Source organism: Kitasatospora sp. NBC_00315 (assembly GCF_041435095.1).
Taxonomy (GTDB): domain Bacteria; phylum Actinomycetota; class Actinomycetes; order Streptomycetales; family Streptomycetaceae; genus Kitasatospora.
Map to the genome: position 1 here is coordinate 7,283,746 of NZ_CP108025.1, position 115,343 is coordinate 7,399,088.

Genomic DNA, 115,343 nt, shown 5'->3' on the forward strand with positions numbered 1-115,343 from the left:
CGGACGGTGACCGGGGGCGGCTCGCCGTCCGTCCAGCGCTCGATCTGGACCAGGGCGTGCTGGCCGACGCAGCCCTGGGAGAGCCGGGAGCTCGGCAGATCGGCGGTCAGGACGTTCGGGTTGCCGTGGGCGCACAGTGGGGGCTCCACGCCGGGCACCGGGTCGAACCAGGCACCCGTCGGCAGTCGCACCACTCCCGGCCGGACCCGCTCGGTCAGCACGGCGCCGGCCAGGCAGGCGCCCCGGTCGTTGAAGATCCTGACCAACTCGCCCGCACCGATGCCCCGTTCGGCGGCATCGGCCGGATGCAGTTCGACGGCCTCCCGGCCGGCGACCTTGGCGGCCAGGCTCACCGCCCCGGTGTCGAGCTGACTGTGCAGCCGGGTGGCGGGCTGGTTGGCGATCAGCAGCAGTGGGTGCCGGTCGGCGCCCGGAGCGCCGAGCCGCTCCTCGGGATCGAGCCAGCTCGGGTGGCCGGGGCAGTCCGGCAGGCCCATCGCCGCGATGGTGGCGGAGGCGAGTTCGATCCGGCCGCTCGGGGTGCTCAGCGGATACCGCGCGGGGTCGGCCCTGAACCGTTCGAACAGGGTGACCTCCTCCTCGCCGTCCGGGAGCCGCCACTCGCCCGCCGCCCAGAAGTCCTCGAACGCGGGCGGCCGGGCGAGGCCCGAGGTGGTCAACTCCGCCGCCCAGTCGGTGTACAGGTGCTCCAGCCACTGGCGCGGAGTGCGGCCCTCGGTGAAGCGCTCGCCGAAGCCGAGCCGCTCGGCGAGCGCCGCCAGCACGGCGTGGTCGTCCCTGGCCTCGCCGCGCGGCGGCACCGCGCGGTGCATCGCGATCAGGTGGGTGTCCCGGCGGCCGCCGCCGAAGTCCTCGCGCTCCAGGGCGGTGGTGACCGGGAGGACGATGTCGGCGTGCCGGGCGGTCGCCGTCCAGTGCGGCTCGTGGACGACGACGGTGTCCGGGCGGGCGAAGGCCCGGCGCAGCCGGCCCAGGTCCTGGTGGTGGTGGAACGGGTTGCCGCCGGCCCAGTGGACCAGCCGGATGTCGGGGTAGGTGTGGTGGCCGCCGTCGTAGTCGAACTCCTCGCCGGGATGCAGCAGCAGGTCCGCGATCCGCGCGCAGGGGATGAAGTCCGCCACCGGGTTGCGTCCCTGGGGCAGATGCGGCAGTCGCAACTGCGGTCCGGTGTCGCCGACGTCGCCCATCGAGCCGTAGCCGTGGCCGAAGCCGCCGCCGGGCAGTCCGATCTGGCCGAGCGCGGCGGCCAGCGCCAGCGCGGCCCAGACCGGCTGCTCGCCGTACCGGGCACGTTGCAGCGACCACGTGACGGTGACCAGCGTCCTGGTGGCGGCCATCCGCCGGGCCAGCCCGCGGATCCGGCTCGCCGGGATCCCGCAGATCGCGGCCGCCCAGTCGGCGTCCTTGACGATGCCGTCCGGCCTGCCGTGCAGGTACTCGGCGAAGGTGTCGAAGCCGGTCGTGCAGGCGTCGAGGAAGGTGCGGTCGTGCAGGCCCTCGGCCACGAGGGTGTGGGTGAGCGCCAGCATCAGCGCGGTGTCGGTGGCGGGGGCGATCGGCAGCCAGTCGGTGGCCGGCCCCTCGGGCAGGTCGTCCCGCAGCGGGCTGACCAGGGCCACCTCCACACCCCGCGCGGCGAGTTCGGCGAGCCGTCCCGGTGTGCCGTGCCGGGTGACGCCGCCCGGTGTGACGTACACGTTCTTGGCGGGAATGCCGCCGAAGGCCACGATCAGCCGGGTGTGCCGGGTGATGGTGGGCCAGGACGAGGCGGCCCGCAGCACCGTCTCGGCGTCGCCCACCAGATGGGGGAGCAGCACCAGCGAGGTGCCCAGGCTGTAGGAGTTGCGGGAGCCGGTGTAGCCGCCGAACTGCCCCAGGAATCGATGCAGTTGACTCTGGGCGTGATGGAACCGGCCGGCGCTGGCCCAGCCGTACGATCCGCCGAACACGGCCTGGTTGCCGTGCTCGCGCCGGACCCGGTCGAGCTCGGCGGCGACCAGGTCCAGCGCGTGCTCCCACTCCACCTCGACGAACGGCTCCGCGCCGCGCGCCGCCGAGGGGCCGGGCCCGTGCTCCAGCCAGCCCCGCCGGACCGCCGGCCGGCGCACCCGGGTCGGGTGGTCGAGCGCGCCGGCCACCCCGCCGAGCAGCGGGGAGGGCGCCGGATCGGCCGGGTGCGGCAGCACCTCCACGCCGCCCCGCTCCCCGGCGCGGACGCCGAAGGCGCCCCAGTGCGAGGTGCTGGGCGAGGTGGTGGCGGAGCCCCGGGAGGAGTCGCCGGGCTGAGGCCGGAGCGGGCGGACGGTGCTCATGCGCTCGCCGCTCCCGCGAGGACGGCTCCGCCGGCGTCCACCTGGTCGCGCACCAGCGTGATCAGCCTGCCGTAGTCCCGGGCGTCCGCGAGCGGGTCGAAGCCGCGGATCAGCAGGGTGCCGACGCCGAGCGCGGTGTAGTCCAGCAGGGATTCGGCGACCTGCTCGTAGGAACCCACCAGCGCGGTGGAGTTGCCGGCTGCCCCGGTGGCCCTGGCGACCGCGGTCCAGAGCCGCTTGTCGTGCAGGTCGCCCTCGGCGGCGGCCGCCAGCAGGCGCTGCGAGCCCTCCTGGGCCGAGTGGTCGAGGTTGAACGCCTTGCGCAGGTCGCCGACCTTCTCCCGGGTGAGCCGCAGGATCTCCGCGGCCCGCTCCCAGGCCCCCGCCTCGGTCTCGGCCGGGATCGGCCGCAGGCTGACGCTGAACGCCGGCCGGCGGCCGTACGGTTCGGCCGCCGCGCGGACCTGCCGGATCCGCTCGGCGATGCCGGCCAGCGGCTCGCCCCAGAACGCGTAGACGTCGGCGTGCCGGCCGCCCACCCGTACCGCGTCCTGCGAGGCGCCGCCGAAGTAGACCGGGATCGGCCGCTCCGGCCGGACCGACGACAGGCCGCCCTTGACGGCGTAGAACTCGCCCTCGTGGTCGAAGGGTTGGTCCGACTGCCAGGTGCGGCGGACCACCTGAAGGAAGTCGTCCGTGCGGCGGTAGCGGGTCTCCTTGTCGCTGAAGTCGCCGTCCCGGGCCTGGTCGGCGTCGTCGCCCCCGGTGATCACGTGCAGGGCGATCCGGCCGGGGTGGAACGCGTCCAGGGTCGCGTACTTGCGGGCCGCCAGGGTCGGTGAGACGAAGCCCGGACGGTGCGCCAGCAGGACGCCGAGTCGGGTGGTGTGGGTGAGCACCTGGTCGGCGACGGTGAAGCCGTCCGGGCTGGCCGAGGAGTGCGCGACGAGCACCCGGTCGAAGCCGGACTCCTCGTGCGCCAGGGCCAGTTCGCGCAGGTAGCCGGGCTGGACGGCGGGGCCGGTGTCCTGGGTGTCGGTCTCGCTGAAGGGCTTGGTGGCGGCGATGCCGATGAACTCGACGGGCATGGCGGTACTCCAGAGGTCGATCGTGGAAGGGGAGGGCGGGGGCCCGCTGCGGCGCCCCGTCGCGCGGGACGGCCCGCGCGGTGCCCTGTGGGCGGGCGGCCCGGCGGTCGGCCGCGCGGGCGGCCTCAGCGTGCTTCGGCGGCGAGCTTCTCGCGCCAGTCGGCGCCGCGGTGGCAGGCCGCCGTGCGGCCGTCGCCGTGGTCCGTGACGGCCGGGCGCTGCCTGCAGTCGTCACCGGCGAACGGGCAGCGATGTGCGAACGGGCAAGCGGCGGAGTCGGGTTCGAGGGTCCACTCGGGACGGGGTCCGCGCGGACGCAACTGCGCCGGGCTGAGCCGGTGCTCCCGGCGGACGCTGGGCGCGGAGGCGGTGAGCAGCGCGGTGTACGGGTGCAGCGGGTCGGCGAGCACCGCCTCGGCGGGGCCCTGCTCGACCAGCCTGCCCCGGTAGAGCACGGCGATCCGGTCGGCGATCCCGGCCAGGGAGCTGAGGTCGTGCGAGATGATCACCACGGCGAGGCCCAGCGTGCGGCGCAGCTCGTCGAGGAGCAGCAGCACGTGGTTGCGGTTGGAGGCGTCCAGCGCACTGACCGGCTCGTCCGCGAGCAGCAGCCGCGGGCGGGTGACCACGGCGCGGGCCAGCGAGACGCGCTGGCGCTGGCCGCCGGACAGCCTGCCCGGCGTGCGGTCGGCGAAATCGGCGGGGAGGCCGACGAGTTCGAGCGCCTCCCGGATCCGGGCGGCCCGCTCGCCGCGCTCCACGCCGGTGCCCACCGTGAGCGGCTCGCCGACCAGCTCGCCGACGGTCAGGTCGGGGTCGAGGGAGCGCAGCGGATCCTGGAACATGTACTGGATCCGGCCGCTGCGCCGCAGCTCCCGAAGCGGGCGCCCGCGCAGGCCGGTCACCTCCTCGCCGTCCACCGTGATCCGGCCGCCGACGACCGGGGCGAGGCCCACGACCGCGCGGGCGAGGGTGGTCTTCCCGGAGCCGGTCTCGCCGATCACCCCGAGGATCTCACCGGCCCGCGCGTCCAGTGAGACGTCGTCCAGGACGCGCTCCGCGGCGCGGCCGGGGCGGCGTCCGTAGGCGACACCGAGTCCGTGGATCCGCAGCAGCGGTTCGCCGGCGGCGGCCGGCGGGAGAGCGGGCGTGGTGGTGCTCATACGGTCACCTCCTGAAGGGCCGGGTGGTCGTCGCGGTCGTGGGCGGCGCCGGTGAGCGCGTGGGTCAGGGCCGGTTCGTCGGCGCGGACGCAGCGCACCCGGCGCCCGTCGGCCCGCACGGTGAGCGGGACGGGGGCCTCGGTGCAGGACGCGGTGGCGAAGGCGCAGCGGTCGGCGAAGCGGCATCCGGCCGGCGCCGCGCCGGCCTCCGGCGGGCGGCCGGGGATCACCGCGAGTTCGCGGCGCCGCCAGTCGCCGATGGAGGCCACCCGCAGCAGGGCCTCGGTGTACGGATGGGCCGGGGCGGCGACCACCTCCGCGGTGGGACCGTCCTCGACGATCTCCCCGGCGTAGAAGACCAGGATCCGGTCGCAGACCTCGGCTACCACGGCCAGGTCGTGGGTCACCAGCAGCAGCGCGAGGCCGCGCTCGGCCCGCAGCCGGGCGAGCAGTTCGAGCACCTCGGCCTGGACGACGGTGTCCAGCGCGGTGGTGGCCTCGTCGGCGACCAGCAGCTCGGGTTCGCCGGCCACCGCGATGGCGATCAGCACCCGCTGCAGCATGCCGCCGGACAGCTCGTGCGGGTACCGGTGGTAGACCTCCTCCGGCCGGTGCAGGCCGACCGACGCGAAGAGTCCGACCGCCCGCTCGCGGGCCGCGGCGCGGTTCAGGCCGTGCCGCAGCCGCAGGGGCTCGGCCAGCTGCCGGCCGACGGTGATCGACGGGTTCAGATAGGACGCCGGGTCCTGGAACACCGCGCCCAGCCGGCTGCCGCGCACCTGCTCCCACTGGCGTTCGGTCAGGGCGGTGAGCTCGGTTCCGGCCAGCTCGATACGGCCCGCGGAGACGGCCACGCCCGGTGCGCCGACACCGAGCACCGAGCGGCAGGTGAGGGTCTTGCCGCTGCCGGACTCGCCGACCAGGCCGACCGCCTCGCCGGCCCGGACCACGAAGGAGACGTCGCGCACGGCCTCGGCGCGGCCGGCGCCGACGGTGACGTGCAGGCCGTCCACGGTCAGGACGGTGTCGCCGGGAGCGGTGGCCCGGTCAGACGGGGAGGGGGACATCGGCCTGCTCCTTCGGTGAGGGCTGCCCGTCGGCGCCCGCTCGGCGGGCGGCGGAGGCGGCGGAGCGCGCGTCGCGCACCCGGGCCGGCTCGGTACCGGCCGCCCCGGCGTCCCGGACGGCGTCGGCGAGCAGGTTGAGCGCGCCGACGGTGAGCATGATCAGGGCGGCCGGCAGCACCGGCGCCCAGGGCTGCTGGGCCAGGAAGCCCAGGTCGCCGGCGAGCATGCCGCCCCAGGTCGGCGCCGGCGGCTGGACGCCGATCCCCAGGAAGGTGAGGGAGGTGACCGTGAGCAGCGCGGTGGCCAGCGCGTGGGCGGTGGTGACGGCGACGGTCGGCAGGATCTTGGACCAGAGATGGGTCCGCAGGATCCACCGGCGCGAGGCGCCCATCAGCTCGGCCGCCTGGACGTACTGGGCCTGGGTGAAGCCCAGTGCGGCGGCCCGGGTCACCCGGAAGAACAGCGGTGCGAGCAGTACCCCGAGCGCGAGCATCGCCTGGTGGAGTCCGTTGCCGAACACCCCCACCGCGGCGATCGCGAAGAGTGTGAACGGCAGGGTCATCAGGGCGTCCACGGCCCGCAACGACAGCCACTCGAAGGCCCGGCCGAGCCAGAGCGAGGCGATGCCGGGGACGATGCCGAGCAGCATCGCCGCGCCCACCGCCTCCAGGGCGCCGGTGACCGAGTCGGCGGTGCCGGCCAGCAGACGGCTGAGCACGTCGCGTCCGAGGTAGTCGGTGCCGAGCCAGTGCTCCCCGCCGGGGGGCCGGAGCAGGTTGACGGTGTCCTGGGCCAGCGGGTCCTGCGGGGCCAGGGCGCTGCCCAGCAGGGCCAGCAGGGCGACGACGGCGAGCCCCGCGAGGGCGATCCGGGCGGTGCGAAGCCGCAGCGTGCGACGCAGCGTCCTCATGACGGACTCCCCTGGCGCGTGGTGGAGCCGGACGCACGACGGGCCGCCGGATTCAGCGCGAGCAGACCGGTGTCGACGGCGAGGTTGGCGATCAGGACGACGGCGACGGTGACCAGCAGGGTGCCCTGGATGACCGGGACGTCGTGCTGCTGGGCGGCCTGCAGCGACAGCTGCGCGATCCCGGGGAGGTTGAAGATCCGCTCGGTGACCACCGCGCCGCCGATCAGCATCGGCACGCTCATCCCGAGCACGGTGACGGCCGGCCCGGCGGCGTTGCGCAGCACGTGGCCGAAGAGCACCCGGCGGGCGGGCAGCCCGCGCATCACCGCGCCGGTCACGTAGTTCTCCCGCAGCGCGCCGACCAGCGAGGTGCGCAGCTGGCGGGCGATGCCGGCGGCCGCGTCCAGGCTCAGGGCGAGCGCCGGCAGGACGGCGAACCGCAGCCACTGGAGCGGATCCTGGCCGAACGGCACGTACCCGCCGGAGGGCAGCAGCCCGGCCTGGACGGAGAGCACGGCGATCAGGCCGATGGCGATCACGAAGGCGGGCAGCGTGCCGAGCACCGAGCAGATCCCGGTGATCGCCAGATCGAGCCGGCCGCCGTTGCTGCGGGCGGCGGCGATGCCCGCGGCGCCGCCGAGCAGGACGGCGAACAGCAGGGCGAGGCCGGCGACGGACAGGTCGACCGGCAGCGCGGTGGTGATGCTGTCCGCCACCGGGAGGGTGGTGAACCAGGAGTGCCCGAGGTCGCCGGTGAGGGCGTGTCCGAGCCAGCTGCCGAACTGCGCGGGCAGCGGGCGGTCGAGGCCGAACTCGTGGTTCATCCGGGCGATGTCGGCGGGGGTCGCGGTCTCGCCGAGGACGGCTGCACCGGGGTCGGCCCCGGACAGGGCCCCCAGGCCGAAGGTGATCAGGGAGGAGATCAGGAAGACGGTCGCGGTGGTCAGCAGGGCCCGGGCCGGGCCACGGGGCGCCCGGGCGGCCCGCCGGGCGAGCAGCCGGCCCCGCCCGACCGAGCGGGCGGGCGCCGGCGCGAGAAGCGCGGTCACGAGGCGGTCACCCCCTCGAAGCGCTGGACCACCGTGAACTCCGGGATGGCCGAGACGGCCTTGCGGCGGGCCAGGATCCGCGGCACGGTGTGCAGGAAGACGTTGGGCATGGTGCGGACGGCCAGCGCGGTGGCGGCCTGGAGGTTCCTCGCGTACTCGGGGGAGTCCAGCGGGGTCCGGGAGACCAGGTCGACGGCCTGCTTGAGCTCGGGGGGCGTGCTGCGGCCCGGATTCATCAGCCCCTGCTCGCCGAAGAGCACCTGGAAGGCCTGCGGGGCGGAGTCCCGGCCCGCGAACTGGTCGGTGAACAGGGCGCGGGAGTGCTGGATGTAGATGATCTGGGTGGCCTGGGCCGCCGGGACGACCTCGATGGTGGTCCGGATCCCGACCTCCTTCAGCTGCGCCTGGAGCTGTTCGGGCAGGCCCTGTGCGGCCGTGGTCGTGATCGTCAGGTCGACGCCGTCCGGGTGCCCCGCCTGGGCCAGCAGCTCCCTGGCCTTGGCCGGGTCGTGCGGGAAGAGGTCGGCGGAGCCGGCGTCGTAGCCGACGTAGCCCTTCGGGAAGGGCTGGTAGCTGACCTCGCCGTAGCCGAACTGCTGGGTCTTGAGCAGGGCTTCACGGTCGACCGCGTGCTTGAGCGCCTGGACCACCAGCGGGTTGTCGAAGGGCGCCTTGGTGGGGTTGATGTCGAGCACCGCGACCACCAGGGACGGGATGACCTGGACCTCCAGCCCGGCCGCCTTGGCCGCGGCCACCTGGCTGCCGGGGATCTGGGCGACGTCGTACTGGCCCGACTGGAGCGCGGCGACCACGGTGGAGGCGTCCGGGAGCGGATAGATCTCGAAGCCGTCCAGCTTGATGCTCGCGGCGTCCCAGTAGCCGGGGTTGCGCTTCAGCACGGCCTTGGCGTTCTGGGTGTACGAGCTGAGGGTGAACGGCCCGGCGCCCACCGGGCGGGAGGCGAGAGCGGCCGCGTCGCCCTCGAAGGCCTTCGGGCTGACGATCATGCCGGTCTTGCCGGCCAGCAGGTTCGGCAGCTGGTAGTCGGCCTGGGTGAGCGTCAGCACCACGGTGGCCGGGTCGGGGGCGGCGATCTCCTTGATGTGCACGAGTTGCGGTGCGACCAGCGACTTGGGATCGGTGCGGCCCCGATCCAGGCTCTTCTTGACCGCCGAGGCGTCGAGCGGGGTGCCGTCGCTGAAGGTCAGCCCCGGGCGGAGCGCGAAGGTGACGGCGGTGCCGTCCGGGCTGTACGTCCAGCCGGTGGCGAGGGCGGGGACGGCGTCGCCCTTCTCGTCCAGCTTGGTGAGGCCCGCGTAGACCAGCGAGAGGTCGTGAACGTCCCAGCCCGCCGAGGAGAAGACCGGATCCCAGGAAGTGGGCAGCGCCCAGCCCCACTTGAGGGTTCCGCCGGCGGCGCCGCCGGCCGTGGTGGGGGTGGCGGAGCCGCACGCGGCGAGGGCGAGGGCCGCGCCGGCGCCGAGGCCGAGGCCGAGGAAGGAGCGTCTGGCGAGCGTCGAACCGGTCGTGAGGGGGGCGTTCATGATGCTGCGTCACCTTTCGGGGCATGCCGGACCGACCCTCGGCGGGGGCGGACGGGCAGTGCTGCGGGCGCCGCGTCGGGGCGGGCCGACGGCGCGGGGGCGGGGCGTGGAGGCGTGGGAGAGGATCGCCCGGGTACCGGGGCGCGGCGGCGGGGCCGTCCACGCCGGGAGCGCGGGCGGGTCCGGGCCGGTGGCCGGGAGTCCGGGGGAGCGGGAATCGGCCCGGCACGAGGGCAACGGGCACGGCCGGTCAGACCTGACGGGGTGCGGCCGGTGCGACGGTCAGGCCGTCGGGGGCCGTGAATCGGCAGGTGTGGTGGCGGCGGGAGGGCGCTGGGTCAGCGACAGAGGTCGCTGCTGGTGCGCCGGAAGTCCACGAAGCGGCACACCACACCGGGGTGCGTCGAGAGCATGCGCTCATCCTGGCGGCGCTGTGGCGCCCTGTCAATGGACACCAAACGGTGTCTCATTCGTCGGACCGTCAGCGCCGCGCGGAGCCGGCACGCGCCCGGCGGGCGAGGGGCCCGGTCAACGGCCCGCGGCCCCCCTGGCGGGTGAGGTCCCGGTCAACGGCGCGCCGGCGGTCGGGCGGGGGCTCCGGTCAACGGCCCGCCGCCGGTCGGGCGGTGAGAGCCGGGTGCCCTGCCGCGTACGCCGGGTGCAGCCAGAGCGGTCCGTTCCCGCTCTCGACCCGGATCCCCCGCGCGGGGGGCCGGCGGTCGGCCGTGAACAGCTCCACATCGGCCCTGGTCAGGCTGAGGTGGAGCTCCAGCGCCTGGTCGGCGTCCGGCAGCGCGCCGTCGGCCCGCAGGCGCAGCCGCGGGGCCACCGCCCGGGCCGCGGCGAGGTACTCCTCCAGCGGGCGCCAGCCCGGCACGACCCGGCGCCCCGCGGGACCGAGGAAGAGCAGGGTCGGCAGGGCGTAGCGGCAGCCGTCGCCGGCCTCCTTGGCCGCGCCCGGATGCGGTCCGGAGCCCCGCAGGCCCCGCACCTCGGACACCGGCGCCCGGGCCTCCGCCCGGTCGGCGGTCAGTCGCGCCATGAGCCGACGATCCGTCATGTCGATTCGCAGGAGGTCGGGTTCGAGGCCGGGCAGACCATGGAGTGCGGTCAGCACCCGCTGCGGGGTGTCGGCCGGCTCGCCCAGGACGAAGGCGCTCTCACGCAGCCGGCGCAGGACCGCGGCCGCCACCGAGGGGCCCTGCCGGACCGCCGCCACCGCCGCGAGCGAGGCCGGCCGGCTACTGGCCGCCACCCAGCCGAGCCGGGCGGCGTGCGGTGCACCGGTGTGCCGGCTGATGTCCGCGACGTAGCCGGCGTACCAGGCGGTCTCGGCGGCCGGATCGGGAGCCGGATCGTCCTCCTCCTCGTCGAACAGCATCCCGTACACCGGGCGCCAGTGGGCCCGGCCGGCCAGCAGGTCACGGAGCCTGCGGAGCTTGGGGTCGGAGCCCCAGGCCCAGGGACAGAGCGGGTCGGTGAACTCCACCACCTCCAGCCCGACCGGTCGCTCCTCGGCACCCCCGTCGGCGCCCGGGGCGGCTGCCGCGTCGGAGCTCACGGTGGCCGTCGGGGAGCCGGGGCCGGGCGGAGCGGTGGTCATACCAGGACGTCCGTCCGTCTCCGGGCGGCCGGCGCCCCGGGGCCGTCTCCGCCCACCAGGGCGGAGATGGTGACCCGGCCGAGGATCTCGGCGGCGCTGTCCTCGACCGCGCGCCACACGTCGGGCAGGCCCTGGGCCGGTGCGGGGTAGTCGAGTTCGGCCAGCGGCTCGCCGCGCAGGGTGATCAAGCCGCCGTCGACCGCGCGCATCACGTCGAGCAGGCTGATCTCCTCGGCCGGCCGGCCGAGCCAGTAGCCGCCCTCGCAGCCGCGTTGACTGCGCACCAGGCCCGCCCGGCGCAGGTCGCCGACCACGGACTTCAGGAAGCGGAACGGGATCTCCTGGGAGGAGGCGATGCTCTCGCAGGTGAGCGGACGGGCCGTGTCGCGGGCGAGTTCGACCAGGGCCCGCGCGGCGTAGTCCGCCTTCGCGGAAATATGCATGTGCACCATTATCGTCCGTCGGCCCGCCGCCACAATGCCTTTCGGCCACGGACGATCGGCGGCCCGGCGCTCCGGGGCAATGGACACCTCTTGACATCCTTTTCGCCGCGGCCCTAGCGTCTGCTCCATGCCCAGCCGTGTCCAGCACCGCGCCGCGTACCGCACCGACCGTCCGTCGCTGCCGTCCGCGCTCTGTCGCGCCCGCTGAACGACACCTGCTGCACGACACCCGCCGCTCGACCGCCGCTGAACGGCGCCCGCCGCACAGCACCCGCTGAACGGCCCCGCTGTTCGACCACCGCCGTGCGGCACCCCCACCCGGACCTCCGGTCGGGTCCGGGGCCCCGTGGCCGTACGGACGCGTGCCTCCGTGCTCCCTGCCGCCACGACTGCGAGACTCCCGAATCCGTGGACCGGGCCGACCGGGCCCGCCCTCCGGACCTCTCACGCGCCCCGCCCTCCGGACCTCTCACGCGCAAGGAACGTCATGACCTCAGCAGAGCACCCGCACACCCACGCCGACGAGCCCGGCGAGCGGCGGCCCACCACCGTGGCCGGCACCGGCTTCCACCCGCACCTGCCGGACCGCCCGCACCAGGAGGCCCCGCTGGCGGCCAGGTTGCACCACATCCGGGCGGGCGAGCTGGACGGTGACACCGCGCAGACCGGCGGCATGCGGCGGTTCGCGGGGATCAGCGGCCAGACGGTGGGCTCCGAGACGCTCTGGATGGGCCAGACCCATGTCGCCCCCGCCACCTCCTCGGGTGACCACCACCACGGCGACTCCGAGACCGCGATCTACGTGGCCTCCGGGCACCCGGTGTTCGTCTTCGCGGACGACTCCTCCGGCGAGGTCGAGGAGGTCCGCCTGGAGGCGGGACCGGGGGACTACATCTTCGTCCCGCCGTTCGTCCCCCACCGCGAGGAGAACCCGGATCCGCACGAGGAGGCCGTGGTGGTGATCGCCCGCAGCACCCAGGAGGCGATCGTGGTCAACCTCCCCAACCTCCTTCCACTCGGCCGGGACTGACGGCGCGGCGGTCAGAGCGAGCGGCGCGGGCCCCGGCCGGACGTCCGCCGGGTCGTCCACGGCCGTCGGCCGACGGTCCGGCGGCGGTTCGGCCGGGCCCTATGCTGCGGGCATGCCGAACCAGACGCACGTCCTCCATCAGGGCAACACCACCGGGTCGGACCCGGCCTTCGTGCGGGCGTCGACCAGTGCGGCGCCGGTGCCCTTCGTGCCCGAGATCCGGCTGAACATGGCGCAGGACGCGATCACCCTCTGGGAGGCCACCGAGGTCGCCCGCGGCGAGATCGGCCTGCCGCCCCCGTTCTGGGCCTTCGCGTGGGCCGGCGGCGTGGCCGTCGCCCGGTACGTGCTCGACCACCCCGACCTGGTGGCGGGCCGGACGGTGCTCGACCTGGCGGCCGGATCGGGCCTGGTCGGGATCGCGGCCGCGCTCGCCGGGGCGGCGTCGGTACGGGCCGCCGAGATCGACGCCTACGCGGTGGCGGCGATCGGGATCAACGCCGCGGTGAACGCGGTCCGGGTCGACGCCGCGCTGGAGGACGTCCTCGACGGTGACGGCGCCGGCGCGGAGGTGGTGCTGGCCGGGGACGTGTTCTACGAGCGGACGATGGCGGCCCGCTTCCTGCCGTTCCTGGAGCGGGCGCGGGCCCGGGGAGCCCTGGTGATCGTCGGTGATCCGGGCCGGGCGTACCTGCCGCGCGAGCGCTTCCTGCCGCTGGCGGCCTACGAGGTCCCCGTGGTGGCCGACCTGGAGGACGCCGCGCTCAAGACCACCACCGTCTGGAAGCTCGCCCCGGCCCCCTGACCGGCCGGTCCGGCGATCGTCGGCGCGCCCCCGGGCCGGCGTGCGAACGGCCCCTGAACGGCGGGAACGTGGTGCGCACCGGCGTCCGGGAGGGTGCGCGCCGGCCGGCGGGAAATGCTTCGCGCACCGCGCGCCCGGCTGGTAGACATCTGGCATGAGTGAGCCGAAGATCCGTACCGCGACCGTCGACGAGGTCCCCGCCCTGCTGGAGTTCTGGGCCCGGGCGGCCGAGGGGACGAGCATCACGGACGACCCGGACGGGCTCGCCCGGCTGATCACCAGGGACGGGGACGCGCTGATCGTCGCCGAGCTCGGCGGCGTCGTGGTCGGCACGGTGATCGCCGGCTGGGACGGCTGGCGCTGTCACCTCTACCGCCTCGCCGTCGACCCCGGGCACCGCCGCCGGGGTATCGGCGCCGCCCTGCTGGCCGCCGCCGAACGACGCTTCGCCGCCCTCGGCGGGCGCCGGGCCGACGCGATGGTGCTCGACCACAACGAGCTCGGGCAGCGCACCTGGACGAGCGGCGGCTACGCGCCCGAGCCGCAGTGGAGCCGCTGGGTCAAGCCGCTGAGCGGCTGACCGGGGCCGTCCGCCGCTCAGGGCCGTCCGCCGCTCAGGGCCGGGACCGGGCCCGGGCCCGGGGGCGGACGGCGCAGTACGGGCCGAACCGCGTGCTCGGCCGAACGGGCAGCGGGGCCCGGCCGGGTCGGCACCGGCCGGGCGGCACGGTCAGGGCAGCGGCACCTGGTGCGCGGCGGTGAAGGCGGCCGCGTCCCAGTGGCCGCCGAGCTGCGGGGCGAGCGCCGCACGGGCGAGGGCCGGGAAGTCGGCGGCGCCGCCCGCTCCCTCGGGCAGCGCGCCGAGCAGCGGCGCCCCGGCCACCGAGGGCAGGTCCGCCAGGTTGCAGCAGGCGGCGAGGTCGGCCTCGGCCGGCCAGGCGCCGATCACCACGCCCAGTGTGCCCAGCCCCCGGGCGCGCAGCGCCTGCGCCGTCAGCGCGGTGACGTTCAGCGTGCCCAGTCCGGCCGCCGCCACCAGCAGGATCTCCGCTCCGAGCCCCCGGGCCGCGGTGGCGAGCACCATGTCCGCGAGGGTGTGGCCCCGCTCGTCGTAGCGCACCAGCAGACCGCCGGCGCCCTCGACCAGCACCAGGTCGTGCGAGGTCGCAAGGTCGGCCACCGCGTCCGCCACCTGCTCGGGGCCGACCGTCGGCAGTCCGCTGCGGCGCGCCGCGGTGTCCGGGGCCAGCGGCTCGGGGTACCGGGCCAGCTCGCGGACGGTCACCGCGTGGGCCCCACCCCTCCCGCGGGCGAGCCGTACGACCTCGTCGGCGTCTCCCGCCTCGCCCGGGGCGACGCCGGTCTGACCGGGCTTGAGCACGGCGACCCGCCGCCCGGCGGCCAGCGCCACGGCGGTGACCGCCGCGGTGGCCACCGTCTTGCCGACGTCCGTCCCGGTGCCGGTCACGAACACCACCCGCGCGGTCATCGCGCCACCGCCCTGTTCTCCCGGTGCGCCGCCGTGCCGCGCACCGCCGCCGTGTCCGCCCGGTCCGCCGAACCGCCGGGCGTCATCCCGCCACCGCCGCCGCCGTGACACCCGCGCAGATCCGCGCGAGGTCCTCGTCCCCGGTCACGTAGGGCGGCATGGTGTAGATCAGATCGCGGAACGGCCGCAGCCAGACGCCCTCGCGCGCCGCCGCCTCGGTCGCCGCCCGGACGTCGACGGGGTGGTCCAGCTGGACGACCCCGATCGCGCCGAGCACCCGGACGTCGGCCACGCCCGGGACCTCGGCCGCGTCCGCCAGGCCCGTCGTCAGGCCGGACTCCAGCCGCTTCACCCCGACCTGCCAGTCCTGGCCGAGCAGCAGCCCGACCGAGGCGTTGGCGACGGCCGCCGCGAGCGGGTTGCCCATGAAGGTCGGCCCGTGCGCCAGCACCGGCACGGCGCCGCGGCTGATCCCGTCCGCGATCCCGGTGGTGCACAGGGTGGCCGCCATCGTCAGATAGCCGCCGGTCAGCGCCTTGCCCAGGCACATCACGTCCGGTGCGACCCCGGCGTGCCCGGCGGCGAACAGCTCGCCGGTGCGGCCGAAGCCGGTGGCGATCTCGTCGAACACCAGCAGCACGCCGTGTTCGTCGCAGAGCTCCCGCAGCAGCCGCAGGTACGCGGGGGAGTGGAAGCGCATGCCGCCCGCGCCCTGCACCACCGGCTCGACGATCACCGCCGCCAGTTCGTCCGCATGGCGTTCGACCAGCTCGGCGAGCGAGGCGGCGTACGCCTCGTCCAGGGGCGCGTCGAACCCGGCGGGCGGCTCGGCCGCGAACAGCTGGCGCGGCAGCACTCCGCCCCAGAGCTGGTGCATCCCGCCGTCCGGGTCGCACACGGACATCGGGTGGAACGTGTCGCCGTGGTAGCCGCCGCGCCAGGTCAGCAGCCGCCGCTTCCGCGGCCGGCCCACCGACTGCCAGTACTGGAGGCACATCTTCATCGCGACCTCGACGGCCACCGATCCCGAGTCGGCCAGGAAGACGTGCCGCAGCGGCTCCGGCGTGATCTCCACCAGCGTCGTCGCGAGCCGCACGGCGGGCTCGTGGGTGAGCCCGCCGAACATCACGTGGCTCATCCGGCCCAGCTGGTCGCGCACCGCCTCGTCCAGCACCGGGTGCCCGTACCCGTGGATCGCCGCCCACCAGGAGGACATCCCGTCGACGAGTTCCCGGTGCCCGCCCGCCGGCTCGGCCAGCCGCAGCCGGACGCCGGAGGCGGACTCCACCACGTACGGGGTCGCGGTGCCGGGCATCGGCCCGTAGGGGTGCCAGACGTGCGCCCGGTCGAGTGCGAGCAGGGACTGCGGGGAGAGCTGGGCCACGGTGGTTCTTTCCTCGGTGGTTCCGGTCGCGGAGCGCCGGGCGTCCTGCGCCCGGCGGTCGCGGAGCGTCAGGCGTTGGGCGCCAGCTCGGTGCCGGCACCCCGGCGCCGCACCCGGACCAGGTCGCTGCGCACCTCGTCGGCCGCCGCCTCGGCCTCCTCGGCCGGGCCGTGACCGCCGCAGGGGCCGCAGCCGCCGCCGGAGCCGCAGGCGTGGGCCGAGCCCTCCGGCGCCGCCGACCCGCACGAGTCGCCCGCCGAGCCGCACGGGCCGGCCGCCGCGGCCGCCGCGGCCGCCGCGTCCGCGCGGTGCCGAGGCAGCGTCACCTGGCCGGCGCCCTCGATCTCGAAGCCCGCGTCCGCGATCATGTCGAGGTCGGCCTGCCCGGCCTGGCCCTCACTGGTGAGGTAGTCGCCGAGGAAGATCGAGTTCGCGATGTGCAGCCCGAGCGGCTGCATCGAACGCAGGTGCACCTCGCGGCCGCCCGCGATCCGCACCTCGACGTCCGGGCAGACGAACCGCACCATGGCCAGGATCCGCAGGCAGCGCTGCGGGGTGAGGTTCCACTCCTTGGCGAGCGGGGTGCCCTCGAAGGGGATCAGGAAGTTGACCGGCACGGAGTCCGAGTCCAGCTCGCGCAGCGCGAACACCACGTCCACCAGGTCCGCGTCGCTCTCGCCCATGCCCGCGATCAGGCCCGAGCAGGCGGACAGACCGGCGCCGTGCGCCTTGTTCACCGTGTCCACGCGGTCCGCGTAGGTGTGGGTGCTGGTGATCTCGCCGTACGTGCTCTCGGAGGTGTTGAGGTTGTGGTTGTACGCGTCGGCGCCGGCCGCCTTCAACCGCTCGGCCTGGTTGTCCGAGAGCAGGCCGAGGCAGGCGCAGACCTCGACGGCCTCGTTGGCGTCCTTGATCGCGGCGATGGTGTCCGCCACCCGGTCGATGTCCCGGTCGGTCGGGCCGCGCCCGCTGGCGACCAGGCAGACCCGCTTGGCGCCGCCCGCGAGCCCGGCGGCGGCGGCCTCGGCGGCCTGCTCCGGCTTCAGCCAGGTGTACTTGAGGATCTCCGCCTTGGAGCCGAGCCGCTGCGAACAGTACGAGCAGTCCTCGGGGCAGAGGCCGCTCTTGAGGTTCACCAGGTAGTTGAGCTTGACCCGGCGGCCGAACCACTGCCGGCGTACCCGCCCGGCGGCCGCGACCACGTCCAGCAGCTCGTCGTCGGTGGTGGCGAGAACGGCGAGGGCCTCCTCCCGGGTGGGGAGTTCCCGGCGCAGGCCCTTGGCGGTGAGGGTGTCGAGCAGATCCATGCGCCTGATCCTGCCCGGTGGCCGCCCGGCCGCGCCAGAGGAAACCCGCCAGAAGATCCAGCCGAGGATGTGCGAGTTGTCACAGTGTCGCCGCTCACAGTAGTGGCGCAGGTCACCCCGCATTCGAACGGTGACCCACCGTTCGGCCGTACGGGCGCACGGCCTAGAATCTGCGCCATGACCACGCAGGGGCAACGTGACCCGCAACCCGCAGGCCGACGACCGGACGGACGATCGGAGCGGGCCCGGCGCGCGACGCGGACCCTGCCCGCCAAGGCACTGGGCTGGTGCGTCGTGGTGGCCGTCGTCGCGGGCGGCGGATGGGTGGTGAGCCGGCCCCACCCCGGCGACTGGATACCCGGGCTCGGCCCCTCCAGTGCCGACGCCACCAAGACCCCGCCGGTGGTCGGCAACCCGCTGCCGCCGACCGACACCGATCCCGAGGCCCTCACCGCCGACCGCTACTTCCCCGCGCAGCGCACCATCGAGATGGGCGGCTACAAGGGCAAGCGCAACGGCGCCCGGCAGGGCCAGGACTGCGCCGAGACGCTGCGCGCGCGCGACGTGGACCCGCTGCACGACACCGGCTGCCAGGGTTACGTCACCGTCAGCTTCTCCGGCATCGACCACCCGGCGCTGCTCAGCAGCGTGACCGTGCTGCGGTTCGCCGACGACGCCTCCGCGGCGAAGGCCGCGCAGGCCCTGCGCGCGCAGGAGAACGCCGCCGCCGCCCTCGCCTTCATCCTTCCGGACACCACGGCCGCCCCGGCGCCGACGGCCGGCGCCCAGCAGCCCCGGGTGGAGGCCGTCGGTCACTACCTGACCGTCACCGCCTCCCGCCTCACCGAGACGCACAGCGCCTCCCCGACCGCCGGTGCGAGCAGCCCGGGCGTCACGGCCGGCGCCTCCACCGCGGGCCAGAGCGCCGAGCAGCAGATCGAGGCCGCCACCCGGGCCGTCTCCTACGCGGCCGGCGCCCAGTTCATCTGGACCTGATCACCCTCCGGCCCGTGGTGTCCTGACGAATGGTCAGGACACCACGGGCCGGAGCGGTCCCGGGCGGCCGCGCCGGCCTCAGCCGTCCAGCCTGTTCACGGCGGTGACCCGCAGGACCGCCCGGCCCTCCTCGTCGGAGCCGTGCAGGTCCACCTCCGCGCTGATGCCCCAGTCGTGGTCGTCGGCCGGGTCGTCGAAGATCTGCCGCACCTGCCAGGCGTCCTCCTCCTGCTCGATCAGCAGCATCTTGGGACCGCGCGCGTCCGGACCGGTGGAGAGGTCGTCGTGCTCCTCCCAGTACGCGTCCATCGCGTCCGCCCAACGGTCGGCGTCCCAGCCGTACTCGCCGTCCAGCTCGCCCAGCGCGTGGTAGTTCTCCAGCGCGGCGAGCTCCACCCGGCGGAACATCTCGTTGCGCACCAGCACCCGGAACGCCCGCTCGTTGGCGGTGACCGGCGCCGGCCGGTCGTCCAGTCGCACCTCGGGCGCCAACGGGTCGGTGGGGTTGGCCAGTTGCTCCCACTCGTCGAGCAGACTGGAGTCGACCTGGCGGACCAGCTCGCCCAGCCAGGCGATCACGTCCTTCAGGTCGTCCGTCTTGATGTCCTCGGGGACGGTCTGCTCCAGCGCCTTGAACGCGCCCGCCAGATAGCGCAGCACGATGCCCTCGGTGCGGGCCAGATCGTAGTGGCCGACGTAGTCGGTGAAGGTCATCGCCCGCTCGTACAGGTCCCGGACGACCGACTTCGGCTGCAACGGGTGGTCGCCGATCCAGGGGTGCGCGCGCCGGTACACCTCGTACGCGTGGCTGAGCAGCTCCTCCAACGGCTTCGGGTACGTGATGTCCTGGAGCCGCTCCATCCGCTCCTCGTACTCGACCCCGTCGCGCTTCATCTCGCCGATGGCCTCACCGCGCGCCTTGTTCTGCTGCGAGGCGAGGATCTGCCGGGGGTCGTCGAGGGTCGCCTCCACCACCGAGACCACGTCCATCGCGTACGAGGGCGAGGTCGGGTCGAGCAGGTCGAAGGCGGCCAGCGCGAAGGTGGAGAGCGGCTGGTTGAGCGCGAAGTTCTCCTGCAGGTCGACGGTCAGCCGCACGATCCGGCCCTCGGCGTCCGGCTCCGGCAGCCGCTCGACCACGCCGCCGTCCAGGAGCGAACGGTAGATCGCGATCGCGTTGCGGATGTGCCGGCGCTGCGCCGAGCGCTCCTCGTGGTTGTCGGTCAGCAGGTGGCGCATCGCCTCGAAGGCGTTGCCGGGCCGGCCGATCACCGAGAGCAGCATCGCGTGGCTGACCTTGAACCGGGAGACCAGCGGCTCCGGGTCGGCGGCGATGAGCTTCTCGAAGCCCTCCTCGGTCCAGCCGACGAAGCCCTCCGGCGCCTTCTTGCGGACCACCTTGCGACGCTTCTTCGGGTCGTCGCCGGCCTTGGAGAGCGCCTTGTCGTTCTCCACCACGTGCTCCGGCGCCTGTGCGACGACCTGCCCGACGGTGTCGAAGCCGGCCCGCCCGGCCCGGCCGGCGATCTGGTGGAACTCCCGCGCCCGCAGGGTCCGAACCCGGATGCCGTCGTACTTGGAGAGGGCGGTGAACAGAACGGTGCGGATCGGCACGTTGACGCCGACGCCGAGCGTGTCCGTCCCGCAGATCACCTTCAACAGGCCCGCCTGGGCGAGGCGTTCGACCAGCCGGCGGTACTTGGGCAGCATGCCCGCGTGGTGCACGCCGATGCCGTGCCGCACGAACCGGGAGAGGTTGCGGCCGAACTTGGTGGTGAAGCGGAAGTTGCCGATGAGGGTGGCGATCGCGTCCTTCTCCGCCTTCGAGCACATGTTGATGCTCATCAGCGACTGCGCCCGCTCCACCGCCTCCTTCTGGGTGAAGTGCACGACGTACACCGGCGCCTGACCGGTCGTCAGCAACTCCTCCAGGGTGTCGTGCATGGTGGTGCGGCGGTACTCGTAGAACAGCGGAACGGGCCGGGTCACCGAGCGGACCACGGTGGTCGGCCGGCCGGTGCGGCGGGCCAGATCCTCCTCGAACCGGCGGACGTCGCCGAGGGTGGCCGACATCAGCAGGAACTGCGCGTGCGGCAGCTCCAGGATCGGGATCTGCCAGGCCCAGCCGCGATCCGGCTCGGCGTAGAAGTGGAACTCGTCCATCACGACCTGGCCGACGTCGGCCTGCGCCCCGTCGCGCAGGGCGATGTTCGCCAGCACCTCGGCGGTGCAGCAGATGATCGGCGCGGTCGGGTTCACGCTCGCGTCGCCGGTCATCATGCCGACCTGCTCGGTGCCGAACATCTTGCACAGGTCGAAGAACTTCTCCGACACCAGCGCCTTGATCGGCGCGGTGTAGAACGTCCGCTTGCCCTCCGCCAGTGCCGCGAAGTGCGCACCGGCCGCCACCAGGCTCTTACCGGAGCCGGTCGGCGTCGCCAGGATGACGTTGTTTCCTGACACCAGCTCGATCAGCGCCTCCTCCTGCGCGGGGTAGAGCGTGATCCCGCGCTCCTCCGCCCAGGCGGCGAACGTCTCGTACAGCGCGTCGGGAGTGGCAGGGCTCGGCATCAGGTCCAGGAGGGTCACCCGGCTATCTTGCCTGCTCGCGCCGTCCCCGGGCAAAGGCCGGGGACGGCGCGAGCCGATCGGCGCCCGGTGGGCCGCCTCCCTCGCCCGCCGCCTCGCGGCCTGCGCCGCTCGCGTCCGGCGACCTCGGCGGCTCCGGCGTCCGCTGCGCTCGTACGGCCACCGCCCCGGTGGCGCTGTGCCCCGGCGCACATTGCCGGTGCCACGCCCCTCGTGCCAGAGTGCGGCCATGGCCCACTCCACCGCGTCCGAGCAGCAGACCCGCACCCCGGCCGCCGTCTTCGACTGGCTCGACGAGGCCGCCGAGCTGCGGGCCCGGGCCGGCCTGACCCGTACGCTGCGCAGCCGGCCCGCCGACGACCCGGTGCTGGACCTGGCGAGCAACGACTACCTCGGGCTGGTCCACCACCCCGCCGTGACCCGCGCCGCCGCCGACGCGGCGCTGCGCTGGGGCGGCGGCGCGACCGGCTCCCGGCTGGTCACCGGCACCACCGCACTGCACACCGAGCTGGAGGATGAGCTCGCCGACTTCTGCGGGGTCGAGGCGGCGCTCGTCTTCTCCTCCGGCTACACCGCGAACCTGGCCGCGCTCACCGCGCTCACCGACCCCGACACCCTGATCGTCTCGGACGCCTACAACCACGCCTCCCTGATCGACGGCTGCCGGCTGTCGCGCAGCGACGTGCACCGCGCCCCGCACAGCGACCCGGCCGCCGTCGCCGTCGCCCTGGCCGAGCGCAGCCACCGCCGGGCCCTGGTCGTCACCGACTCGGTGTTCTCGGTCGACGGCAACGCGGCACCGCTGCCCGAGCTCTCCGCGGCCGCCCGCGCGCACGGCGCCGCCCTGCTGGTGGACGACGCCCACGGGCTCGGCGTGCTCGGCCCCGGCGGCGCGGGCGCGCTGGCCGCCGCCGCTCTCGCCGGGCAGCCGGACACCGTCGCCACCGTCACCCTCTCCAAGTCGCTCGGCTCCCAGGGCGGCGCCGTCCTCGGGCCCCGCCGGGTCATCCGCCACCTGACCGAGACCGCCCGCACCTTCATCTTCGACACCGGTCTGGCCCCCGCCGCGGCGGGCGCCGCGCTCGGCGCGCTGCGCCTGCTGCGGGCCGAACCGCACCGCGCGGAGCGGGCCCGCGAGGTCGCCCGGCTGCTCGCCGGCCGGCTCACCGCCGCCGGCCTCCGGGCCAGCACGCCGGACGCGGCCGTGGTCTCGGTACGCGCGCCCGGCCCGGAGGCCGCCGTCGCCTGGGCGGCGGACTGCCGTACCGCGGGTCTGGCGGTGGGCTGCTTCCGGCCGCCGTCCGTGCCCGACGGCATCTCCCGGCTGCGGCTGACCGCCCGGGGCGACCTCACGGACGCCCAGATCGATGACGCGGTACGGATCATCCGGCGGACGGCCCCGGCCGGCTGACCCGTCCGGCCGACCCGTCCAGTGGTCGGCGCGGACCGGCACGGGCCGGTGCGGACCGGTGCGGGCCGGTGCGGGCCGGGCCGGTCCGCACCGGCATCTGTGGGGCCGCGTCGCCGCAGGACCAACGCGCGCGGGCCGCCGCCGTGCGGGTCAGTGTTTGCGGGCGCGGCTGGGCTGGACCCGGGGCGGCTCGCCGGCCGCCTTGGGGTGGTCCGGAGGGTAGGGCAGCTCGCCGAGGCCCTCGTCCTTCGCCTGCCGCTCGTACAGCTCCAGCAGCGGTTCCAGCGAGAAGGCCTGTCCGTCCATGCCCGCCTGCAGGTCGCCGACCTCGGCGAAGCGCGCGGGCACCGTGCGCAGGTCGAAGTCCTCCGGCGAGGCGTCGTCCAGCTCCTCCCAGCGCAGCGGGGTGGAGGCGGTGGCGCCCGGCCGGGCGCGCAGTGAGTACGCCGAGGCGATGGTCCGGTCGCGGGCCATCTGGTTGTAGTCGACGAAGATCTTCTCGCCCCGCTCCTCCTTCCACCACGCGGTGGTCACCCGCCCGGGCATCCGCTGCTCCAGCAGGCGGCCGAGGGCGATCACGGCGTGCCGGCCGTCGGTGAACGTCCAGCGCGGCTCCAGCGGGACGTAGACGTGCAGTCCGCGGCCGCCGGAGGTCTTGGGCCAGCCCTGCATTCCGTGCTCGGTCAGCAGCTGGCGCAGCTCGTGGGCGGCCCGGGCGGCGTCGTGGAAGTCCGTGCCGGGCTGCGGGTCGAGGTCGATCCGCAGCTCGTCCGGGTGCTCGGTGTCGGCACGGCGGACCGGCCAGGGGTGGAAGGTCAGGCAGCCGAGGTTGGCCGCCCACAGCACGGCGGCGGGCTCGGTGGGGCAGATCTCGTCGGCCGAGCGCCCGCTCGGGAAGTTGATGGTCGCCGTCGGCAGCCAGTCGGGCAGGCCCTTGGGAGCGCGCTTCTGGTAGAAGAACTCGCCCGTTACGCCGTCCGGGAAGCGCTGCAGGGTGGTCGGGCGCTCGCGCAGCCCCCGCAGCACGCCGTCGGCGACCGCCAGATAGTACTGAGCGACGTCCAGCTTGGTGTACCCGCGCTCGGGGAAGTACACCTTGTCCGGGTTCGACAGCCGTACGGCGCGACCGGCCACGTCCAGTTCCACAGCTCCAGCCATACCGACCACGCTAGGCCGCGGGGTCGGCGCGCGCGCCCGGAGCGGGTGCCTCCCCGCGCGCCGGGGCGGCTGCGCGGGCACCATCGGAGGCATGGACCTGCCTGTGATGCCCCCGGTCGCGCCGATGCTCGCGAAGGCCGTGCCCGCGATCCCGCCGGGCATGCAGTACGAGGGCAAGTGGGACGGCTTCCGCGCGATCGTCTTCCGGGACGGCGACGAGGTCGAGATCGGCAGCCGTACCGGAAAGCCGCTGACCCGGTACTTCCCCGAGCTGGTCACGGCCTTCCGCCGGGAGCTGCCGGCCCGCTGCGTGGTGGACGGCGAGATCGTGATCGTCCGGGACGGCCGGCTGCGCTTCGAGGAGCTGCTGGAGCGGATCCACCCGGCGGCCTCCCGGGTCCGGACCCTCGCCGAGCGCACGCCCGCGTCCTTCGTGGGCTTCGACCTGCTGGCGCTCGGCGAGCGCTCCCTGCTGGACGAGCCGCTGGAGATCCGCCGCGCCGCCCTGGTGGAGGCCCTGGCCGGAGCCGGCGACCCGGTCTTCACGGCCCCCGCCACCACCGACCTCGACCTGGCCGGCACCTGGTTCTCGCAGTTCGAGGGCGCGGGGCTGGACGGCGTGGTGGCCAAGCCGCTGGACCAGCCCTACCGGCCCGGCGACCGGACGATGTTCAAGGTCAAGCACGGGCGGACCGCCGACTGCGTGGTGGCCGGCTACCGCGAGCACAAGAGCGGGCCGGTGGTCGGCTCCCTGCTGCTCGGCCTGTACGACACCGACGGGCGGCTGCAGCACGTCGGCGTCTGCGCGGCCTTCCCGATGGCCCGCCGCCGTGAGCTCGCCGAGGAACTGGCCCCACTGCGGACCGACGGGCTCACCGGCCACCCCTGGGCCGCCTGGGCGGACGAGCAGGCACAGGCGGGCGGGCGGCTGCCCGGAGCGCAGAGCCGCTGGACGGGCGGCAAGGACCTCTCCTGGGTGCCGCTGCGCCCGGAGCGGGTCTGCGAGGTCGGCTACGACCACATGGAGGGCACCCGGTTCCGGCACACCGTCCAGTTCCGCTCGTGGCGGCCCGACCGGACGCCGGAGAGCTGCACCTACGAGCAGCTGGAGGAGCCGGTCTCCTACGACCTCGCACGGGTCCTGGGCGCGTAGGAGACGCCACGGCGCCCGCGGCGGCCCGGGCCGGGCCGGCCGCCGCGGCGGACGCAACTGCCGCAGCTGCCGCAACGGGCGTTCGCGGGCGATCGACGGCCGGGGCGTTCATCGCGCAGGGCTCACCGTCATTGTCGCTGTACAGCAATGTGAATGACGTGTCGTCAGTACTTCACAGGGAATCCTTGACGAGGCATTTGGTCTATGCCAATCTCCTGGAAGGTCTGGACCAGCGGTCCTCCGCTCACGGAGGCCGGATCCGCCGGGGCGTGCCACGGGGGGCACGCTCAGGGCGGCGGTGTGCCGGGCCGCAACGGCCGGCGGCCGGCCCCGCGCACGGGCCGGGCACCACCCGCGGGCCGGTCTCTCCACCAGCCCGCGGCCGGCACCGGCCGCCGTCCGGGCGTGCGCTCCCGAACCCCCGACCGTCGAAGTGAGCCCGCCGATGCCCGAGCAGCACCACGACCGCAGCGCCATCCCCGCCGGCCCGGCCCAGCTGGGAGTCTGGCTGACCGAGCGCCTGCTTCCCGTCCACGAGGCCTACCACCTGCCCCTGCGGATCTCCTTCGGCCGGCTCGACGCCGACGCCCTCGACCGCGCCGTGACCGCACTGGTCCGCCGGCACCCGCTGCTGACCACCGTGGCGGCCGAGCGCGACGGCGAGGTCCTGCTGGTGCCGGCCGGCGCGCCCGTCCGCCTGGTCCGGGTGGACGCGGGCGACGACAGCCCGGCCGACTTCGAGAAGCGGGTGGCCGAGGACGGCGCCCGCCCGTTCCTCCCGGAGTCCGGTCCGCCGGTTCGCTTCACCCTGTACCGGCGTCCGGAGGGGCGGGCCGAGCTGCTGGTGGTGGCGCACCACGCGGTGTTCGACGGCGCCTCCAAGGAGGTCCTGGTCAACGACCTGGCCGCCGGCTACGGCGCCGCCCTGCGCGGCGAAACGGCGGCCGGTGAGACCGCGCCCCGCCACCCCGCCACCGCGCCCGCGCCGGACGACGAGGCGGTCCGCGGCGCCGCGCGGTGGTACGGCCCGCGCTGGGCGGCGGCCACCGAGCCCGTCCTGCCGGGCCTCCCGCGCGCCGGCACGGCCGCCGCACCGGGCGACGTCGTGCACCTCCGGCTGGACGGGTCCGCCCGCGCCGAGCTGGCCACGGCCGCCGGGAACAGCGGTGTCACCGTGTTCGAGTTCCTGCTCGCGGCCCTGCACGGGCTGCTGGCCCGCTACGGGGGCGAGGCCGTACCGGTGGCCGTGGCCCTGTCCACCCGGGCCGCCGCGCAGGCCGGGGAGATCGGCCTGTTCGTCAACGAGCTGCCCGTGCACGCACCCGTGCTCGATCCGGACGGTCCCGGGGGCGGGGCCCCGGCCCGCACCGCCTTCCAGCGGTACGCCCGCGCCGTACGGGCGGAGCTCCGCGGCGGATACCCGTACCGCGCCGTGCCGTTCGGTACGGCCGTGGCCGGTCTGAGCCCCCGGGTCGGCCTGACCCCCGTCTCGCTGGGCTACCGCCGACGCGGGCCGGATCCGGTCTTCGAGGGCGCCGAGGCCCGGGTCGACTGGGCCGTCTTCAACGGCACCGCCCGCAACACCCTGCACCTCCAGGTGGTCGACGCACCGGACGGGGTCGATCTCGGCCTGCAGTACGACCCCGAGGTGATCGCGCCCGCCACCGCCCGCAGGATCGCCGGGCACTACACGACCCTGCTGGCGGGCGCCGTCGCCGCGCCGGGTACCGCGCTGGCCGACCTGCCGCTGTTGGACGAGGACGAGTACCGCGCCGTCACGGGCCGCCCGAACACCACCGCACGGGCCTACCCCGCCGACCGCACGGTGCTCGACCTCGTCCGCGAGCGGGCTGCCGCCGACCCCGGGGCCGTCGCCGTCACCGCCGGCGCCGACCGGCTGGGCTACCGCGAGCTGATCACCCGCGCCGAGCGGCTGGCCGCCGTCCTGCGCGCCGCCGGAGCAGGCCCGGGCACGCTGGTCGGCCTGCACCTGGACCGTACCGTGGCCCTGCCGGTGGCCCTGCTCGCCGTCCTCGCCACCGGCGCCGCCTACCTGCCGCTCGACCCCGGCTACCCGCCCGAGCGGCTCGCCCAGGTGTTCGCCGACTCCGGCGCCGCACTGCTGCTGGCCGACCACGAGCCCTCGCCGGAGCTCGCCGCGGTCGCCCCCGTGGTGCTGCGGCCGGCCGACGCCGCGCAGTCCGATCCGGCGCGGCCGGTGACCGACGGCCCCGGACCCGAGGACCGTGCGTACGTGCTCTACACCTCCGGGTCCACCGGGCGGCCGAAGGGTGTGGAGGTCGGGCACCGGGCGCTGGTGAACCTGCTGAGCTCCTTCGCCGAGCGGCTCGGTTCGGGGCCGGGGGACGTGTGGCTGGGGCTGACCTCGCTGTCCTTCGACATCTCGGCGCTGGAGATCTTCCTGCCGCTGATCACCGGTGGTCGCCTGGTGCTGGCCCCGGAGGGCCTGGCCACCGACGGCCCCGGACTGCTCGACCTGATCGAGCGCGAGCAGATCACCCACGCCCAGGCCACCCCCTCCGGCTGGCGGGTGCTGCTGGCCGCCGAACCGGGCGCCCTCGGCGTGGTCGGGCTGGTCGGCGGCGAGGCCCTGCCCCTGCCGCTCGCCCGTGAACTGCGCGGCGTCCTGCACGGGCTGCACAACGGGTACGGCCCCACCGAGACCACCATCTACTCCACCTGCGCCGAGATCCCGCGCGACGCCGAACGGGTGACCATCGGCCGGCCGATCTCCAACACCCGGGCCTACGTGCTCGACGCCGACCTGCGCCCCACCCCGCTCGGCATACCCGGGGAGCTGCTGCTCGGCGGCGACGGCCTGGCACACGGCTATCTGGGCCGGCCCGAGTTGACCGCCGAGCGGTTCGTGCGGGATCCGTTCGGTCCGGCGGGGGGCCGGTTGTACCGGACGGGGGACCTGGCGGCCTGGACGGCCGACGGTGAGCTGGACTTCCTGGGGCGGATCGACAACCAGGTGAAGATCCGCGGCCACCGGATCGAACTCGGCGAGATCGAGGCCCGGTTGCTGGAGCACCCGGCCGTCGCCGAGGCCGCCGTCGCGGCCCACCACGACGATGCCGCAGCGCCGTACCTGGTCGGCTACGTGACCCTGGCCGCGGGCGAGCCGGGCCTCCCGCAGCTGCGCGAGCACCTGCTGCGGACGCTGCCCGCCCCGATGGTGCCGCAGCGCTTCCTGCGGCTGGAGCGGCTGCCGCTGACGCCGAGCGGCAAGCTCGACCGCCGGGCTCTGCCGCCCGCTCCCGCCGAGCCCTCGACCTCGGCCGAGCGGCCCTCGCCCGGGCCGGCGGCGGATCCGGTGGAGGAGGCGGTCCGCGAGATCTGGGCGCAGGTGCTCGACCTCCCCGACGTCGGACCGGACGACGACCTCTTCGACCTGGGCGGACACTCACTGACGATCATTCAGATCGGCGCGCGGATCCGCAGGACGCTGGGCGTCGAGCTCGGCTTCGACATCTTCTTCGACGTCCCGACCGTGGCCGGTATCGCGGCGGCGGTACGCGAGCGCCTCTGACCGACGCGGGAGGGGCGGGCCCCGTGCGGCCCGCGCCTCCCGCCCCGGCGCCGCTCCGCGCGGCCCCCGGCGCACCCGCGCGCCGCCCCTCATGTGCCGTCCCCCGCGGTGTCGTCGCGACCGGCCGCTCCTGGCCGCGGCTCCACGGCGCCCCGACCCGAGCCCCTCGCCGCTGCTCCGCCGCGGCCTTCGGCGCGCTGCGCCCCATCCCCTTCCGTGCCGCTGCCCCGTGGCGGCCCGCCGGTACCCCACCTCGACAGGAATCCGATGAGTGAGACGCAGGACCCCCAGGCAGACTGGTCGGCCGCCAAGCGCAGTCTGCTGGCCCAGCGGTTGCGCGGCTCCGCCGCCCCGGCCCAGGTGGTCGGGCGCCGTCCGGCGGGTACGGTGCCGCCGTTGTCCAGCGGGCAGGAGCGGCTCTGGTTCATGGAGCAGTTCGCGCCCGGGAGTACGGCGTACGCGCTCGCGCCCGCGCGGCGGTTGCGCGGCCCGCTGGACCGCTCCGCACTGGACGCCGCGCTCACCGAGCTCGTCGCCCGGCACGAGGGGCTGCGGATGGCCTTCCCCAGTAGCGAGGACGGCGTCGCCGAGGTCACCGTCGCCGATCCGGCACCCTTCGCCGCCCGCTTGGTCGACGTCTCCGGCGACGCCGGGGGGCACCCGGAGCAGGACCCGGAGCTCCGGGCCGCCGCGGTCATCCAGGACGCCGTTGCCGAGCCGTTCGATCTCGCCGCCGGCCCGCTGCTGCGCGCGGTGCTGGTCCGGCTGGCCACGGAGGACCACGTGCTCGCCCTGGTGATGCACCACATCGCCTGTGACGGCTGGTCGGTGGACATCCTCAACCGGGAGCTGTCGGTGCTCTACGCGCGCCACTGCGGGGGCGAGACGGAGCCGCTCCCCGAGCCGGCGGTGCAGTTCGGCGACTACGCGCGCTGGCAGCGCGCCCGGCTGACGGACGGATCGCTCACCGCCTCACGCGACTACTGGCGCACCGAGCTGGCCGACGTCCCGTCGCTCGACCTGCCCACCGACCGGCCGCGGCCGCCGGTGCTGACCTTCGACGGCGCCGTGCACCGCTTCCGGTGGAGCGGCGAACTGTCGGACCGCGTCGGCGAGTTGTCGCGCGCCTACGGGGCCTCCCGGTACATGGTGCTGATGGCGGCGTTCCAGGTGCTGTTGGCCCGGCACAGCGGTCAGTCGGACTTCGCGGTCGGCTCGCCGGTGGCGGGTCGTCTGCATCGTGAACTCGAAGGCGTGGTCGGGCCGTTCGTGAACATGCTGCCGGTGCGGGCGCGCCTCGATGACGATCCGTCGTTCGGGCGGCTGGTGAGCCGGGTGCGCGAGCGGACCCTGGACGCCTACACGCACCAGGAGGTGCCGTTCGAGCAGATGGTCACCGACCTCGCGGTGGAGCGGGACGTCAGCCGGTCCGCGGTGTTCCAGACCACCTTCGCCTTCCAGAACTACGGCGAACGGGCCGCCCCCGGCGCCCCGGCGGCGGCGCTCGGAAACGAGGGGTTCGGCTACGAGAGCACCACCACGCACTTTGACCTCGCGCTGTACCTGACGGAGCTGGAGGACGGCCTGCTCGGGGTGTTCACCTACCGTACGGATCTGTTCGACGCGGCGACGGTGGAGCGGTTCGCGGAGCGTTTCGAGTTGTTGGTGGTGGCGGCGTTGGCGGATCCGGATGTGCCGGTGTCGCGGTTGCCGTTGTTGGGTGCGGGTGAGTTGGCGTGTGTGGTGGGGGAGTGGGCGGTGGGGCCGGAGTTGCCGGTGGGTGGGCCGGTGACGTTGACGGGGTTGATCGCGCGCAGTGTGGAGCGGTGTCCGGATGAGCCGGCGTTGGTGTTCGAGGATCGGGTGGTGAGTTACCGGGAGTTGGGTGCGGGGGCGGATCGGTTGGCGTTGCGGTTGCGTGCTCTGGGGGTGGGGCGTGATGACCGGGTGGCGGTGTGTCTGGAGCAGTCGCCGGAGTTGGCGGTGGCGTTGGTGGGGGTGTTGAGGGCGGGGGGTTGTTATCTGCCGTTGGATCCGGAGGCGCCGTCGGCGCGGTTGGACGCGTTGGTGGCGGATGCGGGTGCGGTGGTGTTGGTGACGGATTCGTTGTTGGGGGTGCGGTTCCCGGGGTTCGCGGGGGCGCGGGTGTTGGTGGACGTTGATGCGGACGTGGATGCGGACGTCGAGGTGGGCGGTGACGTCGGTGTTGGTTTCGGTGGGTTGGGGGAGGTGTCGGGGCCGGGGGATCTGGCGTATGTGATTTATACGTCGGGTTCGACGGGTGTGCCGAAGGGGGTGGCGGTTCAGCATCGGGAGGTGGTGAATTATCTGGTGGGGGTGGGTGAGCGGTTGGGGGTGGTGCCGGGGTCGAGTTTCGGGTTGTTGCAGTCGTTGTCGTTCGATTTCAGTATCACGATGTTGTATCTGGCGTTGGGTTCGGGTGGGCGGGTGCATCTGTTGCCGCGGCGGATTGCGGGGGTGGAGTTGGCGGAGCGGATAGAGGCGTTGGGTGTTGATTATCTGAAGATGACGCCGTCGCATTTGGCGGCGTTGGGTGCTGATGTGTCGGTGGAGCGGTTGTTGCCGCGTCGGGCGTTGGTGCTGGGTGGTGAGGCGAGTGCGTTCGGGTGGGCGCGGGAGTTGGCGGCGTCGGGTCGGTGTGCGGTGTTCAACCACTACGGGCCGACGGAGGCGACGGTGGGGGTGACGGTGTTCGAGGTGACGGCGCCGGGTCCGTCGTCCGGTGCGCTGTCCGGTCCGTCGTCGGGTGCGGTGTCGGGTGCGGGCTCCGGTTCGTCGTCGGGTGTGGTGTCGGTGGGGAGTACGCCGATCGGGCGGCCGTTGGCGGGGGCGCGGTGTTATGTGCTGGATGGGCATCGTCGTCCGGTGCCGCCGGGTGTGGTGGGGGAGTTGTATGTGGGTGGGGAGCGGTTGGCGCGGGGGTATCTGGGGCGGGGGGATCTGACGGCGGAGCGGTTTGTGGAGGATCCGTTCGGGGGTGTGGGTGCGCGGTTGTATCGGACGGGGGATCTGGCTCGGTGGCGGGGGGATGGTGAGCTGGAGTTCCTGGGTCGGGGTGATCATCAGATCAAGGTGCGTGGGTATCGGGTGGAGCCGGGGGAGATCGAGGCGGCGTTGACGGCGTTGCCGGGGGTGTCCCAGGCGGTGGTGGTGGCGCGGGGTGAGGGTGTCAGGCAGACGTTGGTGGCGTATCTGGAGTGTCCGGGGGGTGGGGTCGGGGCGGCGGGGGAGTTGCGGGCGGCGTTGGTGAGGGTGTTGCCGGATTACATGGTTCCGGCGCGGTATGTGGTGCTGGAGCGGTTCCCGTTGCAGGCGCACGGCAAGGTGGACCGCAAGGCGCTGCCCGCCCCGGAGGAGGGGCCGGTGACCGGTTACCAGCCGCCGGCCACTGCGGAGGAGGAGTTGATCGCCGCGATGTGGGCCGATCTGCTCGACCGTCCGCGGGTCGGTGCGTCGGACGACTTCTTCGAGCTCGGCGGGCATTCGTTGCTGGCCACCCAGGTGGTCGCGCGGATGCGTCGGGCGTATCCCGACCTCCCGACCCCGATCGGGGTGATGGATCTCTTCCAGCACTCCACCGTCCGCGCGCTCGCCGCGTTGGTGGCATCTCCTGACGCCGACCGGGGACCGCGCAAGCTGCTGCACCGCCTCACCCCGCAGCGGGAGGTCACCGCGAGCATCGTCTGTGCGCCCTACGGCGGCGGCAGCGCGCTCATCTACAAGCCGCTCGCCGACGCCCTGCCCGAGGACTGGGCCCTGCACTCGATCGCCGTCCCCGGCCACGAACTCGGCGAGGAGGCGATGGCGACCGAGGAGGTCGCGGAGCGCACCGCGCAGGAGATCCTGGACGACGTGCAGGGCAGGATCGTCCTCTACGGCCACTGCGGCATGGGCGTCATGCTCACCGTCGAGATCGCCCGCCGGCTGGAGGCCGCCGGGCGCGAGGTCGAGGCCGTCCACCTCGGCGGCATCTACCCCTTCGCCCGTCCCGGCGGCCGCAGTTCGGCGATCGCCGAGCGTTTCGCGGCGCTGGCCGAGAAGCTGCGCAGCGACCAGGGCATGGTCAACGGGCTGGCCGCGGCCGGGCTCGACGTGGACGAGGTGGACCCCGACCAGCTGCGGCTGATCGTGCGCAACCGCAGGACCGGCACCAAGGAGGCCGAGCGGTACTTCGGGCGACTGTTCGCCGAGGAGGGCGGGGTGCTGCGCGCGCCGGTGATCTCGGTGGTCGGTGAGCGCGACCCGGCGACGGAGTTTTACCAGGAGCGGTTCCGCGAGTGGCACCGGATCACCGGCACCACCGGTGTGGTCGTCCTCGACGAGGCCGGGCACTTCTACCTCAAGTACCGGGCCGAGGAGTTGGCCCGGATCCTCACCACCGTGCACCGCTCGGTCGCGGACGGCACCGAGGACCGCCACCGGCGCACCGAGGACTCCACCTGGTGGCTGGCGGACATCTCTCGCTCGGCCGAGGAGGCCACGGTCCCGGGCGATGTCCCGGGCGATGTCCCGGGCGATGTCCCGGGCGAGGCCGCCGGCGCCACGCCGCAGCAGGACCCGGCCGTGGTCCGTCCGAGCATGCGGCGCTTCCTGACGGTCGCCACCGGCCAGCAGATCTCGATGATCGGATCCGCGCTCACCGAGTTCGCGCTGCCGGTCTGGATCTACCTGCAGACCGGCTCGCTGGTCCAGTTCGGCCTGCTGGCGGCCTGCGGTCTCGTCCCCGGGATCCTGGCTGCACCGGTGGCAGGCGCGGTGATCGACCGCGGCGACCGCCGTCGCATCATGATCGCCGGTGACCTCGCGGCCGGACTCACCCAGACGGTGATGCTCGTGCTCCACCTCGCGGGCGCCCTGCACGTCTGGCACGCCTACGTCCTGATCGGCGTGCTCTCGGCCGCGCTCACCTTCCAGCGCTTGGCCTGGGGTTCGGCGGTACCGCAACTGGTGCCCAAGCGCTACCTGGGCCGCGCGAACGGCGTCGTCCAGATGGCCTTCGGCTTCGCCCAGTTCCTGGTGCCGCTGTTCGCGGTGGGCCTGCTGGCGGGCATCGGACTCGGCGGCATCCTCGGGCTGGACGTGCTCAGCTACACCGCCGCCACCGCGATCACGCTCGCCGTCCGCTTCCCTGCGGCGATGGCCTGGACCCGCCGCGAGTCGGTGGGCGCCGAGATCCGGGCCGGTTTCCGGCGCGCCCTCGGTAGCAGGCACTTCCGCTCGATGCTGATCTACTTCGCGGTCCTCAACATCTTCCTCTCCCCGCTGTTCCTGCTCACCACCCCGCTGGTGCTCTCCTTCGGCGAACTGCACGACACCGGCTGGATCGCCACCGGCGGCGGGCTCGGCGCGGTGCTCGGCGGCCTGACCCTGCTGGTCTGGGGCGGCCCCCGGCACCACCGGCTGCGCGGAGTCCTGCTGGCCACGCTGGGCCTGGCGGCCGCCTGCTTCGTCACCGGTCTCGCGCCATCCCTGCCGGTGGTGGCGATCGGCGCCTTCGGCATGGCGTTCGGGCTGGCCCTGGTGAACGGCGTCTACGCGACCATCATCCAGACCAAGATCCCGCTGCGCTTCCACGGCCGGGTGATCGCCGTCAACACCATGGTCGCCTGGTCGACCCTGCCGCTCGGCTTCGCGGTGGTGGCGCCGTTCGGCCCCGGCCTGATGCAGCCGCTGATGGACGAGCACGGCGCGCTCGCCTCGACCGTAGGCCGGGTGATCGGCACCGGCGAGGGACGCGGCATCGGCCTGCTCTACCTGCTCTTCGGCCTCGCGATGGCCCTGCTGGTCCTGATCTGCTTCTGCCTGCCGGTCCTCGCCCGTTTCGACCGCGACGTCCCCGACGCCGAGTCCGACGACCTGGTGGGCCTGGAGACCCTGCGGGCGCGCGCGAACGGCCTGCCGCACACCCCCGCCGACACCGACACCGAGGTGCCCCATGACCGGTCCTGACCCGACGAGCGGCCCCGCCGGGGTCCACCCGCTGACGGCAGGGCAGCGTCGGCTCTGGTTCCTGCTCCAACTCAACCCGGACGACGCCGGTTTCAACATGTACCTGGCCCACCGGTGGGCCGGTCCCCTGGACCGGGCGGCGCTCGGCGTCGCACTCACCCGGCTGGCCGCCCGGCACGACATCCTGCGCACCCGGTTCGAACTGCGCGGCGAGGAGCCCGTCCAGGTGGTCGGGCCGCCCGGCCCGGTGGATCTCACCCCGGTCGAACTCCCTTCCACGCCGGACGAGTCGGCAGAGGAGCGCGAGCGGCGGTTCACCGCGGCCGCCGCCCCCCACGTCAACGCCCCGTTCGACCTGGCCGCCGGGCCGCCACTGCGGGCACTGCTGATCGAGGACGAGCCCGAACGGGACAAGGCCGTCGTCATCGTCCTGCACCACATCATCTCGGACGGCTGGTCGGCCCGGACGATGTGGCGCGAGCTGCTCGCCCTCTACCGGGAGGAGATCGGCGAGGCCCCGGCCGACCTTCCGGAACTCGCCCTCCAGTTCGGCGACTTCGCCCGCGCCGAGCTGGCCAGGACGGCTGCCGCCGAGCCCGACGAGGCCTTCCGGTACTGGTCCGAGCAGCTCGCCGGTGTCTCCACGCTGCGCCTGCCGGCCGACCACGCCCGCCCGGCCGACGCGGCCCACCCGGCCGGCTTCGTCGACGTCGAGATCGGCCCGGAGCTCACCGCCGCCCTGGACCGGCTCGCGCGCGAGCAGCGCTGCACCCCGTTCATGGTGCTGCTGGCCGTCTACCAGAGCGTGCTGGCCCGCTGGACCGGTCAGGAGCTCTTCGCGGTCGGCACCCCGCTGGCGGGCCGGGGCGAGGTCTCCCACGAGGCCCTGCTCGGCTACTTCACCCGGACCGGCGTCCTGCGCGCGGACCTCACCGGGGAGCCCGACTTCCGGACGGTGCTGCGTCGGGCCAGATCGGCCACCATGGCGGCCCTCGGGAACCAGGACGTCCCCGAGGAGCGGCTCGCCGCCGCACTCGACCTGCCCGCCCCGCCCGGCCACTCCGCGCTCTACCAGACCCTCTTCGTGCACCAGAGCCAGCACGGCCTGGCCGGTGGCGGGCCGGAGCCGGTGCCCGCAGGTGTCCGGCTCGGCTCGATGGACTCCGGCTTCGCCCGGGCGAAGACCGATCTGCTGCTGGACAGTTGGCGTACCGACGTGGGCCTGACCCTGTCGTTCTGCTACGACCTGGACGTCTTCGAGCGCCGTACCGTGGAAGCCCTGGCCGAGCGGTGCCGCTCGCTGCTGGCCAGGGTGGTGGACGACCCCGGGCTCCCGCTGCACGGCGACTGGCTGCTCACCGACGAGGAGCGGTCCGAGTTGCTCGCCCAGGGCGCCGGACCCGTCGCGAAGCCCGCCCGTCCGCTGCTGGAGCGCTTCGCCGCGCAGGTCGCCGCCACTCCCGGCGCGGACGCCCTGGAGTACGGCGGTGAGGTGCTGTCGTACGCCGAACTCGACCGCCGGTCCTCCCTGGTGGCGCAGCAGATCGGCCCCCGGGCGGGCCGGGCGGTGGCGGTACGGATCGAGCCGTCGTTCGAGATGGTCACCGCCCTGCTGGCGATCTGGAAGGCGGGCGGCTGCTATCTGCCGCTGGACCACGCGCACCCGCCGCAGCGCCAGCGGCTGATGGTCGAGGAGGCCGGCGCGAGCCTGCTGCTCACCACCGGTGACGGCCCCGATCTCGGGGTGCCGGTACGGGCCCTCCCCACCGACTGGCCCACCGGCCCGGCCGTCCCGGAGCGCCCGGCCGGCCCGGAGGGCGGGCCCGCCCCGGAACCTCTGCCGGGCAGCGATCCGGCCGGCGTCGCGTACATCCTCTACACCTCCGGATCGACCGGGGTGCCCAAGGGCGTGGTGGTCGAACACGGTGCGCTCGCCGAGCGGGTCGACTGGATGGCCGGTGACGGCTACGGCCTCGGACCGGCCGACCGGGTGGTCCAGTTCGCGTCCATCGGATTCGACACCCATGCCGAGGAGATCTGGCCCGCACTGGTCTCGGGCGCCTGCTGCGTGCTGCTGCCGGGTGGTGGCCGGATGCTCCCGGACCTGCTGCGCTCGCCGCGCGGCGGATCGGTGACGGTGCTCGACCTGCCGACCGCCTACTGGCACGAACTCGTCTCGCTCGGCGAGCAGGCACCCTGGCCGGCCGCCCTGCGGCTGGTGATCCTCGGCGGTTCCGAGGCCTCGGCGAGCGCCGTCGCGCAGTGGCGCGAGCGGCACGGCGACCGGGTCCGGCTGGTCAACACCTACGGCCCGACCGAGGCCACCGTCATCGTCACCAGCACCGACCTCGGCGCCGCCGACACCCGGCGCCGGCCGCCGCTCGGTACCCCGCTGCCGGGCGTGCGCTGCTACGTGCTGGACCACCGCGGGTCCCTGCTCCCGGCCGGCTCGGAGGGCGAGCTCCACCTCGGTGGCACCGGGCTGGCCCGGGGCTACCTCGGCCGTCCCGAGCTCACCGCGGCGAGCTTCCCGCCCGATCCGTTCGCGGGGCCCGGCCACCGGATGTACCGGACGGGCGACCGCGTCCGGCGCCGTTCGGACGGCCTGCTGGAGTTCCTCGGCAGGGCGGACGAGCAGGTGAAGATCCGCGGGTTCCGGATCGAGCCCGCCGAGATCGAGAACGCGCTGACCGGCCACCCGGCGGTGGCCCGGGCCGCGGTGGTGGTCCGCGACGGCCGCCGACTGGTCGGCTACGTCGTGCCACGGCAGGGCGCGGCCCCGGCGACGGCCGCACTGCGCGAGCACCTGGCCGCGCGGCTCCCGGCGTACATGGTGCCCGACGCGCTGGTGCTGGTGGACGCGCTTCCGTTGACCGCCAACGGCAAGCCCGACCTGGCGGCGCTGCCGGAGCCGGACGGGGACGCCGGGGCCGGGCGCGAGTACCTGGCGCCGCGGACCGACGCCGAGGCCCTGGTGGTCGAGCTGTGGCAGGAGGTGCTGGGCGTCCCCCGGGTCGGCGCGCTCGACGACTTCTTCGAGCTCGGCGGCGACTCGCTGCTGGTGACCAGGGTGGCCGCCCGGATCCGGGCCGGTGTCGGCCTGGACGTCCCGATCCGCGCGGTCTTCGAGAGCGCGACCCCGGCGGCGCTGGCGGCCCGGATCGAGGCGCTGCTGATCGCCGAGATCGACGCCCTCTCCGAGGAGGAGGCGGCGGGCCGGCTGGCCTGACACGGCCGAGCGGCGGGGCCCCGACCGGCTGGTCGGGGCCCCGCCGCTTCCGTGCCCCCGCCGCTCGGTCGTGCCCCCGCCGTTTCCGCGTCCCCGGAGCGGCGGCCGCCGTCCGGCCGCCGCCGCCGCTCCGCGTGGTCGCCCGGGGCCGGTCACCCGGGCCGCGCCTGCGGACGGACGGACGGGCGACGACTCCCGGCCGGTCAGCGCACCGCCGCCGCCAGGGTGGCGGTGAACGCCTCGGCCAGGGCCGCGATCGACTCCGGTGTGAAGGCGTGGGTGTTGTACTGGAGCCAGCAGCGCAGGCTGCCGTCCGGCTGCTCGGAGGCCGTGAGCTCCGGTACGTGCAGGTCACCGCCGGGCTGTGGCCAGGGCACGCTGCTGCCGCGCGGCAGCTCCCAGTCGGTGCAGCGGAGTCCGGGGAGCTGCGCGGGCGCGTTCCACGCCTCGTACCGCAGCCAGGCGGCGAACGGCACCCGCGGGCTGAACTCGGCGAAGGGGTACAGCTGGTGGTCGAGGGCGGCGGTCGCGGCGGTCCGCACGCGGTCCAGCAGCTCCGCGTGGCCGGGGGAGCCGGTGGCGTCCACCCTGAGCAGCAGCGACTGGACGAAGCAGCCGATCGCGCGCTCGGCCTCCGGCTTCGGGCGGCCCGGGACGGGCGTCATCAGGACGAGGTCGCTCTGCCCGCTGTGCTCCGCCAGCAGCGCGCTCCAGGCGGCGGCCACGGCGAGGAACGGGGTCGCGCCCAGGTCGGTCGCGCGCTCGCGCAGGGCTGCGGCCAGGCCGGCCGGGACGGTCAGCTCGTGGGCGCCGGTCAGGACCGTCTCGACCGCCCGCCGGCCGGGGAAGGGATCGACCGCCGCGGGTGCTCCGGCCAGTGTCCGCTCGAAGTGGGCCCGGGAGGCGGGCCAGTGGGCGTTGGACCACTCGACCAGTTCGCGGTAGCCGGGGCCGGGCCGGGGGGCCGGCACCGGGCGCCCGCGGCGCAGTGCGGAGTAGGCCACGCCCAGCTCCTGCAGCAGGACCCCGAGTGACCAGCCGTCACTCACCAGGTGGTGCACCCCCAGCTGCACCACGTGGTCGGCCGGGCCCCGGGTGACCACCAGCAGGCGGGTCATCGGGTCCCGCGCGAGGTCCGTGCGGCGGTCCCGTTCGGCGAGCAGCCGGGCGCTGACCCGCTCGTCGTCCTCGCCGGGCGCCTCGACCAGGGTGATGTCGGCGCGTGCCTCGTCGGACAGCACGGCCCGCAGCACGCCCGGGTGCCCGGCCACCGGCTCGAAGGCGGTCCGCAGGGCGGGGTGACGGCGGACCAGCTCCAGCAGCGCCCGCCCGAGCAGCTCGGGGCGGAGCGCGTCGGTGACGTGGAACCGGACGGCGACCTGGCCCGCGTCCCGGCCCGGCGCCTCGGCCATCCAGCGCAGGAAGTTCTCCTGCTGGGAGGTCAGCGGCAGGTCGTGGGGCCGGTCGCGGAGGGCGGTCAGGAACGGGGAGAGCTCGGCGGCCGCCGCAGGCCCGGCCGCCGGGCCACCGCGCCGCCCGGGATCGTCCAGCCAGGCCGCCTGGGAGCGCAGGGAGGGGCGCTCGAACACCAGGGCGGTTCTGGTCGTGACGCCGAATTCCGCTGTGATCGCGGTGGCCAGCTGGACGGCCCGGAAGGAATCCCCGCCCAGGGCGAAGAACTCGTCCTGCACGGCGCCCACCGGGCGCCCGAGCACCCGGCGCCACAGGGCCGCCAGCGTGCGTTCGGTCGGGGTGCCGGGGGCGGTGCCGGCGCTGTCCGGCGCGTCGTCGAAGCGGGCTCGCAGGTGGTGCTTGAGGACTTTGCCGCTGGGATTGCGCGGCAGCGCGTCGGTGACCAGGATCCGGACCGGCAGCTCGGCCCGGCCGAGCCGGGCGGCCAGGAAGATCCGCAGCTCGTCCAGGTCGAGTCCGCCCGCCACCGGGACGACGGCGGCCACCGGCACGCTGCCCATCACCGGGTGCGGCAGGCCGAGCGCCGCCGCGTCGGCGACCCGGGGGTGCCCGTGCAGCACCTCCTCGATCCGCAGCGTGGAGATCTTGAGGGCACCGGCCTTGATGATGTCGCTCTCACGGTCCACCAGGTACAGGTGGCCGTCCCGGTCGAGCCGCCCGAGGTCTCCCATCCGGACCCAGCCGTCCTGGAACACGATGCCGTCCGGCGCCGTCCCGCCGACGTAGCCGCGCGGCGGCCCGGGCTGGCGCAGCCAGATGTCACCCGTACCGCCGGGGGGCACGGGCCGGCCGTCCGGATCGAGGATCCGCAGGCTCGTCGGGTCGGCCGGGCAGCCCACCGAGCCGGGCCGGTCGGCGTCCACGACGGCGGTGATCTGCGCAGGCGACGCCTCGGCCGAGGTGTAGGTGTTGGTGATGGCGGCCCGGGGCAGGACCTTGGCCAGGGCGGCGGCGACCGGACCCGGCAGGGCGGCGGCGGTGCAGCTGACCAGGAGGACGCCGGAGAGGTCCCGGCGGCCGGCGACGGCGCTGTTGACCAGTTCCACGGCCATCGAGGGCACCAGGAAGACGGTGCCGACGCCGAGCTCCTCCACCGTGCGCCCGAACTCCTCGGCGTCGAAGAGCGGCAGGCAGACGGTGGTGGGGTGGCCGGTGAGGGCGTTCACCAGCACGACCTGGGCGGCGTTGGTGCCGATCGGGAAGGCGTGCAGCGCGTAGCGGGAGTGTGCGTACGGGCGGGGCCTGGGGTTGAGCGCCAGGCCGGCGGTCAGGCTGGCGTGGGCGGCGAGCACGCCCTTGGGCGCGCCGGTGGTGCCGGAGGTGCCGACGATCTGGGCCGGGTCCTCGGGCGCGGGCCGGTGCGGCGGCTCGGCGGGGCAGGGCCCGGTGGCGGCCGTGAGCTCTTCGAGCCGGAGATCGACGGTGCCGGCCGCGGGCGGGCGGGCCGCACCGCGTACGGCCGTCCTGGCGCCGGCGAGCGTCAGCAGCGCGGCGGCGTCGGTCGCGGAGAGGTCCTCGCGGACGGCCAGTGCGACGCCGCCCGCGTACTGGACGGCCATGAAGGCCACCGCGTACCGCTCCCACTCCCGGTTCGCGAACAGCAGCGCGACCCGGTCGCCGGGGCGGACCCCGGCCCGGGCCAGTGCGTGCGCGGCCCGGACCGCGTCCTGCCGCCACTGCCCGTAGGTGACGGAGCCGCCGCCGGTGACCAGCAGGGCGACCCGCTCGGGGTGGACCAGTGCGCGGTGGTCCAGCAGGTCGGGCAGGGTGAGAGGGGCCGGTGCGGGGCTGATGGCTACTCCAGGTGCGGTGACGGGCCGCCGGCGGCGCGGACGCGGCTCGGCCGGCATCGAACTCCGGTCGTTCGGGGCTCATCTGACGCCGTGTGCCGGTGCCGGGATCGCCGTGTGGCGCGTGCCGAGGCGGCTCGGATATGGTCTGGACCACTACGTGCCGGGGGAGAGTAGCGCGCCTGTGTCGCGCTTCTGTCGCACGTTTTTGTCACGCCGTCCACACTTCGTCCGCACACGTGCCGGACGCCGCCGTCCGTGCCCGGCCCCGCCTGCCGGGGGGAGGACCGGCGGGCCGGGCACGGAGAAGGGGGAGCCGCCATGCCCGCCACCACCCCGGCCGCCACGCCCGCCGCCACCGCCGCCCCGGCCCTCACGATCCCCGTCGTCGCCCCGGCCGTGGGCGCCCGGCTGACCGCCCTGCTCGCCGCGCCCGGCCGGTACCGGACCCGATGGCTGCGGCACGTCGCCCGCTCGACCCCCGGGCGGATCAACCAGGCGGCCGTCACCCGGGTGCTCGCCGAATGGCTCTGGCTCAACGGCGAGGCGGCCCAGAGCGACCTGCTGCCGCGCGCGCTGCGCGACCGGGTCTCCCGGGCGCTGGGCGGCCGCTCGCTCTCCGCCGCCACCCTGCGCCTGTTCGTCGCGGCATTCGCGATGACCGCCGCCGACGAGGCCGGGCTCTGGGAGCTCTTCGACGGCGCGGGGACGGGCGACGGTCACCCGGCCCGCGGCTGCCCGCCGAGCTGCCCCGGCCCGGAGGACTGACCCGTCGCCCGTCGCCCGTCGCCCGTCACCCGTGGCCCCGTGGCCCGCTGCGCCGCGGTCCGTCGATCTGCGGCCCGTCGCCCCGTGGCCCTGCCCGGCACCCGGCGGCCCCGCCCCGTCCGGTCGGCCCCCGCACTCCTCCGTCCGGGTGGTGTGCGGCACGGCGTCGGGCCCGCCGGGCGCCGCTCGGGCACGATCGTGAAGCCCAGCTGTGGCGGCCCTTAAGAATTCCTCGATGGACCGCACCCGCCCCCACCAGGCAGATTGCACCTTGTCCGGTGCGGCGCCCAGCGGTAGCAGCCGTCGCCCGCCGGGCCCCGCCGGCCTGCCCACACCAGGCCGCCCCCTCGTGCGTCAGGAGCCGCCGCAGTGAAGGCACTCGTCAAGCAGAAGGCCGAGCCGGGACTCTGGCTGACGGACGTCCCCAAGCCCGCCATCGGCCCCGGCGAGGTGCTGATCAGGGTGCTGCGCACCGGCATCTGCGGCACCGACCTGCACATCCGCAACTGGGACGGCTGGGCGCAGCAGACCATCCGCACGCCGCTGACGCTCGGTCACGAGTTCGTCGGGGAGGTCGCCGAAGTCGGTGCGGCCGTCGCGGACATCGGCGTCGGTGACCTGGTCAGCGGTGAGGGTCACCTGGTCTGCGGCAAGTGCCGCAACTGTCTGGCGGGGCGCCGCCACCTGTGCCGCAACACCGTCGGCCTGGGCGTCGGCCGCGACGGCGCGTTCGCCGAGTACGTGGCACTGCCCGCCGCCAACGTCTGGGTGCACCGGGTGCCGGTCGACCTGGACGTCGCGGCGATCTTCGACCCCTTCGGCAACGCCGTGCACACCGCACTGTCCTTCCCGCTGGTCGGCGAGGACGTGCTGATCACCGGTGCCGGTCCGATCGGCATCATGGCCGCCGCCGTCGCCAAGCACGCCGGTGCCCGCAGCGTGATGATCACGGACGTCAGCCCGTACCGCCTGGATCTGGCCCGCAAGGTCGGCGTGACGCTGGCGCTGAACGTCGCCGAGCACACCATCGAGGAGGGCCAGCAGCAGCTGGGCCTGCGCGAGGGCTTCGACGTGGGCCTGGAGATGTCCGGGCGTCCCGAGGCGATGCAGTCGATGATCGCCAACCTGACGCACGGCGGCAGGATCGCCATGCTGGGCCTGCCCGCCGAGGACTTCCCGGTCGACTGGGCCCGGATCGTCACCTCGATGATCACCATCAAGGGCATCTACGGCCGGGAGATGTTCGAGACCTGGTACGCGATGTCCGTGCTCCTGGAGGGTGGACTCGACCTCAGCCCGGTGATCACCGGCCGCTACCCCGCCGCCGACTTCGAGGCCGCCTTCGACGAGGCCGCGAGCGGCCGCTGCGGCAAGATCATCCTCGACTGGACCGTCTGAGTCTCCGCACCGTCCGAACCCACACCCGGGAGCCAGTAGACATGTTCGACTCCGTGCGCGACGACATCGCGACCACCCTCGACGAGATCCGCGAGGCCGGCCTCTTCAAGCCCGAGCGGGTGATCGGCACCCCGCAGAGCGCCGCCGTCACCGTCACCGCCGGCGGCCGCCCGGGAGAGGTGCTGAACTTCTGCGCGAACAACTACCTGGGCCTCGCCGACCACCCCGAGATCCTCGCCGCCGCCAGGGACGCGCTGGACCGCTGGGGCTACGGCATGGCCTCGGTCCGCTTCATCTGCGGCACCCAGGACGTCCACAAGCAGCTGGAGGAGCGGCTCTCAGCCTTCCTCGGCCAGGAGGACACCATCCTGTACTCCTCCTGCTTCGACGCCAACGGCGGCGTCTTCGAGACCCTGCTGGACGAGCGCGACGCGGTCATCTCCGACGCCCTCAACCACGCGAGCATCATCGACGGCATCCGGCTCAGCAAGGCCCGCCGCCACCGCTACGCCAACCGCGACCTGGCCGACCTGGAGAAGCAGCTCCAGGCCACCCAGGACGCCCGCCGCCGCCTGATCGTCACCGACGGCGTCTTCTCCATGGACGGCTACGTCGCCCCGCTGCGGGAGATCTGCGACCTGGCCGACCGCTACGACGCGATGGTGATGGTCGACGACTCCCACGCGGTCGGCTTCGTGGGCCCCGGCGGGCGCGGCACCCCCGAACTGCACGGTGTCATGGACCGCGTCGACATCATCACCGGTACTCTGGGCAAGGCCCTCGGCGGCGCCTCCGGCGGCTACGTGGCCGCCCGCCGGGAGATCGTCGCCCTGCTGCGCCAGCGCTCGCGCCCGTACCTGTTCTCCAACTCGCTCGCCCCGGTGATCGCCGCCGCCTCGCTGAAGGTGCTGGACCTGGTGGAGGAGTCGAACGAGCTGCGCGAGAAGCTCAGCGCCAACACGGCGCTGTTCCGCTCGTCGATGACCGAGGCCGGATTCGACATCCTGCCGGGTGACCACCCGATCGCCCCGGTCATGATCGGCGACGCGGCGAAGGCCGGCCGGCTCGCCGAACTGCTGCTGGAGCGCGGCGTGTACGTGATCGGGTTCTCGTTCCCGGTCGTGCCGCACGGCGCGGCCCGGATCCGGGTCCAGCTCTCCGCGGCGCACTCCACCGAGGACGTCCAGCGCGTGGTGGCGGCCTTCGTCGACGCCCGCGCCGCCCTGGGGGAGTAGACCGGCCGGCCCCTGGTGCACGACCACCCGGGCCTCCGGGCCCGAGAACCCGCGGCCCGCCCGTCCCGAGTCGGGCGGGCCGCGGGTCCGCACCCCGTGCCGCGTCGGTGGACCGGGCCGGGCCGGGCCGGACCGGGCCCGCTCAGACGGGCTCGGGGGCCGCGTCGGCCCGGGTGTGCGCGAGGGCCGCGGGCCGCGGTTCGCCCGGGTACCGCACGAACGCCTTCGCGTCGGCCAGCTCCGTCGCCGCCGCGGCCTCCAGCACGTCCAGGTAGCCGAACGCGTCCTCGCCGACCGGGAGCCGCAGCGGCGTCCCGCTCGTCGCCACCAACCGGCGCACCAGCGCCGCGAAGTCCTCGGGGCGGTTCAGCTCGTCGTTGCGTTCCATACCGCGCAGTGAGTCCAGCATCGGGCCGACCACCGACCCGTAGGCCGGAACGCCGGCGGCGGCCTGCCGCATGGACGTCCCGTACCGGGTCGCGAAGCCGCCCGGCTCCAGGACCGTCACCCGGACGCCGAACGCCGCCGCCTCGGTCGCGAGCGCCTGGCTCATCCCCTCCAACGCGTACTTGCCGGCGCTGTACGCGGCCAGACCCGGGAACGACGTCCGCCCGGCGAGGGAGGAGACGTTGACGACGTGTCCGCCGCCCTGGGCCCGCATCAGCGGCAGGACCTCGCGGGTGAGCCGCCAGGGAGCGACCACCAGGAGCTCCAGCTGCGCCCGCAGCTCGTCGTCGGAGACCTCCTCGACCGCGCCGAACAGCCCGCTGCCCGCGTTGTTCACCAGGACGTCCAGCCCGCCCAGCCGCTCGACGGCGAGCTCGACCACGGCTCGGCACTGCTCGGCGTCGGTCACGTCGACCAGGGCCTCGGTGATCCGCCCCGGGAACTCCTCGAGGAGCGGCGCCAGCGCTCCCGGGCGCCGGGTGGTGGCCACCACGCGGTCCCCGGACCGCGCCACCTCCTCGGCGAGCGCGTACCCCAGCCCGGACGAGCAGCCCGTCACCAGCCAACGTCTTGTCATCCTCATGCCCTTCGTCGCGGAGTGCGGGCACCCACGATAGAAACGGAACGCTCCGTTCGTCGCGGGAGCGCACGACGGCGCCAGAGGCGGGACAGGCGTGCGGACGGCGCACGACAAGCGCGCGCCGCCGCCCCGGCGGGGAGCACCCCGGTCCGGCTCCGGAACGTGCCGCGGGCCCGGACGTGTCGCCTGCGGGTGCGGGTGCGGGTGCGGGTGCGGGTGCGGGTGCCGGTGCCGCTGCCCCGGCACCGGGCCGGGCCCGGCCCTGGCAGAATTGCCGTGTGATCGACGCCCGACGGCTGCGGACCCTGCGGGCCGTGGCCGACCACCGCACCGTGACGGCGGCAGCCGCCGCCCTCTACCTGACGCCCTCCGCCGTCTCCCAGCAGCTGGCCGCCCTCGAACAGGAGACCGGCCACGACCTGCTCGCCCGGGACGGCCGCGGTGTACGGCTGACGGCCGCCGGGGAGATCCTGCTCCGGCACGCGGACGTGGTGCTCGCCCAGCTGGAGCGCGCCGAGGCCGACCTGGCCGCGTACAGCGCCGGGGTCGCGGGTGAGGTGACCGTGGCGTCCTTCGCCACCGGCATCGCGCTGGTGCTCGCCCCCGCGATCCGGGCGCTGGCGGCGCAGGCACCCGGCGTGCGACTGAAGGTGCTGGACGCCGAGGGGGACGCCAGCCTGCCGATGCTGCTGGACGGCCGGGCCGACCTCGCCGTCGCGGTCGAGTACCGGGGCGCCCCGCAGGCGGACGACCTGCGGCTGACCCGCGTCCCGCTGTACGCCGAGCCGTTCGAGGCCGTGCTGCCCCTGGAACACCCGCTGGCCGCCGGCGGACGCCCGTCCGTGCTCACCGCCGGCCCCGGTCGCACCGCCGACTCCGGTCCGGTCGCCGGCTCCGGACCAGCCGCGTCCCTCGTCGCTCCCGGTGTCATCGACCTCGCGGATCTCGCGGCCGAACCCTGGATCGGCCCCTACCCGGGCAATCCCTGCCACGACGTCGTCCTGCTGGCCTGCGAGCACGCGGGCTTCCAACCCCGGCTGGTGCACTCCTCGGACGACTTCCACGCGGTCCTCGCGCTGGCATCGGCCGGCGCCGGGGTCGCGCTGGTGCCCCGCTCGGCGCTGCGCGGCGCGGACCTCTCCCGGGTCGCCGTACGGCCGGTGGACAGCGCGCTCGCGACCCGCAAGGTCTTCGCCGCCGTCCGGGCCGGAGCCGAGGGGCACCCCTTGCTCCGCCCGGTCCTGGCGGCGCTCGCCGAGGCGGCGGCCCGGACGGCCGACCGGGCCGCCGCGGGGGCGGGCTGAGCGGCGGGCGGCACCGCACGCGTCATCCGCCCGCGGCGTCCTCCGCCTCCCAGCGCAGCAGGTCGCCCGGCTGGCACTTGAGCACCTCGCAGAGCGCGGCGAGCGTCGCGAAGCGCACCGCCTTGGCACGGCCGTTCTTGAGCACCGCCAGGTTGGCGGGTGTGATCCCCACGCGCTCCGCGAGCTCGCCCACGGACATCTTCCGCCTGGCCAGCATCACATCGATGTCGACGGTGATCGGCATCAGATGACCTCGTCCAACTCGGCCTGCATCTGCGTCGCTTCCACGTCGCGCGCGACGGCCTGGGCGAGCAGCATCCGCAGCACGAGGACGATGAGCGCGACCCCCAGGACGGCCATGCCGACCCCGCCCATGATGAGGGTGACACCCGGGTCCTCCCGTTGGCCCGGCGCGTTGACGGCCGTGACCGCGAACCACACGAGGGCAGCGGCCACGATCGCGCCGATCACGGCGTCCACGTACCGGAAGGCGGTGGGGGAGAAGACGGTTCCGCGTCGTACCATCGCCACCAGCCGCCATACGCTGACCAGGGCGACCTGGGCCGTCACCATGCCCAGGATCGTGATCACGCGCAGCGTGGTCAGCGGGAGCGACCCGTCCTCCGGGTCGTTCCCGCCGACCAACGCCCACACCAACCCCGCCTGTACGAACACGGTGCCGGCCAGCAGCACCACGAGCACGGCGCGCAGCGCACGCACTGTCAGCTTTCCCATGACCCAACCTTCCATCGATTTGCGATGGAAATCTATCGAAAATCGATAGATGAGGCAAGGGTGGGAACGCCCCCTCGGCGGCGGCCTCGCGTCGCTGCGGCGGGCCGTGGCTCCCGTCCGTGGCCCGGCGTTCGGGCTCACCGTCCCGCACCGTGCCGGAGTCGACCGCACGCGGGTGCGCATCGGCCGCCACCCGGCCCCGCCGGAGCAGTGGTCCGGACCGGTCGGCTCGGATTCGCCGCCGGTGTCGCCCCGGCCGCTCCCGATCATCGTCGGAACCTGAAGGCGACGTCGTCCCGACGATGCCGGTTTCGGACGGTACGGGTCGGTTCAGGCTTCACGACATCGTTGCGCATGATCGAAGACCGAGAACAACACTGTGCCTGCTCAGCGCAGTTGACCAGTTGCCCGCGCCCCGGTGGTTGACGACGTGGGCGCGCGCGGAGCCGGGGGATTACAACTCCTGAAGTCCGACGGCCGATTCGGTCCGGGCCGTTGACAACGTTGCCTAGCTCATCTTTGCTTACCCGCATACGAGCCCCCACCTGTTCGGTGACAGTCCGTCCAGCTCCGGAGTCGCAACAATGAATCGATGGCGCCTACCCCTCGTCGCCTGTTCGGTGATCCTCGGCCTCGCCGCACCCGGGGCGGCCCAGGCTGCGCCGGCGTCCTTACAGGCCACGCCGGCGGCGGCCGCGGTGTCCGATCCCGCCTCGCTGGTCAATCCGCTCCTCGGCACCTCGCACGAGGGCAACACCTTTCCCGGCGCCGATGCGCCGCTCGGCATGGTGCAGTGGAGCCCCGACACGCCGTCGCGACCGCCCGGGGGGGACTACGCGTATACCGACAAGGTTGTCACCGGCTTCAGTCTGAACCACCTGTCCGGGCCGGGCTGCGGAGCGATGGGGGACATCCCCGTCCTGCCGACCGTCGGCGGCGTCGACGGCGCCGCGACGGTCGGTTTCTCGCACGCCCACGAGTCGGCGAGCGCGGGAGCCTACTCGGTCGCCCTCGACAACGGCGTCACCACCGACCTGACCGCCACCGCCCGCTCCGGGATGGCGCGCTTCACGTTCCCCGCCACCACCCAGGCCAACCTGCTGTTCAAGCTGAACGCGGACAAGGCCGCCAATCTCCACTTCGACAAGGTCAGCGCCACCGAGGTCAGCGGCTCGGTGGACGTCGGCCTGTTCTGCGCGTCCAGCCCGTCGTACACCGCGTACTTCGACATGGTCTTCGACCGGCCGTTCGCGTCCACCGGTACGTTCGACGGCGGGGACTCGCTCACCTTCGACACCACGGGGAACCGCACGGTGCAGGCGAAGGTCGGCCTGTCCTACGTCTCGGTCGCCGGTGCCACCGCCAACCGGGTGGCGGAGAACCCGAACTGGGACTTCAACGCCGTCCGCACCGCCACCCACAACGCCTGGAACGGCGTCCTGGGCCGGGTCGCGATCGCCGGTGGCACCTCGGACCAGCAGAAGGTGTTCTACACCGCGCTCTACCATTCGCTGCTGCACCCGAACCTGGTGAGCGACAGTGACGGCAGGTACCGGGGCTTCGACCGGCAGGTGCACGCCGTCAGCGGCCGGCAGAAGGCGCAGTACGGCACCTACTCCGGCTGGGACATCTACCGCAGTCAGGCCCAGCTGGAGGCGCTGGTCGCTCCGCAGCAGGCGGCCGACAGCGCGCAGTCCCTGGTCAACGACTTCGCGCAGGGCGGCCAGCTGCCCAAGTGGTCGCTGAACTCGGCGGAGACCAACGTCATGAACGGCGATCCCGGTCCGGCCGTCATCGCCGACTACTACGCCTTCGGCGCACGGGACTTCGACACCGCCGCGGCCAAGAACGCGATGGTGCAGGAGGCCGTGCTGGGCAACGGCATCCGACTGGGGCCGGACTACCAGTCCAACTACGGCTACCTGCCGTCCGACGGCACGTACGTGTACGGCTTCCAGGGCTCGGTCGCCACCCAACTTGATTACTCAGCGCAGGACTTCGCCATCTCCGCGTTCGCCGGAGCGCTCGGTGACACCACCACCAGGGATCAGTTCGCCAACCGTGCGCAGGACTGGCGCAACGTGTTCAACCCCGCGTCCGGCTTCATGCAGCCGAGGCTGAAGGACGGCTCCTGGCGTGCCGGCTTCACCGCCACCAGCAGCGACCAGTTCGTCGAGGGCACCTCCTGGCAGTACACCGGCGCGGTGCCGCACAACGTCCGCGGACTCGCGGACGCGATGGGCGGCAACGCCGCACTCGCCGGCTATCTCGACAAGGTCCTGTCCGACTTCCACGGCTCCGGCGGCTCCCACGCCGACCTCGGCAACGAGCCCTCCATCGAACTCCCCTGGGAGTACGACTACATCGGCCGGCCCTGGAAGACCCAGAAGACCGTCCGCGACGTCCAGAACCAACTCTGGCCGAACGACCCCGCCAACTGGAGCGTCGGCAACGACGACCTCGGCACCATGAGTGCCTGGTACGTCTTCTCGGCCATGGGCTTCTACCCCGAGACCCCCGGCACCGCCGACCTCGCCCTGGGGAGCCCGCTGTTCACCAACGTCACCGTCACGCTCGCCGGCGGCGGCAAGCTCACCGTGAACGCTCCGCAGGCCGCCACCGGCACGCCCTACGTCCAGAGCGCCGGCCTCAACGGCGCCACCTGGAACAACGCCTACCTCCCGGCCGACGCCGTGATCAGCGGGGCCACCCTCGACCTCACGCTCGCCGCCACCCCCAACACCGGCTGGGCGAGCGGCGCGGGTTCCGCCCCTCCCTCCTACAACGGCAACGGCGGGGCGAAGCCGCCGGCCGCCCAGGTCGGCCCGACCGGCGCACTCGGCTCCGGCGTCGCCGGCAAGTGCCTGGACGCGGCGGCCGGCGGTACCGCCAACGGCACCAAGGCGCAGAGCTACGACTGCAACAACACGGCGGCGCAGCACTGGACGGTGCCCGGCGACGGCACGGTGACGCTGGCCGGCCGATGCCTGGACGTGAACGCGGGCTCCACCGCCGACGGCGCGACCGTCCAGCTGTGGGACTGCAACCAGAGCGACGGGCAGAAGTGGCTCGCCAAGGGCGGAGCCCTGGTCAACACCGGCTCGGGGAAGTGCCTGGACGTGCCCGGCTCCGGCACCGCGAACGGCCTTCAGCTCCAGATCTTCGGCTGCAACGGCACCGCCGCGCAGCAGTGGAGGCTGCCGACGACGCACACCGGCGCCACCACCGCGGGAGTCGCCGGCAAGTGCCTGGACGACAACACCGCCTCCACCGCCAACGGCACCCGCATCCAGTCGTGGAGCTGCAACGGGTCCGCCGCCCAGGCGGTCACCGTTCCCGGGGACGGCACCCTGCGGATATTCGGCCGCTGCGTGGACGTCGTCGGCGGCGGCACCGCCGCCAACACGGCCGTCGACCTGTGGGACTGCAACGCCGGTGCGGCCAACCAGCAGTGGGCCTACGACGCCGGCGCCAGGAGCCTGCGCAACCCGCAGTCGGGGCGCTGCCTGGACCTGCCCGACGCGAGCACGACCGACGGTACCCAGCTGGTCCTGTGGGACTGCAACGGCGGCACCAACCAGAAGTGGACGCTGCCCGGCACCTGAGCCCCGCCGTCCTGGCCCCCACCGTCCTGGCCCCCACCGTCCTGGCCCCCACCGAGTAGCTCTCGGCCGGGACAGCGGCCCTGGCGGCCCTGTTCGCCGCACCCCCACACGTCCGTCGTCTCCAGGAGGCTCCATGCCTACGCCCCGATCACTCTCCGCCGCCCTCCTCTGTCTGGCCCTGGCCGGGACGCTGTCCGGTGTCACCGGGGCGGCCGTCGCGGCCCCGGCCGCCGCCACCGCCTCGGCGGCGATCTGCAACAAGTACTGCGACGCCAGGGACCCTGCCCTCAGCCCGCAGGACCGGCAGCCGGTGTCCGCGTCCCTGTCCGGCCGCTCGATCGCCCTGCACTTCGACGACACGGACGCCATGGGCTGGGCGTCGATCACCAACGGCGCCGCGGGCGACGAGGTGTGGATGGACCGTTCGACGGACGGCGGCCGCACCTGGACGAACGGCAGCAAGCTCGGCGACACCGCCGTGCCGGCCGGCGGCAACGGTTGGCGCACGCTGATGTACAACGTGGACGACTGGAACACCCAGGGCGTCGGCGCGCTGCGCGCCTGCGGGCAGGTGGGCGGCGGTATCACCTGCACACCCTGGGCGCGGACCACCTGGAACGCGGGCGACCGGCGCACCGCCGCGGCCACCGCGCTGATGATGTCGTTCGACCGCGGCAGCAAGCTCTTCGGCGGCAACGGCTGGTGGACCAGCGCCAACGCGCTGACGGCGATCATCGACAACGCCCGGGTCAGTGGCATGGGCAGCTACACGTACGCGATCGCCGCCACCTACGACAAGAACATCGGCGCCCAGGGCGGCAACTTCACCAACGAGTACCTCGACGACACCGGCTGGTGGGGACTGGCCTGGGTGGACGCCTACGACCAGACCGGCGACAGCCGGTACCTGGCCACCGCGCGAGCCGACGCGGACCACATGTTCGCGAACTGGAACGGCACCTGTGGTGGCGGGGTGCGCTGGAGCACGAACGGCAACTACAAGAACGCGATCACCAACGAGCTGTTCCTCCAGCTCACCGCCGCACTGCACAACCGCATCCCCGGGGACAGCACGTACCTGACCCGGGCCAGGAACGAGTGGACGTGGTTCCAGGGCAGCGGAATGATCAACTCCGACCACATGATCAACGACGGGCTGAGCGACGCCTGCGCCAACAACGCCCAGCCCACCTGGACGTACAACCAGGGCGTGGTGCTCAACGGCCTGACCGAGCTGTACCGGGCGACCAACGACGCGAGCCTGCTGACCACCGCGCGCACCCTCGCCAACGCCTCCACCACCCGGCTCCAGAGCGGCGGCGTCCTGCGTGAGCCCGGTGAGGGCGACGGCTGCACCGGGGACGGCCCCTCCTTCAAGGGCGCCTACGTGCGCGGCCTCGGCCGGCTCAACACCCAGCTGTCCGACCACCCCTACACCTCGACCATCGGCTCCTGGGCGAACACCGCCTACACCAAGGACCGCAACGCGCTCGACCAGTACGGACCGCACTGGGCCGGCGGCGCCGGCAGCACCGACTACGGCTGCCAGCAGAGCGTGCTGGACCTGCTCAACGCCGCCGGCTGACCGGCGGCGGCCGACTCCGTCTGCCACCCCGGTCGTCGGATCGCCCTCCGCCCCCGCATCGGCCCAGGATCGCGCGGCGCGAACCTCTCGTCCGATCCGATCCGATCCGAGCTGACCTGACCTGACCTGACCCGTTCCGTTCCGACCCGTTCCGTGCTGACCCGATCTGCCCGACCCGATCCGACCCGACGCGGCATCCGTGCCGCGCCGAGGCGGCTGTTCGCGTCCGCTCCCGAATCCGGGCACCGACCGAGAAGCCGCGCGTCCACCGAGGAGCGCACGCCACCGTGGGCCGTGCGCTTGTTCCGACCAGAAGGGCCCCGCTGTGAAACACACCCGAAAACTTCTCCCGCTCTGGCTGTTGGCGCTGCTTGCCGCGATGCTGGCGGTAGGCGTGTCTCCCGCCCAGGCGGCCACCACCACCATCACGGTGGACGGCGGTCAGAGCGGCCGGACGTTCGACGGTATCGGCGCTATCAGCGGCGGTGGCGGCAACTCGCGGCTGCTGAAGGACTATCCGGCCGCCCAGCAGGCCCAGATCCTGGACTACCTGTTCAAGCCCGGGTACGGTGCGGACCTGCAGCTGCTGAAGCTGGAGATCGGTGGTGACGCCAACTCCACCGACGGCTCGGAGCCGTCGATCGAGCACAGCCGCGGCGTGGTCAACTGCAACGCGGGTTACGAGTTCTGGCTGGCCGAACAGGCCAAGGCCCGCAACCCCGCCATCGGCCTGTACGGGCTGGCCTGGGCCGCGCCCGGCTGGATCAACGGTGGCTTCTGGTCAACCGACACCATCAACTACCTCATCTCCTGGCTCGGTTGCGCCAAGCAGCACGGCCTGACCATCAGCTACCTCGGCGGCTGGAACGAGCGCGGCCACGACGCCAACTGGTTCGTCCAGCTCCGCTCGGCGCTCGACAGCGCCGGGTACACCGGCGTGAAGCTCGTCGCCGACGACAGCGGCTGGGGCGTCGCCGACGACATGGCGAAGAGCAAGGCGTTCAACGACGCGGTCGCGATCATCGGCGCGCACTACTCCTGCGAGGGCGGTGACGGCGGGAACGCCGACTCGTGCTCCAGCAGCACCGCCGCGAAGAACAACGGCAAGCCGCTCTGGGACAGCGAGAACGGTTCGCAGGACATGAACACCGGCGCCCCGGCGCTGATCCGGGCCATCACCCGGGGCTACGTCGACGCGAAGACGACCAGCTACTTCAACTGGCCGCTGATCGCCGCGATCTACCCCAACCTTCCCTACAACACCGTCGGTCTGGCGACCGCGGGCTCACCCTGGTCGGGCAACTACACCATCGGCGCGAGCACCTGGGCCACCGCCCAGGTCACCCAGTTCACCCAGCCGGGATGGAAGTTCGTCGACTCCGCCTCCGGCTACCTCGGCGGCACCGAGTCCAACGGCACGTACGTGACGATCAAGTCGAACACCAACTCGGACTACTCCACCATCCTGGAGACCACCACCTCCAACGGGACGCAGACCGCCAACTTCCACGTCCAGGGCGGCCTGTCGACCGCCGCCGTGCACGTCTGGGCCACCAACGTGAACTCGCCGAGCGCGTCGACGTCCTTCGCCCACACCCAGGACATCACCCCGAGCAACGGTTCCTACTCGCTGACCATGCAGCCCGGATACGTCTACACGGTCAGCACGACGACCGGTCAGGGCAAGGGCACCGCGACCGCACCGGCCGCGTCCCCGCTCGCGCTGCCGTACGGCGAGAACTTCGACAACGTCGCCGTCAACGACGAGGCGAAGTACCTCTCCGACATGCAGGGTTCCTACGAGGTCCAGACCTGCGCGGGTGGCCGCTCGGGCCGGTGCCTGCAGCAGATGGCGCCGGTCAAGCCGATCGAGTGGCAGGACGACTCGGACGCCTACTCCCTGATCGGTGACACCACCTGGTCCAACTACACCGTCAGCGCGGACGTGCTCCTGCGGAGCGCGGGCACCACCGAACTGATCGGCCGCGCGAACACCCAGCAGCGCCCGCAGTCGCACATGAACGCGTACTACCTGCGCATCCGCGACACCGGCCAGTGGTGGATCGAGAAGATGTACACCGACGGCTCCAACCACACGCTGGCCACCGGCACCACCACCGCGCTCGGCACCGGCAGCTGGCACAACCTGTCCCTCACCTTCCAGGGCACCCGGATCACCGCCAAGGTGGACGGCAACCAGATCGGTACGGTCACCGACTCCTCGTTCCTGTCCGGCCAGGCCGGCCTCGGGATCCAGGGCTACCGCACCGACCAGTTCGACAACCTGTCGATCGTCGCCGGCAGCGGGAGCGCGCAGCCCCCGGTCGGTCCGGTCACCTCGGGCCTGAACGCCGCGAAGTGCCTCGACGACTACACCGCCTCGACCGTCAACGGCACCAAGATCGACCTGTGGGACTGCAACGCCTCCGGCGCCCAGCAGTGGACGCAGACCGGCGGCACCCTGCAGGTCAACGGCAAGTGCCTGGACGCCACCGGCGCGGCCACCGCCAACGGCACCCCGGTCGAGCTGTGGGACTGCAACGGCGGCGCCAACCAGCGCTGGGAGCCGACCAACGGCACCCTGGTGAACCCCGCCTCCGGCCGCTGCCTCGACGTCCCCGGGTTCGACACCACCAACGGCGTCCAGCTCGACATCTGGGACTGCAACAACGGCGCCAACCAGAAGTGGAACCTGCCCGTCGCCTCCTGACCGACCGCGGGCCCGGGCGCACCACCGCGTCCGCCCGGGCCGAACGGACGGGCCCCACCTCTCGCACCTTCCGATCCGCCGACTTCGACGAGGAACCCGTGATGAACCGATACACAGCAGGTCTACTGGCGGCACTGACCGCCGCGTCCGGGCTGGTCGCCGTTTTGCCGGCGACGACCGCCGCGGCCGCGGACACCCGGGCCGCCGCCGCGTCGCCCGCCTCACTGCGGGTGCTGCCCCTGGGCGACTCGATCACCTGGGGCATCGGAAGCCCCAGCGGCAACAGCTACCGGGGCTTTCTCGCCAACCAGCTGACAGCGGAGGGGCACGCGCTGGACTTCGTGGGCTCCGGCCGTAACGGGCCGATGGCCGATCCGGACAACGAGGGCCACTCCGGCTGGCGGATCGACCAGATCGCGGGCATCACGGACGCGACGCTGGCCCGCTACCGGCCCAACGTGGTGACGCTGGAGATCGGCACCAACGACCTGAACCAGAACTACCAGGTGCCCACGGCCGCGGACCGCCTCAGCGCCCTGATCGACCAGATCACCCGGGGCGCCCCCGACGCCACCGTGCTGGTCGGCTCCCTGATCGTCTCCACCAGCGCGACCGAGGAGGCGAGCCGGCCCGACTTCAACCAGAAGCTCCCCGGCATCGTCCAGGCCAAGCAGGCCGCCGGCAAGCACGTACGCCTCGTCGACATGGGCGCGGTGACCGCCGCCGACCTGTCCGACTCCCTGCACCCGAACGACAACGGCTTCGAGAAGATGGCCACCGCGTTCAACGCCGGAGTCCAGGCGTCCGACGCGGCCGGCTGGATCAAGCCGCCCGTCGCCCTCGGGGGCGCGGTGCAGTCCGGCGTCGCGGGCAAGTGCCTGGACGTCAACGCGGGCGGCACCGCCAACGGCACCGCCGTGCAGATCTGGTCCTGCAACGGCACCCAGGCGCAGTGGTGGAACGCGTACGCGGACGGCACCCTGCGGTCGATGGGCAAGTGCCTGGACGCGACCGCGGGCGGCACCGCCAACGGCACCGCCATGGAGATCTGGGACTGCAACGGCGGGGCCAACCAGGTCTGGCAGGTCTACAACGGCGGTTACCGCAACCCGGTGTCCGGCCGCTGCCTCGACGACCCGGCCTCCTCGGCCACGGACGGCACGCAGCTGAAGCTGTGGGACTGCAACGGTGGTGCCAACCAGCGCTGGACCGCGCTGCAGCCCGGCTGAGAACACCCGCTGCCGGGACACCGCCCGACCCGGCGCCGGGCCCCGGACCGCCGACCCCCGCTCCGCGGGAGGGGGGAACGGCGGGCCCGGGGCCCGGCGGGCGTCCCGGCCCGGGCGGGGTCAGCCGGAGGGGCGGAGCAGGCCGGTCAGCCGGCGGGGCGGAGCGGGCCAGGATCGCCGGTGGACACCCGGCGGACGGTCCGCTCGCCCGATCTTCGCTCGATGAAACGGGTGAGCAGCACGACCTTGCGCGGGGCGGAGCGGTCGCCCGCGATCCGGGAGAACAGCAGGTTGGCCGCGGTGCTGCCGACCGCGGCCGGATCCTGGCTGACGACGGTCAGCGGCGGATCGAGCTGCTGGGCCAGCGGCAGGTCGTCGAAGCCGACGATGGCCATCGGGACGGGGTGGTCCGGGCCGGCCAGCACGCCGAGGGTGATCAGGTCGTTGCTGCTGAACAGCGCGGTCGGCGGGTCGGGCAGGGCGCGCAGCCCGGCCAGGGTGGCCTGGGCGTCCCCGTGCGAGCGCAGGCCGTGCCGGACGAGATCGGGGTCGGCGGACAGGCCGTGGGCGGTGAGCGCGTCCAGGTAGCCCGCGTAGCGCTCGCTCTGGGTCCAGATGTCGTAGCGGTCGCCGAGGTAGGCGATCCGGGTGTGGCCGTGGCCCAGCAGGTGGGTGACGGCGCGTTGCGCGCCGTAGCGGTTGTCGACGGTGACGGTGTCGACATCCAGGTCCCTGGCGGGGCGGTCGACGCAGACCACCTGGGTACCGGCCTCCATGGGCCCTTTGAGGAATCCGTGGCCGCCGATGGTCGGCACGATGATCAGGCCGTCCACCTGGCGGGCGGTGAACGCGGCGATGACCTCGCGCTCCCGGCGCGGCTCGTCGTTGGTGCTGCCGACCAGGACCACGTAGCCGCGGCGGTGCGCCTCGTCCTGGACCGAGCGGACCATCAGTGCGTAGAAGGGGTTGGCGAGGTCGTCCACGATCAGCCCGATCGTGGAGGTTCCCAGCTTCTTCTGCCGCAGGTTGCGGGCGTTGTCGTTGCGCTGGTAGCCGAGTTTGCGCACCGCCTGCTCGACCCGGGCGGCGGTGTCCGGCGACACTCCCGGCTCGCTGGAGACGACCCGGGAGACCGTCATGAGACTGACCCCCGCGGCCTCGGCCACGTCCTTCATCGTCGGGCGCTTCACAGGCCTCCTCCTCGGCGCGCTCGCGGATCGACTGCCGGTCGGGCCCGAGCGTCGGCGAGTGCATCTTACGACGCCCTGTGCCCCGACAAGGGCGGGGCGGCCCACCGTGACGGCGGGGTGACGACGGGCCGCTGTCGGCGCCGGCCGGACCCCTCCCGGCCGGCGCCGACGGCCGTCCCGGGCTCGGCCCTTGCTCGATCCGAGCGCGAGTCCGGCGATGAACCGCCGCTGGAGCAGCAGGTGGACCAGTGGCATCGGGATCAACAGCGGTCATCGCCCCCGCCGCGATCAGGTTCCGGTTGCTGACGAACTGCTCCTGGAGGTCGGCCGGGGCGGAGGTCACCGGACGCCGGATCCCACCGGGGATCGACCTCATGTGGTTGCTCGGCACGAAGCGCAGCGGCCCGGCCGAGACGGCCTGCCGTGGCAGCAGGTTGCCGGTCGTGAGGAGGAAAAGCAGGCCCACGGCGACCCCGAGCCCCAGCCGGACGAGGACGAAGGCGGCCCCCGGGGCGAGGGCCAGGACGACGATCACCGCGGGCCCGGTGATGGGTGCGGAGTTGTGGAAGTGCGGCATGTCCGGCTGCGACCGGGCGTCGCCGAAGCCGCGGAACGTCGGATGCCGGGTGGGGGAGGGGCCGCCGCCGGGCGCGGGCGGGGGCCCCTGCGGCCGTCCGCGGCCCGGTGCGAGGGGTGGAACGTCGACGACCGCCTCCGGCGGCCGCACCGGCCCGGGTCGGGGCGGTGCGGCCGCCGGGGAGGGGCGCCGTCGGACTCAGCAGGCGGCCTTGTAGATGTACTTGCTGACCGCGGGATCGTCCATGTTCGCCTTGGTGATCGCCACCATCGTGGTGCCGATCTGCGCGGTCACCTGCTTCTTCTCGATGGCGGCGAGCGCCTGGTCGACCCCCTGGGTGCCGATGCCGGCCGGGTCCTGGGCGACCAGGACGTCCAGGGTGCCGCCCTTCAGGGCGGCGATCTCGTCGGGCTCGGCGTCGAACGCGGCGACCTTGACCGTGCCCTGCTTGCCCGCGGCCTGCAGGCCGGTCGAGACGCCCTGCGCGGTGTTGGTGTTGCCGGCGAAGACTCCGCCGAGGTCGGGGTGGGCGGCCAGGGTGGCCTGGAGCTGGGAGGCGGCGGTCGCGGGCAGGTCGTTGTCGTAGAGGACGGGAAGAAGCGTGACGGCGGGGTGGTTCGCCTTCATCTCCTCGGTGAAGCCCTTGATCCGGGCGTCCGTGGTCGACACGCCGGGCTTGACGCTGATCACGATGGCGGAGCCCTTGTCGCCCATCAGCTCGGCCAGCGCCTTGGCGGCGGTGCGCCCGCCCGCCTCGTTGTCGGAGGAGATCCGGGAGATCCCGACGGAGCCGTCGGTGACCGTGGTGTCGACCAGCACGACCTTGGTGCCCGCGTTCTGCAGCTGGGAGAGCGAGGGGGTGAGGGCCGCGGCGTCCACCGGGGAGATCAGCAGGCCGTCGGGGCGGGAGGCGGCGACCGAGTCGACGATGGGCCGCTGCACCGCGACGTCCCACTGGGCCGAGCCGTCCACGGTGAGCTTCACGCCCCGCCGGCCGGCCTCCTCCTGGGCGGCGCAGGCCATGGTGATGTAGAACGGGTCGCTCTTGACCCCGGTGATGAGCTTCAGCGTGGTGCTCTTGGAGCCGGCCGAGCCGCTCCCGCTGCCGCCGCTGCCGCAGCCGGCGGTGCCGGCCGCCACCAGGGCGAGGACGGCGCAGCTGCGGACGAACGTTCTGGATCTGCCGGAGTCGAGCATGGTGAACTTCCTTCTGTGGGAGTGGTTCTGGTGCAGGGTGCAGGGTGCAGGGTGCCGGGACGAGCGGGGGAGGGCGGGCGGTGAGCGGGGGCCGCGTTCAGCCGCGTTCGCGGCCGCGCCTGCGGAACTGGTCCAGGTAGACCGCGGCGACCAGGACGACGCCGATCGCGACGTCCTGCCAGTACTGCTGGACGTCCATGATGATCAGCCCGGTGGTGAGCACCGCCGGGATGAAGACGCCGATGACCGTGCCGAGCACGCTGCCGCGTCCGCCGAACAGGCTCGCGCCGCCGAGCACGACCGCGGTGATGACCTTCAGGTTGTCGGTGGAGTGCCCGGCGATCGAGGTGGTGCCGAAGTAGGCCAGCCACATCACGCTGCCGAGCCCCGAGAGCAGGCCGGTCAGGGCGTAGATCCGCACCAGGTGCCCGTCCACGTCGATGCCGACCCGGCGGGCCGCCTCGGGGTTGGAGCCGATGGCGTAGGTGTACCGGCCGAACCGGGTGAAGGCGAGGATCAGGCCGAAGGCGACGGTGGTGACGAGGGCGATGACCACCAGCCAGGGGATCTGGCCGAAGAGCTTGCCGAAGCCGACGCTGTGCTGGAGCTTGCCGGAGACGGCGCCGGTCGGGTCCTGGCCGCCGGTGATGATCTGCGCGATGCCCAGGGCGGCTCCGAAGCCGCCGAGGGTGACGATCAGCGGCGGCACCTTCGCCTTGGCCACCAGCCAGCCCTGCAGGGCGCCCCAGACCACTCCGGTGACCAGCGCGATCAGGGTGGAGACCGCGATGGTGCCCCAGCCGGAGTCCGCGCCGCCGTGGTGGATGGTGTACTCCGCGGACAGCACGGCGGAGAGCACCAGCACCGAGCCGACCGACAGGTCGATGCCGGCGACGATGATCACGTAGGTCATGCCGACGCCGAGCACCAGGTAGATGGCCGCGTTGGTGGCGATCTGGGTGACGTCGTAACGGGTCAGGAAGGTGTCGGGCCGGGCAGCGGTGAAGAACGCGACGAGCAGGGCCAGGACGCCGAAGGTCCATGCCTCGTTCACCGCGGCGAGCCGACGGGCCCAGCCGGGTACGGCGAGCCGCGGGCCGGAAGGCGGCGCGGTGGCGGCCTGCTCCAGCTTGCCGGGAACCTGTGTGCTCACTCGGCACCGTCCTTTCCGGGGGCGGGCTCCGTGGACGTCCGTACGGCGGACACGGGCCCGGTGGGGTTCTGTTCCTCGGGGACCGGGTCCAGCGCGCCGGTCATCGCGCCGACGAGTTCCTCGACCGAGGTGTCGGCGGCCCGGAAGGCCGCCACCCGCCGCCCCAGCCGCAGGACTTCGACGCGGTCGGCCACCGAGAGCACCTCGGGCATGTTGTGGCTGATCAGCACCACCGAGATGCCCCGTTCGCGGACCCGTCTGATGGTCTCCAGCACCCGGCCGCGCTGGAGGACGCCGAGCGCGGCGGTGGGTTCGTCCATGAAGATGACGCGGTTGGCGAAGGCGACCGCCCGGGCGACCGCGACGGACTGCCGCTGTCCGCCGGAGAGGGACGCCACGGGAACGCCCACGTCCCTGAGTTCGACGCCCAGTTCGGCGAAGGCGGTGACGGCGGACCGGCGCATGGCGGCGTGGTCCAGGACGCCGAGCCGGCCGAGCAGCCCGGGGCGGAACAACTCCCGGCCCAGGTGCAGGTTGGCCGCCGCGTCCAGGTCCTGGGCGAGTGCCAGGTCCTGGTAGACGGTCTCCACCCCGTGGCGCCTCGCGTCGAGCGGGCTGGTCAGTTCGACCGGCACGCCGTCCACCAGGATCTGCCCGCCGTCCGGTCCGACGGTGCCGGACAGCGTCTTGACCAGTGTGCTCTTGCCTGCGCCGTTGTCACCGATCAGGGCGACCACCTCGCCGGCGTACACGGTGAAGTCGGCGCCCTGGAGGGCGTGGACCTGGCCATAGCGCTTACTCACCTTCCGGGCTTCCAAAAGGGGTTCTGTCATCAGGGTGGCCTCCGGGCCCGTCTTGGTAACGTTCACGCAAGTGTCCGGAGTCTGCGGTCACGAGTGATGCACTGTCAAGGGTCGTGCAGTCATCGTTTGATCGCCTCAACTTCCGCCAGAGTCCAGTAGTTGATGTTGCGTCACGGTCTTGACGGGCCGTCCGCCGCATCGAAACAATGCGTCTCGCTTGGTAACGTTCACATCGCTCGGAGCCATGACCGTGCCCCCTGAGACCGATCGCCCCCGGTCCCCCGCGGCGATCCGTCTCCACCCAAAGGTGGTCCCCCCGTGCTCTCAACCGTCTTCAGGTCCCGCGCCGCGGCGGTGGTCAGCAGTGTCCTGCTGGCCGCCTTCGGCGCCGGCGGACTCGCTGCTGCCCCGGCCCATGCCGCGGCACCCAACCTCACCCAGTACGTCGACCCGTTCATCGGCACCGACGACAGCAACGCGCCGAACCCCGTCGGTGGCGGCGCGGGCGGCTCCACCTACCCCGGCGCCGTGGTGCCGTTCGGCGGGGTGCAGTTCAGCCCCGACACCCCGACGGCCTCGCCGTCCGGCTACCGCAACTCCGACACCTCGATCGAGGACTTCAGCCTCACCCACTTCGACGGGGCCGGCTGCCAGAACAACGAGGACCTGCCGCTGCTGCCGGTGACCGGCGCCCTCGGCGCCTCGCCCGGCAGCAACTGGACGAGCTACGCCTCGGGTTACACCAAGGCCAACGAAGCCGCCGCACCCGGCTACTACAAGAACCGGCTCGACAAGTACTCCACCAACGTGGAGTTGAGCGCGACCACGCGTACCGGCATGGGGCGGCTGACCTACCCCTCGTCGAACGCCTCGCAACTGCTGATCAACACCAGCCGCAGCGCCACCGGCAACCGCAACGGCTCGGTGAAGGTGAGTGGTTCGGAGGTGACCGGCAGCGTCACCGCCGGCGGCTTCTGCGGCTCGTCGAAGACGTACCAGATCTTCTTCGACATCCGTTTCGACCGCGCACCGAGCGCCTTCGGCACCTGGTCGGGCGGTACGGTGAGCGCCGGTTCGGCGAGCACCTCCGGCACGAACACCGGCGCCTACGTCACCTTCGACACCTCCGGCTCCCAGACCGTGCAGTTCAAGGTGGCCCTGAGCTACGTCAGCGTCGCCAACGCCCAGGCCGACCTGGTCGCGGAGAACAACGGCTGGGACTTCGCCGCCGTCCGGTCCGCGGCCGACACCTCCTGGAACCAGATCCTCGACCGGGCCCGGGTCACCGGCGGTTCGGCCACCGACCTGAAGAAGTTCTACACCTCGCTGTACCACGTCTTCCAGAGCCCCAACGTCGCCAGCGACGTCAACGGCGACTACCGGGGCTTCGACGGCGCGGTGCACAACTCGTCGCGTCCGGTCTACCAGAACTACTCCGGCTGGGACATCTACCGCTCCTGGGCGGCGCTGGTCGCGCTGATCGCACCGACCGAGGCGTCCGACATCGCCAAGTCCATGGTCCTGGACGGCCAGCAGGGCGGTCTGCTGCCCAAGTGGTCGCAACAGACCAACGAGGACTTCGTGATGACCGGCGACCCCGGGCCCATCATCGTCAGCAGCCTGTACGCCTTCGGCGCACGCGGCTTCGACACCGCGGCCGCGCTGGCCCTGATGAAGAAGTCCTCCGACGGCGGCACCGCCCAGGGCTCCCCGATCCGCGGCAACCAGTCCACCTACACCAACCTGCACTACCTGCCGGGATCGCCCTCGGACTCGCTGGAGTACTCGGCCTCCGACTTCGCCGTCGCCCAGTTCGCCAAGGCCCTCGGCAGCACCTCGGACTACTCCACCTACATGACCCGGGCGCAGTGGTGGCGCAACACCTACAGCCCCGAGTCGGGCTACACCCAGCCGCGCAACTCCGACGGAAGCTGGGCGTGGCCGCTGGACCCGGCCGCGCAGGCCAACTTCACCGAGGGCAACGCCGCCCAGTACACCTGGATGGTCCCCTACGACTTCGCCGACCTGATCAACGACATGGGTGGCCGGCAGACCGCCGTGCAGCGCCTCGACCACCACTTCACGCAGGTCAACGCCGGGCAGAGCCTGCCGTACTACTACATCGGCAACGAGCCCGAGCACGGCGTGCCATGGGCCTACAACTACGCCCGCGATCCCGCCGGTGCCTCCGCGGCGGTCCGCAAGGTGATGACCGAGTCCTTCACCACCGGCGCCGGCGGCCTGCCGGGCAACGACGACCTGGGCGCGACCTCGGCGTGGTACGTCTGGGCGGCCCTCGGCCTCTACCCCTCGACGCCCGGCGCGGACACCCTCGCCGTGCACGGACCGTCCTTCCCGTCCGTCCTGATCCAGCGCCCGGGTGGGAACATCACCATCAACTCCACCGGTAGCGGCTCCTACGTCCAGGGGCTGAAGGTCAACGGGACCGCGACCAGCCACAACTACCTGCGCTACCCGGACGTCGCAGCCGGCGCCACGCTGGACTTCACCATGGGCGCCACCCCCAGCGCGAGTTGGGGCACCGGCGCCTCGGACGTACCGCCCTCCTTCCAGGACGGCGCGGCCACCGTGCCCGCCGCTCCGGAGCTCGGCGCCAACCTCGCGCAGGGCCGGGCCACCAGCTCCTCGGCCGCGTGCGGCACGGCCGAGTCCGGCGACAAAGCGGTCGACGGCACCTTGGTGAACAACAGCAAGTGGTGCTCGCAGACGGCCGGCGCGACGCTCCAGGTCGACCTGGGCTCGGCCCAGACGGTCGCGTCCGTCGTCCTGAAGCACGCCGGACTCGGCGGTGAGAACACCGCGTGGAACACCGGTGCCTTCCAGATCCAGACCAGCACCGACGGCACCAACTGGAGCACCGCGGCCTCCGTCACCGGATCACGCTCCAGCCGCACCTACACCCCGTTCGCCGCGCGTACCGCGCGCTACGTCCGGGTTGTGGTCTCGGCGCCCTCCAACACCGGCGGCAACACCGCCACCCGGATCTACGAGCTGGAGGCCTACGCCGCCGGACCTTCGGCGCCGGCGACCCAGGCCGGGCCTGTCACCTCGGGGCTGAACACCGCGAAGTGCATGGACGACTACACCTCCTCGAACGTCTCCGGGACCAAGGTCGACCTGTGGGACTGCAACGGGAGCGGCGCCCAGCAGTGGACCCAGGCGGGCAGCGCCCTCCAGGTCAACGGCAAGTGCCTTGACGTCAACGGGGCGGGCACCGCCAACGGCACCCTGGTCCAGCTGTGGGACTGCAACGGCACCAGCGCCCAGCAGTGGCAGGCCGTCAACGGCACGCTGGTCAACCCCGGCTCCGGCCGCTGCCTGGACGATCCCGGGTTCGACACCACCAACGGTGTCCAGCTCGACATCTGGGACTGCACCGGCGGCGCCAACCAGAAGTGGAACCTGATCGCCTCCGTGTAGGAGCCGTCACCCGCCTTCACCCGGTGCCGCCCGCCCCCACCCGGGGGCGGGCGGCACCGCCGTGCTGCGGCACTGCCACCGGTGCGGCGGTCGCCGCCCCCGCGTCATGCCGGGGGCGGCGGTCCCGGCTGTCCGGCTGCTGCCGCCCGTCCCGCTGCCCGTCCGGCTTCTCCCGCAGGCAAGATGGCGGGCCGGCTCCTGCGCCGTGCCGTCCGTGGCGCTCCTGCGCCGTCCCGTCCGTGGCGTCCGTGCGCCCGTGGCGTCCGTGCCGTGCCCGGGCCGGTGAGCGCCGGGGCGGTGCTCAGTTCAGAGCGGTGGCCGGGGCGCCGGTGGGGACGGGCACGGTGGCGAGGGTGAGCGCCGCGGCCCCGATCAGGCCGGCGTCGATGCCGAGTCGGGCCGGTACGAGGTCGACGCCCGCGGCGAAGGGCAGCGCCGCGTACGTGGCGAGATGGCGTCGCAGCGGATCGAAGAAGACCGCGCCGGCCTGGGCGACGCCGCCACCGATCACGGCGGCCTCGATCTCGACCAGGGTGGCGGTGGCCGCGATGCCGGCGGCCAGCGCCCGGGCCGCCAGGTCGAAGGCCGCCAGCGCGATCGGGTCGCCGGTACGGGCGGCCGCGGCGACGGCGGCGGCGGAGCCGTCGTCGCCCGTCGGCCGCCAGCCGTCCCGCAGGGCCCGGCGGGCGATGGCGGTGCCGCTGGCGAGGCCCTCCAGGCAGCCGCGTCCGCCGCACGGGCAGGGGTCGCCGTCGAGGTCGACGCTGATGTGGCCGAGGTGGCCGGCGTTGCCGGTGCGCCCGGTGTAGAGGGAACCGTCGAGGACGAGTCCGGCCCCGACGCCGGTGGACACCACGATGCACAGCGCGTTCGCGTACGGGCGGGCCGCGCCGCGCCAGTGCTCCGCGGCCGTCATGGCGACGGCGTCCCCGCCGAGCACCACCGGGACCCCGGGGACGGCGGGGTGGCGGCTCACCTCCTGGACGACGGGGAACGCGCGCCAGCCGGGGATGTTGACGGGGCTGACCGTGCCGGCCTCGATGTCGACGGGCCCGGCACTGCCGATCCCGAGCGCGCCGACCTGCTCCCACAGCGGGTGCCCGGCGAGCACGCCGACGACCTGATGGACCGCCCCGAGCATCGTCGCGGCGCTCTCGCGCGCCGGAGTGGGGAGCCGCACCTGGTGCAGGAGACGGCCGGCCGAGTCGACGAGGCCACCCGCGATCTTGGTTCCGCCGATGTCGAGAGCTGCGCGGAGCGGCAGGACCGGGGCCTCGTGTGCGGTCCTGCCGATGTCCCGCGAATCGCTCATAGTGACGTCTCCGGTGTGGTTCCGATGGGACTGCGCCGGGGCCGGGTCCGGATCCGGCGGTTGCGGCCCGCCTTGGACAACGTTATCCAGCCTATGGCAATCACGGGCTCGCCACGAGATCGACTCGGCCGCGGAGCCCGGCCTTCTCCCCGGCCGGGGCGGAACGTCCGTGGGCGGAGTTCCGAGTGATCCGGCCGGTCGACGACGGGTCGGCCCTGACTCCACCGCCGACGAGGTCCTCCGCGACGCCCGACGCATAGGGTGGGGCCAGCCGATGATCGTCCGCACCAGAGGAGACCCGATGAGCCCGACCCCTGCCCCCGACGCACTGCTCCCGGTCGCGGTGATCGGCCTCGGGGACATCGCGCAGAAGGCCTACCTCCCCGTCCTCACCGCGCTGCCCGGGCTCGACCTGCGGCTGATGACCCGTGACCGCGGCAAGCTCGACCGGCTCGGCGACGGCTACCGGATCGACCCCGAGCACCGCTTCACCGACCTGGACGAGCTGATCGGCAAGGGCGGCCTCCGCGCCGCCTTCGTCCACGCCGCCACCGACCAGCACGTCCCGATCGTCGAAGCGCTGCTCACCGCCGGCATCGACGTCTACGTGGACAAGCCGCTCGACCACACCCTGCGGGGCGCCCGCCGGCTGGTCGACCTCGCCGACCGGACCGGCCGGTCGCTGATGGTGGGCTTCAACCGCCGGCACGCCCCGGGCTACGTGCAGGCGAAGGAACGTCCCCGCGACCTGATCGTGCTGCAGAAGAACCGTGAGGGCCTCGCCGAGGCGCCCCGGACGCTGGTCTACGACGACTTCATCCACGTGGTCGACACGCTTCGCTTCCTCGTCCCCGGCGAGATCGAGCATGTGGACGTCCGCTCCCGCAGCCGGGCCGGCCTGACGGAGCACCTGGTGCTCACCCTGGCCGGCGACGGCTTCACCGCACTCGGCATCATGAACCGGGTGAGCGGCTCCACCGAGGAGGTGCTCCAGGTCTCCGGGGGTGACTCCAAGCGCGAGGTGGTGAACCTCGCCGAGGTGATCGACCACCGGGGCCAGCCGACGATCCGCCGCCGGGGCGACTGGGTGTCCGTCGCCCGCCAGCGCGGCATCGAGCAGGTCGTGGTGGGCTTCCTGGACGCCGTCCGGGCCGGCAGGACCCTCTCCGCGAGCGACGCGCTGCGCACGCACGAGCTGTGCGAGCTGATCGTGGAGCGGATCGAATCCGCCTGAGAGGCCGGCTGCGACCGCGCGGCGCCGACCGCTCCGGTGCGCGCGCGGCCGTCGGCCTGGGGCGTACGGTGCCGCGTCGGCCGTCGGCCTGGGTCGGACGGTGCCGGGTCGGACGGTCCGGGTGGCGCCGACCCGTCCGAGGCTCGCACCGCCCTCGCTCCGCGGCCGACACCGCCCCCGAACCACGGGCCGTGGCTCCGGCACGGGGCCGACCCGCGGCGGCCGCGGGATCCTCTGCTTCCCTGTCAGACGTTCTCGAGCAGCAGGCCGCTGAGCTCCACGGGCTTTGTGATCATGGCGTCGTGACCGGTCTCCAGTTCGAGGACGCGGGACGGCTCGCCGTTGGGCTGGGTCTGCGGGACGGCTCGACGGGTGACGCCCTCGGGCTCGCTGCCGACGCAGAGAACGTGAACCCGGGGGATCAGGGCCTGCGCGGGGTTGTCCATCTCGGTCGGCTGCTGGAAGCAGAGGACCGACTCGTCCACCAGCGTGGACCTGAGCCAGGCGATGTCACCGGGGTCGGTGACGCCGAACAGGCCGAGCGGCGCGGGGAACTCCGGCAGCGGCGGAATGCGCCAGGGGTGGGCGCTGCCGGCGGCGCCGTCGATCATGATCTGCGTGACCGGCATGACATCGACGGCGTTCTCGCCGTGCGTCGGCACCATCGCGTCGAGGTACACCAGTCGTGAGATGCGCTCGGGGACGCGGTTCGCCACGCTGGAGATCACCATTCCCGCGTAGCTGTGTCCGACGAGCACGACGTCGTTCAGGTCGTGGTCGAGCATGAGGCCGACGACGTCGTCGACGTGGGTGGTGAGCCCGACCTCGGGGCTGAGGAGGTGTGCCTTGTCCCCGTGACCGGTGAGGGACGGCGTGAAGACTCGGTGGCCCTGGGCGGCGAGCAGCGGGGCGACGCGATTCCAGGAGCGCCCGTCGTGCCAAGCGCCGTGGACGAGGACGTAGGTGGTCGGGTTGGGCATGGGTGTTTCCTTGGCCTTTCGCGCGGTGTGGTGCATGTCCTCGACACTAGGCAGCCGAAAGGTACCCGAAGGTACCCTTCGGCTCATGAGCCTCCGTCCCGGCACCGTCTTCCTCGCGGACTGCCCCGCCCGCCTGGCCATCGAGATCATTGCCGCCAAATGGGCCGTGGTCACGCTCTTCGCGCTGAGCGACGGCCCGCTACGGCACGGCGAGTTGGTCGAGCTGATCGGAGGCGTGTCCCGCAAGGTACTGACGCAGACGCTGCGCCGCCTCCAGGCCCACGGGCTCGTCGAGCGGCGCGCGTACGCCGAAGCGCCACCGCGAGTGGAATACGGCTTGACCGAACTCGGGCGCACCCTGGAGGAGCCCATCAGGAATCTCACCGAATGGGCGAGACGCAACGGTGAGGCGATCGTCACCTTTCATGAGGCGACCGGGGCATAGGCGCCCGCCGGCCCTTCGGTCGATCCGACCGCTGGTCCGTCGCGGCCTCGACCGACCTGCTCCCGGATGCGCCGGAAGGCATCGGCCTGGACCAGGAGTGAACGGAGCGACCGGCCCCGGGCAGACTCAGGCCGTGGACCGCAGATGTTCTCGGGCCCAGGTCTCGAAGGTGGTGAGGGGGAGTCCGAGGTCCCTCGCGAATTTCGGGTGGGCCGGCTGAGGATGCTCATTCAGATGTGCCTGCGCGAAGCCCATGTCGGGCATGCCGGCGGCGGTCGCCCTCTCCGCCGTCAGGTCTGGCGCGGTCAGCTCGGTGCCCAGGTTGCGGGAGAGGACCTCGGCGATGTCCGTCATGGTCAGGTGGTCGCCTGCCAGCTCCAGTTCGACACGGTCGAACCGCTCAGGGGCGGCAAAGGCGGCGGCAGCGGTCCTGCCGATGTCCTCCACCGCGACGAGGGACAGTTCGGTCGTGGGCTTCAGCAGGCTCACCAGGCCGCCTGCGACCCCGTGCGGGAACATGATTTCCGCGGAGGGGCGGAAGTTCTCCATGAAGAATCCCGGTTTGATGAGAGTCCAGTGCGTGAAGCCCGCCTCACGCACCCGGTCCTGGATGCCGGCCTTCGCGGTGAAGTAGGGGGCCAGCCACGCCCAGGGGCCCTTGACCCAGCTGGTGTGCTGCCCGGCTCCGGAGACGGAGGTGTGCACGAACTGCGGCACACCGGCGATCCTCGCACCCTCGATCAGATTGGCGGCCTGGGCCACCTCGCCTTCGAAGGCCCGTCCGTTCATGTCGGGCATCTGTACCGAGAAGACGGCGCGGGCTCCTTCAGCGGCCCGGATCACGGAGTCGAGGTCGTCGAGGTCGCCGGCGACCAGTTCGGCGCCGAGCGCTTGGACCGCCGTCGCCCGGTCGGCGGCGGGGTTGCGTACCAGGGCCCGGACGGGGATGCCCGTCGCCAGCAGGGCGCGGACGGTGGCACCCCCCTGCTGACCGGTGGCTCCGGTGATCAGGACGGGTGCGGATTCGGTAGTCATCGCGCTCCTGGGGTGGCGGCACACAGCTAAGTGGCGAGGCCCGCCACTTAGGTTTCCGTTACGATACGGAGGGCCCCGCCGTTTAACAAGCCCAGAGGTGACGACCATGACCGCCCAGCGCGCGGACGCCCGGCGCAACTACGCGCGGATCCTCGCCGTGGCCGAGGAAGAAGTCGCCGCGCACGGCGCCGACGCGTCCCTCGAGCAGATCGCCCGCACCGCGGGAGTCGGATCGGCCACCGTGCGCCGGCACTTCCCCAGCAGGAGCGCACTGCTGGAGGCCGTGTTCGGCGAACGGATCGAGACGCTGTGCGCCCACGCCGAGGAGCTGGCCGGCGCGGCCGATGCGCAGGCCGCGCTCGTGGACTGGCTGCGCGCGCTCACCACGTACGCCGCCTCCGCACGGGGCATGGCCGACGCACTGCTCCAGGACGGGACGGACGGCCCGGAACATGTGAACGCCTGCTCGGTGAGGCTCAGCGGGTCCGCCGACCCGCTGCTCCAGAACGCCGCGCAGGCCGGCGCGGTGGCGCCGGACGTCACCGTCGCCGACCTGGTCGCGCTGGTCACGGGCATCGTCCTGGCCACGGAACACCACCCGGACCCGGCCGCCGAGGCGCACCGACTGCTCGACCTGACCGTGGCAGGAGTCAGCCCCCGGAGACCGGGGTGAGGGGAGCGCGGTTCGACGCCCCGCTGCGATGCGTCGGCTGCGATGCGCTCGGCGGCGGGGCGGGTCGTCCAGGCGATCGTGAGGGGCTCCGCGTGCTGGTGGAGGCCGGGCTCGGTGGCGTTGTGGCTGCGGCGGAGCAGACCGGTGGTCACCGCGCCGGCGGCGAAGATCCCGGCAGCCCACCAGTGACCTCCTGACGGCAGGTCGACCACGCCTGGACGACCCGCGGGACGCGGTGCTCGTTCACCTGGCCCAGTGAGGCGGGCTCAGGCCGGGAGCGTCACGAACAGCGGCGCGGGTCACGGATAGCCGAACGGCTGCAGGATCGGCCCGCACACGTGCCAGTCGTCGCCGCCCTCGCTGGCGTGGTGGTCGAGGTGGGCGCACCACCACATCACCACGTCCTTGCCGTCGATGTTCTCGCCGTTGATCTGGGTGCCGATCTGGTCGTCGGTGGACGTCCCGAGGCGGCCGCGCAGATCCTCCGGTCCCTGGTAGGCGGTGACCGCCGCGTCGAGCCGGCCGAAGGCGTCCGCCACGCCGTCGAACGGGCCCGGGGCGATCGTGTACCCCTGGAGGTGTCCGAAGGGGTTCGACTTGTTCAGCACCGCGTAGGTGCTCCGCGGCGAGTGGGCGGCCTGGGTCTCCACCGTGTACGGCCTCCAGCCGGGGCCCCAGCCCCAGTCCGTGCCCACCGGTAGGTGTTCCAGGGCCAGGTTGTCGGACGCCCCGATGATGTCGAAGTCGAATCGCCAGTAGGCGTGGTGCCGGTGGTTGTACGGGGCCTGCAGGCCGGCGCTGTACAGCTGCGGCAGGATGATGCCGTCGCTGCGGAAGATCCACCGGTTGGTCAGCCGGTAGTGGCCGATCTCGTGGTAGCTCTCGACCACGAGGAACCGGAAGGACGGACTGGGGCTCCCCTCGTAGACGCCGACCGATCCGTGCATGTTCCCGGTGCTGAGCTGGTCCTTGTAGGGGCCGGCGGGGCCGTCGTACTGCACGCGGATCATGGGCAGACTGGCCTTGTGCAGGGCCAGCCGGTCCTTGAAGACGAGGTCGTAGAAGGCGATGGCCTCGCTGTCGCCGTCCACCATCTGCCATCTGAAACTCCAGACCGGAGCCTCGGGAGGCCACTTCACCGTGCCGGAGACGGTCATGACGCACCCCCGTGGGCGCCGGGGACCGGCCCCGCGCGGACGACGTCGCGGTCTGTCAGGTCCACCACGGCGAAGGCGCTCGGAAGCCTTCTGGTCCTCGGGCCGAAGCGCAGGTCGAGCAACCGGTGCCCGTGGCGCGGGCTGCGGAAGTCCACGTCCTCCACCAGGATCCCGGATCCGGACTCGAGGTCGCTCCCATGGGCCGACAGCCGTCCGTCCTGCCGCACGAGCTCGATGGCCCGGCGCTCCTCGGACGCCGACAGCTGCGGTTGGTAGCGGCGCCTGCGGACCTCGCGGACCGCGCCCGCGTCGAGATCGACCGCGACCTCCACGGCGAGGTTCTCCGTGTAGTCGTAGATGATCACCAGTGGATACTCGGCGTCCCGGCCGGTCGCGGCGGAGCCCACGCCGATGACCTCGTAACGCCGTTCGGTGAGCTCCCTGGTGACGTCCTCCGACTGCAGTGCCAGCTCCGCCGCGCGCCGGCTTCCCGCCTCGTCGACGATCGGCTCGGAGCTCTGGACGGCGACCGGCGTGGTCGTCACCGACAGCACCTGGGCGCGGAAGTCCGGGGCGTCGGAAAAGGGCGGATCAAGAATCGGTCCGAGATTGATGCCTCCCACATCGGACAGTCCCGGGGGAGGTAGCGCGTATTCGCCAGACATGACGAACCCTTCGGGTGGTACGGAATTCCAGCGTGGAGGAGGCCGCACCGCACCCGGCAATCCGGCCGTCGACATGCGGTCCTCGGCGGCGCGCCGTCCCACCGATCCGGTGAGACGGGTGCGTCTTCACCCGTATCGGTTCCCGCGCGGCGGGAACCGTCTCTCTCAGGATCTCACCTCGTACCACCGATGCAACCCCCTGGATCAGGCATCGACCGGTCGTGAATTCCTGTCCCCATCTTGTGAATTCACCGCTCGCGCGATCGGCTGCGCGGCTGGTGACGCCCGGTCGGGAGCGTCGGGCGGCGCATCCTCGCGGGCACCGGCGTCGTCCGGCGCGAAGGCCGTACCGTCGGCCGGTCGGACACGCGGGGGCCGCGTACAACCCCTGAACCCCCGCGGGGCACATCCTCCGGGCGGAGCCCGAGGCCCGTCGGCGGCGGACCGGACGGGCCCGCGGGTGTCCGAGCGCCTGCCCGGGGGTGGTGACGCACACCCCGAAGAGCGGTAAGGTAAGCCTTGCCTAATGCTCCGGTGCTGGTGGGAGCCATGGTCGGAGGAGGGGCCACGCGTTCGTCCGGGGCCGCCGGCGCCGGCCGGGCGGTGGTGTCCGGCTCCGGCGAGGTATCCGAGAAGTACCTGATTCTGGGGGGACAGTGAGCAGTCTTCCGGCCCGGCCCCACGAGGGGAGCCGGCCTCGGCCCGGGCCCGGTCCGCTGGCGGCGCTGCCGTCGCTGGAGCGCTTCCGCGGCCGGATCGTCGTGATCAAGTTCGGCGGCAACGCCATGGTCGACGAGGAGCTGAAGGCGGCCTTCGCGCAGGACGTCGTGTTCCTGCGCTACGCCGGACTGCACCCGGTCGTCGTCCACGGCGGCGGCCCGCAGATCAGCGCGCAGCTGGAGAGACTCGGTCTGGAGTCCTCCTTCACCAACGGCCTGCGGGTGACCACGCCGGAGGCGATGGACGTGGTCCGGATGGTGCTGGCCGGTCAGGTGCAGCGCGAACTGGTGGGGCTGCTCAACCGGCACGGCCCGTTCGCGGTCGGGCTGACCGGCGAGGACGCGCACACCATGACGGCGGTCAAGCGCTACGCGGTGGTGGACGGTGAACGGGTCGACATCGGCCTGGTCGGCGAGGTCGTCGACACCGAGGCCGGCGTGGTGCGCACGCTGATCCGGGACGGCCGGATCCCGGTGGTCTCGGGCATCGCGCGCGGAACGGACGGCCACGTCTACAACGTCAACGCGGACACCGCCGCCGCCGCGCTCGCTGTGGCGCTCGGCGCCGAGTTGCTGCTCGTGCTCACGGACGTCGAGGGGCTCTACGCCGACTGGCCGGTGTCCGACTCGGTGATCGGGCGGATCGGTGCCGCGGAGCTGGAGGCGATGCTGCCGGGCCTGTCCAGTGGCATGCTCCCGAAGATGGAGGCCTGCCTGCGGGCGGTCCGCTCGGGCGTCGGGGCCGCGCGGGTGCTGGACGGACGGGTGCGGCACGGGCTGTTGGGGGCCTTCGTCGGCTCCGGGGGTGGGACGCAGGTGGTCGCGGACGCTCCCGGCGCAGGACCGGTCCCGGCCGGGGCGGCCGAGCCGGCCGAGGTGGATGTGCCCGACGCGGAGGTGGCCGACGCGCAGACGGCCCGCGCCGAAGTGGCCGTGGCCGGCGCGGCCTGAGCCGCCGTCGGTCGCCCCGGCGCCGCCACGCGCGCGAGAACGGTGCGCACAGGGAGGGAATTTGACTCCCGCTCGATCATGATGGAAGTTAGGCAAGCCTTACCTTGCTCAAGCTGGTCCGGGGTTCGCCGCGGGACGCCCGGCCGCCGCTTCGTGAGGACCGACCAGCAAGCAGTCAACGGAAGGACGAGCATGCCGCGATCGCCCGAGGAGAGCGCACCTGACCGGGGCGACGGCGTCGAGGACCTCATCGGCATAGGCTTCGGCCCCGCCAACCTGGCCCTGGCCATAGCGATCGACGAGCACAACCGGCGGGCGCCGGCGGAGGCCCTCCGGGTCGGCTTCGTCGAACGGCAGGAGCGCTTCGGCTGGCACCGCGGCATGCTGCTGGAGGGTGCCACCATGCAGGTGTCCTTCCTCAAGGACCTGGTGACGATGCGCGACCCGCGCAGCCGCTTCACGTTCCTGACGTATCTGCAGGAGCGCGGCCGGCTCGCGGACTTCATCAATCTGAGGACCTTCTACCCGACCCGGGTCGAGTTCCACGACTACTTCGAGTGGTGCGCCGCCGAGTTCGCCGGCCGGGTCGGCTACGGGCGCCGGGCCGTCGAGATCCGGCCGGTCGAGACGGGCGGCCGGATCGGGGCCGTGGACGTGGTCACCGAGGCGGCCGCCGACGGCGCCGGCCGGCAGGTCCGCCGGGCCCGCAACATCGTGGTCGGCACCGGACTGCGGCCCCGCCTGCCGGAGGGCGTCACCGCCGGCGAGCGGGTCTGGCACACCCGGGACCTGCTGCACCGGGAGCCGCAGCTGACGGAGCGCCGCCACCGCCGGTTCACCGTGGTCGGTGCGGGCCAGTCCGCCGCCGAGGCGGTCGAGCACCTCTACCGGACGTACCCCGACGCCGAGATCTGCGCCGTCTTCTCGCGCTACGGCTACAGCCCCGCCGACGACAGCCCCTTCGCGAACCGGATCTTCGATCCCTCGGCGGTCGACGACTTCTACGCCGCGCCGCAGAGCGTCAAGAAGAGCCTGCTCGACTACCACGCCAACACCAACTACGCGGTGGTCGACGGCGATCTGATCACCTCGCTCTACCGCACGCTCTACCAGGACCGGGTGAGCGGCCGGGAACGTCTGCGGATCCTCAACACCACCCGTCTCACCGGTGTCGAGCACACCCCCGACGGAGCCCGCGCCCTGGTCCGCAACCTGGCCACCGGCGAGGAGTACGCCCTGGAGTCGGACGCGGTGGTGCTGGCCACCGGCTACACCCATGTCGACCCGCGCGAACTGCTCGGCCCCCTCGCCCCCGCCTGCCTCACCGACGGGGACGGCCGGCTCCGGGTGGACCGCGACCACCGGATCCTGACGTCCGATCACGTGGACGCCGGAATCTACCTGCAGGGCGGCACCGAGCACACCCACGGCATCACCTCCTCCCTGCTGTCCACGCTGGCCGTGCGCTCCGGCGAGATCTGCGACTCGCTGCTGCTGCGCCGCACCGGGCGGCAGCTGCACGCCGATCTCGCCGGTGACCAGGACGAGCGGATCGGCGCGGCCGCGCGGTGAGCGCCGTACCCGATCCCACCGGCGGCTCAGCTGCGGCCGCCGTACCCGCCCCGCCCGCCACCCGGCCGGAGCCGCACGCCCCCGCCCCCGCCCCCGCCCCCGCCCCCGATTCCACCCCGGACCCGAACGGACCCGTGACCATGACGTCAGGAGCAGGCGCCCCCGGCGGGCTCGACCGCGACACCCTGCGCGCCGACCTCGCCGACGTGCTCGGTGAGCGGCCCGAGGACATCGGCGACGACGACGACCTGCGCGACCTCGGGCTCGACTCGATCAGGCTGATGAGCCTCGTGGAGACCTGGCGGGCCCGGGGCGCGAAGGCCGAGTTCGCCGACCTCGCCGAAGCCGGGCCCACGCCCACCGTGCGGGCCTGGTCGGCCCACCTGTCGGGTCACTGAGCCGCCTTCCGGCCTGCCGCCCCGCCCCCGCCCGTCCCACTCTCGCCCCTCCCGCCCCCGCCCGTCCGGTCCGCCGCCTCGCCCCGCCGGGGCCGGGCAGCCGGGGGCGGCGGCGATGCCCCCCGCCGACACACGTACCCCGCAGCACCTCCGAGGAGAACCATGAACACCCGTGCCCTGTCCGTCCGCAGTCGCGGACTCGCCGCCGCCGTCTCGGCCCTGGCCGTGCTCTCGCTGGCGGCCTGCGGGTCGGACGGTGGCGGTGGTGACGCCGCCGCCGGCGGCAAGGAGAGCGCCCCGGCGTCCGGCCCCAAGGTCGTCGAGGCCACCAACGGCAAGGTCACCGTGCCGGCGGACGTCAAGCGGATCGTCAGCATCTCCTACGCCACCGGCGCGCTGCTCGACCTCGGCGTCCAGCCGGTCGGCACCAGCACCATCGACGACAACAACCCGGTGGAGCTGCTCCCCTCCCAGACGGAGGCGGCGAAGAAGATCGAGCCGATCGGCTCCGGCATCGAGATCAACATCGAGAAGGTCGCCTCCCTCGACCCGGACCTCATCATCGTCGAGGGCGCCACCGCCTTCGACTGGGGCGTGAAGAAGCTCGAAGGCATCGCCCCCACCCTCTACTTCGGCATCGACACGCCGGTCGACCTGCTGAACGCCCAGGAGAAGATCGCCACCGCCGTCGGCAGGGACGCCGAGTTCAAGAAGCTGAAGTCGGACTACGAGGCCAAGGCCGCGAAGATCAGGACCGACTACGCGGACAGGCTCAACACCGTCAAGTGGTCCATCGCCTCGTCCTACGGCGGCGGCGAGTTCCTGGTGGACACCAGCACCTCCTGGGTCGGCCGGGTGCTGGCCGACGCGGGCGCGAAGTTCTCCCAGGCGTCCTCGGACACCAAGGAGCACGAGGTCACCTACTCCACCGAGAAGATCGACGTGCTGGCCGACGCCGACGTGATCCTGGTGCCGCGGACGGCCGCCACCGGTGAGATCCCGCAGGACACCAAGGACCTCGACAAGCAGCCGTCCTGGCAGAACCTGAAGGCCGTCAAGGCCGGCAAGGTCCTGCCGGTCACCTACGCCACCACCGACCGCTACGGCACCTCCATCGACGTGCTGAACCAGATCGAGACGATCCTCAAGGGCCTCTAGGCCGCACCGGGCCGCCACCGGGCCGCGTCCGAGGATCCCCGCCGGGCGCGACCCCCCGGACGCGGCCCGGCCCGGCCTCCCCGTGCCCCGGGCCGCCGTCGTGCGAGCGGCGGCAGCCCGGGGCGGCAGCACCACCACCCAGGACAGCGCAGCAGCGCACCAGCGCCCGGGCCGGCCCGTCCGGCGGGGCGGCACGTAACCGGAAGGCCCGACCATGGCAGAGGCGAGCACCGACACACCGCAGGCCGGGCCCACCGGCCCGGTGGAGCTGACGGCGGCCCAGGCCGGCGTCCTGGCCGCACAGCGGATCGACCCCGGGAGCCCGGCGTACAACGTCGGCCAGTACGTCGAGCTGGACGGCCCGCTGCGGCCGGAGCTGCTGGAGGCGGCCCTGCGCAGCACCCTGGCCGAGGCCGACGGGCTGCACGTCCGGCTCGCCGAGCACCAGGGCCGCACCGTGCAGCTCCCGACCCGTTTCGCCGCCGAGCAGTGGCGCCTGCCACACCTGGACACCCGCGGCGCCGCCGATCCGGTCGCCGCCGCCGTCGCCCTCGTCCAGGGCCAACTGGCCGTCCCCGTGGCCCTGGAGGGGCCCGAGGCCGGTCCGCTGAGCGGCTCCCTGCTGGTCCGCACCGGGGAGAGCAGCCACCTGTGGTTCCAGTGGTTCCACCACCTGGTCGTCGACGGCTACGCCGTCGCCCTGTTCACCCGCCGGGTGGCCGAGGTGTACACCGCCCTCGCCGAGGGCGCCCCCGCGCCCGCCGCCGCCTTCCGCCCGGCCGCCCTGCTCGCCGAGGCCGAGCGCGAGCACCTCGGCTCGGAACGGGCCGAGGCCGACCGCGCCCACTGGACGCGGCGCTTCGCCGACCGGCCCGCCGTCACCGGCCTCACCGAGGAGAGCGCCCCCGCCGCGCCCGCCGCACTGCGCCACCGGATCGAGCTCACCGCGACGGAGTCCGCCACCGTGCTCGCCGCCGCCCGGGCCACCCGCACCACGTGGGCCGAGGCGGCCACCGCCGCCCTCGCGGTCTACCTGCACCGGATGACGGGCACCCGGGACGCCGTCCTCGGCATGCACTTCATGGCCCGCACCGCCCCCGGTACCCTGCGGGTGCCCGGCATGGCCGTCAACATCCTCCCCGTCCGGCTGGCCGTGACCGGTACGGACACCTTCGGGCAGTTGCTGCGCCGCGCCGCCGGCGAACTCAAGGACGCCCGCCGCCACCAGCTGCACCGCGGCGAGGAGATCCGCCGCGAGCTCGGCCTGGTCGGCACCGACCACCGCCTGTACGGCCCGCTCCTCAACCTCAAGCCCTTCGACCTCGACCTGGACTTCGCGGGTACCCCCGGACGGACCGTCAACCTGGCCTCCGGCCCGATCGAGGACTTCTCGCTCTCCGTCAGCAAGACCCCGGCCGACCGGCTCGTGCTGGAGTTCGACGCCAACCCGGCCCTCCACACCGCCGCCGGCCTGGCCGGGCACGCCCGGCGCTGCGCCGGCCTGCTGATCCGGCTGGCCGCCGATCCCGAGCGGCCGGTGGGCGAACTCCAACTGCTCGCCGACGCCGAACTCGGCGCCGTCCTGCACGACTGGAACGACACCGCCCACGCCGTGCGCGAAGGCACGCTGGTCGGCCGGGTCGCCGAACGCACCGCCGCCACCCCGGACGCGGTGGCCGTCGTCTTCGAGGGCGCCGCCCTGACCTACCGCGAACTCGACCGGCGCGCCGACGCCCTCGCCCGCACCCTGGTCGCCGCCGGGGCCGGGCCCGACCGGGTGGTCGCGGTCGCGGTGCCGCGCTCCGCCGAGCTGATGGTCGCCCTGCTCGGCGTCCTCAAGTCCGGCGCCGCCTATCTGCCGCTGGACACCGAGTACCCGGCCGAGCGCCTCGCGTACACGGTCGAGGACGCCGCCCCGGTGCGCGTGGTCACCGTCCCCGAGGTGCTGGAGCGCCTGCCCGCGAACGCCCGCGCCCTCGCCCTCGCCCTCGGGGACGAGCCGGCGCCCGACGTCCGGCTCCCCGAGGCCCGCCCCGACCACGCCGCGTACGTCATCTACACCTCCGGCTCCACCGGGCGCCCCAAGGGCGTCGTCGTCACCCACCGCGCCATCGTCAACCGGCTCGCCTGGATGCAGCACGCCCACCGGCTGCGCGCCGACGACCGGGTCCTGCAGAAGACCCCGGCCGGCTTCGACGTCTCCGTCTGGGAGTTCTTCTGGGCCCTGTGCGAGGGCGCCGCGGTCGTGCTGGCCCGCCCGGCCGGCCACAGGGACCCGGCCTACCTCTGCGCGCTGATCGCCGAACAGCGCGTCACCACCCTGCACTTCGTGCCCTCGATGCTGCGCGCCTTCCTGGAGGAGCCGAGCGTCGCCGCGCTCTGCACCGGTCTGCGCCGGGCGTTCTGCTCGGGCGAGGCGCTGCCCGGCGACGTCGTCGAGCGCTGGCACGCCACGCTGCCCGCCGTCCCGCTGCACAACCTGTACGGGCCGACCGAGGCCGCCGTCGACGTCACCCACCACCGCACCGAGCCCGCCGCGGGCGTCGTCCCGATCGGACGCCCGGTCTGGAACACCCGTCTGTACGTCCTGGACGCCCGGCTGCGCCCCGCGCCGGTCGGCGTGCCCGGCGAGCTGTACCTCGCCGGCGTCCAGCTCGCCCGGGGCTACCTCGGCCGGCCCGCACTGACCGCCGAACGCTTCGTCGCCGACCCGTTCGCGGGCGACGGCACCAGGCTGTACCGCACCGGCGACCTGGCGCGCTGGGCCCCCGACGGCGCCGTCGAGTACCTCGGCCGCACCGACGACCAGGTCAAGGTGCGCGGCTTCCGGATCGAGCTCGGCGAGATCGAGGCCGCCCTCGAAGCGCAGCCCGGCGTCACCCGGGCCGCCGTGACGGCCCGGGAAACCACCCCGGGCGGCGCGCGGCACCTGGTCGGCTACGTGGTCCCGGCCCCCGCCGATCCCGAGGCCCTGCGCGGGGCTCTGGCCCGCACCCTGCCCGAGCACATGGTGCCCGCCGTCCTGGTGGGCCTGGACACCCTGCCGCTCAGCCTCAACGGAAAGCTCGACCGCAGGGCGCTGCCCGCCCCGGCCCGCGGCGACGCGGACGCCCGGGCCCCGCGCACCGAGGCCGAGCGGGTGCTCGCCGCCCTGGTCGCCGAGATCCTCGGGCTGCCGGAGGTCGGCGTCGACGACAACTTCTTCTCGCTCGGCGGCGACAGCATCTCCGCCATCCAGCTCGGCAGCCGCGCCCGCGGGGCCGGCTGGGAGATCACCCCTCGGGTGGTGTTCGAGCGCCGTACGGTCGCCCGGATCGCCGCCGCGGCCGAGGCCACCCGTGCGTCGGCGGCCCCCGCCGAGCCGGCCGCCGACGCCCTCGGCGACCTGCCGCCCACCGCCGTCAGCGAGTGGCTGCGCGGCCGTGGCGGCCCCGTCGCCCGGTTCGGACAGCACGCCGTCGTCACCCTGCCGGCCGCCCTCGACCGGGACCGGCTGGCTGCCGCCCTGCAGACACTGACCGACCGTCACGACGCGCTGCGGCTGAGCCTGCGGATCGAGCCCGACGGCCGCTGGATCCAGCAGATCCGGCCGGCCGCACCCCGGGCCGAGCTGCTGCGCCACGTCGAGGTCGCCCCGGGGGAGCTCGACGCCGCCGCCGCACGGGAGCGCGAGAGCGCCGCCGACCGTCTCGACCCCGAGCGGGGCGTCGTCCTACAGGCCGTCCATCTGGACGCCGGGCCCGGGACCCCGGGCCGGCTGGTGCTGGCCCTGCACCACCTCGTGGTCGACGGCGTCTCCTGGCGCATCCTGCTGCCGGACCTGCGCGACGCCTACGAGGGCCGCGACCTCCACCCGGTGACCACCCCGCTGCGCCGCTGGGCCACCGGCCTCGCCGACGCCGCCGGCTCCGACGCCGTCCGGGCCCAGCTGCCGCACTGGCAGGCGGTGCTGGCCGAGGGCGCCGGTCCGCTGCTCGGCGACCGCCCGCTCGACCCGGCCCGCGACACCCTGGCCGGCACCCGTCACCTCACCCTCACCCTGCCACCCGCCCGAACCGCCCCGCTGCTCGGCGCCGTGCCCGCCACCCACCGGGCCGGCGTGGACCACGTCCTGCTGACCGCGCTCGCGCTGGCGGTGCTCGGGCGCCGCCGGGCCAGGCACGGCGGGGCGAGCCGCCCCGACCTGCTGCTCCGCCTGGAGGGCCACGGCCGCGAGGACGCGCTCGTCCCCGGCGCCGACACCGCCCGTACGGTCGGCTGGCTGACCACCGAGTTCCCGGTCCGCCTCGACCTGGCGGGGATCGACCTCGCCGAGGCCCTGGCCGGCGGCCCCGCCGCCGGGCGCGCCCTGGCCCGGGTCAAGGAGCACCTGCGCGCGCTGCCCGACGCCGGGGCCGGGTACGGCCTGCTGCGCCACCTCGATCCGGTCGGCGCCGCCGCCCTCGCCGACACCGAGGCCCCCCAGCTGCTGTTCAACTACCTCGGCCGGTTCGGTGCCGGGCAGGAGCCCTGGAGCACCGGCGCCGAGGCCTTCGCGGCGAGCGCCGATCCCGCGATGCCCGCCGCTCACGCCCTGGAGATCGGCGCCTTCGTCCACGACCGCGCCGACGGCCCCGAGCTGGCCGTCCACCTCGGCTGGCCGCAGGGCGTCCTCACCGAGCAGGCCGTCCGCGACCTCGCCGAGCGGTGGTTCGCCGCCCTGGACGCGCTGACCGCCTACGCGGGCCGCGCCGACGCCGGCGGCCTCACCCCCTCGGACGTGCCGCTGGCCGCCGTCACCCAGCCCGTACTGGACGCGCTGGCCGCCGAGCACCCCGCCACCGTGGACGTCCTGCCGCTCTCCCCGCTCCAGGAGGGCCTGCTCTTCCACGGCCTCTACCAGGACGCGGACGGCGCGGACGACCTCTACACCTCGCTGACCGCGCTCGACCTGCGCGGCCCGCTCGACCGCGAGGCGCTGCTCGACGCGGTCGACGCGGTGGTCAACCGGCACGCCGCGCTGCGCTCCGCCTTCACCGCCGCCGTCCCCGGCCGCCCGCTCCAGCTGACGGCCGAACGGGTCACCGTGCCCTGGACCGTCCACGACCTCAGCACGGTGACCGCCGACCGCCGGGCCGTCGAGATCGCCCGGATCGAGCACGAGGAGGCCGCCCGGCGCTTCGACCTGGCCCGCCCGCCGCTGGTGCGCTGCGCCCTGGTCACCCTCGGCCCGGAGCACCACCGCCTGGTCCTGACCCGCCACCACATCGTGATGGACGGCTGGTCGACACCGGTCCTGCTGCGCGAACTGATCGGCGCGTACGGCGCGGGCAGCGCCGACGCGCTGCCCGCGGTGACCCCCTACGCCGACCACCTGGCCTGGCTGGCCGCCCGCGACGGCGCCGCCGACACGGCGGCCTGGCGGGCCGCGCTGGCCGGCCTGGAGGCGCCCACGCTGCTCGCCGACGTCCTCGGCCGGCCCGTCGAGGGACCGGCCGCCGCCGGCGCCGAGATCGACCTGCCGATCCCCGCCGCGCTCTCCGCACGGCTCACCGCCACCGCCCGCCGACACGGACTGACGCTGAACACCGTCGTCCAGGGCGCCTGGGCGATCCTGCTCGGCCGCCTCACCGGCCGCCGGGACGTCGTGTTCGGCGCCACCGTCTCCGGGCGCCCCAGCGACATCCCCGGCGTGGAGTCGATGGTCGGCCTGTTCAGCAACACCGTCCCGGTGCGCTTCGCGCCGGAGGAGGACGAGCCGGTCGCCGAGGCGCTCGGCCGCCTCCAGGCGCAGCAGTCCGCGCTGCTCGACCACCAGTACCTCGGTCTGGCCGACATCCAGGCCGAGGCCGGACACGGCACCCTCTTCGACACCCTGCTGGTCTTCGAGAACTACCCCGTCGACCCCGATCTGCTGACCGCCCGAGGCCTGCGGGTGGCCGGCATCACCCACCACGGCGCCACCCACTACCCGCTGACCGTCCTCACCCTGCCCGGCGAGGCCCCGCGGCTGACCGTCGAGTACCGCCCCGACGTCCTCACCGCCGAGCAGGCCCGCGCCACCGGCAGCCGCCTGCTCGGCCTGCTGGAGCAGATCGCCACCGCCCCCGCCACCGCGGTCGGCGCGCTGGAGATCCTGGACGCCGCCGAACGCGCCGGCCTCCTCGACGAGCGGAGCGCCACCGCCCGTCCGGTGCCCGACCGCACCGTGGTCGACGCGTTCCGGGCGCAGGCCGCCGCCACCCCCGACGCCACCGCCGTCGTCTTCGGCGCCGAGCGCCTCGGCTTCGCCGAACTGGCGGCCCGCGCGGAGCGCACCGCCCGCCACCTTGCCGCCCTCGGCGCCGGCCCCGGCACGGTCGTGGCCCTCGCCCTGCCGCGCTCCGCCGACCTGGTCGCCGCGCTGCTCGGCGTGCTCGGAGCCGGCGCGGCCTACCTGCCGGTCGACCTCGACCACCCGGCCGAGCGGATCGCCCTGATGCTCGCGGACGCCGAACCGCTGCTCACCCTCACCACCGCCGAGGTCGCCGCCCGGCACCCGGTGCTCGCCGCCCACGGCCGGGGCGCCGTCCTGCTCGCCGAGCTGGGCACCCGCGACGCCGAGCCGGCCCGCCCGCACGCCGACGACCTCGCGTACGTCATCCACACCTCCGGCTCCACCGGCCGGCCCAAGGGCGTCCAGGTGTCGCACCGGGGCCTGGCCAACATGCTGGAGCACCACGGCTCCACCGTGTTCGCCCGGGCCGTCGAGGCGGCCGGCGGCCGGCGCCTGCGCGCCGCGCACACCGCCTCCTTCTCCTTCGACTCCTCCTGGGAGCAGCTGCTCTGGCTGATCGGCGGCCACGAACTGCACGTCTACGACGAGGATCTGCGCCGCGACCCGCAGGCCCTGACGGCCCGGCTGATCGCCGACCGGATCGACACCCTGGACGTGACCCCGTCCTTCGGCGGCCAGCTCGTCGAGTGGGGCCTGCTGGACAACGAGGAGCACCGCCCGGTGCTGTTCCTGGTCGGCGGCGAGCCCTGCGGCGAGGCGCTGTGGACCAGGATCCGGGAGACCGAGGGGGTGATCGGCCACAACTTCTACGGACCGACCGAGTACACCGTCGACGCCCTCGGCGCCGCCCTGGCGGACAGCGCCACCCCCTTCGTCGGCCGCCCGATCGGCAACACCCGGGTGTACGTCCTGGACGCCCGGCTGCGTCCCGTCCCCGCCGGGGTGCCCGGTGAGCTGTACATCGCCGGACCGGGACTCGCCCGCGGGTACGGCAACCGGCCCGCATTGACCGCGGGACGCTTCGTCGCCGACCCGTTCGCGGGCGACGGCACCCGGATGTACCGCACCGGCGACGTCGGGCGCCGGCGCGCCGACGGCAGTCTCGACTACCTCGGCCGCGACGACGACCAGGTGAAGATCCGCGGTTTCCGGGTCGAGCCCGGCGAGGTGGAGGCGGCCCTCGCCGCGCTGCCCGGCGTCGCCCGGGCCGCCGTCGTGGTCGGCGGCAGCGGCGCGGTGCGCCGCCTGGTCGGCTACGTGGCCCCCGCCTCGCTCGACCCGGTCGCGCTGCGCAAGACCCTCGCGCAGTCGCTGCCCGAGTACCTCGTCCCCGCGGCGATCCTCCCGCTGGCGGCGCTGCCGCTGAACGTCAACGGCAAGCTCGACCGGAGCGCCCTGCCCGAGCCGGAGGCCGCGGCCCTCGACGCCCCGGCCGGCCGCGCGCCGCGCGACGAGCGCGAGGCGGTGCTCTGCGGGATCCTCGCCGACGTGCTCGGCCTGCCCCGGATCGGCGTCGACGACGACTTCTTCGACCTCGGCGGGCACTCGCTGCTGGCCACCCGCGTGATCGGCCGGGTCCGGGCCGCGCTCGGCGTGGAGGCCGCCGTGCGGGACCTCTTCGAGACCCGCACCGCCGCCCGCCTCGCCGCCCGGCTGCGCACCGCCGCCGCGAGCCGGCCCGGCCCCGCCGCCCGGCCGCGCCCCGCGCTGCCGCCGCTCTGCGCCGCACAGGCCCGGCTCTGGTTCCTCCACCGCCTCCAGGGCCCGAGCACCGCGTACACCATCCCCTGCGCGCTGCGGATCGACGGCCCGCTCGACCCCGACGCGCTGCGGGCGGCGTTCGGCGACGTGCTGGCCAGGCACGAGGCGCTGCGCACGGTCTTCCCCGACCTCGACGGCCGCCCGTACCAGCGGATCCTCACTCCGGCCGAGGCCGGCCTGCCGTTCGCGGTGGAGGAGGTGACGCCGCACCTGCTGGACGCGGCGGTCGCCGCCGCCGGGGCGTACGCCTTCGAACCGGCCACCGAGATCCCGGTGCGCGCCACCCTGCTGGGCGCCGGGCCCGAGCGGCACGTGCTCAGCATCGCGCTGCACCACATCGCCGGTGACGAGTGGTCCGAGGGCGTGCTGCTGCGCGACCTCGACCGGGCCTACGCCGCCCGGCTGGCCGGCTCCGCGCCGGCGTTCGCCCCGCTGCCGCTGCAGTACGCCGACCACGCGCTGTGGCAGGCCGAGCTGCTCGGCGAGCAGGACGGTCCGGCCGCCGCCCAGAGTGCCTACTGGACGCAGCGCCTCGCCGGGCTGCCCGCCGAGCTGGCCCTGCCGGCCGACCGGCCCCGCCCCGCCGAGGCCACCGGCCGGGGCGGCGCCGTCCGCCTGCGCCTGCCCGGGGAACTGCACACCGCCCTGCGCGACTACGCCCGGCGCACCGCGAGCACCCCCTTCATGGTCACCCAGGCCGCCGCCGCGCTGCTGCTCGGCGGGCTGGCGGGCACCACCGACGTGGCGCTCGGCACCCCGGTCGCCGGACGGTCGGACGAAGCGGTGGAGCAGGTCGTCGGGTTCTTCGTCAACACCCTGGTGCTGCGCCACGACCTGGCGGGCGAGCCGACCTTCGACGAGCTGGTCACCCGCTCCCGGGAGGTGGTGCTCGGCGCGCTGGCCCACCAGGACCTCCCCTTCGACCGGCTGGTGGAGATCGTCAACCCGGAGCGCTCGCTCGGGCGCCACCCGCTGTTCCAGGTGATGGTCCAGCACCGCAAGGAGGCGGGCGGGCTGGACCGCCTGCTCGGTGCCCGCACCGCACTGCTGCCGGATCCGGTGCACGCGGCCCGCTTCGACCTCGCGCTCACCTTCGCCGAGTCCGCCGACGGCGCCCGCACCGACCTTACCGTCATCCACGCCGAGGACCTGTACGACCGCTCCACCGCCCGCCTGTTCGGGGAGCGGCTGCTCCGGGTGCTGGAGCAGGCGCTGGCCGCCCCCGACCGTCCGGCCGCCCGGATCGAACTGACCTCCGCCCAGGAGCGCCGGGGCCTGGCGGGCGAGTGGAACGCCACCGAGCGCGAAGTCCGCCCCGGTACCCTGCTCACCCGCATCGCCGAACGGACCGAGGCAACGCCGGACGCCGTCGCCGTGCTCTTCGAGGACGAGCGGCTGACGTACCGGCAGCTGGACGGACGAGCCGCCCGGCTGGCCCGGGTGCTGGCCGCCGCTGGGGCCGGCCCCGACCGGATCGTGGCCGTCGCCGTCCCGCGCTCCACCGAGCTGATGGTCGCCCTGCTGGCCGTCCTCAAGTCCGGCGCCGCCTACCTGCCGCTGGACACCGAGTACCCCGCCGAGCGGCTGGCCGCCATGATCGAGGACGCCGGGCCGGTCTGCGTGCTGACCCTGCCGGGCCAGGAGGCCGGGCTGCCCCGGGTGCCCGGCGTGCCCGTCCTGCTGGTCGACACAGCCGCCGCCGCTGACGCCGCTGACACCGCCGCTGACGCCGGTACCGGTGCCGCCGGAGCCCGGGCCGACCGTCCGCAGGCCGAGCCGGTGGCCCCCGGCCCCGACCACGGCGCGTACGTCATCTTCACCTCGGGCTCCACCGGCCGCCCCAAGGGCGTCCTGGTCAGCCACCGCGCCATCGTCAACCGGCTGGACTGGATGCGCGAGGTCTACAGCATCACCGCCGCCGACCGCGTCCTGCAGAAGACCCCGGCCGGATTCGACGTCTCGGTCTGGGAGTTCTTCCTTCCGCTGGTCAGCGGCGCCGCCGTGGTGCTGGCCCGGCCCGGCGGCCACCGCGAACCGGAGCACCTGGCCGCCCTGGCCGCCCACCGCCGGGTCACCACCGCGCACTTCGTACCCTCCATGCTGGCCGCCTTCACCGCGGCGGCCGAGCAGGACGAGGCGATCCGCGCGGGCTTCAGCGGCGTCCGCCGGGTCTTCTGCTCCGGCGAGGCCCTGCCGGCCGGCGCCGTCGACCGCTTCGCCGCGCTCTGGCCGCAGATCGACCTGCACAACCTGTACGGGCCCACCGAGGCCGCCGTCGACGTGACCTACCACCGGGCCTGGGCCGGTTCGGGGGTGGTCCCGATCGGGCGGCCGGTCTGGAACACCCGCCTGCACGTGCTGGACGCCCGGCTGCGGCCGGTGCCGGTCGGCGTGCCCGGTGAGCTCTACCTCGGCGGCGTCCAGCTGGCCCGGGGCTACCTGGGCCGGCCGGGGCTGACCGCGGGTCGCTTCGTCGCCGACCCGTTCCGCCCCGGGGAGAGGATGTACCGCACCGGCGACCTGGTGCGCCGCCGGGTCGACGGCGAGGTCGAGTACCTCGGCCGCACCGACGACCAGGTGAAGATCCGCGGCTTCCGGATCGAACTCGGCGAGGTCGAGGCCGCGCTGGCGGCCGCGCCGGGTGTCGGCCGGGCCGCCGTCAGCGCCCGTCCGTTCACCGAGGGCGGCGCCCGGCAGCTCGCCGGGTACGTGGTGCCGCGGCCCGGCGCCGCCGTGGACGGCGAGGCCGTGCGCGCCGCCGTCGCCGCCGTGCTCCCCGCGCACATGGTGCCCGCCGTGGTCACCGTGCTGGACGCGCTGCCGCTGAGCGTCAACGGCAAGCTCGACCGCAAGGCACTGCCCGCGCCCGGCCGCCGGGAGCGCGCTGCCGCCCCCGTCGGCCACACCCCCGCCAAGGCGCTGGCCAGGGTCTTCGCCGAGGTGCTCGGCCTGCCCGAGGTCGCCGAGGAGGAGAACTTCTTCGCTCTCGGCGGCGACAGCATCGTCTCCATCCAGTTGGTCAGCCGGGCCCGCAAGGCCGGCTTCGAGATCGCCGCCAAGGACGTCTTCACCCACCCGACCCCGGCCGCCCTCGCCGCCGCCGCGAAGGGAACGCCCCGGCCAATACCCGCCGTTCGGGCCCCCGAGCCCGTCCAGGCCGACGGCGAACTGCCCGTCCTGCCCGTCGTGCACTGGCTGCGCGAGCGCGGCGGCCCGATCGACCGGTTCAACCAGTCCGTCCTGCTGACCGTCCCGCCGACGCTGCGCGAGCAGCCGCTGCGCCGGGCGCTGGCCGCTCTCGCGGGCGACCACCCGGCGCTGCGGCTGCGGCTGGACCGCACCGACGGTGTCTGGACCGAGGAGATTCTGCCGGTGGGCGTCGCCCCCGCCGCCACCGACCCCGCCACCCTGCGCCGGGTGGAGGGCGCCGACCTGGCCCTGATCAGCCGCGAGGCCGACGCGGCCGTCGCCGCACTCGACCCCGACCGGGGCCGGATCCTGCGCGCCGTCTGGTTCGACGCCGGGGCCGGCCAGGACGGCAGACTCCTGCTGACCGTCCACCACCTCGCCGTGGACGGTGTCTCCTGGCGCACCCTGCTGCCCGGGCTCGCCACCGCCTACACCGCGCTCGCCGGAGGCGCCCGCCCCGCGCCCGAACCGGAGGGCCACACCCTGCGGGCCTGGTCGGAGCGCCTGCTCGGGCACGCCCAGGAACGCTCCCGGACGGCCGAACTCGGCTACTGGCGCTCCGCCCTGGCCGGACCGGGCGGCCCCCTCGCGGCGCTCGCCGCCGACCCGGTGCGCGACACCGTGGCCACCCTGCGCACCCTGCGCCGGATCCTGCCGGCCGACCGCACGGCCCCCCTGCTGACCGCCGTGCCGCAGGTCTTCGGCGCCGGCGTGGACGACGTGCTGCTCACCGCCCTCGCCCTCGGCGTGGCCGCCGCCCGTCCGCAGGCCGCGCCGGCCCTCCAGGTCGATCTGGAGGGGCACGGCCGGGGCGGCAGCGAGAGCGCCGCACTGACCCCCGACCTCGCCCGTACCGTCGGCTGGTTCACCACCGTCCACCCCGTCCGGCTCGACCTCGCGGGCATCGACCCGGCGGACGCGCTCACCGGCTCGGCGGCCGCCGGACGCGCCCTCAAGCAGGTCAAGGAGCAGCTGCGGGCCGTCCCCGACCGTGGTCTGGGCCACGGCCTGCTGCGCCACCTCAACCCGCAGACGGCGCCGCAGGTCGCGGCCCTGCCGCGCTCCGAGGTGCTGTTCAACTACCGGGGCCGCACCGATGGCGCAGGTGGCCCGCTCGGCGGCTGGCCGCTCGCCCCGCAGGACGAGCGGAGCGCCGTGGCGGCCGCCGCCGGGCCGGACCCGGAGATGGCCGCCGGCTATCCGCTGGAGATCGACGCCGTCGTCCAGGCCGGCCCGGACGGACGCCCCGAGCTGGCCGTCGAGTGGAGCTGGCCCCGGGCCCTGCTGACCGAGGCCGAGGTCACCGAGTTGGCGGACGCCTGGTTCGACGCCCTCGACGCCCTCGCCCGGCACACCGCCGGCGGCGCGGCCGGCGGGGTCACCCCGTCGGACCTGAGCCTCGTCTCGCTCGGGCAGGCCCAGATCGACCGCCTGGAGTCCCGCCTGGAGTCCCGCCTGGGATCCCGCCTGGGATCCCGCTCGGAGCCCCGCCCGCGCAGGCGCCGATGAACGCCGCCGACCCCGCCGCGCCCCTCCCCACCACCCCGAGGACCGAGAACACCGTGACGAACGACGCCACCGCCCCGACCGCCACCGCCGCGACCGACGCCACCGCGACCGGGCCCGCCGCGACCGACGACACCGCGACCGGGCCCGCCGCGACCGACGCCACCGCGACCGGGCCCGCCGCGACCGACGCCACCGCGACCGGGGCCGCCGCGACCGGGCCCGCCGCGACCGACGCCGCGCCGGCGGACGCCGGCGCACCGGAGGGGACCGGCGCGGCCGCCCCGGCCCTGGAGGACGTGTACCCGCTCTCCTCGCTCCAGGAGGGACTGCTCTTCCACGCCCTGTACGACGACACCGCGCGCGACGTCTACGTCGTCCAGTCCCACCTCGACCTGGCCGGCGCCGTCGACGGCGCCCGGCTGGCCGCCGCGGTGGACGCGCTGCTGCTGCGCCACGCCAACCTGCGGGCCGGCTTCTGGTACGAGGACCCGGAGGCGGTCGTCCAGTTCGTCCAGCGCACGGTGGCGACCCCGCTGCGCGAGGCCGACCTCACCCGCCTGACCGGCGAGGCCCGGGAGGCCGCCGTCCTGGCCGTCATGGAGGAGGACTGGCACCACCGCTTCGAGCTGGACGCCCCGCCGCTGCTGCGGATCGCCCTGATCCGGCTGGCCGACGACCGGGCCCGGCTGGTCATCACCTGCCACCACCTGCTGCTGGACGGCTGGTCGATGCCGATCCTGGTGCGCGAACTGCTCGCGCTGTACGGCTCGGCCGGTGACCCCTCGGCGCTGGCGCCGGTCCGCCCGTACAAGGACCACCTCGCGCTGCTCGCCACCCGCGACACCGCCGCCGCCGAGGCCGCCTGGGGCGCCGCCCTGGCCGGGCTCGACCGGGTCCACCCGGTGGCGCCGGGCGCCGGAACCGCGACCGCCGTCGAACCGGCCGTGGTCACCCTGCACGCCGACGCGAGGCTCTCCGCCGCGGTGGCCGCCGCCGCGCGCGGACGCGGACTGACCCTCGGGAACCTGGCCCACACCCTGTGGGGCGTGCTGGTCGGCTCGCTCACCGGCACCGCCGACGTGGTCTTCGGCACGACCGTCTCCGGCCGCCCCGACGACCTGCCGGGCGCCGACGGCATGGTCGGCCTGTTCATCAACACCGTGCCGGTTCGAGTCCGGCTCCGGGGCGGCGACACGCTCGCCGGCGCCGCCGCAGCCGTGCAGCGCGAGCAGGCCGAGCTGATCGCCCACCAGCACCTGGGCCTGGCCGCCATCCAGCGCCGCGCCGCCGTCGAGGGCACGCTCTTCGACACCCTGCTGGTGGTCGAGAACTACCAGGGCGGCGGCGACGCGCTCCGCGAGGCGCTCGGGGAGACCCGGGGCCTGTCCGTCACCGGCCTCGGTGCGCGGGACGCGACCCACTACCCGCTCGGCATGACGCTGCTGCCCGGCGCCGAACTGCGCCTCGAACTCGAATACCGCCCGGACGTCTTCGAGCCCGCCGAGGCTCGGCGGATCGCCCGCCGCTTCCTCGGCCTGCTGGCCGCCTTCGCCGCCGACCCGGACACCCCGCTCGCCCGGCTCGACCTGCTCGGCGCGGACGAGCGCGCCGAACTCGCCCGGCACACCCGTGGCGCCGTCCACGCCGTACCCGCAGGGACGGTCGCCGACCTCTTCGGCGCGCAGGCCGCCCGCACCCCGGACGCCCGCGCCCTGGTCGGGCCGGCCCTCCACGGCGGCGCCGCCGAGCTGACCTTCGCCGAGCTGGACGACCGGGCGGACCGCCTCGCCCGGCTGCTGCTCCGCCGGGGGCTCGGCGCCGAGCGGATCGCCGCCCTGGCACTGCCCCGTTCCGTCGAGGCCGTGGTGGCGATCCTCGCCGTCCTGCGGGCCGGCGGTGCCTACCTGCCGCTGGACCTCGACCACCCGGCCGAGCGGCTCGCGACCGTCCTGGACGACGCCCGCCCCGCCGTCCTGCTGACCACCCGCCAGGTCGCCGCTCGCCTCCCGGAGGTGCCCGGCGCCGTCACCCTGCTGCTGGACGAGCCGGACACCGCGGCGGCGCTCGCCGCCCTGCCCGGCGGCCCGCTCGACGACACCGAGCGCGGCGGCCCGGTCCACCCCGCGCAGGCCGCGTACGTCATCCACACCTCCGGCTCCACCGGCCGTCCCAAGGGCGTGGTCGTCCCGCACCAGGGGCTGACGAACCTCGCCCACGACCACCTCGCCACCACCTTCGCCGAGGCCGTCCGCGCGACCGGACGCGAGCGCCTGCGCGCCCTGCACACCGCCTCGTTCTCCTTCGACTCCTCCTGGGAGCAGCTGATCTGGCTGATCGGCGGGCACGAACTGCACGTCCTCGGCGAGGACGACCGCCGCGACGCCGAGACCGTGGTCGCCTACACCCGCGCCCACCGCATCGACACCCTGGACGTCACGCCGACCTACGCCGGGCAGCTGGTCGACTCCGGCCTGCTCGCGGGCGCGCACCGCCCGCCGGTGCTGCTGCTCGGCGGCGAGGCGCTGCCCGAGGCGCTCTGGAGCCTGCTGCGGGCCGAGCCGGGCGTCACCGCGATCAACTACTACGGTCCGACCGAGTTCACCGTCGACGCCCTGGTGGCCGACCTCGCCGACAGCGCCGTTCCCGGCATCGGCCGCCCGCTGCGCAACGGCGGCGCGTACGTCCTCGACTCCCTGCTCCGGCCGGTGCCCGCAGGTGCGCCCGGCGAGCTCTACCTCGCGGGCGTCCAGCTGGCCCGCGGCTACCTCGACCGCCCCGGCCTGACGGCGGAGCGCTTCGTCGCCGACCCGTTCCAGGACGGCGAGCGGATGTACCGGACGGGCGACCTCGTGCGCCGCCGCACCGACGGCACCATCGACTACCTCGGCCGGGTCGACGACCAGGTGAAGATCCGCGGCTACCGGATCGAACTCGGCGAGATCGAGGCGGTCCTGGCCGATCGGCCCGGCGTCGGCCAGTGCGCCGTGCTGGTCCGGGACGGCGCCGTCCAGCGGGTCGTCGCGTACGTCGTCCCCGCCCCGGGCGCGGCCGCGCCGGACACCGCGGCACTGCGCGAGGCCGCCGCGGCCCGGCTGCCCGCCCACATGGTCCCCTCCGCCTTCGCCGTCCTCGACGCCCTCCCGCTGACGGTCAACGGCAAGCTCGACCGCGCGGCGCTGCCCGACGACGCCCTGGACCTCACCGCCGGCTCGACCGGACGCGCGGCCACCACCGAGACCGAGCGGCTGCTCTGCGAGATCTACGCCGAGGTGCTCGGCCTGCCGGGCACCAGCGCCGACGACGACTTCTTCCGCCTCGGCGGTGACAGCATCTCCTCCATCCGGCTGATCGGCGCCGCCCGCGCCGAGGGCCTGGCCGTCAGCCCCAGGGACGTCTTCGAGCAGCGCACCCCGGCCGCGCTGGCAGCCCTCGCCGACCTGCGCGGAGCCGGGCCCGAGCCGGTGCTCGCCGACCTCCCCACGCCCACCGCGGCCGAGCTCGCCACGATCCGCGCGGCCGCCCCGGGGCTGGAGATCGAGGACGTCTGGCCGGTCTCCCCGCTCCAGGAGGGCCTGCTGTTCGAAGCGGGCTACGACGATCGGGCGCTGGACGTCTACACCTCCCGGGACGTCGTCTCGCTGACCACCCGCGTCCCGGTCACCGTGCTGCGGGCCGCCGTCACCGCCGTCCTGACCCGCCACCCCAACCTGCGGGCCGGCTTCCTCCAAGACGGCCTGGACCGGCCGGTGCAGTTCCTGCCCCGCGCCGTCGACGTCCCGCTCACCGAGATCGACCTCGGCGACCTCGCGCCCGAGGCGTTCGAGGCCGAACTGCGCCGGCTCAAGGAGGCCGAGGCGTTCGTCCGCTTCGACCTGACCGCTCCGCCCCTGCTGCGCCTGGTCTCGGTGCTCGCCCCCGGCGGCCACCAGCACATCCTGATCACCAACCACGCCCTGCTCTGGGACGGCTGGTCCTCCGGCCTCTTCCTCCAGGAGCTGCTGACGCTCTGCCACCTCCAGTTGGCCGAGGGCTCGCCCGCCGTCGCGGACGTCGCCGCCGCGGCCGGCCCCGCGCTGCCCTACCGGGACTTCCTGCGCTGGCTCGCCGCCCAGGACCAGGAGGAGGGCCGGGCCGCCTGGCGGGAGTCGCTGGCCGGTCTGGCCGAGCCGACGCTGCTCGCGCCCCAGGCCCGCGAGCGGGCCGCCCTGCTGCCCGAGGAGGTCACGGCCGGGATCTCCGTCGAGCTGACCGAGCGCCTCGCCGCCTTCACCCGCGAGCACGGACTCACCCTCAACACCCTGGTGTCCGGCGCCTGGGGCCTGCTGCTGGCCGGTCTGACTGCCCGTGAGGACGTCGTCTTCGGCGCCACCGTCTCCGGCCGGCCCGCCGAGCTGCCCGGTATCGACGCCACCATCGGCATGTTCCTCAACGCCGTGCCCGTCCGGGCACGGCCGGCCGGCCACGAGACGGTGGCGGCCTTCCTGGCCCGACTGCAGGCCGAGCAGTCGGCCCTGCTGGCGCACCACCAGACGGGCCTCGGCGAGATCCAGCGCGGCGCCGGGTTCGGCCGCCTCTTCGACACCCTCCAGGTGCTCCGCAACACCCCCGCCGACGAGGGCGTGCGCGACCGCATCCGGGAGGCACTGGGCGTGCGGCAGGTCACCGACGTGGACGCCACGCACTTCCCGCTGATCTTCGTCACCAACCCGGGAGAGGCACTCACCTTCGAGTGGAAGTACCGCACCGACGTCTTCGACCGCGACACCGTCGAGCAACACGCCGAGCGGCTGCTCTCGCTGCTCCGGCAGATCGCCGACCGGCCCGGGCTCCTGGTCCGTGAACTCGACCTGTTGACGGTGCGGGAGCGGGGTCTGGTGTTGGGGGAGTGGGTGGCGACGTCGCGGGAGTTGCCGGAGGTGACGGTGGCGGATCTGTTGGCGGAGCGTGCGGTGCTGGTGCCGGGGGCGACGGCGTTGGTGTGCGGTTCGGTTTCGTGGACGTATGCGGAGTTGGATGCGCGGGTGAACCGGTTGGCGCGGTTGTTGGTGTCGCGGGGTGCGGGGCCGGAGCGGGTGGTGGCGTTGGGGTTGCCGCGTTCGTTGGAGATGGTGGCGGCGTTGTTCGCGGTGTTGCGGACGGGTGCGGCGTATCTGCCGTTGGAGTTGGACCACCCGGTGGAGCGGTTGGCGTTCATGGTGGCGGAGACCGGGCCGGTCTGCCTGGTCACCGACTCGACCGCGCTCGCCCGGATGCCCGACGTCGCCGGCGTGCTGCTGCTCGACTCGCCGGAGGTCCGCGCCGAGCTGGCGGAGCTCTCCGCTGAGGCGTTCAGGGTGCCGGTGGATCTGGACTCGCCGGCGTATGTGATCTTCACGTCGGGTTCGACGGGTCGGCCGAAGGGTGTGGTGACGCCGTATCGGGGGCTGACGAACATGCAGTTGAACCACCGGGAGGCGATCTTCGATCCGGTGGTGGAGTCGGCGGGTGGTCGTCGGCTGCGGATCGCGCACACGGTGTCGTTCTCCTTCGACATGTCGTGGGAGGAGTTGCTCTGGCTGGTCGAGGGTCACGAGGTGCACGTCCTCGACGAGGCGCTGCGCCGGGATGCCCAGGGCCTGGTGGGTTACTGCGCCGAGTACCGGATCGATGTCGTGAACGTCACGCCGTCCTATGCGCAGGCTCTGGTGGAGTGCGGTCTGTTGGAGGAGGGGCGGCATCGTCCGGTGCTGGTGCTGTTGGGGGGTGAGGCGGTGGCGGAGTCGTTGTGGTCGCGGTTGCGGGAGGCGCCGGGGGTGTTGGGTTACAACCTGTACGGGCCGACGGAGTACACGATCAACACGCTTGGTGGTGGGACGTCGGATTCGGTGACGGCGACGGTGGGGCGGCCGATCCGGAACACGCGGGCGTATGTGTTGGACGGGTCGTTGCGTCCGGTGCCGGTGGGTGTGTCGGGTGAGTTGTACGTGTCGGGTGTGGGGTTGGCGCGGGGGTATCTGCGTCGTGCGGGGTTGACGGCGGAGCGGTTCGTGGCGGATCCGTTCGGTGTGCCGGGTGGGCGGATGTATCGCACGGGTGATGTGGTGCGGTGGCGTCGGGAGGGTCTGTTGGACTTTCTGGGGCGGGTGGACGATCAGGTGAAGATCCGGGGTTACCGGGTGGAGCCGGGGGAGGTCGAGGATGCGATCGCGGCGCATCCGGGGGTCGCGCAGGCGGCGGTGGTGGTCCGGGAGGACACCCCCGGCGTGAAGCGCCTCGCCGCCTACCTCGTCCCGGTCATGACCGGCCCGGAGAGCGCCGTCCCGGACGTCGCCGCCCTGCGCAACGACCTCGCGCAGCGCCTGCCGGAGTACATGGTCCCGTCCGCGTTCGTCGTCCTCGACGCGCTGCCGCTGACCGTCAACGGCAAGCTCGACCGCAGGGCCCTGCCCGCACCCGAGAGCGCGGGCACCGGCCGCGCCCCGAGGGACGCCCGGGAGGAGATCCTCTGCGGCCTCTTCGCTGAGGTGCTCGGCCTGGGCTCGGTCGGCCCCGAGGAGCACTTCTTCGACCTCGGCGGCCACTCGCTGCTCGCCACCCGCCTGGTAGGCCGCATCCGGACGGTGCTCGCCGGCACGCTGACGGTCCGCGACCTCTTCGAGGCGCCCACGCCGGCCGGGCTCGCCCACCGGATCACCGAGGGCGGGCGGCCGCGCACCGCGCCGACCCGCCGGACCAGGCCCGCCGAGCTGCCGCTCTCGCACGCCCAGCGCCGGATGTGGTTCCTGCAGAACCTGGACGGCTCCGGGGCCACCTACAACGTGCCGCTGGTCGTCCGGGTCACCGGCCCGCTCGACCGGGACGCCCTGGCCGGCGCCGTCCACGCGGTGACCGAGCGCCACGAGAGCCTGCGGACGGTCTTCACCGAGCGCGCCGGCGACGTGTTCCAGCAGGTGCGTGAGCCGGCCGCCGCCGTGCACATCGTCCCCTCCTCGCAGGAGCGCCTGGCGGCGGACGTGGAGGCCGCCGTCCGGTACGGCTTCGACCTCGCCACCGAGCTGCCGCTGCGGGTCACCCTGCTGGAGATCGCCCCGGACGACCACGCCCTCGTCCTGCTGTTCCACCACATCGCCGGGGACGAGTGGTCGATGCTGCCCTTCGTCGAGGACCTCACCACCGCCTACACCGCGCTCGGCGACGGCCGGACACCCGGCTGGGCGCCGCTGCCCGTCCAGTACGCCGACTACACCCTCTGGCAGCAGGAGCTGCTGGCCGGCGCCGACGACCCGGACAGCCTGCACGGCCGTCAGGTCGGCTACTGGCGGGAGGCCCTCGCCGGGATTCCCGAGGAGTTGGCGCTGCCCACCGACCAGCCGCGCCGCCCGCTGGCCGGGTACCGGGGCGACACCGTGCACGCCCAGGTGCCGCCGGCCGTCTACCGGGGCCTGCGTGAGGCGGCCCGGGCGGCCGGCGCCACCACCTTCATGGTGCTCCAGGCGGCCGTCGCCACCCTGCTGCACCGCCTCGGCGCCGGAACCGACATCCCCCTGGGGGCGCCGGTCGCCGGTCGCTCCGACGCCGCGCTGGACGCACTGGTCGGCTTCTTCGTCAACACCCTCGTCCTGCGCAACGACCTCTCCGGCGATCCGACCTTCGCCGAACTGCTGGCCCGTACCCGGGACACCGACCTGGCCGCCTTCGCCCACCAGGATCTGCCCTTCGACCGCCTGGTGGAGGCCGTCAACCCGCCGCGCGTGCCCGGCCGCCACCCGCTGTTCCAGGTGATGCTCGGCTACCGGCAGAGCGACGGACAGGCCGGCCGGCTGCTCGGACTGGAGAGCCGGATCGTGCCGTTCGAGCTGGGCGCGGCCAAGTTCGAACTCGACTTCAACTTCGAGGAGACCCCGAGTGCGGAGGAGATCGACATCGCCTTCGAGTACGCCACCGACCTCTACGACCGCGGCACCGCCGAGGCCCTGGTCGAGCGGCTGCTCGCCGTCCTGGAGCAGGTCGCCGCCGACCCGCGGCGCCGGATCGGCGCCCTGGACGTGTTGACGGTGCGGGAGCGGGGTCTGGTGTTGGGGGAGTGGGTGGCGACGTCGCGGGAGTTGCCGGAGGTGACGGTGGCGGATCTGTTGGCGGAGCGTGCGGTGCTGGTGCCGGGGGCGACGGCGTTGGTGTGCGGTTCGGTTTCGTGGACGTATGCGGAGTTGGATGCGCGGGTGAACCGGTTGGCGCGGTTGTTGGTGTCGCGGGGTGCGGGGCCGGAGCGGGTGGTGGCGTTGGGGTTGCCGCGTTCGTTGGAGATGGTGGCGGCGTTGTTCGCGGTGTTGCGGACGGGTGCGGCGTATCTGCCGTTGGAGTTGGACCACCCGGTGGAGCGGTTGGCGTTCATGGTGGCGGAGACCGGGCCGGTCTGCCTGGTCACCGACTCGACCGCGCTCGCCCGGATGCCCGACGTCGCCGGCGTGCTGCTGCTCGACTCGCCGGAGGTCCGCGCCGAGCTGGCGGAGCTCTCCGCTGAGGCGTTCAGGGTGCCGGTGGATCTGGACTCGCCGGCGTATGTGATCTTCACGTCGGGTTCGACGGGTCGGCCGAAGGGTGTGGTGACGCCGTATCGGGGGCTGACGAACATGCAGTTGAACCACCGGGAGGCGATCTTCGATCCGGTGGTGGAGTCGGCGGGTGGTCGTCGGCTGCGGATCGCGCACACGGTGTCGTTCTCCTTCGACATGTCGTGGGAGGAGTTGCTCTGGCTGGTCGAGGGTCACGAGGTGCACGTCCTCGACGAGGCGCTGCGCCGGGATGCCCAGGGCCTGGTGGGTTACTGCGCCGAGTACCGGATCGATGTCGTGAACGTCACGCCGTCCTATGCGCAGGCTCTGGTGGAGTGCGGTCTGTTGGAGGAGGGGCGGCATCGTCCGGTGCTGGTGCTGTTGGGGGGTGAGGCGGTGGCGGAGTCGTTGTGGTCGCGGTTGCGGGAGGCGCCGGGGGTGTTGGGTTACAACCTGTACGGGCCGACGGAGTACACGATCAACACGCTTGGTGGTGGGACGTCGGATTCGGTGACGGCGACGGTGGGGCGGCCGATCCGGAACACGCGGGCGTATGTGTTGGACGGGTCGTTGCGTCCGGTGCCGGTGGGTGTGTCGGGTGAGTTGTACGTGTCGGGTGTGGGGTTGGCGCGGGGGTATCTGCGTCGTGCGGGGTTGACGGCGGAGCGGTTCGTGGCGGATCCGTTCGGTGTGCCGGGTGGGCGGATGTATCGCACGGGTGATGTGGTGCGGTGGCGTCGGGAGGGTCTGTTGGACTTTCTGGGGCGGGTGGACGATCAGGTGAAGATCCGGGGTTACCGGGTGGAGCCGGGGGAGGTCGAGGATGCGATCGCGGCGCATCCGGGGGTCGCGCAGGCGGCGGTGGTGGTCCGGGAGGACACCCCCGGCGTGAAGCGCCTCGCCGCCTACCTCGTCCCGGTCATGACCGGCCCGGAGAGCGCCGTCCCGGACGTCGCCGCCCTGCGCAACGACCTCGCGCAGCGCCTGCCGGAGTACATGGTCCCGTCCGCGTTCGTCGTCCTCGACGCGCTGCCGCTGACCGTCAACGGCAAGCTCGACCGCAGGGCCCTGCCCGCACCCGAGAGCGCGGGCACCGGCCGCGCCCCGAGGGACGCCCGGGAGGAGATCCTCTGCGGCCTCTTCGCTGAGGTGCTCGGCCTGGGCTCGGTCGGCCCCGAGGAGCACTTCTTCGACCTCGGCGGCCACTCGCTGCTCGCCACCCGCCTGGTAGGCCGCATCCGGACGGTGCTCGCCGGCACGCTGACGGTCCGCGACCTCTTCGAGGCGCCCACGCCGGCCGGGCTCGCCCACCGGATCACCGAGGGCGGGCGGCCGCGCACCGCGCCGACCCGCCGGACCAGGCCCGCCGAGCTGCCGCTCTCGCACGCCCAGCGCCGGATGTGGTTCCTGCAGAACCTGGACGGCTCCGGGGCCACCTACAACGTGCCGCTGGTCGTCCGGGTCACCGGCCCGCTCGACCGGGACGCCCTGGCCGGCGCCGTCCACGCGGTGACCGAGCGCCACGAGAGCCTGCGGACGGTCTTCACCGAGCGCGCCGGCGACGTGTTCCAGCAGGTGCGTGAGCCGGCCGCCGCCGTGCACATCGTCCCCTCCTCGCAGGAGCGCCTGGCGGCGGACGTGGAGGCCGCCGTCCGGTACGGCTTCGACCTCGCCACCGAGCTGCCGCTGCGGGTCACCCTGCTGGAGATCGCCCCGGACGACCACGCCCTCGTCCTGCTGTTCCACCACATCGCCGGGGACGAGTGGTCGATGCTGCCCTTCGTCGAGGACCTCACCACCGCCTACACCGCGCTCGGCGACGGCCGGACACCCGGCTGGGCGCCGCTGCCCGTCCAGTACGCCGACTACACCCTCTGGCAGCAGGAGCTGCTGGCCGGCGCCGACGACCCGGACAGCCTGCACGGCCGTCAGGTCGGCTACTGGCGGGAGGCCCTCGCCGGGATTCCCGAGGAGTTGGCGCTGCCCACCGACCAGCCGCGCCGCCCGCTGGCCGGGTACCGGGGCGACACCGTGCACGCCCAGGTGCCGCCGGCCGTCTACCGGGGCCTGCGTGAGGCGGCCCGGGCGGCCGGCGCCACCACCTTCATGGTGCTCCAGGCGGCCGTCGCCACCCTGCTGCACCGCCTCGGCGCCGGAACCGACATCCCCCTGGGGGCGCCGGTCGCCGGTCGCTCCGACGCCGCGCTGGACGCACTGGTCGGCTTCTTCGTCAACACCCTCGTCCTGCGCAACGACCTCTCCGGCGATCCGACCTTCGCCGAACTGCTGGCCCGTACCCGGGACACCGACCTGGCCGCCTTCGCCCACCAGGATCTGCCCTTCGACCGCCTGGTGGAGGCCGTCAACCCGCCGCGCGTGCCCGGCCGCCACCCGCTGTTCCAGGTGATGCTCGGCTACCGGCAGAGCGACGGACAGGCCGGCCGGCTGCTCGGACTGGAGAGCCGGATCGTGCCGTTCGAGCTGGGCGCGGCCAAGTTCGAACTCGACTTCAACTTCGAGGAGACCCCGAGTGCGGAGGAGATCGACATCGCCTTCGAGTACGCCACCGACCTCTACGACCGCGGCACCGCCGAGGCCCTGGTCGAGCGGCTGCTCGCCGTCCTGGAGCAGGTCGCCGCCGACCCGCGGCGCCGGATCGGCGCCCTGGACGTGTTGACGGTGCGGGAGCGGGGTCTGGTGTTGGGGGAGTGGGTGGCGACGTCGCGGGAGTTGCCGGAGGTGACGGTGGCGGATCTGTTGGCGGAGCGTGCGGTGCTGGTGCCGGGGGCGACGGCGTTGGTGTGCGGTTCGGTTTCGTGGACGTATGCGGAGTTGGATGCGCGGGTGAACCGGTTGGCGCGGTTGTTGGTGTCGCGGGGTGCGGGGCCGGAGCGGGTGGTGGCGTTGGGGTTGCCGCGTTCGTTGGAGATGGTGGCGGCGTTGTTCGCGGTGTTGCGGACGGGTGCGGCGTATCTGCCGTTGGAGTTGGACCACCCGGTGGAGCGGTTGGCGTTCATGGTGGCGGAGACCGGGCCGGTCTGCCTGGTCACCGACTCGACCGCGGTCGCCCGGATGCCCGACGTCGCCGGCGTGCTGCTGCTCGACTCGCCGGAGGTCCGCGGCGAGCTGGCGGAGCTCTCCGCTGAGGCGTTCAGGGTGCCGGTGGATCTGGACTCGCCGGCGTATGTGATCTTCACGTCGGGTTCGACGGGTCGGCCGAAGGGTGTGGTGACGCCGTATCGGGGGCTGACGAACATGCAGTTGAACCACCGGGAGGCGATCTTCGATCCGGTGGTGGAGTCGGCGGGTGGTCGTCGGCTGCGGATCGCGCACACGGTGTCGTTCTCCTTCGACATGTCGTGGGAGGAGTTGCTCTGGCTGGTCGAGGGTCACGAGGTGCACGTCCTCGACGAGGCGCTGCGCCGGGATGCCCAGGGCCTGGTGGATTACTGCGCCGAGTACCGGATCGATGTCGTGAACGTCACGCCGTCCTATGCGCAGGCTCTGGTGGAGTGGGGTCTGTTGGAGGAGGGGCGGCATCGTCCGGTGCTGGTGCTGTTGGGGGGTGAGGCGGTGGCGGAGTCGTTGTGGTCGCGGTTGCGGGAGGCGCCGGGGGTGTTGGGTTACAACCTGTACGGGCCGACGGAGTACACGATCAACACGCTTGGTGGTGGGACGTCGGATTCGGTGACGGCGACGGTGGGGCGGCCGATCCGGAACACGCGGGCGTATGTGTTGGACGGGTCGTTGCGTCCGGTGCCGGTGGGTGTGTCGGGTGAGTTGTATGTGTCGGGTGTGGGGTTGGCGCGGGGGTATCTGGGTCGTGCGGGGTTGACGGCGGAGCGGTTCGTGGCGGATCCGTTCGGTGTGCCGGGTGGGCGGATGTATCGCACGGGTGATGTGGTGCGGTGGCGTCGGGAGGGTCTGTTGGACTTTCTGGGGCGGGTGGACGATCAGGTGAAGATCCGGGGTTACCGGGTGGAGCCGGGGGAGGTCGAGGATGCGATCGCGGCGCATCCGGGGGTCGCGCAGGCGGCGGTGGTGGTCCGGGAGGACACCCCCGGCGTGAAGCGCCTCGCCGCCTACCTCGTCCCGGGTGAGGGTACCCTTATCGAGACCCCCGCAGTTCGTCGTATGCTGGCCGGGCGCCTGCCGGAGTACATGGTCCCGTCCGCGTTCGTCGTCCTCGACGCGCTGCCGCTGACCGTCAACGGCAAGCTCGACCGCAAGGCCCTGCCCGCACCCGGCGCAGCCGACTTCTCGGCGGCCGGACCGCTGCGCGAACCCCGGTACGCCGGCGAGAAGGCGGTGCACGCCGTCTTCACCGAGGTCCTGGGCCTGCCCGGCCTCGGGATCGACGAGAACTTCTTCGACCTCGGCGGCCACTCACTGCTCGCGCTGTCGCTGCTGCAGCGTCTGCGAGCCGCCTTCGACGGCGAGTTGACCCTCGCCGACCTGCTGGGCCGGCCCACCGTCGCCGCGCTCGCCGAACTCCTGGTCGAGCGGACCGTCGACATGGCCCTCGGCCTCCCCGAGGGCACGGCCGCCCCCTGCTCCGACTGACCGTCCTTCCCCACATCCGAGCCACCCCGAGGAGTACGACCATGACCGCGACCAACCCCTTCGAGGACGACGACGCCCGCTACTACGTCCTCGTCAACGCCGAGAACCAGCACTCGCTGTGGCCCGCCTTCGCGGAGATCCCGGCCGGCTGGACGGTCACCCACGGCGAGGACTCCCGCCAGGGCTGCACCGCGTACGTCGACGCGACCTGGACGGACATGCGGCCCGCCTCGCTGGTGGCCCGCAGCGAGTCCGCCGACGCCTGACGGAGCGCGGGGGGACGGCGGCGCGCCGTCCCCCCAGCCCCGGCCCTGACCGCTGCGACCGGACGGACCACCGATCCACGTGAGCACCCCACAGACGGCCCCGGCCGAAGAGCGGCTGACCGCCGCGCAGCAGCCGACCCGAGAGACACCGGCCACGCGGCGACCCGCCGCCGAGGAGCCGGCCGGCTTCGAGGTATCGACCGACGAGCAGCCGGCCGACGCCGAGGAGGCGGGGCCCGGGGCGCTCCGGCCCGAGCTCCGCCGGCGCGCCCGGGCCCTGCTGTGGGGCGCGGTGCGCCCGCACCGGGCCACCGTGGTGGCCGCCATGATCGCCGCCGCGATCCGGCAGGTCGCCCTGCTCGCGGTGCCGTGGTGCGTCCAGCGGGCTCTGGACGACGGGCTCGTCGCGGACGACGGCGGGGCCCTGCTGTTCTGGTGCGGCGCCACCGCCGTCACCGCGCTCGTCCAGTTCGCCGGACTCTACGGCTGGCAGTACTGGGCGGGCTACGCCGACGCCAAGGTCGGCGCTGACCTGCGCTCCCGGCTGCTGCGCCACCTCTCCGGCCTCGACCGGGCCGCGCTCGCCTCCCGGGGCCACGGCGACCTCGCCATGCGGGCCACCCGCGACACCGACCTCGTGCGTGAGTGGGTGCACGGCCTCGCCGTCTGGGTGGTGCTCGGCACCACCTTCGTGGTGGTGCTGCCCGCCCTCGCCGCCCTCGATCTCAGCCTGCTGCTGGTCACCCTCGCCACGCTGCCGTTCCTGGTCCTGGTCAACCTGTACTTCCCCAAGCGGTTCGCCGCCGCCAGCGGAGAGCTCTCCGGCGCGCACGGCGTCCGGGCCGACGCCGTCGCGGACCTGCTCCAGGTCGGCACCGGCCTGCGCGGCACCGGCGGCCACCGTCCGCTCGTCGAGCGGCACCACCGGGCCAGCGCCGAGGTCACCGGGCGCACCGTCACGGCGGCCCGGATCGAGGCGACCTGGGCGGCCGTCGCCCCGTTCGTCCCGCGCCTGGCGGTGGCCGCCGGTGTCGGCATCGGCGGCCTGGCGGTGATGGACGGCCGGCTCACCCTGGGCGCTCTGGTCGCTTTCACCTCCTGGATGGCCGTCATCACGCTGGCCACCCGCGTGCTGGTCGACCGGCTCCTGGAGCGCGGCCAGGCGGACGTCGCCGCCGCCCGGATCGACGAGGCGCTCTCCCTGCTGCCCGAGGTCACCGAACCCGACCCCGTCGCCGCCCGCCCGCTGCCGGCCACCGGCGCGCTCACCCTCACCGGCGTCAGCGCCGTGCGGGACGGACGCACCGTGCTGGGCCCGCTCGACCTCACCGTCCGGCACGGCGAGTTCGTCGCCCTCAGCGGCGCCACCGGCGCCGGCAAGAGCACCCTGCTGCGCCTGGCCGTGCGGCTCGACGACCCCGCCGCCGGAGCGGTCGCCTACGGCGGCACCGATCTGCGGACCGTGGCCCTCGACGAGATCAGGAGCAGGATCGCGTACGTCTCCCAGCGGCCCGTCCTGCTCTCCGGCACCGTGGCGGACAACCTGCGGCTCGGCCGCGAACTCGACGACGAGGCGCTGTACGAGGCCTGTCGGATCGCCGGTGTCCACGACCAGCTCACCGCCATGCCGGACGGCTACCGCACCGAACTCGGCGAAGGCGGCACCGCCCTGTCCGGCGGCCAGGTCCAGCGTCTCGCCATCGCCAGGGCGCTGCTCGGCGATCCGGTACTGCTGCTGCTCGACGACTCCACCTCGGCCCTGGACACCACCACCGAACGGCTCGTGCTGGACCGGCTGCGCGGCTGGGCCGTGGGCCGTACCGTCCTCTTCGCCACCCACCGCGGCGCCGTCCTGACGGCCGCCGACCGCGTCGTGCGGATCCTCGCGCCGGTCGGCGCCCCGGCTGCCGCACCCGTCGAAAGGCCCGCCGTGACCACGACCTCCGACACCGCGACGGCCGGGACGGCCACCGCCGTGCCGCCCGTCACCGCCGTACCGACGGCCACCGCCGAGTCGTCCGCGACCGAAGGGGAGGCCGGCCGTGGCTGAGCAGCCCCTGCTCCAGGAGGAGGCCGACCAGCGCGCGGTGCTGCGCCGCGCCGCGCCGTACCTGCGCCCGCACCGCGGCCGCCTCGGCGTCGCGCTCGGCGTCGGGCTGGCCGACTCGGCGGCCCTGGTGGCCGTCGCGCCGCTGATCGGGCTGGCGGCCGACGCGGTCGGCTCCGGTGACCGCACCCGGCTCGTGGTCGCGGTCCTGCTGCTCGTCCTGCTGGCCCTCGCCCAGCTGGGATTCGCCCGGGCAGGCGAGCTGCTGCTGATCCGGGCGGGCGAACAGGTCGTGCGCGGCCTGCGCGAGCGGTGCGTGGAGAACCTCGCCACCGCCCCGCTCCGCTTCCTGGAGACCCACCGCAGCGGGGAGCTGCTGCGCAGGGCGACCGGCGAGGTGGCCGAACTGGCGGCGTTCGTCCGCCTGCACCTGCGCAACCTGGTGGCCTCGACGGCGACCCTGGCCTTCACGCTCGTGGTGCTCGCCGGGTACTCCTGGCTGCTGCTCCTGGTCCAGCTGGCGGTCTTCCTGCCGCTGACGCTGCTGGTCACCCGCTGGTTCCAGCGGGACGCGGCCGCCGCCTTCGGCGGCAAGGCCGGCGCCGAGGCGACCGTGGCGGCGACCTTCACCGAGACGCTGACCGCCCGTGAGGCGCTGCAGACCTCCCGGGGGCTGCCGGGCTGGGCACGCCGCTTCGACCGGGAGAACGCCCGGGCGGTGCGGGCCGCCCGCCGCGCCCTGCGGGTGGAGAACCGGATCGACCTGGTGAGCCTGGTCGAGGGCGCGGCCCTGGTGGCGCTGCTGGTGGCCGGTGGCCGGCTGGTCGGCCAGGGGAGCCTGAGCATCGGTGCGGTCGTCGTCTTCGTGGTCGCCGGCCGCAACCTCTTCGACTCCTTCACCGACCTCTCCCAGCTGGTCGGCGAGGTGCAGACGGCCCGGACGGGCCTGGCCCGGCTGCTCGATCTGCTGGCCGCGACCGAGCCGGAGCCGGTGGCACCCGGGGCGGCCGGAGCGGCGCTGCCCGAGCGCGGCGACCTGCGCTGCGAGGGGGTCGCGTACTCCTACCGCTCGGATGACCCGGCGCTGTCCGGGATCACGCTGGACTTCCCGGCGGGCAGCCGGACGGGCGTGGTCGGTGAGACCGGCTCCGGCAAGACCACGCTGTCCAAGCTGCTCTGCGGTCTCTACCGGCCGGACGAGGGCGTCGTCACGTTCGCCGGGCAGGATCTGCGGGACGTCCCCGAGGCGCATCTGCGCCGCCGGGTGGTGCTGGTGCCGCAGGAGGTCAGGATGGTGTCGGGCACGATCGCCGACAACCTGGCGCTGGTCCAGGGCGCGCCGGACCGCGAGCTGATCGAGCACACCGTGCACCGGCTCGGCCTGCGGGAGTGGATCGCCGGTCTGCCCGGTGGCCTGGACGCCGAGGTCGGCCGGCGCGGCGGCAACCTGTCGGCCGGGGAGCGGCAGATCCTCGGCCTGGTCCGGGCGGTGCTGGCGGACCCGGCGGTCCTGGTGCTGGACGAGGCGACGGCCGACATCGACCCGGTGACGGCGGGCCGGCTGGAGCACGCGCTGGACGAACTGCGCGCCGACTGCACGCTGGTGGTGATCGCGCACCGGCCGGAGACGATCGCCCGGATGCCCCGGGTGATCCGGCTGGAGGGCGGGCGGCTTCCGGTGGGGGCCACCACTGGTACCCATGCATGAGGTTAGGCTAACCTAATCGACATGGCGGCTGCCGGGCCGCCGTCCGGGCGCCACCTCTCACACCGGATAGGGCTGAACGATGACCACCGAGACCGCTCCGCCGCGCATGCGGATCGTCCGCCATCCGCTCAAGTACCGCCTCCTGGAAGTCAGGCGGGTGCAGCGAATCACGCCGGGCACCGTCCGCGTCACCTTCGGCGGCGAGGCACTGGAGGGCTTCTGCGAGCAGGCGCCGACCGACCACGTCAAGCTCTGCTTCGCCGAGCCGGGCGCCGACCTCCCGGTCGAGCCGGTGGTGGAGAACGACACCTGGATGGACGCGCCCGACGGCATGTCGGAGCCGCTGACCCGCGACTACACGATCCGTCACCACCGCCGCGAACAGCAGGAGATCGACGTCGACATGGTGCTGCACGGCACCGGGGTCGGTTCCGCCTGGGCCGGCCGCGCCGAGCCCGGCATGCGGCTGGGCGTCTTCGGCCCCCGCGGCTCCGAGGAACTCCCCTTCGTCCACGACTGGTACCTCCTCGGCGCCGAGGAGACCGCCCTGCCGGCCCTGGCCCGTTGGGCGGAGATGCTGCCGGCCGGGGTCAGGGTGATCGCGTTCGCCGAGGTGTCCGGGCCCGAGGACGAGCAGCAGATCGAGAGCGCCGCCGACCTCACCCTCACCTGGCTGCACCGGGGTGACGCCCCCTCCGGCAGCACCGACCTGCTGGAGCGCGCGATCCGCGCGGCCGACCTGCCTGCGGGCCTCGGCTTCGCCTGGGTGGCCGGCGAGGCCACCTCGCTCAAGCCGATCCGCCGTCACCTGCGGCGCGAGCGCGGCCTGTCGAAGGACCAGGTCGACGTCGACGGCTACTGGAAGCGGGGCGTGGCCAACCACGACCACCACGAGGACGACGCCGACCACGCATGACCTCCACCACTGCGAGAACCCCCGCACCGGCTCCGCCCCCCGCCACCGTCGCCGCGCCGGCTCCGCCCGCGGCCACCCCCGCCGTGCCGGACCGCCGATCCGGCACGCCCCGGCGGGTGGCCTGGCTGCTCGGCGCGCTGGCGCTGCTGGCCGTCCTGGCGATCGCCGGGATCGCCGTCGGCGCCCGCTACATCCCGCCCGGCCGGGTCCTGCACGTCCTGATGCACCGGGAGCCGACCTCGGAGGACTGGATCGTGGTGCACCACGCCAGGATCCCGCGCACCCTGCTGGGCATCGCCGTCGGCGCCGCCCTCGGGCTCTCCGGCGCGCTGATGCAGGCACTCACCCGCAACCCGCTGGCCGACCCCGGCCTGCTCGGCGTGAACGGCGGCGCAGCCGCCGCGGTGGCCCTCGGCACCGCGGTGTTCGACCTGCACGGCTTCGGCTCGTTCGTCTGGTTCGCCCTCGCCGGTGCGGCCGTCGCCGCCGCCGTGGTGCACGTCCTCGGGGCCGGCGGCCGTCCGTCGGCCACGCCGGTGCGCCTCGCGCTGGCGGGCACCGCCGTGACGGCCGTGCTGACCGCCCTCGTCAACGGACTCGTCCTGCTCGACCCGCTCACCCTGAACCGATTCCGGTACTGGCAGATCGGCACCCTCGCCGGAGTGGACGCCGCGGTGCTCCGGCAGGTGCTGCCCTTCCTCGCGGCCGGCGGCGTGCTCGCCCTGCTGCTCGCCCGGCCGCTCAACGCGATGGCCCTGGGCGACGACGCGGGGCACGCCCTCGGCGCCCACCCGGGCCGGACCAGGATGCTCAGCGTGCTCGCCGTCACCCTGCTGTGCGGCGCGGCCACCGCGGCGGTCGGCCCGATCGTCTTCGTGGGACTGGCCGTGCCGCACCTCGCCCGCCACGTCTGCGGCCCCGACCAGCGCTGGGTGCTGCTCCTGTCGGCCGTTCTCGCGCCGGTCCTGCTGGTCGGCTCCGACATCGTCGGGCGCCTCGTCCTGCACCCGGCCGAACTCCAGGCCGGCGTCGTGACGGCGTTCGTCGGCGCACCGCTCTTCATCGCCCTGGTACGGGGCCGGAGGATCGCCCACCTGTGAACAGCACCACGGCGGTCGACCGGCCCGCCGACACTCCCCGGCACCCGCCGGCCGCCCGCCGGCCCGTCCCGCTGCACGCCGTGCGGCTGCCGGGCGGCCGCTCGCTGCGCCGCCACCCCAGGGCGACCGCCGTCTGCGCGCTGCTGCTGGCGGCTCTGCTCGCCGTCGCCGTCCGGACCCTGATCACCGGTGACTTCCCGCTGCCGGTCTCCGGCGTCCTCGACGTGCTCACCGGCGGCGGCACCCGCGGCCAGCGGTACATCGTCCTTGAGGTCAGGCTGCCCAGGCTGATCACGGCGCTGCTGGTCGGCGCGGCGATGGGCCTGGCGGGCGCGCTGTTCCAGACCCTGGCCCGCAACCCGCTCGGCAGCCCGGACGTCATCGGGTTCACCGTCGGCTCGGCCACCGGGGCGCTCGCGGTGATCCTGGTGATCGGCGGTGGTGCGGCCGTGGTGGCGGGCGGCGCGGTCGTCGGCGGACTGGTCACGGCACTCCTGGTCCACCTGCTCTCCCGTCGCGGCGGGACGCAGGGCTACCGGCTGGTGCTGGTGGGCATCGGCGTCAGCTCGCTGCTCTCCTCGGTCAACGCCTACCTGATCGCCCGCGCCTCGTTCGGCGACGCGCAGAGCGCGGCGGTCTGGCTGACCGGCAGTCTGAACGCGCGCGGCTGGGAGCACTGCGGCCCGATGGCCGTGCTGCTGCTGCTCCTGCTCCCCGCCGCGCTGCTGCTCGGGCGGCCGCTGCGGATGCTGGAGATGGGCGACGACGCGGCCTCCGCGCTGGGGGTCTCCACCGAGCGGGTCAGGATCCTGCTGGTGCTGGTGGGGGTCGGCCTGACGGCGGCCGCCACCGCCGCGGCCGGCCCGATCCCCTTCGTCGCGCTCGTCGCCCCGCAGGTCGTCCGGCGGCTCACCCGGGCGACCGGGCCCAACCTGCTGGGATCCGCGCTGACGGGTGCGTTGCTGCTGGCCGTCAGCGACCTCGCGGCGCAGCGCCTGCTGGCGCCCACCCAGCTGCCGGTGGGAGTGCTCACCGGGCTGGTCGGCGGGTGCTACCTGGTCTGGCTGATCGCCCGCGGGTGGAGGTCCGGCCGCGCCTGACCGACCGCCCGGCCGGGCTCGGCGAGGATCCGGCGGTAGACCTCGGAACCGCGCGCGGGATCCAGGCCGGCGGCCCAGCTCCGCGGGGCCAGCGCGGCCGGTATCGGGACGAAGCCGAAGCGGCGGAACAGCTCACCGCTGCCCGTGGTGGCGGCGTGGACCGTCCGCAGGCCGCCGCGCGCCGCCGTGTCGAGCAGGGCGGCCAGCAGGCGCGAGCCGAGGCCCGTCCCCTGCCGCTCCGGGCGTACGCAGAGGTTGTGCAGCAGCCCGGCCGCGGGATGGCCGGGCTCCGCCGGCAGCCGGCGCAGGGCGACGCACCCGTCGGGACCGGCCGACGGCGGACCGGGGACGAGGAGGAACTGGCCGACCGCGGCCCGGTAGTCGGCGGCCGTGCGCACCCGCAGTTCACCGGAGCGCATGAACGGCTCGGACAGTGCGTGCAGCGCCGCCGCGTCCGCCCCGGTCGCGGGCCGGACGGGCGCCGTGCCGAGGGTCGCGAGGCGGACCGGCGCGGTGGTGGCGGTCGCCGGACGGAGGGGAGCCTGCGCCACGCTCCGCCTCACGCGCTCACGGCCCGTCGCGCGGGCGCCATCGGGACCACCAGCGGAGTGCCGGTCTGCGGATCCTCGATCACCTGGCAGGGAAGGTCGAAGACCCGCTCGACCAGTTCGGCGGTGACGATCTCGGCCGGCGCTCCCTCGGCGACCACCGCGCCGTCGCGCATCGCGATCAGGTGGGTGGCGTACCGGGCGGCCTGGTTGAGGTCGTGCAGGACGGCCACCAGGGTGCGGCCCTGCTCCTCGTGCAGGCGTGCGCAGAGGTCCAACACCTCGACCTGGTGCGCGATGTCCAGGAAGGTGGTGGGTTCGTCGAGCAGCAGCAGCGGGGTCTGCTGGGCGATCGCCATGGCCAGCCAGACCCGCTGGCGCTGCCCGCCCGAGAGCTCGTCCACGTACCGCTCGGCCAGCTCCTCCACGTCGGTGGCGGCCATCGACTCGGCGACCACCCGCTCGTCCTCGCGGGACCACTGGCGCAGCAGGCCCTGGTGCGGGTAACGGCCCCGGGCGACCAGGTCCGCGACGGTGATGCCGTCCGGTGCGGCCGAGCTCTGCGGCAGCAGGCCGAGCCGGCGGGCCAGTTCCCTGGCGGGAAGGCCGCTGATCTGCTCGCCGTCCAGCAGCACCCGGCCGGCGGCGGGCCTGAGCAGCCGGGCGAAGGCGCGCAGCAGGGTGGACTTCCCGCAGGCGTTGGGGCCGACGATGACGGTGAACGACCCGTCGGGGATGCCGACGGAGAGATCCGTGGTGATCGCCCGGTCGCCGTAGCGCAGCGCGACGCCCTCGGCGGTCAGCCGGTCGGTCGTGGCGCCGCCCGTGGCTCTGCTCGCGGCGCCGGTCGTAACACCGGCCGTGGCACCGGCCGTTGAATCGGTCGGCCGGTCGGGCGACGGCGAGGGCCGGGTCGGCCGGGCGGCACTCACCGGCCCTCCAGCAGCCGGTCCGTGCCGACCACGACCGCGCACTTGCCGGCGGCCCACTCCAGGGCCTCCAGGTGCCGCTGCTCGGAGAAGTCCGCGACCGCGTCGCCGACCACGAAGGCCTGGACGTCCCGGCTCCAGGCGTCGCAGGCCGTCATCAGGACGCCGATGTGCGCGTAGACGCCGACCAGCACCAGCTGGTCGCGCCCGGCCGCCGCCAGCTGCTCCGCCAGGTCGGTGCGGACGAACGCGCTGTACTTCCACTTGGTCAGCATGACGTCCCCGTCGGCCGGGGCCACCACGGCGGGGACGCCCCGGGCGTGGTCGTCGTCCGGCAGGCCGGGGCCCCAGAAGTCCTGTTGCAGCCCGCGCTCCTCGGGGCTCTGGCCGCCGCGCTGGTGCGAGTAGACCACCGGTACGCCGGCCGGGCGGGCCCAGGCCAGCAGCCGGGCGGTGTTGGCCAGCGCGGGGGCCAGCGGCGGGGCGTCGGGAGCGAACGCGTCCAGGAAGTAGTTCTGCAGGTCGTGGACGAGCAGCACGGCGCGGGCCGGGTCGACCTGCCAGGGCACGCGCGGTTCGGGGAACCGTTCGGGGCCGGGCAGCGGGTACGGGGCGATGCGGGGCAGGGCCATGGCGGTGTGGAGTCCTTCGGGCGGCCGGGGGCGAACCGGTGGCGGGCGGTGCACTGCTGGGGCGCCGACGGTGGTTCCCGTCCGGGGAGCGACGGGAGCCCCCGGCGGCAGGGCCGGTCGGCTGCGGCTCAGTCGGCGGTGGAGCGCAGGTCCTTCTTGCTGACCTTGCCGATGCCGGTACGGGGGAAGGCGGAGACGAACTCGATCCGGTCGGGCACCTTGTAGTCGGCGAGCCCGGCGGTCCGGACGAAGGCCCTGAGCTCGACCGGGCGCGGACGCGGGGCCTGCGGCCGCAGGATCACGTACGCGCAGCTGCGCTCGCCCAGGTACGGGTCGGGGGTGGCGACGACGGCCACGTCGTGCACGGCGGGGTGGGCCAGCAGGACGTTCTCGACCTCCTCGGCGGCCACCTTCTCGCCGCCGCGGTTGATCTGGTCCTTGGCCCGGCCCTCGACCACCAGGTGCCCGGTCGGGGTGCGGCGCACGACGTCCCCGGTGCGGTAGAAGCCGTCCGGGGTGAAGGCCAGCCGGTTGTGCTCCGGCGCGTTCCAGTACCCGCGGATGGTGTAGGGCCCCCGGGTGAGCAGGTGGCCGGTTCCGCCGTCCGGCAGGTCGTTGTCCTCCTCGTCGACCACGCGGACCTCGTCGTCGGGGGAGATCGGCCGGCCCTGGGTGGTCAGCACGGTCTCCTCCGGGTCGTCCGGGCGCGTGTAGTTGACCAGTCCCTCGGCCATGCCGAACACCTGCTGGAGCCGGCAGTCCAGCGCCGGGCCGATCCTGCGGGCGGCCTCCGCGCTGAGCTTGGCGCCGCCGACCTGGAGCAACTCCAGGCTGGACAGGTCCAGTTCACTGTTCGGCGCGGCGTCCGCCCAGGCCAGCGCGAGCGGCGGTACGAGACCGGTGAGGGTGACCCGCTCCCGGGCGATCAGCCGGAAGGCCGTCCCGGGGCTCGGATCCGGGGCGAGCACGACCCGTCCGCCGGCATACAGGGTGCCCAGGGTGCCGGGTGAGCTGAGCGGGAAGTTGTGCGCGGCCGGCAGCGCGCACAGGTAGACCGTCGCGGGGGAGAGTTCGCAGATCCGCGCCGACTCCCGGACGCTGTAGAGGTAGTCGTCGTGGGCGCGCGGGATCAGCTTCGGCAGGCCGGTGCTTCCGCCGGACAGCTGGAGGAAGGCCAGGTCGGCGGCGGTGGGCGGGTCGGTCACCGGTGTGGGCTCGCCGGCCCGCAGCGCGTCCAGCGGCGTGAAGGGCCCCGGATCACCGGCCACCACCACCTCGCCCAGGCCGGGCACGGCGGCCAGCACGTCGGCGGCCGGCCCCCGGTGGTCGAAGCCGGCGTGCCGGTCGGCGATGATCAGCGCCCGGGCGCCGGTGAACTCGCAGAAGTACGAGAGCTCGGCCCGCCGGTGGGCCGGCAGCGCCATCACGGGGACGACGCCGGCCCTCAGCAGGCCGAAGAAGACCTCGAAGAACTCGGCGATGTTGGGCAGTTGGAGGACCACCCGGTCGCCCCGGCGAAGCCCCCGGGCGAGCAGCCCGGCGGCCAGCCGGTCGACCCGGCCGTCCAGCTCGGCGTAGCTCCAGTGCCGGTCGCCGTCGGTGACGGCGATCCGGTCGGGGTGCGCGGCGGCGTGCTCGCGGATCATCAGGTCCAGCGTCCGGCCGGTCCAGTGGCCGGCCTCCCGGTAGCGCTGCGCGAACGCGGCCGGCCAGGCGTCGAGGGGGTTCGTCACCGGGTGCCCCCGAGGCCGACCGCGTCCAGGAAGGTGCCGAACTTCGCTTCCGTCTCGGCGAGTTCGGCCTCCGGATCGGAGGCCGAGACCACACCGGCTCCCGCGAACAGCCGCAGCCGGTCGCCCTGCGACTCGGCGCACCGCAGGGTCACCACCCACTCGCCGTCGCCCCGGGTGTCCTCCCAGCCGACCACACCTGTGTACAGGCCCCGGTCGAAGGGTTCGAGCGAGCCGATGAGTTCGCGGGCCCGGGCGGTCGGCGTGCCGCAGACGGCGGGCGTGGGGTGCAGTGCTCTCGCCAGGTCCAGCGAGCTCGTGGCCGGGTCGGCCAGCGTACCGGTGACCGTGGTCGACAGGTGCCACATGGCCGCGGTGCGTATCAGCACCGGACGCCGGGGAACGCTGAGCTCCCGGCAGAACGGCTCCAGGGCCCGGCGGACGGCCTCCACCACCACGGCGTGCTCGTGCAGGTCCTTGGGCGACTCCAGCAGGGCGCCCGCCCGGCGGGCGTCCTCGGCGGGGTCGGCGCTGCGCGCCGCCGAACCGGCCAGCGGGTTGGAGACCACCGCGGATCCCCGGCGGGATACCAGGAGTTCGGGGCTGGCCCCGATCAGGGTCGCGCCCTCGTCGCCGGGGACGGCGAAGGTGTAGCCGTGCGGGTCGCGGTGGATCAGCCGGCGCAGCATGGTGGGCAGGTCCGCCCCGCCCGGCGCGGTCAGCTCCAGGGTCCGGGCCAGTACGACCTTGCGCAGCCCCGCCTCGCGCGCCATCGCGCGGACCGCCTCGGCGACCGCCGCCCGGTAGACCTCCGGCGCGGGGACGGGCCGCTGCCGCCAGGACGGACCGCCGGGCGCGGGCACGTCGAGCTGGAGCAGCGGGTCGTCGCCGACCGGTGCGGCCCACCGGGCGGCGGCCGGTACGACGAGCCGCGCCGGGCGGTCGGCCGAGAACGGTACGGCGCCGACCACGAGCGGGTTCCGCACGCCCGAGGAGCGGGCCTCGCGCAGCGCCCGGGGGGCGTCGGCCGGGTCGGGCACGGCGTGCGGTGCTCCCTCGGTCAGCAGGGTGCCGCGCGGGCCGGCGAAGAACGCCGTGGTGGGGCCCGGCCGGTAGGCGGCGAGCAGGGTGCTGCCCTGCGGCCGGGCCGGCGTCGCCTCGTGGGCCTGGGTGGCCGTGGACATGTGTGCTCCGTTCTCCCGGTGCGTGGGCACGGGGACGCTGGCGACCGGGCGGGCGGGGCTCCGGGCCGCGGTGACGCTGACGGGCGGTCAGGCGCGCAGGGTCGCGCCGCCGTCGACGTACAGGTCGTGCATGGTGATGTGCCGGGCGCGGTCGCCCGCGAGGAAGGCCACCGCCTCGGCGACGTCCTCGGGGGCCGCGATCCGGCCGAGCGGGATGCCGACCCGGTAGGAGGCCGGATCGCCGTCGACGACCCGCTGTTCGGCGCCGGGGTCGGCCCACAGGCCGCGCTGCATGTCGGTGTCGGTCGAGCCGGGGGAGACCAGGTTGCACCGCACGCCGTCGCGGGCCAGCTCCAGCCCGAGGCAGCGGGTGAACATGGTGGTGGCTGCCTTGGAGGCGGCGTACGCGCCCATGGTGGTCCGGGGCACTCCGGCGGCGTTCGAACCCACCGTCACGATGCTGCCGGCCCGGCGCGCGGCCATCCGGCGCCCGACGGCCCGACTGGTGTGGAAGACGCCGGTGGTGTTGACGGCGAAGGTCTGCGCCCAGTCGCTGTCAGTGGTCTCCAGGATCGGGGCGA

Annotated in this window: 66 protein-coding genes (2 of these 66 only partly in view); 33 read left to right on the forward strand and 33 right to left on the reverse strand. The window is 74.1% G+C overall.

What is annotated here, in order from left to right:
• The 9 genes from OG823_RS30700 to OG823_RS30740 form a co-directional block, all read right to left on the reverse strand.
• Positions 1-2,333, reverse strand: partial view of a molybdopterin-dependent oxidoreductase gene (locus OG823_RS30700; RefSeq protein WP_371483398.1) — the 5' portion only. 82 nt of this gene lie to the left of the window's left edge; the window shows 2,333 of its 2,415 coding nt (coding positions 1-2,333); it begins with the start codon at positions 2,331-2,333; the stop codon falls past the left edge of the window.
• On the reverse strand, positions 2,330-3,421 hold the full coding sequence (locus OG823_RS30705) for an LLM class flavin-dependent oxidoreductase (RefSeq protein WP_371483399.1): 1,092 nt from the start codon (positions 3,419-3,421) through the stop codon (positions 2,330-2,332). The genes OG823_RS30700 and OG823_RS30705 overlap by 4 nt, the downstream gene beginning before the upstream one ends.
• Before the next feature lie 125 nt (positions 3,422-3,546).
• Complete coding sequence (locus OG823_RS30710; RefSeq protein WP_371483400.1) at positions 3,547-4,584, reverse strand: ABC transporter ATP-binding protein; 1,038 nt, start codon at positions 4,582-4,584, stop codon at positions 3,547-3,549.
• Positions 4,581-5,651 carry an ABC transporter ATP-binding protein gene (locus OG823_RS30715; RefSeq protein ID WP_371483401.1) on the reverse strand — a complete coding sequence of 357 codons (1,071 nt, stop codon included), beginning with the start codon at positions 5,649-5,651 and terminating at the stop codon, positions 4,581-4,583. Before OG823_RS30715 ends, OG823_RS30710 begins: the two co-directional genes overlap by 4 nt.
• Entirely contained in the window at positions 5,632-6,561 is a 930-nt protein-coding gene (locus OG823_RS30720) for an ABC transporter permease (protein ID WP_371483402.1), read from the reverse strand. The genes OG823_RS30715 and OG823_RS30720 overlap by 20 nt, the downstream gene beginning before the upstream one ends.
• The gene (locus OG823_RS30725; protein ID WP_371483403.1) at positions 6,558-7,610 is read right to left on the reverse strand and encodes an ABC transporter permease; all 1,053 of its coding nucleotides are present in this window, start codon (positions 7,608-7,610) and stop codon (positions 6,558-6,560) included. Before OG823_RS30725 ends, OG823_RS30720 begins: the two co-directional genes overlap by 4 nt.
• Positions 7,607-9,154 carry an ABC transporter substrate-binding protein gene (locus OG823_RS30730; RefSeq protein ID WP_371483405.1) on the reverse strand — a complete coding sequence of 516 codons (1,548 nt, stop codon included), beginning with the start codon at positions 9,152-9,154 and terminating at the stop codon, positions 7,607-7,609. Before OG823_RS30730 ends, OG823_RS30725 begins: the two co-directional genes overlap by 4 nt.
• 601 nt (positions 9,155-9,755) lie before the next feature.
• Entirely contained in the window at positions 9,756-10,757 is a 1,002-nt protein-coding gene (locus OG823_RS30735) for a DsbA family protein (protein ID WP_371483406.1), read from the reverse strand.
• Positions 10,754-11,200 (reverse strand): Rrf2 family transcriptional regulator, encoded by a 447-nt coding sequence (locus OG823_RS30740; RefSeq protein WP_371483407.1) that lies wholly within the window; start codon positions 11,198-11,200, stop codon positions 10,754-10,756. The genes OG823_RS30735 and OG823_RS30740 overlap by 4 nt, the downstream gene beginning before the upstream one ends.
• Before the next feature lie 487 nt (positions 11,201-11,687).
• Between OG823_RS30740 and OG823_RS30745 the strand changes: the two genes are divergently transcribed.
• The 3 genes from OG823_RS30745 to OG823_RS30755 all read left to right on the forward strand — a co-directional run bounded on the left by OG823_RS30745 (position 11,688) and on the right by OG823_RS30755 (position 13,615).
• Positions 11,688-12,230 carry a cupin domain-containing protein gene (locus tag OG823_RS30745; RefSeq protein WP_371483408.1) on the forward strand — a complete coding sequence of 181 codons (543 nt, stop codon included), beginning with the start codon at positions 11,688-11,690 and terminating at the stop codon, positions 12,228-12,230.
• Between the two features lie 112 nt (positions 12,231-12,342).
• The gene (locus OG823_RS30750) at positions 12,343-13,035 is read left to right on the forward strand and encodes a methyltransferase (protein ID WP_371483410.1); all 693 of its coding nucleotides are present in this window, start codon (positions 12,343-12,345) and stop codon (positions 13,033-13,035) included.
• Between the two features lie 154 nt (positions 13,036-13,189).
• A complete protein-coding gene (locus OG823_RS30755) occupies positions 13,190-13,615 on the forward strand; it encodes a GNAT family N-acetyltransferase (RefSeq protein WP_371483411.1) in 426 nt (141 codons plus the stop codon).
• A gap of 150 nt (positions 13,616-13,765) precedes the next feature.
• On the opposite strand, the gene bioD is transcribed toward OG823_RS30755, so the two are convergent.
• From bioD to bioB, 3 genes are all read right to left on the reverse strand, one after another.
• Entirely contained in the window at positions 13,766-14,524 is a 759-nt protein-coding gene (gene bioD / locus OG823_RS30760; RefSeq protein WP_371483412.1) for a dethiobiotin synthase, read from the reverse strand.
• A gap of 82 nt (positions 14,525-14,606) precedes the next feature.
• The gene (locus OG823_RS30765) at positions 14,607-15,908 is read right to left on the reverse strand and encodes an adenosylmethionine--8-amino-7-oxononanoate transaminase (protein ID WP_371483413.1); all 1,302 of its coding nucleotides are present in this window, start codon (positions 15,906-15,908) and stop codon (positions 14,607-14,609) included.
• A 68-nt stretch (positions 15,909-15,976) separates the two neighbouring features.
• Complete coding sequence (gene bioB, locus OG823_RS30770) at positions 15,977-17,215, reverse strand: biotin synthase BioB (protein WP_371483414.1); 1,239 nt, start codon at positions 17,213-17,215, stop codon at positions 15,977-15,979.
• A gap of 177 nt (positions 17,216-17,392) precedes the next feature.
• Here bioB and OG823_RS30775 point away from each other — a divergent pair, with 177 nt between their 5' ends.
• Positions 17,393-18,211, forward strand: a complete 819-nt coding sequence (locus tag OG823_RS30775; protein ID WP_371483416.1) for a hypothetical protein — start codon at positions 17,393-17,395, stop codon at positions 18,209-18,211.
• A gap of 78 nt (positions 18,212-18,289) precedes the next feature.
• On the opposite strand, the gene OG823_RS30780 is transcribed toward OG823_RS30775, so the two are convergent.
• The gene (locus OG823_RS30780) at positions 18,290-20,782 is read right to left on the reverse strand and encodes a DEAD/DEAH box helicase (RefSeq protein ID WP_371484717.1); all 2,493 of its coding nucleotides are present in this window, start codon (positions 20,780-20,782) and stop codon (positions 18,290-18,292) included.
• Between the two features lie 247 nt (positions 20,783-21,029).
• On the opposite strand from OG823_RS30780, the gene OG823_RS30785 reads away from it, so the two are divergent.
• The gene (locus OG823_RS30785) at positions 21,030-22,211 is read left to right on the forward strand and encodes an 8-amino-7-oxononanoate synthase (protein ID WP_371483417.1); all 1,182 of its coding nucleotides are present in this window, start codon (positions 21,030-21,032) and stop codon (positions 22,209-22,211) included.
• 150 nt (positions 22,212-22,361) lie between these two features.
• On the opposite strand, the gene ligD is transcribed toward OG823_RS30785, so the two are convergent.
• Entirely contained in the window at positions 22,362-23,369 is a 1,008-nt protein-coding gene (gene ligD, locus OG823_RS30790) for a non-homologous end-joining DNA ligase (protein ID WP_371483418.1), read from the reverse strand.
• Positions 23,370-23,460: 91 nt separating this feature from the next.
• Between ligD and OG823_RS30795 the strand changes: the two genes are divergently transcribed.
• The 4 genes from OG823_RS30795 to OG823_RS30810 all read left to right on the forward strand — a co-directional run bounded on the left by OG823_RS30795 (position 23,461) and on the right by OG823_RS30810 (position 37,274).
• The gene (locus tag OG823_RS30795) at positions 23,461-24,522 is read left to right on the forward strand and encodes an ATP-dependent DNA ligase (protein ID WP_371483419.1); all 1,062 of its coding nucleotides are present in this window, start codon (positions 23,461-23,463) and stop codon (positions 24,520-24,522) included.
• A 445-nt stretch (positions 24,523-24,967) separates the two neighbouring features.
• On the forward strand, positions 24,968-28,075 hold the full coding sequence (locus tag OG823_RS30800; RefSeq protein WP_371483421.1) for an amino acid adenylation domain-containing protein: 3,108 nt from the start codon (positions 24,968-24,970) through the stop codon (positions 28,073-28,075).
• 267 nt (positions 28,076-28,342) lie between these two features.
• Positions 28,343-34,045, forward strand: coding sequence for an amino acid adenylation domain-containing protein (locus tag OG823_RS30805; protein WP_371483423.1), 5,703 nt, complete (start codon positions 28,343-28,345; stop codon positions 34,043-34,045).
• Positions 34,032-37,274 (forward strand): amino acid adenylation domain-containing protein, encoded by a 3,243-nt coding sequence (locus OG823_RS30810; protein ID WP_371483424.1) that lies wholly within the window; start codon positions 34,032-34,034, stop codon positions 37,272-37,274. Before OG823_RS30805 ends, OG823_RS30810 begins: the two co-directional genes overlap by 14 nt.
• Positions 37,275-37,477: 203 nt before the next feature.
• Here the strand turns inward: OG823_RS30810 and OG823_RS30815 are convergent, their stop codons facing one another.
• The gene (locus OG823_RS30815) at positions 37,478-40,597 is read right to left on the reverse strand and encodes an AMP-binding protein (protein WP_371483425.1); all 3,120 of its coding nucleotides are present in this window, start codon (positions 40,595-40,597) and stop codon (positions 37,478-37,480) included.
• A gap of 261 nt (positions 40,598-40,858) precedes the next feature.
• On the opposite strand from OG823_RS30815, the gene OG823_RS30820 reads away from it, so the two are divergent.
• The 3 genes from OG823_RS30820 (at position 40,859) to OG823_RS30830 (ending at position 43,938) form a co-directional block, all read left to right on the forward strand.
• Positions 40,859-41,305, forward strand: coding sequence for a hypothetical protein (locus OG823_RS30820; protein ID WP_371483427.1), 447 nt, complete (start codon positions 40,859-40,861; stop codon positions 41,303-41,305).
• A 369-nt stretch (positions 41,306-41,674) separates the two neighbouring features.
• Positions 41,675-42,703, forward strand: a complete 1,029-nt coding sequence (gene tdh, locus OG823_RS30825; RefSeq protein WP_371483428.1) for an L-threonine 3-dehydrogenase — start codon at positions 41,675-41,677, stop codon at positions 42,701-42,703.
• Between the two features lie 41 nt (positions 42,704-42,744).
• A complete protein-coding gene (locus OG823_RS30830) occupies positions 42,745-43,938 on the forward strand; it encodes a glycine C-acetyltransferase (protein WP_371483429.1) in 1,194 nt (397 codons plus the stop codon).
• Between the two features lie 142 nt (positions 43,939-44,080).
• On the opposite strand, the gene OG823_RS30835 is transcribed toward OG823_RS30830, so the two are convergent.
• Positions 44,081-44,962, reverse strand: coding sequence for an SDR family oxidoreductase (locus OG823_RS30835; RefSeq protein WP_371483430.1), 882 nt, complete (start codon positions 44,960-44,962; stop codon positions 44,081-44,083).
• Positions 44,963-45,243: 281 nt separating this feature from the next.
• Here OG823_RS30835 and OG823_RS30840 point away from each other — a divergent pair, with 281 nt between their 5' ends.
• A complete protein-coding gene (locus OG823_RS30840) occupies positions 45,244-46,269 on the forward strand; it encodes a LysR family transcriptional regulator (RefSeq protein ID WP_371483431.1) in 1,026 nt (341 codons plus the stop codon).
• A 22-nt stretch (positions 46,270-46,291) separates the two neighbouring features.
• On the opposite strand, the gene OG823_RS30845 is transcribed toward OG823_RS30840, so the two are convergent.
• Together OG823_RS30845 and OG823_RS30850 are read right to left on the reverse strand one after the other, a co-directional pair.
• Positions 46,292-46,513, reverse strand: coding sequence for a helix-turn-helix transcriptional regulator (locus OG823_RS30845; RefSeq protein WP_190212959.1), 222 nt, complete (start codon positions 46,511-46,513; stop codon positions 46,292-46,294).
• Entirely contained in the window at positions 46,513-47,004 is a 492-nt protein-coding gene (locus tag OG823_RS30850) for a DUF2975 domain-containing protein (protein WP_371483433.1), read from the reverse strand. Before OG823_RS30850 ends, OG823_RS30845 begins: the two co-directional genes overlap by 1 nt.
• Before the next feature lie 584 nt (positions 47,005-47,588).
• On the opposite strand from OG823_RS30850, the gene OG823_RS30855 reads away from it, so the two are divergent.
• The 4 genes from OG823_RS30855 to OG823_RS30870 all read left to right on the forward strand — a co-directional run bounded on the left by OG823_RS30855 (position 47,589) and on the right by OG823_RS30870 (position 56,133).
• Complete coding sequence (locus OG823_RS30855; RefSeq protein ID WP_371483435.1) at positions 47,589-50,609, forward strand: lectin; 3,021 nt, start codon at positions 47,589-47,591, stop codon at positions 50,607-50,609.
• A gap of 133 nt (positions 50,610-50,742) precedes the next feature.
• On the forward strand, positions 50,743-52,194 hold the full coding sequence (locus OG823_RS30860; protein ID WP_371483436.1) for a glycoside hydrolase family 76 protein: 1,452 nt from the start codon (positions 50,743-50,745) through the stop codon (positions 52,192-52,194).
• Between the two features lie 325 nt (positions 52,195-52,519).
• A complete protein-coding gene (locus tag OG823_RS30865) occupies positions 52,520-54,904 on the forward strand; it encodes a ricin-type beta-trefoil lectin domain protein (RefSeq protein WP_371483437.1) in 2,385 nt (794 codons plus the stop codon).
• Positions 54,905-55,005: 101 nt separating this feature from the next.
• The gene (locus tag OG823_RS30870) at positions 55,006-56,133 is read left to right on the forward strand and encodes a ricin-type beta-trefoil lectin domain protein (RefSeq protein WP_371483438.1); all 1,128 of its coding nucleotides are present in this window, start codon (positions 55,006-55,008) and stop codon (positions 56,131-56,133) included.
• A gap of 146 nt (positions 56,134-56,279) precedes the next feature.
• On the opposite strand, the gene OG823_RS30875 is transcribed toward OG823_RS30870, so the two are convergent.
• The 4 genes from OG823_RS30875 to OG823_RS30890 form a co-directional block, all read right to left on the reverse strand.
• Complete coding sequence (locus OG823_RS30875) at positions 56,280-57,323, reverse strand: LacI family DNA-binding transcriptional regulator (RefSeq protein WP_371483439.1); 1,044 nt, start codon at positions 57,321-57,323, stop codon at positions 56,280-56,282.
• Between the two features lie 775 nt (positions 57,324-58,098).
• On the reverse strand, positions 58,099-59,097 hold the full coding sequence (locus OG823_RS30880; protein ID WP_371483441.1) for an ABC transporter substrate-binding protein: 999 nt from the start codon (positions 59,095-59,097) through the stop codon (positions 58,099-58,101).
• Positions 59,098-59,194: 97 nt separating this feature from the next.
• Complete coding sequence (locus OG823_RS30885; protein WP_371483442.1) at positions 59,195-60,250, reverse strand: ABC transporter permease; 1,056 nt, start codon at positions 60,248-60,250, stop codon at positions 59,195-59,197.
• A complete protein-coding gene (locus OG823_RS30890; RefSeq protein WP_371483444.1) occupies positions 60,247-61,083 on the reverse strand; it encodes an ATP-binding cassette domain-containing protein in 837 nt (278 codons plus the stop codon). Before OG823_RS30890 ends, OG823_RS30885 begins: the two co-directional genes overlap by 4 nt.
• Positions 61,084-61,371: 288 nt before the next feature.
• Here OG823_RS30890 and OG823_RS30895 point away from each other — a divergent pair, with 288 nt between their 5' ends.
• On the forward strand, positions 61,372-64,494 hold the full coding sequence (locus OG823_RS30895) for a GH92 family glycosyl hydrolase (protein ID WP_371483446.1): 3,123 nt from the start codon (positions 61,372-61,374) through the stop codon (positions 64,492-64,494).
• A gap of 301 nt (positions 64,495-64,795) precedes the next feature.
• On the opposite strand, the gene OG823_RS30900 is transcribed toward OG823_RS30895, so the two are convergent.
• Positions 64,796-65,806, reverse strand: coding sequence for an ROK family protein (locus OG823_RS30900; protein WP_371483447.1), 1,011 nt, complete (start codon positions 65,804-65,806; stop codon positions 64,796-64,798).
• Between the two features lie 301 nt (positions 65,807-66,107).
• Between OG823_RS30900 and OG823_RS30905 the strand changes: the two genes are divergently transcribed.
• Entirely contained in the window at positions 66,108-67,040 is a 933-nt protein-coding gene (locus OG823_RS30905; RefSeq protein ID WP_371483448.1) for a Gfo/Idh/MocA family protein, read from the forward strand.
• Between the two features lie 245 nt (positions 67,041-67,285).
• On the opposite strand, the gene OG823_RS30910 is transcribed toward OG823_RS30905, so the two are convergent.
• On the reverse strand, positions 67,286-68,020 hold the full coding sequence (locus tag OG823_RS30910) for an alpha/beta fold hydrolase (protein WP_371483449.1): 735 nt from the start codon (positions 68,018-68,020) through the stop codon (positions 67,286-67,288).
• An 85-nt stretch (positions 68,021-68,105) separates the two neighbouring features.
• Between OG823_RS30910 and OG823_RS30915 the strand changes: the two genes are divergently transcribed.
• Positions 68,106-68,465, forward strand: coding sequence for a winged helix-turn-helix transcriptional regulator (locus OG823_RS30915; protein ID WP_371483450.1), 360 nt, complete (start codon positions 68,106-68,108; stop codon positions 68,463-68,465).
• 126 nt (positions 68,466-68,591) lie between these two features.
• Here OG823_RS30915 and OG823_RS30920 read toward each other — a convergent pair whose 3' ends face one another.
• Positions 68,592-69,500 (reverse strand): NmrA family NAD(P)-binding protein, encoded by a 909-nt coding sequence (locus OG823_RS30920; protein WP_371483451.1) that lies wholly within the window; start codon positions 69,498-69,500, stop codon positions 68,592-68,594.
• A gap of 106 nt (positions 69,501-69,606) precedes the next feature.
• Here OG823_RS30920 and OG823_RS30925 point away from each other — a divergent pair, with 106 nt between their 5' ends.
• Positions 69,607-70,173, forward strand: coding sequence for a TetR/AcrR family transcriptional regulator (locus tag OG823_RS30925; protein ID WP_371483453.1), 567 nt, complete (start codon positions 69,607-69,609; stop codon positions 70,171-70,173).
• Positions 70,174-70,472: 299 nt separating this feature from the next.
• Here OG823_RS30925 and OG823_RS30930 read toward each other — a convergent pair whose 3' ends face one another.
• Positions 70,473-71,330, reverse strand: a complete 858-nt coding sequence (locus OG823_RS30930) for a hypothetical protein (protein ID WP_371483455.1) — start codon at positions 71,328-71,330, stop codon at positions 70,473-70,475.
• Positions 71,327-71,875, reverse strand: a complete 549-nt coding sequence (locus tag OG823_RS30935) for a hypothetical protein (protein WP_371483456.1) — start codon at positions 71,873-71,875, stop codon at positions 71,327-71,329. The genes OG823_RS30930 and OG823_RS30935 overlap by 4 nt, the downstream gene beginning before the upstream one ends.
• 776 nt (positions 71,876-72,651) lie before the next feature.
• On the opposite strand from OG823_RS30935, the gene argB reads away from it, so the two are divergent.
• From argB to OG823_RS30995, 12 genes are all read left to right on the forward strand, one after another.
• The gene (gene argB, locus OG823_RS30940) at positions 72,652-73,665 is read left to right on the forward strand and encodes an acetylglutamate kinase (protein WP_371483458.1); all 1,014 of its coding nucleotides are present in this window, start codon (positions 72,652-72,654) and stop codon (positions 73,663-73,665) included.
• 192 nt (positions 73,666-73,857) lie between these two features.
• Positions 73,858-75,237, forward strand: coding sequence for a lysine N(6)-hydroxylase/L-ornithine N(5)-oxygenase family protein (locus OG823_RS30945; protein WP_371483460.1), 1,380 nt, complete (start codon positions 73,858-73,860; stop codon positions 75,235-75,237).
• A 140-nt stretch (positions 75,238-75,377) separates the two neighbouring features.
• Positions 75,378-75,635 carry a phosphopantetheine-binding protein gene (locus OG823_RS30950; protein ID WP_371483462.1) on the forward strand — a complete coding sequence of 86 codons (258 nt, stop codon included), beginning with the start codon at positions 75,378-75,380 and terminating at the stop codon, positions 75,633-75,635.
• Between the two features lie 162 nt (positions 75,636-75,797).
• Positions 75,798-76,793 (forward strand): ABC transporter substrate-binding protein, encoded by a 996-nt coding sequence (locus OG823_RS30955; RefSeq protein ID WP_371483463.1) that lies wholly within the window; start codon positions 75,798-75,800, stop codon positions 76,791-76,793.
• 214 nt (positions 76,794-77,007) lie between these two features.
• The gene (locus tag OG823_RS30960; RefSeq protein ID WP_371483464.1) at positions 77,008-89,508 is read left to right on the forward strand and encodes an amino acid adenylation domain-containing protein; all 12,501 of its coding nucleotides are present in this window, start codon (positions 77,008-77,010) and stop codon (positions 89,506-89,508) included.
• Positions 89,505-102,602 carry an amino acid adenylation domain-containing protein gene (locus OG823_RS30965; protein WP_371483465.1) on the forward strand — a complete coding sequence of 4,366 codons (13,098 nt, stop codon included), beginning with the start codon at positions 89,505-89,507 and terminating at the stop codon, positions 102,600-102,602. The genes OG823_RS30960 and OG823_RS30965 overlap by 4 nt, the downstream gene beginning before the upstream one ends.
• 41 nt (positions 102,603-102,643) lie before the next feature.
• Positions 102,644-102,868, forward strand: a complete 225-nt coding sequence (locus OG823_RS30970; protein WP_371483467.1) for an MbtH family protein — start codon at positions 102,644-102,646, stop codon at positions 102,866-102,868.
• A gap of 79 nt (positions 102,869-102,947) precedes the next feature.
• The gene (locus OG823_RS30975) at positions 102,948-104,918 is read left to right on the forward strand and encodes an ABC transporter ATP-binding protein (protein WP_371483468.1); all 1,971 of its coding nucleotides are present in this window, start codon (positions 102,948-102,950) and stop codon (positions 104,916-104,918) included.
• Positions 104,911-106,623, forward strand: coding sequence for an ABC transporter ATP-binding protein (locus tag OG823_RS30980; protein ID WP_371483469.1), 1,713 nt, complete (start codon positions 104,911-104,913; stop codon positions 106,621-106,623). Before OG823_RS30975 ends, OG823_RS30980 begins: the two co-directional genes overlap by 8 nt.
• A 79-nt stretch (positions 106,624-106,702) precedes the next feature.
• Positions 106,703-107,539, forward strand: coding sequence for a siderophore-interacting protein (locus OG823_RS30985; RefSeq protein WP_371483470.1), 837 nt, complete (start codon positions 106,703-106,705; stop codon positions 107,537-107,539).
• Positions 107,536-108,639 (forward strand): FecCD family ABC transporter permease, encoded by a 1,104-nt coding sequence (locus OG823_RS30990; RefSeq protein ID WP_371483471.1) that lies wholly within the window; start codon positions 107,536-107,538, stop codon positions 108,637-108,639. Before OG823_RS30985 ends, OG823_RS30990 begins: the two co-directional genes overlap by 4 nt.
• Positions 108,636-109,739 carry a FecCD family ABC transporter permease gene (locus OG823_RS30995; protein WP_371483472.1) on the forward strand — a complete coding sequence of 368 codons (1,104 nt, stop codon included), beginning with the start codon at positions 108,636-108,638 and terminating at the stop codon, positions 109,737-109,739. The genes OG823_RS30990 and OG823_RS30995 overlap by 4 nt, the downstream gene beginning before the upstream one ends.
• Here OG823_RS30995 and OG823_RS31000 read toward each other — a convergent pair.
• The 6 genes from OG823_RS31000 to OG823_RS31025 all read right to left on the reverse strand — a co-directional run.
• Positions 109,691-110,290 carry a GNAT family N-acetyltransferase gene (locus OG823_RS31000; protein WP_371483473.1) on the reverse strand — a complete coding sequence of 200 codons (600 nt, stop codon included), beginning with the start codon at positions 110,288-110,290 and terminating at the stop codon, positions 109,691-109,693. The two genes, OG823_RS30995 and OG823_RS31000, sit on opposite strands and share 49 nt — an antisense overlap.
• 8 nt (positions 110,291-110,298) lie before the next feature.
• Positions 110,299-111,090, reverse strand: a complete 792-nt coding sequence (locus OG823_RS31005) for an ABC transporter ATP-binding protein (RefSeq protein WP_371484719.1) — start codon at positions 111,088-111,090, stop codon at positions 110,299-110,301.
• 125 nt (positions 111,091-111,215) lie between these two features.
• Entirely contained in the window at positions 111,216-111,848 is a 633-nt protein-coding gene (locus tag OG823_RS31010) for an isochorismatase family protein (RefSeq protein ID WP_371483475.1), read from the reverse strand.
• A 128-nt stretch (positions 111,849-111,976) separates the two neighbouring features.
• Entirely contained in the window at positions 111,977-113,581 is a 1,605-nt protein-coding gene (locus OG823_RS31015) for a (2,3-dihydroxybenzoyl)adenylate synthase (protein ID WP_371483476.1), read from the reverse strand.
• Entirely contained in the window at positions 113,578-114,762 is a 1,185-nt protein-coding gene (locus OG823_RS31020; RefSeq protein WP_371483478.1) for an isochorismate synthase, read from the reverse strand. Before OG823_RS31020 ends, OG823_RS31015 begins: the two co-directional genes overlap by 4 nt.
• Positions 114,763-114,849: 87 nt before the next feature.
• Positions 114,850-115,343, reverse strand: partial view of a 2,3-dihydro-2,3-dihydroxybenzoate dehydrogenase gene (locus OG823_RS31025; RefSeq protein ID WP_371483479.1) — the 3' portion only. The gene runs 256 nt beyond the window's last position; only the last 494 of its 750 coding nucleotides appear in the window; the start codon falls outside the window, past its right edge; the stop codon is at positions 114,850-114,852.

What these genes read in the sequence shown, in the direction of transcription:
- OG823_RS30705 (WP_371483399.1), bottom strand. Translation starts at nt 3,421, where the DNA reads ATGCCCGTCGAGTTCATCGGCATCGCCGCCACCAAGCCCTTCAGCGAG.
- OG823_RS30710 (WP_371483400.1), bottom strand. Translation starts at nt 4,584, where the DNA reads ATGAGCACCACCACGCCCGCTCTCCCGCCGGCCGCCGCCGGCGAACCG.
- OG823_RS30715 (WP_371483401.1), bottom strand. Translation starts at nt 5,651, where the DNA reads ATGTCCCCCTCCCCGTCTGACCGGGCCACCGCTCCCGGCGACACCGTC.
- OG823_RS30720 (WP_371483402.1), bottom strand. Translation starts at nt 6,561, where the DNA reads ATGAGGACGCTGCGTCGCACGCTGCGGCTTCGCACCGCCCGGATCGCC.
- OG823_RS30730 (WP_371483405.1), bottom strand. Translation starts at nt 9,154, where the DNA reads ATGAACGCCCCCCTCACGACCGGTTCGACGCTCGCCAGACGCTCCTTC.
- OG823_RS30735 (WP_371483406.1), bottom strand. Translation starts at nt 10,757, where the DNA reads ATGACCACCGCTCCGCCCGGCCCCGGCTCCCCGACGGCCACCGTGAGC.
- OG823_RS30740 (WP_371483407.1), bottom strand. Translation starts at nt 11,200, where the DNA reads ATGCATATTTCCGCGAAGGCGGACTACGCCGCGCGGGCCCTGGTCGAA.
- OG823_RS30745 (WP_371483408.1), top strand. Translation starts at nt 11,688, where the DNA reads ATGACCTCAGCAGAGCACCCGCACACCCACGCCGACGAGCCCGGCGAG.
- OG823_RS30750 (WP_371483410.1), top strand. Translation starts at nt 12,343, where the DNA reads ATGCCGAACCAGACGCACGTCCTCCATCAGGGCAACACCACCGGGTCG.
- OG823_RS30755 (WP_371483411.1), top strand. Translation starts at nt 13,190, where the DNA reads ATGAGTGAGCCGAAGATCCGTACCGCGACCGTCGACGAGGTCCCCGCC.
- bioD (WP_371483412.1), bottom strand. Translation starts at nt 14,524, where the DNA reads ATGACCGCGCGGGTGGTGTTCGTGACCGGCACCGGGACGGACGTCGGC.
- bioB (WP_371483414.1), bottom strand. Translation starts at nt 17,215, where the DNA reads ATGGATCTGCTCGACACCCTCACCGCCAAGGGCCTGCGCCGGGAACTC.
- OG823_RS30775 (WP_371483416.1), top strand. Translation starts at nt 17,393, where the DNA reads ATGACCACGCAGGGGCAACGTGACCCGCAACCCGCAGGCCGACGACCG.
- OG823_RS30780 (WP_371484717.1), bottom strand. Translation starts at nt 20,782, where the DNA reads ATGCCGAGCCCTGCCACTCCCGACGCGCTGTACGAGACGTTCGCCGCC.
- OG823_RS30785 (WP_371483417.1), top strand. Translation starts at nt 21,030, where the DNA reads ATGGCCCACTCCACCGCGTCCGAGCAGCAGACCCGCACCCCGGCCGCC.
- ligD (WP_371483418.1), bottom strand. Translation starts at nt 23,369, where the DNA reads ATGGCTGGAGCTGTGGAACTGGACGTGGCCGGTCGCGCCGTACGGCTG.
- OG823_RS30795 (WP_371483419.1), top strand. Translation starts at nt 23,461, where the DNA reads ATGGACCTGCCTGTGATGCCCCCGGTCGCGCCGATGCTCGCGAAGGCC.
- OG823_RS30800 (WP_371483421.1), top strand. Translation starts at nt 24,968, where the DNA reads ATGCCCGAGCAGCACCACGACCGCAGCGCCATCCCCGCCGGCCCGGCC.
- OG823_RS30805 (WP_371483423.1), top strand. Translation starts at nt 28,343, where the DNA reads ATGAGTGAGACGCAGGACCCCCAGGCAGACTGGTCGGCCGCCAAGCGC.
- OG823_RS30810 (WP_371483424.1), top strand. Translation starts at nt 34,032, where the DNA reads ATGACCGGTCCTGACCCGACGAGCGGCCCCGCCGGGGTCCACCCGCTG.
- OG823_RS30815 (WP_371483425.1), bottom strand. Translation starts at nt 40,597, where the DNA reads ATGCCGGCCGAGCCGCGTCCGCGCCGCCGGCGGCCCGTCACCGCACCT.
- OG823_RS30820 (WP_371483427.1), top strand. Translation starts at nt 40,859, where the DNA reads ATGCCCGCCACCACCCCGGCCGCCACGCCCGCCGCCACCGCCGCCCCG.
- OG823_RS30830 (WP_371483429.1), top strand. Translation starts at nt 42,745, where the DNA reads ATGTTCGACTCCGTGCGCGACGACATCGCGACCACCCTCGACGAGATC.
- OG823_RS30835 (WP_371483430.1), bottom strand. Translation starts at nt 44,962, where the DNA reads ATGACAAGACGTTGGCTGGTGACGGGCTGCTCGTCCGGGCTGGGGTAC.
- OG823_RS30845 (WP_190212959.1), bottom strand. Translation starts at nt 46,513, where the DNA reads ATGCCGATCACCGTCGACATCGATGTGATGCTGGCCAGGCGGAAGATG.
- OG823_RS30850 (WP_371483433.1), bottom strand. Translation starts at nt 47,004, where the DNA reads ATGGGAAAGCTGACAGTGCGTGCGCTGCGCGCCGTGCTCGTGGTGCTG.
- OG823_RS30855 (WP_371483435.1), top strand. Translation starts at nt 47,589, where the DNA reads ATGAATCGATGGCGCCTACCCCTCGTCGCCTGTTCGGTGATCCTCGGC.
- OG823_RS30860 (WP_371483436.1), top strand. Translation starts at nt 50,743, where the DNA reads ATGCCTACGCCCCGATCACTCTCCGCCGCCCTCCTCTGTCTGGCCCTG.
- OG823_RS30870 (WP_371483438.1), top strand. Translation starts at nt 55,006, where the DNA reads ATGAACCGATACACAGCAGGTCTACTGGCGGCACTGACCGCCGCGTCC.
- OG823_RS30880 (WP_371483441.1), bottom strand. Translation starts at nt 59,097, where the DNA reads ATGCTCGACTCCGGCAGATCCAGAACGTTCGTCCGCAGCTGCGCCGTC.
- OG823_RS30890 (WP_371483444.1), bottom strand. Translation starts at nt 61,083, where the DNA reads ATGACAGAACCCCTTTTGGAAGCCCGGAAGGTGAGTAAGCGCTATGGC.
- OG823_RS30900 (WP_371483447.1), bottom strand. Translation starts at nt 65,806, where the DNA reads ATGAGCGATTCGCGGGACATCGGCAGGACCGCACACGAGGCCCCGGTC.
- OG823_RS30905 (WP_371483448.1), top strand. Translation starts at nt 66,108, where the DNA reads ATGAGCCCGACCCCTGCCCCCGACGCACTGCTCCCGGTCGCGGTGATC.
- OG823_RS30910 (WP_371483449.1), bottom strand. Translation starts at nt 68,020, where the DNA reads ATGCCCAACCCGACCACCTACGTCCTCGTCCACGGCGCTTGGCACGAC.
- OG823_RS30915 (WP_371483450.1), top strand. Translation starts at nt 68,106, where the DNA reads ATGAGCCTCCGTCCCGGCACCGTCTTCCTCGCGGACTGCCCCGCCCGC.
- OG823_RS30920 (WP_371483451.1), bottom strand. Translation starts at nt 69,500, where the DNA reads ATGACTACCGAATCCGCACCCGTCCTGATCACCGGAGCCACCGGTCAG.
- OG823_RS30925 (WP_371483453.1), top strand. Translation starts at nt 69,607, where the DNA reads ATGACCGCCCAGCGCGCGGACGCCCGGCGCAACTACGCGCGGATCCTC.
- OG823_RS30930 (WP_371483455.1), bottom strand. Translation starts at nt 71,330, where the DNA reads ATGACCGTCTCCGGCACGGTGAAGTGGCCTCCCGAGGCTCCGGTCTGG.
- OG823_RS30945 (WP_371483460.1), top strand. Translation starts at nt 73,858, where the DNA reads ATGCCGCGATCGCCCGAGGAGAGCGCACCTGACCGGGGCGACGGCGTC.
- OG823_RS30950 (WP_371483462.1), top strand. Translation starts at nt 75,378, where the DNA reads ATGACGTCAGGAGCAGGCGCCCCCGGCGGGCTCGACCGCGACACCCTG.
- OG823_RS30955 (WP_371483463.1), top strand. Translation starts at nt 75,798, where the DNA reads ATGAACACCCGTGCCCTGTCCGTCCGCAGTCGCGGACTCGCCGCCGCC.
- OG823_RS30960 (WP_371483464.1), top strand. Translation starts at nt 77,008, where the DNA reads ATGGCAGAGGCGAGCACCGACACACCGCAGGCCGGGCCCACCGGCCCG.
- OG823_RS30965 (WP_371483465.1), top strand. Translation starts at nt 89,505, where the DNA reads ATGAACGCCGCCGACCCCGCCGCGCCCCTCCCCACCACCCCGAGGACC.
- OG823_RS30970 (WP_371483467.1), top strand. Translation starts at nt 102,644, where the DNA reads ATGACCGCGACCAACCCCTTCGAGGACGACGACGCCCGCTACTACGTC.
- OG823_RS30985 (WP_371483470.1), top strand. Translation starts at nt 106,703, where the DNA reads ATGACCACCGAGACCGCTCCGCCGCGCATGCGGATCGTCCGCCATCCG.
- OG823_RS30990 (WP_371483471.1), top strand. Translation starts at nt 107,536, where the DNA reads ATGACCTCCACCACTGCGAGAACCCCCGCACCGGCTCCGCCCCCCGCC.
- OG823_RS31010 (WP_371483475.1), bottom strand. Translation starts at nt 111,848, where the DNA reads ATGGCCCTGCCCCGCATCGCCCCGTACCCGCTGCCCGGCCCCGAACGG.
- OG823_RS31020 (WP_371483478.1), bottom strand. Translation starts at nt 114,762, where the DNA reads ATGTCCACGGCCACCCAGGCCCACGAGGCGACGCCGGCCCGGCCGCAG.